We start from the raw sequence: 115,343 nt of genomic DNA, 5'->3' as shown, positions 1-115,343 counted from the left end.
GCGCATCGAAGCCGCCCGTACGTTCGAGTGCGGCGCGCGTGACGAAGGTGTTCGCCGTCGCGAATTCGGCGCTGGCGAGTCCGGCGGCGTCGCGTTCGTAATCGGTCGGGCGTGGTCCCAGCGGCACGACGATGCGGCCCGACACGGCATCCGCGCCCGCATCGAGCGCACGCATGCCATTGGCGATCCAGTTCGGATCGGGAATGGTGTCGTCGTCGGTGAAGGCGATGCGCCGCGCAAGCGATGCGCGCCAGCCCGCGTTGCGCGCGCCCGCCGGACCCTGCGTGGCGGTGACGGCAACGTAGCGGATCAACGGGCCGCGCCGCGCACGCGATTGCGACAGGCGCTGCACGCATGCCTTCGTCGCTTCGTCGGGGCCGTCGTCGCATACGATGATCTCGTAGCGCGCCGGATCGTAGGTCTGCGCCGCGAGCGCCAGCACGCAGCGTTCGAGCATCGCGGGGCGGCGATACGTCGGCACGACCACGGTCACGTCCGGGATGAAATCGCCGCGCGGTATCGCGGGTGCATCGGCCGCGCTCATCGCGCCGTGATCGAAGAGTTCGGCGTAGGTGCTCATGCGTGCGCGCCCGGCTTTTCGACAAGGAACGAGCCGATCACGAGCGCATCGAGCGGCGACGTCCAGAACGATTCGAGTGCGTCGCGCGGCGTATTCACCATCGGCTCGCCGCGCGTATTGAACGATGTATTGACGAGAACCGGCACGCCCGTGCGCGCCTTGAACGCCGCGAGCAGATCGTAGTAAAGCGGATGCTGCGCGCGATTGACGGTCTGCACGCGCGCGGTGCCGTCGATATGCGTGACCGCGGGAATGCGCGTCTTCATGTCGTCGCGCACGTCGAACACGAAGAGCATGAACGGCGCGACGCGTGCATCGACGAACCAGTCGGCTGCGTGCTCTTCCATCACGACGGGCGCAACCGGACGAAAGTCCTCGCGATCCTTGATCTCGTTGAGGCGCGCCTGCATGGACGCATCGATGGGCGATGCCAGAATCGAACGCGCGCCGAGCGCACGCGGGCCGAACTCGGTGCGTCCCTGATACCAGCCGATGACGCGGTTCTGCGCGAGAATGTCCGCGGTTTCTTCGGCGATATTCGTGAGCTTGCGATACGGCGCGCGCGTCCACTTGAGGAAGGTTTCGATCTCGTCGTCATCGAACGACGGTCCGAGATATGCGTGATCCATGCGCCATTTTCGACCGCGATCGCCGGTCTTCGCGCGTTGCTGATAGTCGGTCCACAAGGCAGCGCCGAGCGCCGTGCCCGCATCGCCGGCGGCGGGCTGAACCCAGATTTCATCGAACGGTCCGCGATCGCGCAGGCGCGCGTTCATCACGCAGTTGAGCGCGACGCCGCCCGCCATCGCGAGATTCTTCAGACCCGTACGTTCGTGCAGCCACTTCGCGAGTTCGAGCGCGGTCTCTTCCAGAACGACCTGCAATGAATGCGCGATATCGAAATGATGCTGCGTGAGCGGGCCGCCGCGTTCGCGCGCGGGACCGAAGCGCTCGACGAGACGCGGCGCATCGACGGTATAGCTGCCGTCGCGGCGATACTTCACGATCTCGCGAAACTGATCGACATACGCGGGCTTGCCGAACGACGCGAGCGCCATCACCTTGTACTCGTCGGACGAGTGCAGGAAGCCGAGATAGCCCGTCACCGTTTCATAGAGCAGGCCGAGCGAATGCGGCAGTTCCACTTGCTTGATGCGCGTGTATTCGCCATTCACGAATTGCCCGAGACTCGTCGTGACGCCTTCGCCGCGACCGTCCATCGTGAGTACGGCGGTGTCGTCGAAAGGTGCGGCGAGAAACGCGCTCGCTTCGTGACAGAGATGATGATCGACGTTATGCCACGCGAAGCGCGGGGCGCGTCCGCCGCTTAGGAAACGCCGCTTCAGATGATGCGGCGCGCCGTCGATCAACTGACCCTTCGCATTGACGATATAGCTCAGGAACAGCGGATCCCAGGGCGATTCGGACGGGTTCGTCATCGCTTGCGCCGAGGGCATCATCGGCAGGGATATGTTCGCGTTTGCGTCCTTCGGCATGCCGGAAAACAGATGCGGATCGTACGAATACGCGATGTGATCCACATCCGCGAGTTCGATGCCCGCTTCCTTCAGGCAATAGTCGATTGCATCGAACGGAAGCTGCCATGTGGAAAACGGCACCGGCCGTTTCGCATGCTTGACGTGCGTGAAGCGCTCGTCCTCGGCCGCCGCGATGACGACGCCGTCCTTGACCAGCGCCGCGGCGCTGTCGTGATAAACCGCGTTGATTCCAAGTGTGTACATAGCTTAGCTTGCCTGTGTTATCGGATGGACGGGCGATGCATGTTCTTCTTCGATGAGCTCGAGCGCGGCGGAGACAACCTCGTCTACCTCGACGCCGACAAGGCACGCGTGATGGCCTTCGGGACACACGCTGCGATAGCACCAGCGGCACGAGACATCGTGATACAGCACGCGATGCGATGTTTGCCACGGCATGTGCTGCGGATTCGTGAGTGCGTAGAGATCCACGACGGGCGCGCGCAGCGCGGATGCGAGATGCACCGGTCCGCTGTTGTTCGAGATGAGAACGCGAGCGCGCTGGATGAGCGCGGCGAGTTCGCCGAGTTCGAGCGCGCCGGACACATCGTGCGCGTAGGGACTCGTGCCGCAGGCGGCGCGGCACAAGTGACTTTCGCTTCGCGAGCCCGTCACGAGAATCGGCCATTCCAATTGAGCGCCGAGACGTTCGATCGTTTCGGCGAAGCGTTCGACGGGATAGCGGCGCGACTCCGCGCTCGCACCCGGATGCACGACGATGAACGGTGCGTCCATATCGACATCGCGGGCGATGAGCTTTTGCGTCAGCGAGTCGATATCGGCGGGGCGCACGGAGAAGCGCATGCGCGTGTCGTCGGCTTTCGCACCGACTCTTGCGACGAGAGCGAGTTGCCGCTCCACTTCATGCCGTGTGCCGTGCTGCGGTTCAGTCTCCTGAACCCAGTCGGTGAGCAAACCATACGGATTCTCGCGGCAATGCGCGAGCCGCAGCGGAATGCCGGCGAGATGACACAACATGGCCGCGGGCAGCGGATTCTGGCTGTAGACGCTGAAGATCACCGCTGCATCGAAATGCGCCGATGCAAGGCGCGCACGCATGGCGAGATCGGCGAGGGCGTCGATGGGCGCATCCTGCTTGACCCACGGCGCGTCGTATTCGATCACATCGTCGATTGCATCGATGAAAGGCGCCGTCGCCTTGCCCGCTCGCGATGCGAGCAAGGTCAGATGCCTGCCCGGCTGCGCGGCGCGTAACGCGTGCAGCGCGGGCGTCGTCATCAGCACGTCGCCGAGATTGTCGAGACGGATGCAGAGAATGCGCTTGACATCCGCGCCCCATTCGCGCGCCTGGCTCGCGGCGCTCTTGCGCGCATGCGCTTCGACGACGGGTGCAAGCATGGGCTTCATGCGGGACACTCCGCATTGACGACTGCAATCGCCGCCTCGTACAGGTCCTTCGCGACGATATCCGGCTCGCGTCCAACGCCTTTGAGCCATTCGGTTTCGTTGCCGTTATCGATCAGCGCACTGCGGCAGCCCGCGCGATGACCGGCTTCGACGTCATCGAGAATGTCGCCGATGAACCAGCTCTGCGAAAGATCGATGCCATGCTCGCGCGCCGCACGCAACAGCAGGCCGGGCGCGGGCTTGCGGCATTCACACGCGCGCGTGAATTCAGGCACGACGCCCCGCGGATGATGCGGGCACCAGTAAATGCCGGCGAACGACGCGCCCGCTTCGGCTGCGAGTTCACGCAAACGCGCTTCGACGCGATCGAGTGCCTGCAAGTCGAACTTGCCGAGCGCGACGCCGCTCTGATTGCTGATTACGAAGATCGGCAGTTCGAGCCACGAAAACAGGCGCAACGCGTCGAGCGCGCCCGGCGCGAGGCGCATCTTCAGCGGATCGACGTTCCAGGGCACATCGTCGAGCAAGGTGCCGTCCTTGTCGATGAAGATCGCAGGCCGCAGTGGTTGCGTCATCGTGCGGCTCCGCCCATGGCAACGCGCGCGGCGGCTTGTCCTTCCTCGCCCGCAAGTCGCGCGTAGACCTGTGCGAGCGCCTGCGCGACGCTCGACCAGGTGAACATTGCGTTCGCGCGGGCGAGGCCCGCTTCGCCCATTCGCGTGGCGAGCGCGGCATCTCGCTTGAGCGCGACGAGCGCATCCGCGAGCGCGGCCGGATTCTTCGGCGGCACGAGCAAGCCGGTTTCTCCGTGCGCCACCGAGTAGCGAATGCCGCCGACAGCAGCACCGATGACGGGCCGCCCGCAAGCCATCGCCTCCAGCGGCGTGATGCCGAACGGCTCATACCACGGCGTCGTCACGAAGACATCGGCTGCGTTATAGAAGTGCTTCAGTTCACCTCGTCCATGACGGCCCACGAAGTGAACGTGCTCTTCGATGCCGCATTCGCGCGCGACCCCGCGCAGCCTGCCGATCTCCGGCGTCGCGTTCTCGTTCGCTTCATCGGAATTGCCGCCCGCCACATAAAGCTCGGCACTTTCGCCATGCTCACCGTGTAGCATGCCGAGCGCGCGCACGACATTGTCGACGCCCTTGCGCGGCACCATGCGCCCGAGTTGCAGCACGATGAACCGGTCTTGCGGCCAGCCGAGACGTTCTCTCGCTGCCGCCTTGTCTAGCGGATGGAACTCCGCGCGATCGAAGCCGCACGGCACGAGGTCGATGCGCGCGGGATCGGCGTCGTACAGATGAATCAGATCGTTCTCGTCCTGGGGACATTCGGCGATGACCGAATCGGAGCGCCTGACGAGCTCGTCTTCGATATCGAAGCGCGCATCGGGAAAGCCGTCCGATTCGCCTTGATGCAGGCGTCGCACGCGCCCCAGCGCATGAAACGTCGTGACGAGCGGCACGCCGAGCGCGTCCTTGATGCGCAGACCCACGAGGCCCGACATGAAGAAGTTCGCGTGCACGATGTCATACGGTTGCGCTTCCTTCTTCATGAAGTCGATCATGAAGCCGGCGAACGCATCCATATGCGGCAGAAGCTGTTCCTTCGGTAACTGCACGGGCGGACCGGCCGGTACATTTATCACGCGGATGTTTTCGAAGCGCGAGACGAGCGGCAATAACGAACGGTCGCAACGCGTGAACACATCGACGTCGTGACCGATGCGAACGAGCTGACGCGCGACATTCGCCACATAGATGTTTTGCCCGCCGCTGTCTACGCCACCCGCGATCGCCAACGGCGATGCGTGCTCACTGATCAATGCGATTTTCACGGAAGTCCCCTTATCTTGCGATCCCACTGTGCGTGTGCGCGGCGCGCCATCGCGTGGATCAGTCACCAGCGTTCAGCATTCCCTGTGCCACTCGTTGTCGAACTGGCGAGAACTGCGAAACGATTTGCGGTTCGATGCGGGACGAACCAAATTTCGTTTGGTTCGTCGCGCGACGCACGCGTTTTTACGTGGGGCGTGTAGAACCGAAAGACGCCGACGATTTCGTCTGCCTGGCGCGGCGCAAATCGTCTTCGCGCACGACGCGGCGCATGTCCTGGACGCGCGAGGGGATCACGCGGCGCCTGGTCATCGCCCATGCGATGCCGCTTGCGAGGATCGGTAAATCGCGCATCAGCGTGCGCTCGCGCCATGCCACGAGGAAGGCTTTTCCGGTGGCGTGAAGGGCTTGGTCGAATGGCAGGCGCATCCATGCGACCCACGCGGCGTTGCGCGCGAGGAGCCTGCGCCGTTGTGCGCTGTCGCGCAGCGGTGAGGGATGGTGATGAAGGATGAGGTCATCCATATAGACCATCTCGTAGCCGGCGGACAGGACATCCAGCGAGACGAGCGTTTCTTCTCCGCCGATGAAAAGCCTGGGCTCGTAGCCGCCGACTTGCCGGAAGACGTCGGTGCGGAACACGCACGCGCCCGCCATGAAGCCGACGAGCGCGGGACCGGGCAAGCCGCGATGCGGCAGCGGGCTTTCGCGCATTCGTTGGCAGGTCTCGTCCGCCGCGCCGTCGGCACCGACGACGACGCGCGCGTTGAGCACCGCGACGCGCGGCGCCGCATCGAGGATCGCGACGGCGCGCGACAGCGATCCGGCGCTCCACCAGGTGTCGTCATCGCAGAATGCGAGGTACTCCGTCGCGACGCGAGCGACGCCGAGATTGCGTCCGGCCGCGCCGAGATTGTCCGGCGCCACGACGAGTTCGACCGATGGAAACTGCGCCGCAATGCGCTCGGCCGTGCCGTCGGTGGACGCATTATCGACCGCTACGATGCGGATGCGGTCCGGCAGCGCCGCAAGTCTTGCGAGCGTGTCGAGCACCTGATCGGCACGGTTGTACGTCAGCACGACGACGGTGAGCCGCGCGCGATCGGGCTCGGAAAGTGTCGCCGGTTCAGCCATGGTCGACGGCTCGCAGAGTCCAGAAGCGTTCGGGCGCGAGCACGTCGTCATAGCCGTGGGGCCCGAAGGCTTTGAGCTGACTCGCATAACATTGCACCGCGCGTTGCTTCGCTTCGATGCAGCGCGAGAGCGTGGCGGCATCGATCGGATCGAGCAGCGGCGTCGCTTCGATGCCGCTTCCGATGAGCTCGACGAGCCGTTGCTGCACGAGGCCATCCATGCGCCGATATAGACAGTCTTCGTACGCAATGCATGCCGTCGCGTCCGAAAGGCACGCCTCGCGCGCGGCCGTATGAACCAGCGCGTGGTCGGAATGAAAGAGGCCGAGCGGGATGAGGAGCGTGGTGCAATCCGTCTCGCGCATCACGTCGCGAATGGCCGAGGCGATCTTGGCGGTGGTCGCGCTCGTCCCGCCTTGCGTGTATTGGGAGTCGAGAAAGCCGAGATGCACGGCGCGCGCGCCCAGGACGTGCAGCGCGGCTTTGTCTTCGACACGGCGCTCGCGCATCGCCTGATTTGCGTCCGCGAAGCCGCACTGCGCGTCCCAGTCGGTGGCGAGCGCCGTGTCCGGCGCACCCGCGAATATCGTGCAGACGGATGCGCCCGGCGACGCGGCGAGCAGGGCGCCGCAACTGAAGACGGCATCGTCGAGATGCGGGGAAATCACCAGGGTTCTTTGAGCGGAGAGAGGCATGGCCGGTTGCTTTCGATGAATCGATCCGAAGCCACTGCGCAATGACCGTGCCTCGACGCGCCGGTCTGCAGGTAATCGTCTGATCGTGCGCGGTCGGCGCGTATAGATTGATTAGGAACCCAAGCTAATCGCAACGCGGAGACGACTTCAGCCCGTTCGCATGAAGGCACCGCCGGGGCCCGCTCCGACCCAGGCGCATCGGCCGCGACCGACGCTTAACAAGAGCGTGAGCACGCCGGCGCACAAGAAGGCGAGCCGGACGATCATGGGCTATCTGAGATTGTCGCGCGATGCAGGGCATAGGCTCAGCGCATCGCGATAACTTCAACGCCGCCGCTTCTGCTGAAGCGAAGGCGGCCGTTCGGTCAGGCTGTTCGCCGTGTCCTTGACGAGCGCGCCTGCATCGATGAACTGACGCCGGTACTCCGCCGGCGTCGTTTGCTTCGCGGCCTTGAATTGCCGATTGAAGTTGGCGACGTTCGCAAATCCCGAGCGCGCGGCGATGACCGATATCGGCAGGGACGTGTCGCCCAGCATCCGGCACGCATGGCCGATTCGAACGCGAGCGATGTATCGCCCGACGCTCTCGCCGATGTGCTGCACGAAATAGCGCGTCAAGGTGCGCTCCGAAAGGCTCGCCGCTTCGCATAGCTCCGATAGCCGGAGCGGTTCGGCAAAGCGCGCATCGATCATCGAAAGAACGCGATTGATGCGCTCGGGCTCGTGACCGGACGGCCCCGCGTTCGTCTGATTGAAAGCGCTCGGCGACGCGAGCGGATGGCCCGGCGCATCGGCGAGCGTGCACAGGACATCGAGCGCGGCGCTCAGGCGTTCGCGCGGCGCGGTCGAGAGCAACTGTCCGAGACGGCTGCGCATCCGTTCGCCGGCGGGAGGCTCGAACGCCAGCCCGCACGCCGCACGGCGCAGGAGCTTGCGAAGCGGCTCGTATTCGCGGCAGCAGTCCGCCATGCGCCGCGCCCAGTCGCCGTCGAACCAGATGACGATCGCGACTTGCGGCAACGACGAGTCGATCGACCGGTTCGACGACCACGTATGCGGCAAATCAGGCGGCACGAGGACGAGATCCTCGGCCTGATAGTCGTTCACCGAATCGCCGATATAGCGCTTGCCGTGACTGTTCATCGTCAGCGTCAGCTCGTATTCCGGATGGTGATGCCATTCGAATGGAATACGCGCGAGCCGCCGATGGTAAACCCGCACCGAACAGTCCGCGCCGAATTCGACATGCTCGTAGGCTGGTTTCATGGCCGAAAACGCAAATGAATTGCCTGAATCGTATCACCGCCGCAGACGGACGCATCATATGCTGTGTCCACGGAAATTCATGTGGAGACGATCATGGCGCTGAAAATCGATGACTTGCCGGGCGCGATCCGGCAAGCAAAAAAGGAACTGCGCGCCGCGCTGCCGAACTACCGCGGAGTGTTCGCGCAAGTCGAGCAGACGATCGGCGAGGAAGCGAAGCGGATCGCCGCGCGGCGCGATCGCGGCGAAGACGTCATTCCGGAAATTCAGTTCGCCGACATCACCGAAGGGCGCGTGACCGGCGAGCAGATCGCGCTCGTCAAGTCGAGCGGCGCGTGCGTGATCCGCAATGTCTTTCCACGCGCACAGGTACAGCAATGGGATGAAGACATCGCGCATTACGTCGAACGAAATCGCCTCGACAAGCGCCTCGAAAACCGCGCCGAAGACAAGTACTTCGGTCAGCTCGCGTCGAGCAAGCCGCAAATCTACGGCGTGTACTGGTCGAAGCCTCAAGTGCTGGCTCGCCAGTCGGAATCGCTGACCGCGGCGCGCGTGTTTCTCAACAAGCTCTGGCGCAACGAGAGCGAAGGACGCGTTCACTTCGACCCGGAACATGTGCCGGTTTATGCCGACCGTCTGCGCCGGCGGCCGCCCGGTTCCGCGTCGCTCGGCTTGTCGGCGCATTGCGATGGCGGCTCGGTCGAGCGCTGGATCGAAGGCAATTTCCGCAAGGTGTATCGCCACGTCTTCGCGGGCAACTGGCGCGATTACGATGCGTTCGATGCCGCTTTCCGTCCCGATGTCGAAGAGATCGCATCGCCGGCCGTGTGCTCGATGTTCCGCACGTTCCAGGGCTGGACCGCATTGACGCCGCAAGGTCCGGGCGACGGCACGCTGCAGCTCGTGCCCATCGCCAACGCGATGGTGTACATCCTGCTGCGCGCGCTCCAGGACGACGTCGCCGACGACGACCTGTGCGGCGCGATGCCCGGACGCGCGCTGTCGATCAGGCCGGAGTATCACGCGCCGCTGTTCGAGGCGCTGTCGTCGATCCCGAAGATGGATGCGGGCGACACCGTGTTCTGGCATAGCGACGTCATTCACGCGGTCGAAGACGAACACAAGGGCGCCGGCTACAGCAACGTCATGTACATCGCTTCCGCGCCCGGATGCGCCAAAAACGACGCGTATCTGAAGCGTCAATTGCCGAGCTTCCTGAAGGGCGAAAGCCCGCCCGATTTTCCAGGCGATCATTTCGAAGTCGATTTCGAAGGCCGCGCGACGCCCGACGACCTGACGCCGCTCGGCAAGTCGCAACTCGGATTCGAACAGCGCGCGTGAACGCGTCGCTTCATAAATAAATAAAACCCGGAGACAAGCAATGAAACGATCAACGATGTCGGTTGCGGCAGCCGTCGCGATGTTCATCGCCGGCACGCACGCGGTATCGGCCGCCGAACAGATCTCGGTCCTGCACTGGTGGACTTCCGGCGGCGAATCGAAAGCGATCCGCGTGCTCAAGGACGACATGAGCAAGCAAGGATACGAATGGAAGGACTTCGCCGTCGCGGGCGGATCGGGCACGGCGGCCATGACCGCGCTGAAGACACAGGTGATCTCGGGCAACGCGCCCTCCGCCGCGCAGATCAAAGGACCGCTGATTCAGGACTGGGCCGATCAGGGCGTGGTCGTCACGATCGATCAGGCCGCGGCCGACTGGAAAGCGCACACGCCCGCGCAGATCGACAACGCGATGAAGTCGGGCGGACATTACGTCGCCGCGCCGTTCTCGGTGCATCGGATCAACTGGCTGTGGATCAACAAGGGGGATCTCGACAAGGTCGGTGGCAAGCCGCCCACGACGTGGCCGGAGTTCTTCGCGCTTGCCGACAAATTTCGCGCGGCGGGCATCACGCCTGTCGCGCATGGCGGTCAGCCGTGGCAGGACATGACCATCTGGGAGACGGTCGTGCTGTCGCAAGGCACGGACTTTTATCGCAAGGCGCTCATCGATCTCGATCAGAAGACGCTCACGTCGCCGCAAATGATTCAGGTCTTCGAGACGGTGCAGAAGATACGCACTTACTTCGACAAGGCCTATCACGGCCGCGACTGGAATCTCGCCACCGCGATGGTGATCTCGGGCTCGGGCGGCATGCAGTTCATGGGCGACTGGGCCAAGGGCGAATTCGCGAACGCGAGCAAGAAGGCGGACGTCGACTTCGTCTGCGCGCCCGCTCCGGGCACGTCGAACGCCTACACGTACACGGTGGATGCCTTCGTGTTCTTCCAGCAGAACGGCAAGAAGGATGCGACGCCGGGACAGATCGCGATGGCGAAGACGATCATGTCGCCCGAATTCCAGGAACAGTTCAGCCTCAACAAGGGTTCGATTCCCGTTCGCCTCGATGTGCCGATGGACAAGTTCGACAGCTGCGCGAAGAAGTCTCGCGCGGACGAGCAGGCGACGATCAAGTCGGGCGGCTTCCTGCCTTCGCTGGCTTTCGGCGAACTTCAATCGCCGGTGACGGCGGGCGCGATCACCGACGTCGTGACGAATTTCATGAACTCGAACGAGGATGCGAAGGAAGGCGTGCGCAAGCTCGCCGCCGCCGCGAAGATCAAATAAAAGGCGCATCCGTAGCGCCGACGCCTTCATAAGAAGCCTTCCCGCCGCCCGACGGAATGTGGACTCAACGATTGTTCCCGTCTGGCACTAACTTCCTGGATTTTTCGCTGTGGATACTCGGTCATCGGTTCGCCGCTTGCGCGACGGACCGCACCGAAACGGGGAATGCCGCGCCGGCGAGCCCGATTTTCCACTTCTCCAGGAACCGTCATGAACACGATCCGCGTCTGTGGCTTGAAACGCCTGCCGGGCAAGCTGCTTAGAAAGTTCTCGCCGGCGCGCGCGCTGGCGACACTCGTCGTCGCCGTGTGCGCGTGGGGCGGCGCGCAGGCCGCGAACGCCGAAGACAAGGAAGTGACGATCGCGTATCAGCAGATCGTCGATCCCTGGGTCGTCGGCATCGCCGATGGCTCCATCGCCAAGGCGACCGGCTACAAGATCAACTGGCGGCAATTCGAATCCGGCGCGAAGGTGGCGACCGCGATGGCCTCGGGCGACATCAAGATCGGCGTGATCGGCTCCAGCCCGCTCGCCGCCGCCGTCAGCCAGGGCGTGGACGCGCAGCTCTTCTGGATTCTCGACAACATCAACGAAGCCGAGGCGATGGTCGTGCGCAACGGCTCGGGCATCGCCAAGCCGGCGGATCTGAAGGGCAAGACCATCGGCGTCCCGTTCGTCTCGACGACGCACTATCACACGATGTTCGCGCTGCAGCACTGGGGCATCGATCCGTCGTCGGTGAAGATTCTCAACATGCAGCCGAATCAGATCGCGGCGGCGTGGGAGCGCGGCGATATCGACGCTGCCTACGTGTGGGATCCGGCGCTCTCGCAACTCAAGAAGAGCGGCAAGGTGCTGATTACGTCGGGCGATCTGTCCAAGCTCGGCAAGCCGACGTTCGACGGCATCGCGGTCGATCGTGCGTGGGGCGAAGCGCACAAGGACTTCATGGCGAAGTTCGTCAAGGCCATCTCCGATCTCGATGCGCAATACCGCAACGATCCGGCCAAATGGACCGCGCAGTCGCAGCAGGCCGCGGCCATCGCGAAGACGATCGGCGGCGCGCCGGCCGACGTGCCGGGCTCGCTTTCGCTGTATGGCTATCCGTCGGCGCAGGAGCAGGCGACGAAGCAGTGGCTCGGCGGCGGCGCATCGAGCCGCGCGGCCTTCGCGCTCAAGGACACGGCGGACTTCCTGAAGCAGCAGAAGCGCGTCGACGCCGTGCTGCCGGACTATTCGAAGTTCGTGACGGCGGAATACGTCGAAGCCGCGGAAAAACTGAAATAAGCCCGGCCGCGCGCCGCTTGCCCTTGGCACATCCGAGTCCGGAGGACATATGGGTTGCATGCAGGTGAGGAACGTGAGCGTGGTGTTTCCGGGCCGACGCCCGGGCGAGCGCGTGCAAGCGCTCGACGGCATCGATCTCACTATCGGCGATGGCGAATTCGTCGTCGCGCTGGGTGCGTCGGGTTGCGGCAAGACGACGCTTTTATCGCTGATGGCGGGTTTCATCGCGCCGTCATCGGGTGAGATGCTGCTCAACGGCAGGCCGGTAGAAGGGCCGGGCGCCGATCGCGGCGTCGTGTTCCAGAAGCACGCGCTCTTGCCGTGGCTCAACGTGCTCGACAACGCGACCTTCGGCCTGAAGCTGCAAGGCGTGCCGAAGGCGCAGCGCGAGGACATCGCGAAGCGCAATCTCGCGCTCGTCGGCCTTCAGGATTTTCATCGGCACATGATTTATCAGCTGTCGGGCGGCATGCAGCAGCGCGTCGGCATTGCGCGCGCGCTGACCTGCGATCCGGCGATGCTGCTGATGGACGAGCCGATGGCCGCGCTCGATGCCCTTACGCGCGAGACCATCCAGGAGCTGCTGCTCGATGTCTGGCAGCGCACGCAGAAGATGTTGTTCTTCATCACGCATAGCGTCGAGGAGGCGCTTTTTCTGGCGAGCAGGCTGATCGTGATGTCGCCGCGTCCGGGCCGCATCACGCATAGCTACGATCTCGATTTCAACCGCCGCTTCCTCGCCACACGCGATGCGCGCGCGATCAAGTCCAGCCCCGATTTCATCGAGATGCGCGAGCGGGTGCTCGGCATCATCTACGGCGACGAGCGCGCCGCTCATCATGCGGAGGAGATTCATCATGGTTAAGCGCGCATCGATGACGGTGCCCGGTCCCGCGATCGACAGCGGCATCGGCGCATCGCGGCGTCCGCCGGGCCGGCCCGCGCGGCAATCGAAGAAGAAGCCGGTGAAGCCGGGCGACACGTTCGGCGTGCCAGGCTACGGCAGCAGCTTCGCGATGAGCATCGCGACCGTCGCCGTGCTCGTGGCCGGCTGGTTTCTGATCACCGGCATGCACTGGGTCAAGCCGCTCTTTCTTCCGTCGCCGCAAGCGGTCTATGCGAAGTTCATCGCGGTGGCGAGCGATGGCTTCGCGAACTCGACGCTCGCGGAACACGTCGTCGCGAGCTTGCTGCGCGTGTTCGGCGCATTCGCGCTCGCGTGTGCGACGGCGATTCCGGTCGGCGTGATGATGGGCGTCTCGCGGCACGCGCGCGGCGTGTTCGATCCGCCGATCGAGTTTTACCGGCCGCTGCCGCCGCTCGCGTATTTGCCGCTCATCATCATCTGGTTCGGCATCGGCGAGTTCTCCAAGATCTTCCTGATCTATCTCGCGATCTTCGCGCCGCTCGCGATCGCCGCGCGCGCGGGCGTGCGCTCGGTGTCGATCGAGCAGATCCACGCCGCGTATTCGATGGGCGCGTCGCGCACGCAGGTCGTCACGCATGTGATCCTCAAGTCCGCGCTGCCGGAGATTTTCACGGGCATGCGTATCGGCATCGGCGTCGGCTGGACGACGCTCGTCGCGGCGGAGATGGTCGCTTCGACGCGCGGTCTCGGCTTCATGGTGCTCAACGCGGCCGAGTTTCTTGCGAGCGATGTCGTCATCATGGGCATCATCGTGATCGGCTTCTTCGCGCTTTGCTTCGATCTGCTGATGCGGTATCTGGAAAAAGCGATGGTGCCGTGGAAAGGCCGCGTGTGATGCCTTTCAATAGCCGATCCTGAGCGGCTCGGGATGCGTGCGGCTGATCGCGAGTGTCGCGCCGACCTTGAAGCCCGAAAGTGTGATGGATGCCGTGAACGGACGGCATCCGTTCGCCGCGTTCGGATCGAGCGCCGAATTCGCCTGGAACGACTGCGTGACGCCTTCGGCCGCGAAGTACACGGTGACGTCGTTGCCGCGTCTGACCGCGAGCGCGGCGCGCGGTCCGTTGAGCGAGTCGAGGATCGGATCGCCGCTGCAATCGGACGATGCGAAATCGACGACCTTCGTCGCGAGCCAGTTGAAGTCGGTCGCGGAAAAGTGAAAGGTCGCGTCCTGTACGCGTGCAATGGGAATCACGGCGGTTGCGTCTCCGGCCGTCAGCGCGACGCCGTTTTGCGCGGCGAAGATCGTGAGATCGCCGATGACGTGACCGTTCGCATCGAACACCCTGACAGGGCGATGCCTTGCCTGATGCGCGAAGTCATCGGCGGGCGATGTTGTTGCGTATAGCGCGATCAGCGCTCCGATCAGCCAGTGCCTCATGTCGGTCTCCGTGCGGTCCGTGCGCGTCTTCCGTCAATAAGCCACGCGCAACGGCTCGGGATAATGCTGCGTCAGCGGATACGTGCGCTCGATGGCCCAGTAGTTGGCGCCTTGGTCAGACAGACTCGTCAGGCAGGTCGTCGCCCCGGTAGACGGATCTGTCTGCCTGAACGACCACACTTGCACGTTGCCGGACATTTGCTTGCCCGCGATATAGACGGTCACGTCGGCGCCTTCTCTGAGCGGCATCGCCGGAGCGGGGCTGCCGGCATCCGCGACGGCGACGCTCCCGGTGCAATCGTGCGATGGGTAGGGCACGAACGTATAGCCGACCCATTCGTATTGCGAGGCCGAATACTGCAACGGACCGACGCGCTTATGATTCACCGCCACGAAGACGGGCTCGCCGTCTATCGCGAGATACACGCCGTTGACGCCCGAATAAACCTCCAGCGGGCCGACGCGCTTTCCCTGTGCGTCGTACACCATCGGCTGGCGCAGTGTGTTCTCGCCGGAATGCGCGCGATCGTCGCGTTTATCGCGTTTATCGCGTTCATCGCGTTCATCGGCGGCGCTCACGCTCGCGCACAGGACGAGCAGCAAAACAAGCATTCGACACATGAAGCGTCTCCGTCGATCGTGCCCGATCAATATCTGATGGTGAGCGGCTCGGGATAATGAGCCGTCAGCGGATAGTTCGTCTCGGCCGTGAATGCGGGCACGGGCGCGGTCGATGGCGGCATGTGCCCGATAGTCGGCGGCGGCGTGCACTGCTTGCCGTCGAAGACCGCGACGACCTGAGCGGGCGACGAGTCCGTATCGCCCGCGATCAGGAGCGTGACGTCCGCGCCCCTTCTCATCGCGATCGACGGTCGTGGGCCGCTGCCGGGAGGAATGATCGGCGAGCCGCTGCAATCGGCGGTCGAGTAGTCGAATGGTCCGTAAGTCGACCACTGGAATTTCGCCGAGTCGTACGCTTCGCCGTTGTTGTTCAGGCGCGTGATCTGCGCGAAGACGAGCGCGCGGTCGATCGTGAGGAACACGCCGTCGTAGCCGCCGTAAGAAGCAAGGCGTCCGATAAGTTTGCCTTGTGCATCGAATACTTTCAGGGCGGGCTGGTCGCGATGTCGTCGCCAGTCCTGCCGGTCGTCTGCGTCCGCATGCAGGGACATTGCGCTCACGGCCGACAGGACCACGAAGATAAGCGACAGACGCATGAGGCGTCTCCTTCCACTGACGACGTCCGCATGGGGCTTGCGGACCGGATTCGACTGTTCAATGAGCATAGGTTCGCGATGCGCTTATTTCAAGCGCCGCGAAGTCATGGATAGCTTTGCAAATCGCCGTCGGCTCGTTCGTCTTTGAATGAGACCCGAAGGAGCACGCGATGAGCGGACGCGATTTTCTCGAACAAGGCCCTCTTGCGGCCATCGACGGGGTGAGGATCGGCGAGTTGATCGGACTCGATGGCGACGCTGCGTCCCCGTTCGTCGTCTACCCTGGCCAGCCGGGGAGCGCGGCGCTCGTCGCGCGCACGGTCGTCGATCTGCGGGGCATGCATATCGGCCGTCAAGTCGCGCTGATGTTCGAAGCCGGAGACCCGACGCGCCCGATCGTCATCGGCTGTCTGATCGGATGCGAAGCCTGGCCGTTCGACGATGCGCCCGCACAGATCGATGTCGACGCCGATGGCAAGCGGCTTCTCGTGACGGCGAAGGAGCAGATGGTGCTGCGTTGCGGAAAAGCCAGCATCACGCTCACGCGCGACGGACATGTGCGCATACGCGGAAGCAGCGTGTCGAGCAGTGCGTCAGGACTGAATCGCATCATCGGCGGATCGGTGCAGATCAACTGATGCATGTCGCCGTGGACACGACGAAAGCCGACGAAGCCGAACCGGTCGCGGACTCGGCGAGCGGCGTGCTTTTCCGCGTGCTGGAGCAACATGTCGAAGACGCCGCCGCCTTGCGGCGAATCCGCTCCCGTCTCGTGCGCGCGCCGCATGTGAGGCTCTCCGATCTGACACGGCTCGACGAACGCATCGCGGCGCATCTCGACGGCATCGCCGTGGCGGGACGCGCCGGCCTGCGTTCGAGCATTCGGGCGCTGGAGCACGCGGGCAAGGGCGAACTGTTCACCGCCGCCGTCGGTTGCATCGAGGCGCGTTCGGACCCGGCGATCATGCGGCTGCTCGCTTTGAGTCAGGCCACGCCCAATGCCAGAGCGGGCTTTCATTCGGCGTTCGGCTGGGTGAGTCCGGGCCGTCTCGCCGGTGTCGTCTCGATCCTGCTCGCGTGCGACGACCCCGCCGCGCGACTGGCTGGCATCGAGGGATGTGCGCAGCATCGCGTCGATCCGAAGCGGCATCTCGACGCGGCGCTCGTTTCCGACGACGCTGTGCTGCGCGCCCGGGCGCTGCGCTGCGCGGGTGAGATCGGCCGCGTCGATCTGCTCGGAACATGTCAGGCCCATCTCGATCACGCGGACGCGTCATGCCGGTTTCATGCCGCGCGATCCGCGCTGCTGTTCGGCGATCGCGACGAGGCGCTCGAGGTCATTCGCGATATTGCGGCTACGCCATCCATGTTCGGCGACATCGCGCTCGCGCTCGCGGCGAGCGTGCTCGCGCCCGCCGATGCGCATCGATGGCTGGAGCGATTCGCTTCTAAACCGGAGAGTGCGCGCAGGCTGATTCGCGCCGTCGGTTTCACCGGCGATCCACGTTATGCGCAGTGGCTGATCGGCCGTATGGACGATGACCGCGTGGCGCGGCTCGCGGGCGAGAGCTTCAGTCTCATCACGGGAGCCGATTTCGTTCGTCTCGGGCTGGAACGCGCGCCGTTGGCATCGGGGAATTCCGGCGGCGAAAAAGATGCCGATGCCGCCGAGGAAGAGGACGACGGCGCGCCGTGGCCGGACCCCGACAAGACGCGCACATGGTGGCACGCCAACAAGGCGCGGATGCCGGGCAACGGGCGCTATCTCATGGGCGCGTTGTCGTCGAAAGCGCAGTGCATCGACGTGTTGCGCAATGGCGCTCAGCGGCAGCGCGCCGCGGCGGCCATTCAACTGCGCCTCGCCGATCCGCGCAGCGTGCTCTTCAATTGCGCAGCGCCTGCTTGGCGTCAGCGACGCGCATTGCAGGCGATGGATTGACGCTCTTTCAAAACGATTCTTCGTGCTTCGTCTTAACACTGTTCGCGATAGGGGGTCGTCAATGTGGAGCATCGAGAATCGGACTGCCTACGAAGTCGATACGTCATGGACGCGCGACAAGGAGGGCACGCACGAATGGATCGTCGCGGTAAAGGCGACCTATGACATCACGCCGGCGGGACCGCGGCTCGCGGACGAGCAGACGCCGCCGGTCGAGACCGCCGAATACACCGGCACGCCCGGACGGTCCAGCCTTCGCTACGACTCGGACTTGCTCGGGCCCAAGCCGACGACCGACATCGTGCTCAACGGTACCGCTTACGCGCCCGGCGGCAGGCCCAGCGACGACTTTCTGGTCGGCATGCGGGTTGGGCCGGTTCGCAAGACGCTGCGTGTTCGCGGACATCGTAGATGGGGAAAAGGGATGCCCGCCCGCATGCTGGCGGAGCCGGTCGTCCGTCTGCCGGTCATCTACGAGCTCGCTTATGGCGGCTACGATGCGCCCGGCGACGACCCCGCCAGACACGGCTATGACGCCCGAAATCCGGTCGGGCGAGGCGTAGTCGGCGCCGGGCAGAGCCGGGAAGGCATGGCGATGCCCAATTTCGAATACCCGAGCGGACGTCTGGACAAGGATGGCCCCGCCGGGTTCGGCGCCATCGACAGCTTCTGGTCGCCGAGGCGGGAACGCGCCGGCACTTACGACGATGCGTGGATGCGCGATCGCTCGCCGCTGTTGCCCGAGGATTGGAGTCCGCACTCCTTGCAGTGCGCTCCACCCGATCAGCAACCCGCAAGCCCTCTGCAGGGCGGAGAGCCGGTCGAACTGATCAACCTCACGCCCGCAGGGTCGATGTCCTTCGCGCTGCCGAAGGTGCGCCTGGCTTTCACGACGCGCATCGACACCCGCGACGAGGAGCATCGCGCACGCCTTTCGTCGGTGATACTGGAACCCGATGCGCTGCGTTTGATGCTCGTGTGGGTCACGGTTCTGAAGGTCGAAGACGAACCCGATTATCTCGAGAGCACGCTGGTCCGCGAGAAGGATTACCTGTCATGAGCGCACGCGTCGTCATGGCGGCCGCCGGTGCGCGCACGCCGCTCGGTCTCGGGGCAGAGGCAAGCGCGGCGGCCGTGCGGGCGGGTATAGGGGCGGCGCGCGAGCATCCGTTCATCGTCGACAGGCTCGGCAACTACGTGAACCTGGCCTTCGACGCCGGACTCGACCCGGGGCTGCACGGTCCGTCTCGTCTGCTTGCCCTGGCAGGTTTCGCGTGGCGCGACCTGACGCGCGCCCTCGCTCACCTGGGCGAAGCGCCGCTTCGATCGCCGATGATGGTCGCGCTGCCGGAAATCCGCCCTGGCTTCACGCATGAAGACGCGAGCGCCGTCATGCAGGGATTGCGGCGGCTGGGCGGATCGACGATCGATCCGATACGTGTCTCGGTGCATGCGCAGGGGCACGCAGCCGGAGTAGCGGCCTTCAGGAAGGCGAGCGAGTCGCTCGGAAGCGGCGAACTGGACGCGTGCGTCGTCGGCGGCATCGACAGCTATCTGCATCCTGAGACGCTGAATTGGCTCGACGGGCGCAGGCAGATCGCAGGCGAAGGATCGAGGAGCGGCTTCGTCCCCGGCGAGGGCGCGGCATTCTGCCTGTTGATGAGCGACGCCGCGTGCCGGCGGCTCGGCGTTGCCGAAACGATGCACCTCGTCGCCGCTGCGACAGGATCGGAGCGCTGCCTCATCAAAACGCGCGAGGTGTGCGTCGGCAAGGGTCTGACCGCGGTCGTGCGAGACGCGCTGACGAGCGCGCCGGGCGCGCGGAAGACGATCGATCATGTCATCTGCGATATCAACGGCGAGCGTTATCGAGGCGAAGAGTGGGGGTTCGTCTGCCTGAGACTGGGCCGGCATTTCAAGGATGCCACCGGCTATCTGTCGCCAGCGGACGTCTGGGGCGATGTGGGCGCGGCGTCCGGGCCATTGTTCGCGATGCTGGCTCATCAGGCGGCGTCGCGTGGCTATGCGGCAGGCCCGAGAACATTGATCTGGTCGAGTTCGGAGGCGGGCTTGCGGGCCTGCGCGCTTTTCGAATCGGCCACGATGCCGGCCGCTTCGCGCCATTGACTTGCTCGACGCGCCATGACCAGCGTTGGAATCCATCCTCCGAAGACGCCTGTCACCAAGGGCAGTTCCGGCACTGCTCGGGCCACGCTCCCGAACATGTGCAAGATGCCGGGGCCGCCCGCTCCGTTCGTTCCGGCTGCGTTGCCCAATACCGCCAAATCGGGGGATTCGCCGGACGGCTATTCGACGAGCGTCAAGATCGAGGGCGACGAGGTGGCTATCCGGGGCGCGATGTTCAACAGCTTCGGCGACATGGCCAGCAAGGGCACGGGCGGCGGTCTGCTTTCGAGCAACACGCACGGGCCTGCCAGATTCATCACGCCGGGTTCGATGACGGTGAAAATCGAGGGCAAGAGCGTTCATCTTCTCGCCGAGCCGATGCTCAACAACTGCGGCCCGAACGGTTCTCCGCCCAATACCGGCGCGACGATGACAGGCGTGAAGCAGAAAAGATCGAAACGTCCGCCGGCGACTCAGGTCGGACCGGATTGCGGGAAAAAGAAGAAAAAGAAAAAGCGCAAATGGGACGATTGCATGTGCGGTCAGGTCTGCGAGATGGTCAAGGCCTACAACCAGTCGAAGAGCAAGAAGGCGAGGCTGAGCGATAGTCCCAGCAATCCCGGTTCCGACCACTACGATGCGTATCAGGCGAGCCTCAAGCAATTCGCGAAGGACTTCGCCGACGCCGTGACCGCGGCCGCCGGCAATCCCGATCATCCGGCCATCAAGCGCATGTTTTACAGTCCGAAGAACGTGAAGCCGCCGGACTGTCAGCACGAAAAATGGAAGCAGGCGGGAGGATTGGCGGACCCCGCTCGCAGCGGCCGGGGCGCAATGAATCCGGATCACATGCACCCGGCTTCTCTTAGCGGGCCACTCACCAGCGCCAATATGCGATGGGCCGACGCCCGCGTGAATTACACGGTCGGCGGCAGCATGAACCGGCTCAAACCCGCCCCCAAGCGCATGAAAGCGCATCCCTCTTGTAACTGTGATTAAGGAGGTCGCGTGAACACCCAACAGATGCAAGACCTGCTGCAGAAGCTGAGCGATACTAAGTTCAAGCTCAACGGCTACTTCAGCGACGATCCCGTGCGGCCTCAACTGCGCCCGCCGGCGAGCGGAGGCGACCTCGCGGCGCTCGATGCCTTTCTGCAAGCGCGCAACCTCGTCATGCCGGCGAGTTATCGATTGTTTCTGTCCACGAGCAATGGCGTATCCAGCTTGATGAATGATGAACTGTCACTGCTTTCGGCGCTCGAGGTCGCGCGCGACGACCACGGTCTCCTTCCGGAAATGGTCGACGAGTACCCGGCGTGCAGCCAGTTCGTCATCGGTGCGGGGAACACGCCGGAGTGCGTTTCGTTCGACGTGGACACTTCGCCCTCTAAGCATGGCTACGAGGTTGTGTGGATTTCCAGCATCGGGGAGCAATGGCGTCACGATAACTTCGAGGCTTTCCTGAAGGGCTATCTTTCAGTGCTGGAGCGTCGTGTTGCCGCTCAGCAGAAAGACCGGAAAAACCTGAAACCCTGACCGGGAAGTCCGACGCGATGGCAAACCCCATCCTCGAATTCACGGATGATCCTTCGTCGCCCATGCCGCTGGTCGAATTGAAACAGCATCTCGTGTTCTATGTGCCCGATCCGCCCGGTCCGGTCACGGCGAGACGCGTGTATGACGCGTACCTTCGCGCGGTCGGCGATGTCTTCAGGAACTACAGGTCGACCGTTTCGTGGGCGAGGCTCGAAGCGTGGGATGCGGCGGCGCGCATTCGCTTCGAAACCGTCTTGCTTCCCGAACTGCGCAAGACGGTGCATTGGGGCTATGGGTTTTCGGACGCAAAGCCCGTCGATTCGCGGGTCTTCATGTTTCACGGCTTTCGGCCTTTTACGGAACCCGAAATGGCGAGCTTCTTTCGCTTCGAATTCGATTGGCAAGTCGATGCCGCATTTCTCCGTTCACTCGCACTCGACATGATGTCGATGTTTCCGGTTTGCTCGGGCTATGGCGGTTATCTGCTGCAGGGACGTCCGTCTTCGAAATACGAAGAAGTTTCGTTCGAGCGCATCTATGCTTTGGCGCGCCGATACTGGGGCTGCGATGTGGAGGAGATCGAACTGAGCGCCAGGGAACTCAAGCGAGGCTACAAGTGCCTGAGCTGGCTGACGGTCATCGGCGAACCTTTTCGAACGCAATTTCAAAAGGAATTAGCGCAGGCGAAGCTTGCTGCTTTCGATTTCGTCGATGGGCCTTTCGCGACGCTTTTGCAGGTGTCGGACAGCCCGACGCTCGGCGACCGCAACGTTCAAGCGGATCTGAAACCGTATTTCGATGTCGCACGTGCGTTGTTGCCGATGCAGATCAAAAGCCACGAACCGTTCTGGAGCACTCGATGGGAAGGCGGCCAGACCATGGCGTGGCTACAGCGCTTCACACATGGATGGCCGACCTGAGTCCATCCACTCACGCCGCCAGCGAACCGCACTCGGCCTTGCTGCTCGCAGCCTTCTTCGTCCGCCCCGCGCGTGACGGCGGCTGACACGCGCCGCACACGAAATGCGCCTGAAGATCGTGCCTGTGCGCGACGAACTTGCCCTTGCAGCGGCAGCATGGCGTCTGCTGCAGCATGTCCGCTTCGAAGAAGCGCACCAGTGTCCATGCACGCGTCAGGCTCAGGACGACTTCGAGCCGGTTCTGCCCGCAGTGCTCGACATACAGTCGATAAGCCTTGGTCAACGCATCGAGACGCGAACAGCGTGTCTGCTCCTTGAGAAACAGATAGATGTTGTAGAAGAGCGATGAATGGATGTTGGGCATCCACGTCATGTACCAGTCCGCCGAGAACGGCAGCATGCCCTTGGGCGGCGGCATGCCCTTCAATTCCCGATACAGACGGATCATGCGGTCGCGCGATAACGTCAACTCGGTTTCGAGCAACTGCATGCGAGCGCCCAGTTCGATGAGAGCAATCGCGCGATAGACTTCCTGCGCGTCGTCGCTGACGCTTTTGCGAAGCGTGGTTTCCATGCTCATGCGAACTGTTCCGCCGGCTGTCCGGCCACCAGGATGGCGGCGTGAGTGGCGCCGACGTCGACGTGCGTGGCCGGTTGCGTCAATGCGGACAGCAACGAATGATCGTTGAAGCGGAACGCGCACAACAACTGGTTCGAACTGCAAAGCTTGATTGTTTGCGCGGGCGTGAGACTGGCCAGAATCATGGCGATTTCCGGCGAAAGCCCGAGCCGGAACATGGCGACGGACTTGTCCTCGAGCAACATGCGTTGTGCAAGGATCACGTACGACAGATTGATCTCGCGGATCGAGTCAAGCGATTCACTGCTATTCATGGTTTCCCGCTCTTCGGAAAAACCCCGTGGTTCATGCCGGCATTCTTGCCGTGCAATTTTCTTGTGCGTCGTTTGCGACTCGATCGACGTTCGCGATCATCTTGATACAAACGTTACATTTAGTCACAACTTCGGCGTAAGGTTAGGGTTCACCGAAAGGAAAAGCAAGCGCGCGAATTTCGCGGTTCCTTTCCTAATCTATCAATGCGGATGGCGTGGCGATCGGGAGCCCGAGCACGTCGTCGGGGGCGACCGGCCGGCTCAGCAGGAAGCCCTGCACGAAGTCACATTGCGCATGCCTGAGCAATTCCAGTTGCGCTGTTTCCTCGACGCCTTCAGCCGTCACGCTCAGGCCCAGCGTGTGACACATCTGGATGATGCCGCACACGATGCTGCGCGTTGCCTGATCCGATTCCATCCGCGTGATGAAGGAGCGGTCGATCTTCACGCAGTCCGGTGCGAAATCAGCCAGATAGCGCAGACTCGAATAGCCGGTGCCGAAGTCGTCGATGGCGATGCGCACGCCCAGCTTCTTCAACGCACCGAGCGTGCGCTGTGCAAGGCTCGGGTCGTCCATCAGCGCGCTCTCGGTGAGTTCGAGTTGCAGCGTCGAGGCGGGCAGGGCATGGCGGCGCAAGGCTTCGTCGACGACATCGACGATGGTCGCGTCGCGCAACTGTCGCGCCGACACGTTCACCGAAACGCCGAGCGCGCGCGCGCCGGCCTGCCGCCATAGCGCGAGCTGACGCAGGGCGTCGTCCATCACCCATGCGCCGACTTCGGCGATGAAGCCGCTCTCTTCGAGAATGGGAATGAAGACGCCCGGAGAGACGAGCCCGCGCTCCGGATGCCGCCAGCGAATGAGCGCTTCGACGCTGCGGACCTCGCGCGTGTGCGGCTCGTGGATCGCCTGGTAGTGAAGCTGAAACTCCTTCTTGGCGAGCGCCGCGGGCAGGTCGCGCTCGAGTTCGAAATCGACGATGCGTTCGCTCGAATCCTTGTCGGCGAAACGGTAGCCGTTGCGTCCGGCTTTCTTGGCCGCATACATCGCGATATCGGCGCTCGTCAGAAGCGTCTCGCGATTCGCCCCGTTTTCGGGAAAGACCGATATGCCGATCGACGCCGTGATCGTGCCGGCGCGGTGTGCCTGATCCGCCTGCACGAGCGCATCGAGCGTGGCGCGCGCGATCTCGGCGAGCGGGTCCCTGTGCTTCGCGCCGTCGATCAGCACGGCGAATTCGTCGCCGCCGAGACGTGCGAGAAATGCATCGGCCGGCAGCGCGGCCCGGATGACCCTGCTCAGCGATTTGAGCAGCCGGTCCGCCGCCGTGTGACCGAGCGTGTCGTTGAGCACCTTGAAACGGTCCAGGTCGATGAACATCAGCGCGAAGGGCGCCTGCTTGCGGCATCGCTCGTCGATCCTGCACATGAGCGCGGCGCGATTCGCGAGACCGGTCAGCGAATCCGTGAAGGCGAGGCGGTCGAGTTCGGCGAGGCGGTCCTGCTCCGCCGTGACATCCTCGCTGATGCCGACGATGCGCGCCACATTGCCCGCGCTGTCCAGAACGGGCGATCCGGTGCTTTGAATCCAGCGCACATTGCCGTCCAGACGGCGGATGCGGTATAGCGCCTTCTGGCTGACTTTCGATTCGGCGATCCGGCGCATCGCGGCCGTGAGTTGCGGCAGGTCCTCCTGCAGCACGAGCGCCATCCAGGCCTGGGGCGACTCGCGAAACGTTTGCGCATCCAGGCCGAAGACGGCCGCGCATCCCGCGCTGATGTGATGAAAGCCCGTGAAATCGGCGTTATAGGAATAGAAGCAAAGGCCGACGTGCGCCTCCATCTCCGACATCAGCGTCTCTCTGGCGCAGAGCGCGGCGGCGAGTTCCGCCTGCTGCGTCATGTCCTGCGAGGCGCAAATCACGCCTTCCACGCCGCCGTCGCCGTTCTCTATCGGAATGAGGCGCGAATGCCAGGTCTTGGGCGCGCCCGACGTGGTCGGGCAACTGCCTCGGAATGTCGCGCGTGCGCCGCTCATGGCGGCATGAAACGCATCGTGCGCGGCGGTCGCGTCTTCACCGGACCAGAAGGCGAGCCAGTTCGAACCGGCGAGTTGTTCGGGCGCGCTCGCTTCCATGAGTTCGGCGCCATATTCGGAAATGCGGACCATGCGGCCATCGGCGTCGAGCAGTTTCAGGCATTCGCGATTGGCGTCGAGCAGCGCTTTTGCGAGCGCGGTCGTGGCGTTCGCGCGCGCGGCGCTCCGGCGTGCACGACGCAAAAAGAACGCGAACGCGATCGCGCCCGAGACGACGCCCGCGCAGGAAGCCGCACCTTCGGACACGAACGACAGTGCGAGGTAGCAGAGCGCGCCGACGCCCAGGCCCGCGAGGCCGATCTGCGTGAGAACGGTCCAGGAGAGCGTCGCGCGGTCGCTTCGCGTGGACAGAAAGAAAGCGAGAAATTCCTGATTTCGCGCGGTCTTGTGCCCCTGTCGCGAGCGATCGCCGCTGGCGACGGTGCTGGACGATCCGGATTGGGGAGACTGGGACATTACGTTGATGACGCGGGCTCTCGATGAACGGGCAGCGGGCTCGGCGTTGCTTTTAGCGAAGATCACGCCTTGTTTACGTCAGCCGGATTCGGGAGCTTTAGGCGCCCGGAAGCCGGCGGGCGTCGGCCGACGCGCCGACGCGGTAATTTTGTCCAGCCGATGCCGCGTGCGCCGCGCCACGACGAACCGATGCAATCACTTGTGGCCGGCGGTGGATGCCGTGCCGAGCACGCGGTCGTCCAGACGATCGTCGACGATGCCCGCCGGTTCGACGTGCGCCGTGACGTCCGATGCCTGAAAGAGCCGCTGCACGGCTCTTTCCGCGTCATCGGCGATGGCGTGGCCCTGCGCGACGGTCAGCTCGCCGGCCACTTCGAGATGGAACTCGACGAATACGCGATCGCCGCCGTTTCGCGTGCGGATGTCGTGCACGCCTTGCACGCCTTCGACCGCCGTCACGGCCGCCGCGATGCGCGCGCGTTCGGGATCGTCCAGTTCGCGATCGAGCAGTTGCACGAGCGCAGCCAACGCCATGCCGCGCGCGTTCCACAGCATGTAGAGCGAGATGCACAGCGCGCCGATTGCGTCGGCGCGTGGCCAGTCGAGCAAGTGATCGAGCAGCAGGGCGACGAGCACGGCGATATTCACGGCGATATCGGTCGCATAGTGCGCGCGGTCGGCGGCGATGGCGGTCGATCCCGTGCGCTTCACGACCCACGTCTGCATCAGCACGAGTCCGATGGCCGCAAGCGTACTCACGACGATGACCGCGATCCCGAAGTCTGTCTGATTCAACGGTTCGGGATTCACGACGCGCTGCCCCGATTCGATGCCGAGTCCGACAGCCACGCCCGTGAGCAGCAGCGCCTGCACGAACGCCGCCACCGCTTCGGCCTTGCCGTGACCGTAGCGGTGCCCCTCGTCGACCGGGCGCAGGGCATAGCGCACACCCATGAACGTCACCGAAGACGCGACGACATCCACGAGGCCATCGGCTGCGGCGGTGAGCAGCGAAATCGATCCGGTCGCGAACCAGGCCCACACCTTCAACACGACGAGCACCAGCGCGAACACCAGCGCGACGATCGACGCCATGCGACGAAGCGCCTCGTCAGTGTTTCGTTGTGACATCGTTAGCTCCTTGCAGCTTTTCGCGCAGCATTATTCTGACGCGATTCTACGGACGATTCGCGAAGGCGTTGCCCTTCGCGCGCATCGCGTTCATATCGCGCAACGAAGAATGCGATTTTTTCCATCGGTGATCGTCTTTCATCTGCGGACGAGCACGTCCGCGTCACGGACTTTCGCATCATCAAGGAGATCATCATGAAACCGATTTTGATGGCGCTCGCGGCGGCGTCCGCGCTTGCGCTGCCGATTGCCGCGCTCGCGCAGACGGACGCGGCGCTCACGCGCGCCCAGGTGCGCGCCGAGCTCGAGCAACTGGAGCAGGCCGGCTACTACCCGGGCAGAGGCGAGGATCCCGGCTATCCGGCGGCGATCCAGGCAGCGGAGGCGCGCGTATCGAGCCGGAACGACGCGACTGGCTATGGCGGCGCGATGTCGGGCGCGTCGGCGACGGGCGCTCGCGCCGTCATGCGCCCGGCATCAGCGCAGGAGATGAAGCAGATCTATTTCGGCGGTCAATAAGCGCGTATCGCACGGCATCCGATGCCCGCCCGCCGCCCGCGAGGCATCGAAAACGCAACCCACGACGGCGGCGTTTCTCAGGAGTGTTCAGACATGGCAAACCATCCGCTCAACGGAAGCGAACGCGAGTGTTTAAAGGACGCGCAGCCCATCGGCAAGGCAGACCCGAACGAACGTCTGGAGGTCACCATGCTCGTTCGACGGCGCTCGCACGATGCGTTCGAGAAGCACATCAGCGCGCTCGCGGCGCAAGGCGCGTCGGCGAAGCATATCGATCACGACGAGTTCACGAAGCATTTCGGCGCGGACAGCGCGGACCTGGCGGCGGTCCATGCGTTCGCGCAAAAGCACGGACTGTCGGTCGTCGAGAGTCACGAGGCGCGGCGCGCGGTCGTGCTCTCCGGCACGGTCGCGCAGTTCGACGCGGCCTTCGGCGTGAGCCTGCAACAGTACGAACATGACGGCGGCACCTATCGCGGCCGCACGGGACCGATCCATCTGCCCGATGAACTGAACGGCGTCGTCGATGCCGTCATGGGTCTCGACAACCGTCCGCAGGCGCGGCCCAGCTTCCGGACCCGCGCGCAGGGCAACGTGCGCTGGACAGCGCGCGCAGCCGGCGCGTCGACGTTCACGCCCGTGCAGCTCGCGTCGCTCTATGACTTCCCGCAAGGCGACGGTCAGAATCAATGCATCGGGATCATCGAGCTGGGCGGCGGCTACCGTCCCGCGGATCTCAAGACGTATTTCGCGTCGCTGAATATGAAGGCGCCGTCCGTGACCGCGGTTTCGGTCGATCACGGACGGAACCATCCGACCGGCGATCCGAACGGTCCCGATGGCGAAGTGATGCTCGATATCGAAGTCGCGGGCGCGGTCGCGCCGGGCGCGAAGATCGTCGTCTATTTCGCGCCCAACACCGACGCGGGTTTTATCGACGCCATCGGCACCGCGATTCATGACACGAAGAACAAGCCGTCGGTGATTTCGATCAGCTGGGGCGGTCCGGAATCGGCATGGACGCAGCAGGCGATGAACGCGTTCGATCAGGCGTTTCAGTCGGCGGCGGCGCTCGGCGTGACGATTTGCGCGGCATCCGGCGACAACGGTTCCGGCGACGGCGTGGGCGATGGCGCGGATCACGTCGATTTTCCTGCGTCCAGTCCGTATGCGCTGGGCTGCGGCGGCACGTCGCTGCAGGCGAGCGGCAACGGAATCGCTAGCGAGACCGTATGGAACGACGGCGCCAACGGCGGCGCGACCGGCGGCGGCGTGAGCTCGTTCTTCGCGCTGCCCGCGTGGCAGGAAGGGCTGCAGGTCACGCGCGCGGGCGGCGCACACAGTCCGCTCGCGATGCGCGGCGTGCCCGATGTCGCCGGCAATGCCGATCCCGTGACCGGCTACGAAGTGCGCGTCGACGGTCACGACATGGTGATCGGCGGAACGAGCGCGGTCGCGCCGCTATGGGCCGGACTGATCGCGCGCATCAACGCGATCAAGGGCGCGCCGGTGGGGTATATCAATCCGCATCTCTACAAGGACCCGCTGGCGCTCGTCGACATCACAAAGGGCAATAACGACGATTTCCACGCGACAGCCGGATGGGACGCCTGCACCGGCCTCGGACGGCCCGATGGCAAGAAGGTGAAGGATGCGGTGAGTTGAGGCTGAAATGCGTGCTCGCGCGAAACGGACGTTCCTGCGCGAGCGCGCATTGTCACGGCGAGACGTCTTCGATCAGATCCGCGCGCACCGCGCGAATCCTGCGATCGACGAAGTAGCCGCCGCCTTCCGTGTAGCGCAGATACAGCCGCCCGCAGGACGAGCATTCCCAGACGCCGCAGCGGTTATACGGAAAGAAGCGCGGCGCGATGGGCGCATCGGCGGACCAGTAGTTCGTCTTGCCTGGCAGATATTCGGCGAAGGTCGGCTCCGGATCGTGCTCCGGTAACAGCGTGCCGATCTCGCGGAACTGCGATTCGTCGAGCGACAGCGGCTGCGATTGCCAGCCGTCGAGCGGCGTTTTCGTGCACGCGCAGGGTTGCGGCGCGCGGGCTTGCGCGCGTCGCGCGAGGTCGATGAGCGCGGCGGCGTCGAGAAAGTCGGGCATGGCGGTCGATAGTCGATGAAGCGAACGCGCCATCATGCGCGCGTTCGCGGCGGTTCGGCAAGGCGTCAGCCGTTCATCATGCGGTCGCGTTGAACCGCGACCCACGCACGATCGAAACGGCCTTCCGCGATCGACTCGAGCGCCGCCGCTTCCTTCGCCGCCTGCTTGCGCGCGCCTTCGATCACCGCTTCAACGTCGGCGGGCGCGATGGCGAGCACGCCGTCTTCATCGCCGACGACGATATCACCCGGATTCACCACCATCCCGCCGACCGTCACCGGCACGTTGATCTCGCCCGGCCCGTTCTTGTACGGCCCACGATGCGTGACGCCGCGCGCGTACACGGGAAAGTCGCGCTGGCCGAGCGCGCCGACATCGCGGATCGCGCCGTCGATGACGAGACCCTGCACGCCGATGCTCTGCGCGAAGCTCGCCATGATGTCGCCCATGAGCGCCTGCGTGAGCTCGCCGGCGCCGTCGATGACGAGCACGTCGCCGGGGCGGCAGTAGTCGAACGCGCGATGGATCGCGAGATTGTCGCCGCCGCGCGTGCGTACCGTGACGGCCGTGCCGGCCATCGGCTTCGGACGATGATAGGGACGCAGTCCGGTCGTGCCGCTCACGCGGGCCATGTTGTCGCTCAGAAGCGATACCGCCAGCTCGCGCAACGCGGCGAGCGTCGCGGGGCTCGCCTGAGCCGCGGATTCGTATTCACGCCATCCGGCCGGATTCATGCGGTCGCTCCTTCGTTCGATGGTTGCCGTTCCAGTTGCGCGGAAAGCCGTCCGTACACCGCGCGCGCGTTGTCCTCGAAAATGCGCTGGCGATCCGCGTCGCTGAGCCATTCGATCGCGTCGATATAACGGCGCGTGTCGTCGAAGTAATGACCCGTTTCGGGATCGATGCCCTGCACCGCGCCGATCGTCTCCGACGCGAACAGGATGTTCTTCGCCGGAATCACCTTTGCGAGCAGCTCGGCGCCCGGCTGATGGTAGACGCAGGTATCGAAGAACACGTTGTTCAGCAGATATTCGGTGAGCAGCGGCCGCTTCATGTCCTGCGCGAGTCCACGATATCGCCCCCAGTGATACGGCACCGCGCCGCCGCCGTGCGGAATGACGAACTTGAGCGTCGGGAAATCCGCGAACAGATCGCCTTGGAGCAATTGCATGAACGCCGATGTATCGCCGTTGATGTAATGCGCGCCGGTCGCATGGAAGTTCGGATTGCACGACGACGAAACGTGGATCATCGCGGGCACGTCGAGCTCGACCATCGCTTCGTAGAGCGGATACCACGAGCGGTCGGTGAGCGGCAGCCCGGACCAGTGCCCGCCCGAAGGATCGGGATTCAGATTGCAGCCGATGAAACCCAGCTCGTCCACGCAGCGGCGCAGTTCGGCGATGCAATTCTCGGGCGCCACGCCCGGCGCTTGCGGTAACTGACAGACGCCGACGAAATTACGCGGAAACAGGTCGACGACGCGATGCACGAGGTCGTTGCATGCTTCCGACCAGACCGCGTTGGCCTCCGCCGTCGCCAGATGATGGCCCATGCCGGCGGCGCGCGGCGAGAAGATCGTGAGATCGGTGCCGCGCTCGCGCTGGATGCGAAGCTGGCCGTTCTCGATGCTTTCGCGGATTTCATCGTCGGAGATGGCGGGGCGCGGCGGCGCCGATGCGCCGTCCTTCAGCGCGGCGATCTGCTGCGCGCGCCATGCTTCGTGCTGCGGCGGCGAGGTCGTGTAGTGACCGTGACAATCGATGATCATGCGTGGTTTTCCTGTCGTTGTGCGCCCGCTTCGTGCGAATCGGATGCGGGCAGCGAAGTGTCTTCGTCGTCGGCGGGCTTCACACGCATGACGAGCGCGATGATCGTCGCGACGACGAGGAACGCCGCGATCGTCAGCAACGCGAGCTTGAAGTTGCCCGTCGCGTTGCGCACGAGCCCGATGCTCCACGGCCCGACGAGGCCGCCGAACTGCGCGATCGTGTTGATGAGCGCGATGGTCGCCGCGCCCGCCGCGCCGGTCCTGAACGACGAGGCGAGGCTCCAGAACAGCGGATTGCCTGCGTAGATGAAGAGGCCGGTCACGCACAGCAGCGCATAGGCGACGACCGGATTCGGCGCATACGCGCTGCCCGCGATCGCGAGGGCGCTCATGCCGTAGACGAACGCGAGATGCTTCTTGCGGTCGCCCGTGCGGTCCGAACTGCGGCTGATGATGAACGTGCCGAGCACGCCGAGAAGCGGCGGCGCGGCGGAAAGAAAGCCGACTTCGATGTTGCTCAGATGACCGAGACTCTTGACGATCTGCGGCAGCCACAGAAAGAGCCCGTAGATGCCGACGAGCGCGCAGCCGAAGAGACACGCGAGGCTCCATACGCGGACATCGCCCGCCACGCGCAGCAGCGGGAAGTGCGCGTTGCCGCCGACCGCTTCGCGCTCTGCCGCGAGCGTCGTTTCGAGCCAGCGCTTTTCGTCGTCGGCGAGCCAGTCGGCGTCGGCGGGGCGCTCCGTCATGATGCGCAGCGTGAGCAGGCCGAGCAGCATCGCCGGAATGCCTTCGAGGATGAACATCCATTGCCATCCCTGCAGGCCGAGGATGCCGTTCGCGTAGGTCATCAGCGCGGTCGAGATCGGGCCGCCGAGCACGGCGGAAAACGATCCCGCGATGATGTAGCCGCCGACCGCGCGCGCCCGATAGCGCTCGGGAAACCACTTCGTCAGATAGACCGCGACGCCCGGCAGGAAACCCGCTTCCATGACGCCGAGCAGAAAGCGCAGCACGTAGAAGCTCTTGTCGTCGAATACGAACGCGGTGACGGCCGCGACCGCGCCCCACGTGAGCAGGATGCGCGCGATCCAGCGGCGCGCGCCCACGCGATGCAGCAGCAGATTGCTCGGCACCTCGAGCACCATGTAGCCGACGAAGAAGATGCTGCCTGCGAAGCCGAACACGGCGGGGCTGAAGCCGAGCGCCTTGTTCATGTCGAGCGCGGCAAAGCCGATGTTGATGCGATCGAGGTAGTTGAAGAACATCATCGCGAAGAGCAGGGGCATGAGCCGCCCGTATACCTTTCGCATCGTTGCTGCTTCGTTGAATGGGGCCATGCCGTCTCCACGTTCTTTTTCATCGGATCGCGAGGCTCTGCGGCCTCGCTTTACAAACGGCCTGCGCCGCTCGTCTGTCCGTTCGGCTGCGCGTAAGGCATGCCGGCCCAGGACATGAAAATCGATGATAAGTAGCGCGCCGGCCCGCGTCCAAGACGCGTTCCTTATGCTTCTATAAGCGTTCTCTTATAGTGCGGCGCCGGTCAGCGGCGGAGGAAGGCACGCGACAAAGGCACGCAGATGCGCCGAATCGTCGTCCGTGCGGAACGTGGCGGCGAGCGTGGACCAGCGCGACGCACCCGGGCCTGAGAGCTGACGGAACACGACGTCGGTGCGTCCATGCCGCGCCACCGATTCGCCGACGAAGGTCACGCCGAGCCCCGCCGCGACGAGCGCGATCGCCGTCTGGATTTCGTAAGCCTGATGAGCGATGAAAGGCGTGACGCCCGCATCGCGATACAAGGACTGCACGGTGCGCTTGAACTGCGCGTTCTGATGCTTCGGATACACGATGAGCGGCGTATCTTCGAGTTCGGCGATACGCACCTTCTTCCTGCCCGCCAGCGGATGATCCGGCGACAGCACGGCCACCACATGTTCACGCAGCAGCGGATACGACGTGCAACCGGGGATGTCGAGCGGCTGACGTCCGATCCCGACATGAATGCGCAGGTCGCGCAGTGCATCGGTCTGTTCTTCGGTCAGCATCTCGAAGAGCTTGAGCTCGACTTCCGGATACGAGTGATGGAACGCCTTCAGCGCGGGCGGCAGGATGCTGTACATCGCGGATCGCGTGAACCCGATCGACAGCCAGCCGCGCCGCCCGATGCCGATTTCCTGCGCGCCCAGACTGGCTTGTTCCCACGAGCCGAGAATCTGACGCGCTTCGGTGCAGAGATAGTGGCCCGCCTCGGTGAGCCGCAGCGGGCGTCTCGCGCGATCGACGAGTTGCGTGCCGAGCCGCTCTTCCAGCAGCCGGATCTGCTGGCTCAACGCCGGTTGCGCGATATGCAGCCGCTCGGCCGCGCGGCTGAAGTTCAGTTCCTCCGCGAGAATGACGAAGCACTGTAAGGACCTGAAATTCATGTCGACCTTCTTGGATACGATGGCGAACGTTGCAAACGCATGAGTGCGCGCCGATGCAGGCGGTGTGCCGGATGACGTCGGGCGAAGCGATCACCGAATCTTGCCGAATGCGTGGCGATCGAGCAATCGCATCAGCGTCGCATAGGGTGGCCGCAAAGCAGAGCAGGTTCGCCGACATTTTCCCTTTTTCAAAACCAACCTGTTCATCGCCATTGACACCGTACCGCTTCGCGCTTACTCGACCTTCGCTTTTCGCGGGTAGTGCGCGGCTATCTCGCGCGCTAGTTGAACAAAAGAGCCTAGCGCGGGGGGCGGACCGGGTTCCTTCCACGCGAGGTAGAGTTCGCTTTTCGCGTGCTGTTCGCGCAGAGGACGATAGACGACGTTGTCCATGTGCGTTCGTTGAACTGACGCCGGTACGAGCGTCACGCCAAACCCGGCGCTTACGAGGCCAAGCGAAGCGTAGATCTGCCCCATTTCAAAGCTCGTGGATGGGGAAAATCCGGCAAGCGCGCACAACTGGTTGATGGTGGCGTGATAGTCCGGCGCGACATCTTTCCGGTAATTGATGACGCGCAACTGCCTGCAGTCCTTGATGGAAATCCGCCGTTTTGCTGCGAGTGGGTTGTCCTTGGCGATAGCAACGTAAAACGGCTCCTGAAGCAACAAGACGCTGTTCAGTCGCGTATCAGGCGGCAAAGAGCGGACGAACGCCAGATCGATGTCCCCTCGGTCGAGCGCATTGATCTGTTCCGCGGAGGAAAACCATCGAAGCTCGACTGTCACCGCGGGATAACGCTGCTGAAATTCGCGCAAGAGCGGCGGCAGCAGCGTATACGCGATGTGCTCGAAGAACCCCACCGCCACCCGGCCGACTTCCCCTCGTGCCGCGCGTTGCGAATCCACGATCGCGGAGTTCGTTTCCATCAGGATTCGCTTGGCCCGTTCTTCGAAGACCTGGCCCGCCGACGAAAGAAACACTCGTTTGCCCCGTCGCTCAAAAAGCGCTACGCCGAGTTCTTCTTCCAGATCGCGTATCTGCCGGCTCAACGGCGGCTGCGCCATGTGCAGTTCATCCGCCGCTTTCGTGAAGTTGAGTGTGCGTGCCACCACCAGAAAGTAGCGTAGATGACGCAGTTCCATGTGGAACCTCTGAGGTGTCGATACGCAACTTATTATATCTTTTACATTGGACGTGACCGGTCTTACGATCGTGACATTGCGCCGACAAGTCAGGAGAGCCCTCATGGAACTTACCGCGTCACAGTTGGAAGCATACGAGCGCGATGGATTCGTTGTTCTGCCGGAGCTTTTCTCAGAAGAAGAAATTGCGCATATGAAGAGGGAGTTGCGCCGAATCCAGAAGATTGACACCGACCATCTTGTCCGGGAAAAAACGGGCGGCATTGCAAAAACCATCTACAAGGTTCACGAGACAGAAAGTCCGACGGCATCGGCGGTTTTTCACGCCGCAGTGCGCTCTCCCAGATTGCTCGGGCCGGCACAACAACTGATCGACGATGACCAGCTCTACGTCTATCACACGAAGTGCAATTTGAAGACGGCAATCGACGGTTCCGTCTGGCAATGGCATCAAGACTTCGGCACCTGGCATATCGACGGCGTGAAAGAGCCGCGGATGACAACTGCCTTGGTCATGCTCGACCAGCCGACCGAAATGGGCGGATGTCTCTACTTCATCCCGGGGAGCCACAAACTGGGTTCGCTCGATCCGACGTTCGACGAGGCAACCGGTTATCGCTTCTACGTGGTACCGAAGCCGACCATGCTCGATATCTTGTCCAGCCATCCCAAGGCCGTGCCTATCATCGGCCGCCCGGGAACAGTCGTGTTTTTCGACGCGAACATTGTGCATGCGTCGGGTCATAACCTGTCCGGTGACGATCGATGGCAGGCCTATATCGTCTACAACCAGGTGAAGAACAAGCCTGAAGAAGTAGAGCAGCCGCGACCGGATTATGTGCGCTCGACCAATTTCGCTCCGCTCGAGGCCGGTTCAGACGAGATTCTCGACAGCGTTCGGATCGGTTGAACTTGCGCGGCGTCGCTTGCCTGGCGCAAGACGGTCACGCGGATGGCCAATGTTCGACGAGATAGTCGGCGAAGATCCGGATTTTCGGCGACGACAATTTCACGCGTTCAAACAGCACGTGGACCGGCGTTGCGGGCGGTGCGTACATCTCCAGGACGGGCCGCAAGCGACCCGACTGGACGTGCTCCGCGACCTGCCATGCGGGCGCGCGCACGATCCCGGCACCTTGAATCGACGCCAGTACCAGCGCGTCCAGGCTATTCATCCACAGACGGCCCGTTACGCTGACGCGCGTGCGCATCGCACGCGACTCGAAGCGCCAGTCAACGGCCCCAGGCGCGTCTGAAAAGACGAGGCAGTCGTGCTTGCGCAGATCGCCGGGAGTACGAGGCGTGCCGCGATGCGCGAGGTACGCGGGCGCTGCGCAGGTCACCATCTGAATGTCGCCGAGCTTGCGCGCGACGAGGCTCGAATCCGGCAGACGCCCGATGCGCACGGCGAGATGCAGACCCTCGTCGACCAGATTGACCGCACGATCGACGAGCAGGAGATCAACAGCCACGTCCGGATGAAGCTCGAGAAAGCGCGGCAAAAGTGGCGCGATCACCAGCCGGCCGAGCAGGTTCGGCGCGCTGAGCCGTAGGCGGCCAGAGAGCTTGCCACGCCCCGCCGACATCGCACTGCCGAGTTCATCCACTTCGCCAAGGATTGCCTTCGCGCGGTCGTACAGGATGCGACCTTCGTCGGTCATCGCGAGATGGCGTGTGGTGCGTCGAAGCAGTTGCGCGCCGAAATGCTCTTCCAGCGCCGAAATGTGCCTGCTGACCGAAGTTAGCGACATCGGAATCGCGCGCGCGGCGGCCGACAAACTACCGGCATCGACGACCCGCACGTAGACGTTCATTGCTTCGAGGCGGTCCATGATTCGGCTCTTCCGTATTCAGCAAGGGTGATTGCCGCATCAGAGGGATACTGGCGAAATCCGGAATAGTCTACATTCGTCGGAAACGGAATAGCAAAGGCGGGGCGCAGCCTGAGGAGCACAGAGATGAAACGGTCGGTGTATTGGCTGATGGCCGCGGCGGCGGGCATCGTGGTCGCGAACAACTACTACAACCAGCCCTTGCTCGCCGACTTCGCGCTCACGTTTCACACCACCGAGCGCGCAGCCGGTGCAGCATCGGTTGCGACGCAGACCGGCTATGCGCTCGGACTTCTGCTCTTCGTTCCGCTGGGCGACATGCTCGATCGACGTTCGATACTGGGCACGCTGCTGTGCATCTCGAGCCTCGCACTCGCCGCAGTGGCAGTGTCACCGACACTCGACTGGCTCGTGGCCGCCAGTTTCCTGACCGGGCTTACCAGCGTCGCGCCGCAGTTGCTCACGCCCTTCGCGGCGCAAATTGCAGGACCCGAGCGACGCGGCGAAGCGGTCGGCATCGTGATGTTCGGATTGCTATCCGGCATCCTCATGTCGCGCGCGGTATCCGGATCGATCGCCCAGCATTGCGGATGGCGGACCGTGTACTGGCTTGCATCCGCAGCGATGCTTGTCACGGCCGCCGTACTGTCGCACAGGCTGCCTCGCTCGACGCCGACTTGGTCGGGCACGTACCGACGCCTGATGGGTTCGCTATGGACGCTTATCCGCGAAGAGGCGCTCTTGCGCCGGACGTCGGCGATCGCGGCCCTTCAGTTCGCTGCGTTCAGCGCATTCTGGGTCACGCTGACGTTTCATTTGCGCAGCATGAATGCGCATTACGGCAGCGAGATCGCCGGTCTGTTCGGACTTGTGGGCGTGGTCGGAGCGCTGGCCTCGACGGGAGCGGGCAAGCTGATAGACAAGCGCAATCCGCGTCTTGTGGTTTTGGCGAGCTCCGCAATTTTCTTCATGGCGTTCGCAATCTTCGCGTGGGTGGGCTACGGTATCGCCGGTCTGATCGCCGGTGTGATCCTTCTCGATTTCGGGCTGCAAAGCGCACACGTCGCAAACATGGCACGCAGCATGAGCATCAGGAGCGATGCGATGAGCCGCATTAACACGCTGTATATGACGATTCGCTTCGCGGGCGGCGCGCTCGGTTCGTTGCTGGGCGTGTGGGCGTGGAGCGTATGGCAATGGCCGGGAGTGTGTGGTGTCGGCCTCATTCTCGCGTGCGGGTCTTTGGCGTTGCAGGCCGGACCGGGGGTGGCCGGTGCCGGCGTGCAGGAAAGATGTTTGCGCGATTGATTCGACATGTGCGGTGATCTGGTTGCGGAACACGTGCTTGACGAATGACGTTCTTGCCGCAGTGCATCGGAAGGCTCAGTCTTCCGACGAACGCATCGACACGTCGCCGATGAGTACCCCTCTCAACCGTTCTCGTAACGCGAGAACGTTGTCCGCACCGTTCAACTGCTCGAACTCCCGTTGCGCTTCCTGCCAGAGAGGGGCTGCTCTTTCATGCAGGCGCCGTCCCTCCTTGGTGAGTTCGACAAGGCGGCTTCGGCCATCGGTGGGCGAGGGCTTGATCGTGACGAAACCGTCGCGCTCCAGGAAGCCCACCATCTTCCCCATCGCGGTTCGTTCGATATCGAGCCGTTCGGCAAGCGCGTTGACCGGGGTACTTCCCACTTCGCGCAGGGCGGCCAGGGTGAGGAATTGCGTGATGCGCAGACCCGAGGGCTCGAGATGGCTATCGTAGAGTCGGGAGATCTGCCTGCTCGCCTTCCTCACGGCGAAGCAGTTGCATTGATCGATGCCGAGCGGCTTATTTACTGGCAACATCCGTTGCACTCCTCATTCGGTTAATTGCGAGAAGCTTACGCGCGCGTCGTGCAAAGGTGCGGCGATAGCTATTCAAGGACCTGTTCACACGAAGGCGTCCCGATACTTCGCGACGAACTCCTGGACCGACAGCGGCGGCTTCCCGGTGATCTTCTCGACGGCGTCGTTAGTGCCCGAGAAAATGCCGTCGCGATAGTCCTGCGCGACTTCGACCAGATGCTGCGTGAGGAACGGCGGAAACTTGTAAAGGGTTTCCATTTTGATCCGAAACTCCTCGATGGAAGTCGGCGCGTATTCGATCCGGGCGCCGAGAACCTCGCTCATTTTGGCTGCGATCTCGACGTGATTCATCTCGACGGGGCCGTGGAGCGTGTAGGTCCTGCCCTCGTGGCCTTCGGGGTTGGCGAGGATGTGGGCGATCACGCGTCCCTGATCGTCGCTGGAGATAGGCGCGTGACGGCCGTTGCCGAACGGAAATTCGATCTTCTTCGTGGCCCAAATTTCCCGCGCGAAATGCGGATAGACGAGCCAATCGGCAAAGAACGTCGGGCGCAAATGCGTAGTCGCGACACCCGACCAATCGAAGACTCGCTCGGAGACCCAGTGATCCTGTGCTGCGTGGCTCATCGATTCCCGACGCGCGGAAATCTGCGACATGTTGACGATCGCCGTGACGCCCGCTTCCTTTGCTGCCTGCGCGAAATAGGCCGCGGCCCCGATGATTCCCGGCGCAATCGGATGAAGGAAATAGGCCGATCGGATGCCTTCCATCGCTGCCCGAATATCGTCGATGTCGGTAAAGTCCCCGACCGCGACATCGACGCCGCGCTGCCTCAGCGCTTCCGCTCGATCGTCATCCGTACGCACATATGCCCGCACGCGTTTGCCCATCTCGAGCAGTTCGTCAATAGCATTCCCTCCGGTCCGTCCGGTTGCACCGCTCACAAGAATCTCAGGTCCGTTCATCGCTTCCCTCCGTTTGAAAGTGAGAGCATATGCTCTCTTGAGATGGAGATTAGGTGCATATGCTCGTATAGTCAAGTTTTTTGTCGGCTCTTTCACGCAGAGCGGAGCGTCGGCGCAAATTCGGCCGACAGACATCCTTCAAACGAAAGCAGGGAGACGACGCGCTCTGTCGCTCGCCATGCGCCATGCGCCCCGTCGAATACAGCGCGGAGAGCGCTATCCCCGCCAGTTTCCGGTCATCCTCATTCGCATGCGACAGCAAGGCCGATGGCCGAGTCCCTGCGGAATGACGCGGGCGATTACCTTGTCATCTGGAAGCGCGTGAACGGACAGCGGAAGCAGTATCGCGACATATACGAGGCCGGCCGCGTGTTGCCGGTGCTAACAGCGGTACATGCGCGGCGGCGGGAATGGGCGATCGTGATGATATGCATCGGTGCCTTCCACGGCACCACGCGCTACTACTGCGGCATCGGCCGGTCTACTGCGGCATCCCAGATCCCCATCGCGTCGTTCACGGCCTTCTCGATGACGGCATGCCGGACTGAATCGCGGGCGAGCACGGACAACCCCTGAAAAAAGCAGTCGAGCGCGATGGATAGCGACGCCGGATCCGTGCTGCTGCGCAGCTCCCCACTCTTGATGCCCCGTGCCACGCAGGCGCGGAAGCCAGCGCGCGTGCGATTGCGCACCTCACGAAGCAACTGAGTGACGGCTTCGCTGCCGGTGGAACTGGCCCCCACAACGCCTAGCGCGACCATACAGCCTTTCGGGTGGCCGCTCTCGGTCTGCATCCTTGCCGACCGAAGCATCGCCAGAAACACGCCCTCCCGTGGCGGAAGCGACGTGTCATGGAGACTGCGCGTCACCTTGCCGTAAATCTCCATGTATCGTTCCAGCGCCTCCTTGTACAGCGCCTCTTTGGACTCGAAGGCCGCATAGAAGCTAGGCGCGGAGATGCCCCCGCCGATCGCGGCCTTCAACTGCGACAAAGACGTCGATTCATAGCCATGTTCCCAGAACAGATGCATCGCCGAAATGATTGCCGCATCGCGGTCGAACGTGCGTGGCCGACCCCGCTGAACCATGAACATCTCCTTCAGTCGAAATATACATACTAGTCGATACATAATTTCGTTGCAAGTCGCGAGCTGGCACCTCTGGTGCATGTCAGCGGGCCGTTCAAGAAAGCGGTTGACACAGCCTTCCGTATTCTTTTAAATATGTACCATTCGGTATGTAAAGCCGGAGCCGCGCGGGGTCATCACACGAATCCCGCGTTTTTTTAGCTATTTGTGTACCATTCGGTATGGAATAAGCCAATGTCCAAAGAACTCGAAGCACGTCTTGACGCCATCGAAAGCCGCTTCGCCATCGAGGCGCTGATCGCCAACTACGCCGAGGCGTTCGACACCATGAATAACGAGCTGCTGGCCACGCTCTGGCATCCCGATTCGCGACTGCACCTGGGCGCGAACGGCAACTCCGATGGCCTGGAGGCGATCCTGGCGCAAGCGCGCATCAACATGAAGCGCATGCCCCACATGCATCATTGGATGGCGAACGCGCTAATCACGGTGGACGGTGACAACGGCCACGGCCTTGTAGCGGCGGACTGTCTTTTCTACGACGTCGATCAGGGCACGCTCCAGGTGAGCGGCCAATACCGCGACATCTATCAGCGACGCGAAGGCCGCTGGGCATTCGTGGAGCGCACCTTCACCATGCACTACGCGACGCCGCTCCAGAACTGGCACCCCATCGCGGGAACGGAGCGCTTCGGCCGTCCGGCTTGATGCGGCCCGCGGCCGCCGGGACTTATGCATATGACAACCTCTTCCACACGTCGATGGTCGGCGTTCGCGGTGTTGCTGGTGGGCGCATTTCTGCCGCCGCTGGACTTCTTCATCGTGAACGTCGCCCTGCCGTCCATCCAAAGCACGCTCCACACGAGCGCTGCGGAGCTGCAACTCGTCATTTCCGGATATGCCGCGGCCTACGCGGTTTTCCTTATCACAGGCGGACGGCTAGGCGATCTATTCGGACGACGAAGTATCTTTCTGATCGGCGTCACGGGCTTCGGACTGACATCGGTGATCTGCGGGCTCGCATCGTCGCCCGCCATACTGATCCTCGGGCGAGTGCTGCAGGGTCTGAGCGCCGCCGCCATGGCGCCGCAAGGACTGGCCTCCATTCACGCCCTGTTTCCAGAGAAAGAGCGTGCGCGCGCCTTGGGCCTATACGGCGCGGCGGTGGGTCTGGCCGCCGTAGCCGCGCAGGCGCTCGGGGGCGCGTTGATCTCTGCGGACGTCTTTCACCTTGAGTGGCGCGTCGTCTTTCTCATCAACTTGCCCGTCGTCGCCGCTGTTCTGATCTTCGGGCTGCCGTTGCTACCCGACGTCCGCGGTGACAGCCCGGCACCTGTAGACCGAATCGGCGTGCTGCTCTGCGCACTCACGCTGGGCTTGCTCATCGTGCCTCTGGTCGAAGGGCGGGAGCTGGATTGGCCGTGGTGGGCCTGCGCAATGCTGATCGCATCCCCCGTCGCCGGGGTGGGCTTCTGCCGATATGAGATGGCCTACGCCCGCCGAGGCGGTGTGCCTCTAATCAGCGTGGAGTTGATCCGCAGGCCCGGCCTGATGAGCGGGCTTACGGGCGTCCTCTTCTTCTACGTCGTCTCTGCATTCTTCCTGACGTTCTCCGTCTACCTCCAGGCGGCGCTTGGGATGAGCCCATTCGAGACAGGGCTGGTGTTCCTTCCGTTCGGTGTCGGCGCCTTCATCGGGCCGCTGACGACCCCGCTGGCCATTCGCCTCTTCGGCGACCGCGTCCCCGCCATCGGCATGATGCTGGAGGCCGCCGGCTGCATACTCCTCGCCGCCCTCGTGGCCGGCGCGCCCGGACAGATGCCGGCTCAGTTTCCGCTGATAGCAGCAGTAGCGCTCTTGGGATTCGGTCAGGGCTGGGCGCTGCCGACGCTGGTGCGCTCGGTTATCAATCGCGCACCGGCGACCGGTTCCGGGATGATCGCGGGCATCACGAATTCGGCGTTGCAAATCAGCGCAGCACTGGGTGTCGCGGTCATCGGCGGTGTTTTCTTCAGTGTCGCGGGGACTTCCCCGGATCCGGTGACCTTGGCTAGGGCACTGGTCATCGCCATGATGTGCGTCGGCGGCAGTCTGACCGTTTCGGCCGTCCTGTCCACCGTCGCTTCGAGATCGAGCATTCATGCCGCTGCGAGGGCGGCGCCTCGTTGAGTCCGGCGCGCCATCACTCACGGCATTGCAGGGCCGCGGACATGTCGATGGCGACCCCGTGCCATTTCGGCCAGCACCATCGTCGGTTCGAGCGCCAATGCGCCAGGACCGGCGCTCGGGCACCTTCAAGCGGGACCTGTCCGCCGAGCCGGAAGACGACGCCTCCCCCGCGCTCGATACCCATCCGCGAGGGCACGCTCCGCAGTCTCTGTCGCGCTGAGCGCGAAGTCGGTCCGGCGCGATATCGTGTCTTATCCGCGGTTTGCATCGGTCGTCGAAGGCGCGTCTGTCGGCCCCTCAGAACGCCGGAATGATCGCGCCTTGATAGCGCGACAGGATGAACTGCCTGACTTCGGGAGACTGATAGGCGGCGACGATCTGCTGCACCCACGGCTTGTTCGCATCCTGCTCGCGTACGGCGATCAGACACGCGTAGACCCCGGAGCCGTCCTCGCGCAGGATCGTGTCCTTCGCCGGGTTGAGTCCGGCCTTGATCGCATAGTCCGCATTGACCGTCGTGGCGTCGAAATCGTCGAGCGTGCGCGGAAGCTGCGCCGCATCCACTTCCTTGAATCGGAAGTGCCTGGGATTGTCGATGATGTCGAGGGGCGTCGCGTTGACGCCCGTGACAGGATCGATGCCCTGTCGCAGCCGAATGCTGCCCGCCTTCTGCAACAGCAGGAGAATCCGGCTCTCGTTGGCGGGATCGTTCGGAATGCCGATGGTCGCGCCGTCCGGCAGGTCCGAGTACTTCCGGTAACGCTTCGAATAGAGTCCGATCGGCCCGATCCACGTGCGGCCGATGCCGACCAGCTTGTAGCCGCGCGCGCGAATCTGCGAGGAGAGGAAAGGCCGGTGCTGGTAGCTGTTGGCATCGAGATCGCCTGCGTCGAGGGCCGCGTCGGGCTGAATATAGTCGTTGAACGACACGATCTTGATGCGCAGACCGTAGTCGCGCTCCGCGACCTTTTTCACCGCCTCGAAGATTTCCTCATGAGGTCCGCTCGTCACGCCGATCTTGAGCAAGGGCGTTTCCGCCTGCGCGGTCGCGCTCACGACCACGGCAAAAAATGCGCATAGCAGCGCGCGCAGAAGGGAAAGGGAGAGTCGTTGCACGAGAACTGTGTCCTTGTCGTGAGGATGGCGAACCCGGTCATTCTATGGACCCGATCCCGTTCCGATAACCAATCCGTTGGCATAACCTTATGCCGGCCTGCCTTCGGTTTCGGCGCGCGTCACGGCAGGATGTAAAGGTCCGCGAAATTGCCTCTCAGACCTTCGCCTGTGGATGCATGGTTCTTCACTTTGGTCGATGCGATCGTGATGTTCGGACTGGCGCCGAACTCGATCGACGGAATATCGTCATGCACGATCTGCTGGAACTGCCGGAATAGCTGACGGCGCCTGTTTTCGTCGGTTTCCACCGAGGCCGCTTCGAGCAGTCGGTCCACTTCCGGATTCGAATAGTGCGCGGCGTTGGAAAATGGCAGGCCGATTTTGAAGTTCTTCGACCAGAACACCCGCACCGCCGAAGAATCGCTTGCCAACCCCTGTCGTCGTGCTCAGTACCACGGTCTTTAATCCGCCCGGCGCCGCTTCAACGCCATTGAGCCTTGGCCTTGCGATGCAGCGGCTTGTGCCTGAAGATCGCGCGCAGTTTGCTGGAATGGCCGCGCGCCATGGCGAAAGCGCATGGCGCGGCGCGTCGTCTCACGAATAGAACGACGGCTTCGGAATTCGTCCGTTGAGCGCCCAGTCGCCCAGCTCGCGCACCTTGTAATCGAGCGGATCGTGCAGCGTATGCACGCGCACATTGCGCCAGAAGCGGTCGAGCCGCAACGCCGCCGTCGTCGAGCGCGCGCCCGTCACTTCGAACATGCGATGCGCGACGTCGAGCCCCGCGCGCGCCGCCGCAACCTTCGCCGTGGCGACTGCGACGGCCACTTCGCCGCGCTCGCTTTCGGTGAGGGAAAGGCCGCGCGCCCACGCGCGATCGAAGGCCTGCATCGAACGTTCGACTAGCAGACACGCCCCTTCGAGCGCGACAAAGAAGTCGCCGTAGTGCGCGATCACATACGGATCCTCGGCGGGACGCTCGGCCTGCGAGGCAATCCACGGCCGCGTCTGCGCGAGCGTCGCGTCGCGCGCCGCCTGCAATGCGCCTTCGCCGATGCCGAGATAGATATGGCACAGGATCGACTGCGCGAGCAGCGGCCGCAGCGTCGCGAACGGGCTGGAAAGCGGTCCGGGATTGAGCAGCAATTCGTCCGCCGCGATGGGCACGCGCTCGAAGATCACCGTGCCGCTGTCGGTCTGGCGCTGCCCCATGTTGTCCCAGTCGTCGAGCACGGTGATGCCCGCGCGATTCGTCGGTGTGATGCCGATCAGCAGCCGCCCGTCGCCATCGAACGCGGACGCGAGCAGCTGGTCCGAATCGCGGGCGCCGGAACAAAAGCTCTTGCGGCCATCGAAGACATAGCCGCCGGCGTCGCCTGGCAGCGCGCGCGTGCTCTTGTCGAGCGGATTGAGCGCGTTGCCCCAGAACCAGCCCTGCGCGACAGTCTCACGCGACCAATGGCGAATCTGCGCATCGCTGCCGAAGAGGCGGATCGTCGCGAGTTGCAGATGATGGAACGCGAACAGATGCGCGAGCGAGCTGTCGACTCGTGCCATCCGTCTGACGACATCGAGCGTCGTCGACCACGGAGCGCCATCGCCGCCGTACTCCACCGGCAACGACAGTCGCAGCAGGCCGCTCTCGCGCAACAGGCGGCGCTCATGAAAGGCGGTGCCGCCGGCCTTGTCGCGTGCCGCGGCGGTTTTCGCCCATTCGCGCAGCACCGCTTCCAAAGGCTCGGCCCACGGGGCGTCTTGAGTGCGGCTCATTGCAGTGTCTCCTGTCGATGAAGGGTGCGCCGTGTTCGATGCCCGGCTTTGGCGTCAAACCGGAAAACCATAGATAAATACATTGGTTTGGCTTGGATGGGCCGATTTGTAAGCTTGTCGCGCACCATGGACGATAACCGCTTCGCTGCCTCGCGCGCGCGAAGCAAGAGGAGAACCCAATGAAGAAGTTCCATCCGTTGCGGGCCGGCGTGCTGGCCATCGCATTGAGCGCAATGATCGCATCGCTCGCGCAGGCCGCCGATCCGAACAAGCCCGAGATTCGCTTCGGCGCGACGGCCGGTCCGTACTCGGACCAGATTCGCTACGGTATCAAGCCACAGTTGGAGAAGGAAGGCTACAAGGTGACGATCGTCGAGTTCAGCGACTACGTGCAGCCGAACCTCGCGCTCGCCGACGGCGCGCTCGACGCCAACGCATTCCAGCACGAGGTGTATCTCAAGAAGTTCTCGGCGGATCACAAGCTCGCGCTCTCGGAGCTCGTGAAGGTGCCCACCGCGCCGATCGGACTCTACAGCCACAAGCACAAGCGCCTCGACGAGCTGAAGGACGGCGCGACGGTGTCGCTGCCGAACGACGTCACCAACCAGGCGCGCGCGATCATTCTGTTGCAGCAACTCGGCTGGGTGACGCTCAAGTCCGGCGTCGATCCGGTGAAATCGTCGGAGCGGGATATCGCGTCGAATCCGCACAGGATCAAGCTCGTGCCGCTCGAAGCCGCGCAACTGCCGCGCTCGCTCGATGACGTCGACTATGCGTTCGTGAACGGCAACTTCGCGCTCGCGGCCGGCCTCAAGCTCAATGACGCGCTCCTGCTCGAAAAGATTCCGCCGTACTACCTGAATCTCGTTGCGGTACGCACGGCCGATCTGAACAAGCCGTATGTGACGGACATCGCAAACGCGTACCGGTCGGCGGATTTCGCGCGCGTGATCGAGCAGCGCTTCGCGGGATTCTCCAAGCCGGCGCAGTAAGCGGGAACGCTGCGGCGCAACGCTCAAGGCCGCAGCCCTTCGACGGCTTCGAGCCGCGACGCCGCATCGTCGCGGCGGCTTCTCGACAGACGCGGATTGAACGCGGCGTGCAGCGCATCGCTCAGCAGATTGAGCGCGAGCACCGTCAGGGCGATCGCCGAGCCGGGCACCGCGATCATGTACCACGCGGTGCGCAGGGCTTCGCGCCCGGTGCCGACCATCGAGCCCCAGCTCACCACGTTCGGATCGCCGAGCCCGAGAAACGACAGCGCCGCCTCCGACAAAATCGCGTTCGCGACGAGCAGCGCGGTCGAAACGAGAATCGGCGTGAGCGCGTTGGGCAGGATCTCGATGAAGATCAGATGCGCATCGCTTGCGCCGAGCGCGATGCTCGCGCGGACGAACTCGCGCTCGCGCAGCACGATGAACTCGCCACGCGTGAGCCGCGCGATGCCCGGCCACGCGGTCACGCCGAGCGCGAACACGATCGTCGAAAGCGACGGCGTGAGAATCGCCACGAGGATGATCGCGAGCAGAAACGGCGGCACGGTCTGGAAGAACTCGGTGATCGCCATGAGCACGCGGTCGATCGCGCCGCCGAAGTAACCCGCGACGCCGCCGATCAGCACGCCCAGCACGAGCGCGATAACGGCGACCGTCCCGCCGACGGACAGCGAGACGCGCGCGCCGTGAAAGAGACCGGCGAGCAGGTCGCGGCCCATCAGGTCGGTGCCGAGCGGAAACGCGCGATCGGCGCCGGGCCATTGATAGGGCGCGGCGACCATGTCGAGCGGATCGCCGGGAAAGAGCCAGTTGGCCGAGAGCGCCGCGACAAGCGCCAGCGCGAGCAGGAGCGCGCCGACGAACGCGGAAGGCTGGCGCAGGAAAGTGAGCGGCTTCATCGGTTCGACCTCGTGCGTGGATCGACGAGTCCGTAGAGCAGATCGACCATCAGATTGAGCAGGACGACGAGACACGCCGAGAGCAGCAGCACGCCGACCAGCAGGTTGACGTCGCGGCTTTTGATGGCCTCGAACGACAGTTGCCCGAGCCCCGGCCAGCCGAACACCGTCTCGACGATCACCGAGCCGCCGATCAGCGCGCTGCCCTGCAGGCCGAGCATCGTGAGCACGGGCAGCACCGCATGGCGCAGCGCATGACGCGTCGTCACGTACCACGGCCGGCCGCCCTTCGCGCGCGCGGTGCGGATGAAATCTTCCTGCAGCGTCTCGATCATCGAAGCCCGCGCGAGCCGCGCGAAAATGGCCACGTAATACAGCACGAGCGTCGCGGCGGGCAGCACGAGATGGCGCAGATGATCGAGCAGGCGCGAAACGCCGCGATGCGCAACGTTTGTATCGGCGACACCGCCGATCGGCAGCCAGTCGAGATGCACGCCGAAGACGACGATCAGGAGCAGCGCGGTCCAGAACATCGGCGCGGAATAGCCGATGGTCGCGAGCGTGGAGACGAGCGTATCGACGACGCCGTGCGGGCGGCGCGCGGCGAGCACGCCGAGCATGAGCCCGAGACTGACGGAGACGACGAGCGCCGTGCCGATCAGCGCGAGCGTGGCGGGCAGGCGCGCGAAGATCAGCGACGCGACCGGTTCGCCGAAGCGAAACGAAAAGCCGAGATCGAGCCGCAGCGCATGTTCGATGTAATGCAGCAGTTGCCACCCGACGCCGTGATTCAAGCCATATGCTTCGCGTAACTGCGCGACGTATTGCGGCGACACGTTGCCGCTCTCGCTCGCGATGACATCGACGAGATCGCCGGGCATCAGCTTGAGCAGCACGAAGTTGAGCACGGTGGTGCCGAGCAGCACGAGCACGAGCTGAATCAGCCTGTGCCCGATCCTGCGTCCCGCGAGCGCCGATGTAAGCCGCATGACGGTCACGCCTTGTCGAACCAGACGCGCGCGAAATTGGCGCGCGAATGGCTGGCGGTGTCGGTGACGTTGCGCAAGTCCTTCGCCCACACGCCGAACCAGCGGAACTCGAACAGATTGATGAGCGACAGGTCGCGCTGCGCGATCTTCTGCAACTCGACGTACAGGTCGCGCCGTTTGGCCGGATCGGTTTCCGTCTGCGCCGCTTCGATCACGCGGTCCATCTCGGTGCTCGCATAGCCGGACGCGTTGAACCACGGCGTGCCGTTGGAGGCCGCCTTCGACCAGTAATGCTGCTCGATGCCGATCTGCGGATCGAGGCCGTCCGTGCCCCAACTGCTGATGAGCTGGAAGTTGTAATCGGTGAAGACGTTCTTGATCCACGTCGGCAAGTCTTGTCCGCGCAGATTCACGTCGATGCCCACGCGCCGCAGCGCCTGACGCACGAACTCGCCGGTGCGCCGATAGTCGTCGCCGTAGGGAATGAAATCGTGATCGAGCTTGAAGCGCCAGCCGTCCGCCTTCTTCGGGAATCCGGCCTTGTCGAGCAAGGCCTCGGCGCGCTTCGGATCGTACGGATACTGCTGCGTATCCGCCGTATAGAAAGACTTCACCAGCGACGACTCCGGCCCCGTCGCGGGCACCGCGTAGCCGCCCCACACGGTCTTGACGAGCACGTCGCGGTTGATCGCGTGCGCGATCGCCTGACGCACTTCGAGCTTGCCGAGAATCGGATCGCGCAGATTCGGTTCCAGCCAGAGCCACGCCGCGTAGCCGTTATAGCCTTCACGCGAAACGACGAGATGGGGCAGCTTCGCGAGCCGGTCGGCATCGGCGAAAGTCACCGGATTGCGTTCGCCATATTGCGCCGCGCCGGTTTCCAGCGCGGTCGCGCGGCCGGAAACGTCGGGCGTGATTTTCCATGTGATGCGGTCGAGATACGGCTGACCCGGCGCCCAATACCTGTCGAAGCGGTCGAGCACGATGCGGTCGCCGCGCGCCCATTCCGTGAACTTGAACGGACCCGTGCCGACCGGCTTGTTGTTGTACGGATTGTTGCGGATGTCCGTATTCTCATAGAGATGCTTCGGCAGGATCGGCGTGCCGAGCGAATCGAGAATGCCGAAGGTCGCGGGCGTCGATTTCGACAGATGCAGCACGACCGTATGCGCATCCGGCGTATCGATCTTCGTCAGGTATTGCAGCACGCGCCGCGACGCCGGGCTGATCTTCAACCACACTTCCTCGGCTGAGAATTTGACGTCGGCGGACGTGAAGGGCTGGCCGTCGTGCCACAGCGCATGGCGGCGCAGCCTGAAGGTCCATGCGAGGCCGTCGGGCGAGACGGTCCAGCTCTCCGCGAGCTGCGGGCGCGGCTTGAGGTCCGGGCCGTATTCGACGAGGCCGTCGAAGATCTTGCTTGCGACCGCGCCGATCATCGTCGCGGAGTTGACGAAGAAGGCGAGCGTCGGCGGTTCCGGATGGATGACCGCCGTGAGCGTGCCGCCGCGCTTCGCGCCGATCAGCGTGATCGGCGTCGTTTCGGTCGTGGCCCAGGCGTTGCCCGTGAACACGAACGGCGTCGCCGCGCCCGCGACGAGCGCGCCCGCGCCCTTGAGCAGCCTGCGCCGCTTCAGATCGGCCACGGCGGCGCCCAGCGGATCATCGCGGAACAGAAGCGTCGAGGTCGAGGTCGAGGTCGGCTGCGGCTTGCGCTTGAAAGTCACGATCAATTTTCCTTGTATCGAATAAGAATGGCGCATGCGATGACGGCACCGCGTCGATCAGCGCGCGCGTGTAGGTGTGTTGCGGCGAAGTCCAGATCGAAGCGTGATCCCCGCTCTCGACGATGCGTCCCGCCTGCATCACGAGCACGCGGTCGGCGATATAGCGGACTACCGACAGGTCATGCGAAATGAAGAGCAGCGCGAGGCCCAGCTCGTGCTTGAGGTCGGCGAGCAGGTCGAGAATCTGCGCCTGAATGGAGACGTCGAGCGCGGACACGGGCTCGTCGCAGATGACGAGTTCCGGCCGCAGCACGAGCGCGCGCGCGATGCCGATGCGCTGCCGCTGCCCGCCGGAGAACTCGTGCGGATAGCGCCGCAGCGCCGATTCCGGCAGACCGACGGCATCGACGATGCGGCGAATCCTGTCGTGCCGTTCGCGCCGGTTCGAGACGCCGTGAATGGCGAGCGCATGACCGAGCGTGCGTTCGACGGTATGACGCGGATTGAGCGAGCCGTACGGATCCTGAAAGATCATCTGCACGCGGCGGCGATAGGGCCGCAACGCACGCCGTCCACGATGCGTGACATCGTCGCCGTCGAAGACGATGCGCCCGCCCGTGGGCTCCACGAGCCGCGTCAGCGCGCGCGACAGCGATGACTTCCCGCATCCCGATTCGCCGACGAGGCCCACTGTCTCGCCCGCGCGAATCTCGAAGCTGACGCCGTCCACGGCGCGCACGCCGCCGTAGTCGACGCGCACGTCGCGGGCGTCCAGCAGCACGCGCGCGGGCGTTTCGGCGGTGGATCGCGGCTTGGCGCGCGGCGCGTCGGTGAGCCGCGCGTCGCGATAATGCAGTCCCGCGCCGAAATGCAGCGACGCGCCGAGCAGCGCGCGCGTGTACGGTTGCGCGGGCTGCGTGAACAGTTGCCGGCTCGATGCTTCCTCGACCTTCGCGCCGTCCTTCATCACGACCACGCGATCCGCCCAGCGCCCGACCACGCCGAGATCGTGCGTGATGAGCAGCACGGCCATCGACAGTTCGCGCCGCAGGCGGTCGATCAGCGCCAGAATCTGCGCCTGAATGGTGACGTCGAGCGCGGTGGTCGGCTCGTCGGCGATCAGGAGGCCGGGCCGGCACGCGACCGCGATGGCGATCATCACGCGTTGCCGCTGTCCGCCCGACAGTTGATGCGGATAGTGCGCGAAGCGCCGGCGCGGCTCCGGCAGATGCACGAGTTCGAGCAGCTCGAGCGCTTCCTTGCGCGCGGCCTGAGCGGACATCGGGCGATGCAGCGTGAGCGCTTCGGCGACCTGCTTGCCGACGGGCTGAAGCGGATTCAGCGAGGTCATCGGCTCCTGAAAGATCATGCTGATGCGATCGCCCCGCAGCGCGCTCCATTCACGCTCGCTTTGCGCGAAGAGCGGTTTCCCTTCGAAGCGGATCGCGCCTTGCACGCGCGCACGTTCCGGCAGCAGTCCCATCGTCGCGAGCGCGACGGTCGATTTCCCGCTGCCCGATTCGCCGACGAGCGCGACGATCTCGCCACGCGCGATCGTCAGATCGAACGGGCGAACCGCCGCATGGCCGCCGAAGGACACGCTCAACTCGTCGATCTCGAGCAGGGGCGTCGCGGCGCTCATGTCGCCTGCCTGTCGGCCGGCCCGGACGGATCGCGGAAGCCGGCGGCCGTGTGACGCGCGCCGAGCCGCGCGCCGCCGCCGAAGAGCTTCTCGCGCAGCGTGCCTTCTGCATACGCCGTCTTGTAGATGCCGCGCGACTGCAATTCCGGAATGACGAGATCGATGAAGTCCTCGTAGCTTTCCGGCGTCACGGTCCGCGTGAGATTGAAGCCGTCGATGCCGGCTTCGTCGACCCAGGATTGCAGCGCGTCGGCCACCTGAACCGGGTCGCCGACGATCGTCGTGTAGCGGCCGCCCAGTTGCATCTGGTCGAGCAGATGCCGCACCGTGACGCCGCGCTTGCCGTCGGTCACGCGCTGCACCGACGATTCGATGCCGCGTCCCTTGTGGCCGCCGGGCGGCGCGATTTCGTCATCGGGCGCGTAGGTCGAATAGTCGATGCCGCTGCCCGCCGCGAAGTGCGCGAGACCCGCTTCAGGACTCGCATACCGCGCGTACTCGGCGAACTTCTCTTCGGCTTCGCGCTGCGTGCGGCCGACTACCACGGTGATACCCATGATGATCTTCAGATCGCCCGCATCGCGTCCGGCTTCGACGGCTTGCGCGCGCAGCGCGTTCACGAGCTTGCGCGTGCCTTCCTTGCTCTGGCTCGACACGAACACGCATTCGGCATGACGCACGGCGAACGCCTGGCCGCGCCCCGACGATCCGGCCTGGAACAGCACCGGCGTGCGTTGCGGCGACGGCTCGCACAGGTGATAACCGTCGACGTCGTAATAACGGCCGCGATGCCGCACCTTGCGCACCTTCGCGGGATGGGCGAACACGCGCGCCTCGCGGTCGCGCAGCACGGCATCGTCCTGCCAGCTTCCTTCCCACAGCTTGTAGAGCACGTCCAGATACTCGTCGGCGCGATCGTAGCGCTCGTCGTGCGCGATCATCTCGGTTGCGCCCATCGCGCGGGCGGCGCTGTCGAGATAGCCGGTCACGATGTTCCAGCCGATACGTCCCTCGGTCAGATGATCGAGCGTCGAGAAGCGCCGCGCGAGCAGATACGGCGCTTCATAGGTGAGATTGACGGTGATGCCGAAGCCCAAGTTCTGCGTCGCGGCGGCCATCGCGGAGACGAGCATAATCGGATCGTTGACGGGTAACTGCACCGACTCCTTCAGCGTGACATCGACCGATTGCTGATAAACGTCGTACACGCCGACGATATCCGCGATGAACAGCCCGTCGAAGAGGCCACGCTCAAGCAGCTTCGCGAGGTCGGTCCAATAGGAGAGTTTGCGATAGTCCGTCGAACGGTCGCGCGGATGGGTCCAGAGGCCATGATTGATATGGCCGACGCAGTTCATGTTGAACGCGTTCAGAATGATGTGCTTCTTGCTCATGAAAGGGCGGGGCGAACGAAGAAAAAGTCAGGCCACGCCGATGCGCCATTGGCCCGGCGGCAGCGTGCCGTTCACGGCGAAATCGCCGACGATCCGGTCCTTGTAGATGCGCGGATTGTGCGACGCGATGGTGCGCGCGTTGCGCCAGTAGCGGTCGAGCCCGGCGGTGCGCAGCGTCGCGGATGCGCCGAGCGCGTCGAACACGCTCGCGCTCGCGTCGAGAACGAGTTGCGACGCGACCGTCTGCGCCTGCCAGATCTCGATCTCCGTTTCCGCGATGACGGCGAGCGCATCCGGCCTGTCGAACGACGCCGCCGCGCGTTCGAGCGCGCGCGCCGCCTGCGCGACGATCGCGCCGGCCGTCCAGGCGTGCGCGCGGGCGCGGCCGACTACTTGCAGCAATTGCGGATCGTCCGCGGCGTGCGTGCTGACCGCGTGGCTGTAACTGCGCGTGCGCGCGGCGATGGCGGCGGCCGCATCGCTCGCGACGGCCCGGCCGATGCCCGCGAGCGTCGCCAGATGCACGAGCTGATAGAACGCTTCGGAGTACGGGAACGGCGCGCGGCCCGCGACGATTTCGCGTTCGTCGACCTTCACGTTGTCGAAGCGGCTCGTGCCGCTCGCGGTGAGGCGCTGGCCCATGCCGTCCCAGTCGTCGATCACTTCGACGCCGTCCGCACGACGATCGACCGTGACGGACACGGCCTCGTCGTCCGCATCGGTTGCGCCGACGTGGATCCAGTCGGCGAAGAGCGAGCCGGTCGTATAGAACTTCGTGCCGTTCAGATGCCAGCCGTTCGCGTCGCGGGTGAGGCGCGTCGCGAACTGGCTGCGCGGCGCTTCGCCCGTCTCGGACCACGCCGCCCCGACGATGACGCCCTTCGCGAGCCGCGCGAGCCATCGCTCGCGTCGTTCGACGGGACTGTCGAGCGCGTGCTCGATGAAGCCGAAGTGCGCGCGCAGCGCCTGCGTGATGTTCGAATCGGCTTCCGACAACTCGATCAGCAATTCGAACAATTCGACGAGGCGGATGCCCTGGCCGCCATAGTCGGCCGGCACGCGCAAGGACGTGAAGCCGGCGTCGCGCAGCCAGGCGATTTCGTCGGTGGGAAGACGGCGTTCGAGCTCGCGCGCGACGCTCTGTGCGCGGATGCGAGCGAACACGGGCCGAAAGCGCGCGGCGAGCGCGGCGTACCGTTCCGTGGGACCGGGACCCCACGCTGCGCCGACTTCGACGCCGGAAGGCAGGGGAGCATTGCGATCGAAAGGCATGGCGCTCCGATGTGATTCGTGAAAGCGTCGATTATCTGCAACCGGTGCGCCAACGCTAAACGATGAATCATCAGAAGCTAAGCGCAATCGCCGCTATTCGCCGTTATCTGGTGTCGACGGCCATCTTCGCGGCAGGCGCGTGGGCCAGGCGAGCAGCTATGACCTCGAGCCACCGCTGGTCGCGCTTGCGCTCGGGCTGATCGACCGTCTGACGATGCCGCGCGTTCCTCGCGTGCAATGCATTGCAGAAAAGCTTCGTTGTTGAACCGTTCCGGCGAGCCTAGATTCGATCTGTCGAACCTAGCCAGCGGGGCGTGCAATCATGAGCGATGTCGTGATCGAGCAGCCGGTCGAAGTCGAGGCCGGGTTGAACTATCTCGTGCCTACGGGCGTGAAGCCCGCCTCCTACGCCTACGATCCGCCGCCCGGCGTGCCGCGCCGCACCGGCGAATATCGCACGCACGCGGTGAGGATTTCGAATGCGCGGCTGCGACCGCCGCCGGGCGGCCTGTCGCTGGACCGGAATGGTTTCGAGTTGCATCGCGAAGCGAGCGCGCTCAGCGATTTCTCCGACGATGCCGCGATTCGTTCGGTCTACTACCCGCAATCCGAGCGCCTGCTGAAGCAATGGACGGGGGCGAAGCGCGTCGTCATCTTCGATCACACACTGCGGGATGGCGCGGCGGCACGCGCGAACGGCGTGAAGGAGCCGGTGCATCTGATCCACAACGATCAGACCTTCGTTTCCGGGCCGCGCCGGGTGCGCGATCATCTTCCCGACGATGAAGCCGCCCGCCTGCTGCAAGGGCGCTTTGCGATCGTCAATCTGTGGCGGCCGGTGGGCGAGGTCGTGGAATCGTCACCGCTCGCACTGTGCGATTCGCGCAGCATCGACGAACGCGATGCGGTCGCGCAGGACTTCATCTATCCGACGATGACGGGCGAAACCTACGCGTTCGTGCATAACCCGCTGCATCGCTGGTACTACTTCCCGCTGATGTCGCCCGACGAGGCGCTGCTCATCAAGATCTACGACTCGGCCGGCGACGGCGTTGCGCGTTTCACCGCGCACACGGCCTTCGACGATCCCGCATCGCCGCCCGATGCACGGCCACGCCGCAGCATCGAGTTGCGCAGCCTGCTGTTCTTCTGAGGTACTGCCGAGCAAGCCTGGTACGCGCTGCAAATACGAAAAGGTAACTCGGTATCGCAGAGGAAGGCATCGCACGCGGCCGCGAAAGCAACGAACGAATTCGGCTACGGCGCGCAATGGGCGAGCTGCGGGAAAGCATCGCGGGATTGCAGCGATATGCATAGTCGAAACGCTTCGTTGGCGACGCGTCTTGTCGATGCTTCAATGTTTCCGTCGCATCGAATGCGGCCTGCATCCGACAAACGCAAACCACAACGGAGATTTTCGATGTCCGAACTTTCCACGCTCGCCGCCGAATCCACGCTGTCTCCCGTCACGTCGAATGAACCGTTCCAGGTGCGCCCGATCGGCGGGCGCATCGGCGCGGAAGTGCGCGGCGTGACGCTTTCCGCCGATCTCGACGATAACGCCATCGCCGCGATCAACAATGCGCTGCTCGAACACAAGGTTCTGTTCTTCCGCGGCCAGTCGCATCTCGACGACGCCGCGCAGGAAGCCTTCGCCGCGCGTTTCGGCGAGACCGTCGCGCATCCGACCGTGCCGTCGCTTTCGAGTGGAAGCCGTCTGCTCGAACTCGATTCGAAGCATGGCACGCGCGCGAATTCATGGCATACGGACGTCACGTTCGTCGATGCTTATCCGAAGATTTCGATTCTGCGCGGCGTCGTGATTCCGCCCGCCGGCGGCGACACGGTATGGGCCAACACGGCCGCCGCATATGCGAACCTGCCGGAAGCGCTGCGCGATCTCGCCGACAAACTCTGGGCGCTGCATTCGAACGCCTACGACTATGCCGCCACGCGCAACGTGCCCGATACGGAATCCGAGCGCGAGTACCGTAAGCAATTCACCTCGACGCTCTATGAAACGGAGCATCCGGTCGTGCGCGTGCATCCGGAAACGGGCGAACGCACGCTCGTGCTGGGTCACTTCGTGCAGCGCTTCATCGGTCTTTCGCAGCGCGATTCGGACCGTCTCGCCGAAATCTTCCACGATCACGTCACGCGCCTCGAAAACACCGTGCGCTGGCGCTGGACGCAAGGCGATGTCGCGATCTGGGACAACCGCGCGACGCAGCATTACGCGGTGGCCGACTACGCCGATGCGCATCGCGTCGTGCGTCGCGCGACCGTGCACGGCGATGTGCCCGTAGGCATCGACGGGCGCAAGAGCCGCATCGTCAAGCAGGAAACGCGCACCGCCTGACGCGTGGCGCGATACCCCATGCACCGGCGATCGCATCGCCGGCGATCCACTCTTTCTCATTGCACGATGACACTACGATTCAAGCTCTTCGTCGGCGCGGCGACGCTGTTCGCTGCGCTCATCGGTCCCGCGCAGGCCGCCGATCCGGCCGTGGTGCGCATCGGCGTCGCGCAGCAGGGAACCGGCGATCCGCCCGTTTTCGGCGGCTCGCCCGCGGCGACCGCGCTTTTGCAGCATCGCGTCGAAGATGCGTTGCAGCCCGAGCACATCAAGGTCGAGTGGATCTTCTTCAAGGGCGCGGGACCCGCCGTCAACGAGGCGCTCGCGAACAAGCAGCTCGACTTCGCGTATCAGGGCGATTTGCCTTCCGTGCTCGGCCGCGCGAACGGATTGAAGACGCATCTGCTGCTGGCGTCGAACGTCCGGACCGGTGTGTACCTCGCGGTGCCTCCTGATTCGGACATCAAGAGCGTCAAGGATCTGAAGGGCAAGCGCGTCGGCATCTTTCGCGGGACGAATCTGCAACTCGTCGCCGATAACGTGCTGAAGCAAAACGGCCTCAGCGAACGCGATCTGCGCGTCATCAATCTCGATACCGCTGCCTCGCAGGCCGCGCTGGCGTCGAAGGGCGTCGATGCGGTGTTCCTCGACTACTCGCTCTTCAAGCTGCAACGTCAGGGGCTCGCGAAGATCGTCTATGCATCGCGCGATGACGGCGTGCAGTTCACGCGCCAGGCGCATCTTCTCGTGCTCGAAGACTACGAGCGCGCGCATCCCGACACGGTGCAGAAGGTCGTGACCGCCGTGGTGCAGGCCGCGCAATGGTCGTCCGATGAAACCCATCGCCATGCACTCTTCGCGTTGTGGGCGAAGAGCGGCGTGCCGGTCGAATCGTGGTCGTCCGAGTTTGCGAATCAATCGATGAAGGACCGCATGTCGCCGCTCATCGATCCGTTTCTGGTCGCGCGTTATCAGGCCGTCGCCGACGATGCGTTGCGTCTGAATCTGATTCGTCAGCCCGTCAGCGTGAATGGATGGTTCGAGCCGAAGTATCTGGATCAGGCGCTGAAGTCGCTGAAGCTCGAAGCCTACTGGCCGCGTTTCGATGCAACGGGCAAGCCTTCCGGCGAACGTCTCGCGGAGAACAGATAAATGGCCAATGCACTGACGCGTGTGTTTCAGCCCGCGGATCGTGCGCGCGGAATGTCATCGACTGATGCGTGGCGCACGATCGGCTGGACTGCGTTGCCGTGGATCGTGCCCAGCGTCTGCGCGTTGCTGTGGGTGCTCGGCTCGCACTACGGCTGGATCTCCGCGCAAGTGTTGCCGGCGCCCGCGCTCGTCTTCGAAACGCTCGGCGCACTCGCGAAGAGCGGCGAGTTGTGGACGCATCTGCTGGCGAGCACGACGCGCGCCGCTGTCGGATTCGGCGGCGGCGTGCTGCTCGGCATCGCGCTCGGCGGATTGCTCGGCCTGTCGCGCACGCTGGAAGCCTACGTCCTGCCGAGCTTCAACGCGATCGTGCAAGTGCCGGTGCTCGGCTGGTTGCCGTTTCTCATGATCGTCGTCGGCATTGGCGAGCCGCTGAAGTATCTGCTGATCGGGCATGCGGCGCTCGTGCCCGTCACGCTCTCGACACTGCAAGGCTTTCGCGGCACGCCGCGTGCGTTGCAGGAAGTAGCGTCGGTGTATCGCTATACGCGCTGGCAAGTCATCACGCGCGTGACTTTGCCGTCCGCGATTCCGGTCATCGGCACGGGCGTGCGGCTCGCGTTCACGAAAGCGTGGCTGACGCTCGTCGTCGTCGAGCTCGTCGCGTCGTCGGAAGGGCTGGGTTATCTGATCGTGTATGGACGTCAGCTTTTTCAGCTCGATCTCGTGCTGGCCGCGGTGCTGATCGTCGGCGCAATCGGCTATGCGGCAGATCGCCTGCTCGATGCATTCGAGCGCAAGCTGCAACGCGGCCGCGTCAATTGAGGATCAGCCATGTCGACTCTGGATTGGGAAGCGGGAACAGTCAAAGGATCGTGGCGCGGACTCGTGCTGCCGATAGCCGCGCTCGCCGTGTGGTGGTACGTGTCCCGCGATGCGCAAGTGGGGCGAGGCGTGATGGGTTCGCCTGCACACGTGTGGAGTACGGCGGTCGATCAGGTCCGCAGCGGGGCGCTCGCGCGTGCGTTGTCGGCATCGCTTGCGCGCGAGTTGACGGGCTTTGCGATCGGCACCAGTCTCGGCCTCGCGCTCGGCGCATTGCTCGGCATATCGAAGCTCGCGAATCGCGCGATCGCACCGAGCTTCAACACGTTCAAGCAAGTGTCGCTGTTCGCGTGGATTCCGTTGATCTCCGTGTGGTTCGGACTCGGCGATGTCGCGAAGGTCGTGTTCCTGTCGCTTGCCGCGCTCGTGCCCGTCGTGATGCATACGAGCGACGGCATCCGCGCCGTTCCCGCGAACTGGCTCGACGTGGCGCGCGCATATCGCTATGGCAGGCTGCAAACGGTGGCCTATGTCGTGGTGCCCGCAGCGTTGCCGTCCATCTTCACGGGCGTGTATCTGGCGCTCATCTATTCGTGGCTCGCGACGCTCGGCGCGGAGTATCTGCTCGTTGCGGGCAGCGGCATAGGCAATACGCTCGTCGATGGCAGCGAACAGTTTCGTATGGATCTCGTCGTGTTCGGCGTGATCGTGGTCGGTTTGACGGGGTGGGCGTTGAATGCTTCCGCGCGCGGCGTGCAGCGGCGCTGGTTCGGCGCGTCGCGCGCGGCTTGAGGAGAATCCGGATATGACGACGCAAATAGAGCAAGACAGTGGCCTGACGCTGCGGCACGTGAGCAAGCGCTTCGCTGGCGATGCGGGGCCGCCGGTGCTCGATCGCATCGAGCTGTCGATTGCGAGCGGCGAGTTCGTGAGCATCGTCGGGGCGAGCGGTTGCGGAAAGTCGACGTTGCTGCGGCTCATCGCGGGCCTCGATGGCGATTACGACGGCGAGATCGATTTCGGCGGCGAGCGCGTCGTGACGACGGATCTGTCGCGCGGCATCGTGTTTCAGGATCATCGGCTGTTTCCGTGGCTCGATGTCGCGCAGAACGTCGCGGTCGCGTTGCGCAACGCGCCGTTATCGAAGGCCGAGAAGGCGCGCGCGGTGGCCGAGCATATCGAGCTCGTCGGATTGAAGGGCTACGAGCGGCTTTATCCGCATCAGTTATCGGGCGGCATGGCGCAGCGCGTTGCGATTGCGCGAGGACTGGTGAACCGGCCGCGTCTGCTGTTGCTCGATGAACCCTTCGGTGCGCTCGACGCACTTACGCGAAGCCGCTTGCAGCTCGAATTGCAGCGGATATGGGAGCATGAACGGATCACGATGGTGCTCGTCACGCACGATGTGGAGGAAGCCGTGCTGCTGTCGGACCGGATCGTGGTGATGCAGGCGCGGCCGGGACGCATCGGGGAAGTGGTGGATGTATCGCTGCCGCGGCCGCGAAAGGTTGGAGATAGCAAGGTCGCCAGGTTGCGCGACGATATCGTGGACAGCTTCTTTACCGAAGCGGCCTAAAGCTGCGCTTCGATCGCCGCTTTATCGATAACGGACCACACGCGCTCGATCTTGCCATCGCGGAACTCATAGAAGACGTTCTCGCAAAACACGACGCGTCTTCCATCGATATGCAGGCCGAGGAAGTCAGCCTTCGGCGTGCATTCGAAGCGCAACCGGCAAGCGACGCGCGGCGGCTCCGCTATCAGCAGCTCGATATCGAAGCGGAGGTCCGGAATTTCGCGCACATCTTTCTTCAGGAGCTCGCGATAGTCATCGAGCGTGAGCGCGCGCGCGTTGTACTGCAGCGCATCGTGAACGAACGCGCCGAGATTCGGCCAGTCGCGCGCATTCAGGCAAGCGATGTATTGCCTGTAAATATCTGAAAGCATCGTGTGCGCTCCAAAAGGAATGGTGATGCGCTTATCGTAGCGTTGTGCGTTCGGCGGTGAACCGACGCGCGCAGCGCTCAATTCTCATCGACGACTCGCTAACCAACAAGCTTACTTCGGATGGCACGCGCAATGCTGAACGCAGGGATCACATTTCCCCGCCGGAGTTCTCCATGCCTTTTCGCGGCCAACCCGATCAGCTTTTGCCCAACGCCGCGCCCGCCGAACCGGAAGCGGGGCGCCGTTCGTTTCTGACACGCGGCGGCGCGGGCATTGCAGTCGCGCTCGCGGCCGGAACCGGCAGCGCATGGGCCGCCGGTCCTTCAGGTGCCGATGCCAATCAGGTCAAGCTGCCGCTGATTCAAGACCCGAACACGGAGCAGAAGGAAGAAACGCCCGACGCGAATCTGCCGCCCGACGCGCGCATCGGCTATGCGATCGTCGGGCTCGGACGTCTTTCGTTGAATCAGATTCTGCCCGCGCTCGCGCAATGCAAATACTCGAAGGTGGCGGCGCTGGTTTCCGGCGATCGCGAAAAGGCGCGGCGCGTCGCGCGTCAATACGGCATCGCCGATGCCGACATCCACGATTATCAGGACTTCGAGCGTCTTGCAGACAATCCGCGCGTGCACGTCGTGTATATCGTGTTGCCGAACGGCATGCACAAGGCGTTCACGCTGCGCGCGGCGAAGATCGGCAAGCATGTGCTCTGCGAGAAGCCGATGGCGAACAATGCCGCCGACTGCGAGGCGATGGTCGAAGCGATGAAGCGCGCCAATCGCAAGCTGATGATCGCGTATCGCAGCCAGTACGAGCCGATGGATCGCATGGTTGCGAAGATGATCAAGGAGAAGAAGCTCGGCACATTGCGCGAGTTCATCGCGGGAAATTCGCAGAATGTGGGCGATCCATCGCAATGGCGCTTGAAGAAGGCGCTCGCGGGCGGCGGCGCAATGCCCGACATCGGCCTCTATTGCCTCAACGCGGCGCGCTTTCTGTCGAACGAAGAGCCGATGGAAGTCGTCGCGACGGTGCATCGCCCGCAAGGCGATCCGCGCTTTGCCGAGGTCGAGGAATCGGTGCACTTCATCCTGCGCTTTCCGAGCGGACTCACGGCGACGTGCATGTCGAGTTATGCAAGCCACGAATCCCGTTTCTTCAGGCTGCAAGGCGCACAAGGCTGGGTCGAGATGGATCCGGCGTTCGGCTATAACGGATTGCGCTTGCGTCACGGCATGCTCGTCGACGGCAAGAGCGCGACGACCGAAGTGCAGATCGATCCGCAGAACCAGTTCGCGCGCGAAATCGATCACATGTCGGTCTGCGTGAAGGACGATCTCGTGCCGCACACGCCGGGCGAGGAAGGCTTGCAGGATCAGCGGATCATCGACGCGATCTACGAATCGGCGCGCACCGGCCGCGCCGTGAAGCTCGCCCAGCCGGATGCGCCGACGCGCGGGCCGGAGCCGCAGGAAGAGACTTTCTGATCGGTTGCGAACGGGTGGCATGTGGCGCGTGCGGAAGAGATGGCGCACGAGCACGCTCGCCGCGTTGACGCCCGTCGCGAGGTGGACGCCTTGTGCGCGGTAAGGATTGGCCAGCACGACGTTGGCGAGAATCTTAACCGCGAAGCCTCAGAGATCATGCGATAGCGCGTTTCGCTCGCGAACTGGTTCGCGAGTCCGCAGCGGAACAGTTTCGTCACAGCGACGGTGTCTCCGGCGTGAACGCGCCCCTCTGAAACAACAGGTTGATCCCCCGCAGAAAAAGAAGCACTTTCGCCGTGGCCCGCCCCGCGCGTGCGCCAACTCTCGCACGATCGGCAAAGACGGGCGGTACATCAGCCGTCCCTCGCGGCATCAGCGATGCTAATAGACGAAGACGCCGTTATCAGATCGATTTGACGGAGCGCGCCGGGCATTTATTCAGGCTTGCTGCTTAACCGCCCATTCCCGCGCGTCCCATTGATACGGAACCGTAAGGACGGTGTCATCCGGGCTAGCACCGATATAAGCCCGAATTATCCGGCGCATCAATAAACAGTATTAGGCGTTATGGTGCGATCTCGCTACGCTTCATCCAATGCGCTCGCTTACCACAGTCGGCGCGCACAGATGGAGACGCTGATGAACACGCGCTGCCGCAGCGAACGGCAATACCGCATTCGTCTAGCCGGTGTTGTCGTCCGCGCGCGGCAGCGCCGATCATGCGCCCGTGCTGATCTTCCAGAACGAGCGCGTGCATCGGCTTCGGGATCAGCGTTATTCGTGGTGCCAGAGACGCTCGACAAGCTCGAAGGCGGCTACGCGCGGACTCCCTCCCGAATCATTGCGCATAACGGCGGACGCCAACGGGCACACGCCTTTCACAACAGCCGGAGACATTGATGAAATACGAAGATGACGTTCGTGCGCGTTCCTACAAGTTCCGCGACGAATATGTCGATGCCACGCCATGGTGGTATCGCGGCGAAATGCACCTCGGCTTCACATTGCTCTTCACGGGCGGCGTGATCGTCTTTTGTCTGATGCAGCTTCATGCGCCGACGCTCGCCGAATGGCTGGCCGTCATTCCGCTCTTTCTGTTCGGCAACTGGGCGGAATGGGCGGCGCACCGCTATGTGCTGCATCGTCCGACGAAGTATTTCAGCATGATCTACAAGCGCCATTGCGCGGTTCATCACCGGTTCTTCACGCATGTGACGCTTGAGTACAAGGGTCACCGCCACTGGCGCGCGCTGCTGTTTCCGCCTTTCGCGCCGGTTGCATTCGTGCTGGCGGCCGTGCCGTTCGCGCTCCTGATCGGGTTCGTATTCTCCCGCAACGCAGGCTACATCGCGCTGTTCACGATGGCGGCATACTTTCTGATGTACGAGGGCCTGCATACGCTCTCGCACGTCACCGACAGCCCGTTCCTCGACCGCGTTCCGTTCGTGAACACAGTGCGGCGCCTGCACGCTACACACCACGATCCCGAAGTGATGGCGACACAGAACTTCAACCTCACGTTCCCGATCTGCGACACGCTGTTCGGCACACGCAGCGACGTTCCCGGTCGTGCGCGTCAACCGTTGGAACGCGGCCATTAAGGCGCTTGTTTCCACAAAACACAGTCGCTCGCGACGTGGCGTTGCGTACGGCGGCCTCGAACTACCCGGCCGTCGCAGCCGCCTCACGGTTGCGCATAATCCATTCGCTGAAGAGTTTGACCTTCGGCTGACTCGCGACGCACTCCGGATAGACGAAGTAATAGCGTGAGCCCGTTTCGAGCACGGTGTCGAACGGCATGACGAGCCGCCGGGCCGCCACGTCTTCGCTGACCAGCGTCCGGTCGCCGATCGCGACGCCGAACCCTTGCATGGCGGCGTTGGTCGCCAGATCGAGCGTTTCGAATGTCGGTCCGAGCGTCGCGTCGATCTCGCTCGCACCCGCGCAATCGAGCCAGAGCTTCCAGTCGCGGTGATCGCGCGTCGGATGCAGCAACGCATGATGCGCGAGATCAGCCGCGGCGGCGAGCGGACTTTCATTGAGCAGTTCGGGCGAGCACACGGGCGTGAGCTGCTCGTCGAAGAGCGGCACGGCGTGCACGTCCGCACCGGGCGACGAGCCGTAGATGATCGCCGCATCGAACGATTCGACCTCGAAATCGACATCGTGCTGCCAGGTCGTCGTGATCTGCAATTGCAGTTCGGGATGCTCGCTCTGGAATCGCATGATCCTCGGCAGCATCCATCGCATCACGCAGGTGGGCACTTTCAGCGCGAGATCGGTGCGCTGGCGCGTGAGACGCAGCGATACCTCTTCGATGCGCCCGAAGCTCTCTCTCACGACGGGCAACAGCACGTCGCCTTCCGCCGTCAAGGTCAGGCCCCTTGCGCCGCGGATGAAAAGGGGAAAGCCGAAGTATTCCTCCAGCGCGAGAATCTGTCTGCTGATCGCCCCCTGCGTGAGGCACAGATGTTCCGCCGCACGCGTGAAGCTGCGGTGACGCGCGACGGTCTCGAAGATCTGCAGTGCGTTGAGCGGAGGAAGTCGTCGCATCGGGGCGTGTCTCCGATCATGAAAATCACGTCAGCCGGAAATAGTGTAGCAAGCCGGGCGCGGTGCTAATGCAGTATCTTGCCCAGAAAATCCCTCGCCCGGTCGGACCGCGGATGCGCAAAGAACGCGTCCTTATTTTCGTCTTCCACGATGCGCCCGTGATCCATGAAGATCACCCGGTGCGCGACCTTTCTGGCGAAGCCCATTTCGTGCGTGACGCACATCATCGTCATGCCTTCCTGTGCCAGTTCGACCATCACGTCCAGCACCTCGTTGATCATCTCCGGGTCGAGCGCGGAAGTGGGTTCGTCGAACAGCATCGCGACCGGGTCCATCGACAGTGCGCGCGCAATCGCCACGCGCTGCTGCTGGCCGCCTGAAAGCTGCGCGGGATACTTGTCGGCGTGCGCGCGCAGGCCGACGCGCTGGAGCAGACGCAGCGCCTTGTCGGACGCTTCGTCTTTCGAGCGCCCCAGCACTTTCGTCTGCGCGAGCGTGAGGTTGTCCGTGATCGACATGTGCGGAAACAGCTCGAAATGCTGAAACACCATGCCCACTTTCGAGCGCAGTTTCGACAGGTTGGTGCGCCTGTCGTGGACGGACTCCCCGTTGACCGTGATGCTGCCGCTCTGGAACGGCTCGAGCCCGTTGACGGTCTTGATGAGCGTCGACTTGCCGGACCCGGACGGCCCGCAGACCACGACCACTTCGCCTTTGCCGACGGTGGTGGTGCAGTCGGCCAGAACCTGGAACTGGCCGTACCACTTCGACACGTTACCGATGGAAATCATGCGCAAACCTTTTTGAAAGTGCGTTAGCCATTGAGACGCGGCTTTTAGCGATGTCTGCCGACGCGATACCGGCGCTCGAGCGCGCGCGCATACCAGGTCAGCGGAAAGCACATCGCGAAGTAGAGCAACGCGACGAGGGCGTAGATCGGGAAGGGACGAAACACTGCGTTGGTGATCATGGTGCCGGTCTTGGTCAGCTCCGTGAGACCGATGATCGACGTGAGCGCGGTGCTCTTCACGACCTGCACGAGAAATCCCACGGTGGGCGGCACGGCGATCTTCCATGCCTGCGGCCAGACGACGTGACGCAACTGCTGCGTCCACGTCATGCCGAGGCTCGCCGCGGCGCTCCACTGGCCGCGCGGCACCGCCTCCACGCAGCCGCGCCAGATGTCGGCGAGACAGGCGCCCGTGTACAGCGTGAGCGTGACGGTCGCGGCAGCCCAGGGCGACACTTCAACGCCCAGCAGCGGCAAGCCGAAGAAGCCGAGGAAAAGCTGCATCAGAAGCGGCGTGCCCTGGAACACCTCGACATACAGCACCACCGTCCGGCGCAGCCACGGCAGCGGCGACACGCGCATGGCGAGCAGCGCCAGTCCCGTGAGGCCGCCTCCGACGAACGCGATCACCGAAAGCACAACCGTCCAGCGCGCGGCCAGCGTCAGGTTGCGGGCGATATCCCACAGCGTGAACTCGATCATCGTGAACGCTCCTTCGGAAGGCCGGGTTCGGCCGCGCCGATGCGCAGGGACAACAGGTTGCGCAGACCGCGCCGGGAAGCGGTCGCGGCCGCGCGACCGGCCCGTCCCGCGAACAGCCGCTTGCCGAGTCGGTTGATCAGCATGCGCAGCACGATCGACAGCAGCAGATAGATCGCGGTGACGATCAGGTAGCACTCGAACGAACGGAAGTTGCGCGACTGAATGAAGCTGGCGGCGTGCGTCAGGTCAGGCACCGAAATCTGCGATACGACCGCGGAGCCGAGCATCACGATCAGCACCTGCCCGAGCAGTGCCGGAAACACATTGGCGAGCGCCTGCGGCAACACGACGTGGCGGAACACGTGCGGTCCCCGCAGGCCGAGCGCCATCGCGGCCTGGAGCTGTCCGCGCGGTATCGAGTCGATGCCCGCCCGGACGATTTCCGTGGCGTACGCGCCGAGGTTCACCGTCATCGCCAGCACGGCGGCCTCGATTTCGCCGATATGCACGCCGAGGCTGGGCAGCCCGAAGAACACGAAGAAGAGCTGCACGAGAAACGGCGTGTTGCGAATCAGCTCGACATATGCGGTGATCGCCGCGCGGACCGGCTTCGGGCCCGTCACGGCGAGACACGCGCCGCCGATGCCGACCAGGCCGCCCAGCAGCGTCGATATGGCGGTCAGGCCGAGCGTCACCGCGACGCCATGCGCGAGCACATCGACATAGAGGCCGACGTCGCTGAAGTCGAACGTGTAGGTCATCGAGCGATCCTCCCGCGTGCGAGTGAACGGAGCGCTCCGCGCATCACAGGTCGGCCGGCAGCGGTGCGCGCAGCCACTTCTGCGAGATCGCGTTCATCGTGCCGTCCTTCTTCGCCGCGGCGATGGCTTCGTCGACCTTCTGCTTGAGGCGCGGCTCGTTCTTGTTCAGGCCCACGTGATCGGGCGAGCTGAAGAGCGAGAACTTCTGCTCGGGATCGTTCGACGGGTGACGGGCGATGATCGTCGCGCCCACGTCGTTGCCCACCACGAGCAGTTGCGCCTGCCCGGCCAGAAACGCGGAGATCGCGCCGTTCGGGTCGTCGAATCGCTTGATCGACGCGGACGGCGGCGCGACCTTGCTCACGCTCAGGTCTTCCAGCGTGCCGCGCGCGACGGCCACGCTCTTGCCGGCAAGGTCGCCCGCGTTCTTCACGGGCAGCGACTTCGGACCGAATACGGCCAGGTTGTACGGCGCGTAGGCCTGCGAGAAGTCGATCACCTTTTCGCGCTCGGGCGTCTTGCCGACCGAGAGCAGCATGTCGGCCTTATGGTCGACGAGATACGCCATGCGGTTGTCGCCGGTGACCTGAATCAGTTCGACCTTCGCGTTGAGGGTCTTGCCGATCAGGCTGGACACGTCGATGTCATAGCCCTGCGGCTTCATGTCCGGCCCGATCGAGCCGAACGGCGGATAGTCCTCGAAGACGCCGATCCGGACGACGCCGGACTTGTTGATCGAGTCGAGCGCGTCGGCGTGCGCCAGCGGCGCGAATGCGCCGAGGCCCGCGATGCCCGAGAAGGCGAGGAGGGCGGCGGTGCGGGCGAGGAAGCGCTGCGCGGAAGTCGTCGTGTGCATGAAGGTCTCTCCTGTGTCGATACGGTGGGCGGCGTGAATTCAGTGCGCGGTGCGTGCCGCGATGAGCTTGCAGGCGTGCGGCGGAAGTTCCGCGAAGACGGGCATGCCGATTCGCAGGTCCGGCGTCTCGCGCGGCGTCGTGGCGGCGGTGAGCGTGAAGCCCGCGCAATCGATGGTCGCTTCGAGCGACGCGCCGACATCCCGGATGAACGCCACCTTTCCGGCGAGCACGTTGGGCCCGGGATCGACGGCGCCGTTTACGGCTGTCCGCATGCAGACGTCTTCGGGACGAATCAGCAGGCGGACGTCGCCCGCCGCGCCGCGCGCGGGCGGTGCGGCATCGACGACGATCTGCTGGCCGCCCGGAAGCGCGATCCGGTCTCCGCCTTCGAGCGTGACGGGCAGGATGTTGCCGAGGCCGATGAAGTCGGCGACGAATTCGCTGACGGGATTGCGATAGATGTCGAGCGGCTTGCCGACCTGCGCGATGCGTCCTTTTTCCATGACGACGATCTCGTCGGCCATGGTCATGGCTTCGCGCTGGTCGTGCGTCACCATGATCGTCGTGATGCCGAGGCGCTGCTGCAGGAGACGGATCTCGACCTGCATCGCCTCGCGCAGCTTCGCGTCGAGCGCGGAGAGCGGCTCGTCGAGCAGCAAGAGCTTCGGCGACGACGCGATGGCGCGCGCAATCGCCACGCGCTGGCGCTGTCCGCCCGACAGCCGCGAGACCGGCCGGTCCGCCATGTGCGGCAACCGGATCAGATCGAGCAGCTCGGCGACGCGGCTGGCTTCCGCCGCCTTGCCGACCCGGCGAAGACGCAGCGGATAGGCGATGTTCTGCGCGACCGTCATGTGAGGAAAGAGCGCGAGCGACTGGAACACCATGCCGAAATCGCGTCGGTTCGCGGGCACGTCAGTCAGATCGCGGCCGGCGAAGGCGACCGTTCCGGACGACGCCGTTTCCAGCCCCGCGATGATGCGCAAGAGCGTCGTCTTCCCGCAGCCGGACGGCCCGAGAAAGCACACCAGCTTGCCGTCGGGCACGGCGAGATCGACATGATCGACGGCGTATGCGGCGTGGAAGCGCTTCGTTACCGCCTGAAGTGTCAGATGAGTCATGAGGGTTCCCTGGTTACAGCGCGACGCCTTCGTCGCCGACCAGCTTTTCGAGCAGCCAGATCAACGCAAAGTCGATGAGCACGATGACGACCGCGAACGAGAACACGGTCGGATCGAGCGAGGACACGGTGCGGCTGTACAGCCAGATGGGCAGCGTCATCGTGTCGATGCCGTACAGAAAGAACGTGACCGTGAACTCGTTGAACGAGACGATGAAGGCGAACAGCATGCCGGCGAGAATGCCGGGCCGCATGAGCGGCAGGACCACATCGACGATCGCGCGGCGCGGGCTCGCGCCCATCAGGCACGCGGCTTCCTCGAACTCCGGGCCGATCGCCGCGACCGAGGCGGCGCAGTTCTTCACCGTGAACGGCAAGGCGAGGATCACGTGCGCGATGATGAGCCGCAGAATGCCTAGCTCGACGGGCAGCACGTTGAACACGAGCAGCAGCGAGAGCCCGAGCATCACGAGCGGATAGACCAGCGGCAGCGCGACGAGCTGCTCGATAACCGCCTTGCCGCGGAAGCGATAGCGCGAGAGCGCGTAGGCGGCGGGCACCGAGACGGCGGTGGCGATGATCATCGTCGATACCGCGACGACGAGGCTCGTCGTGAGGGCCGTGCCCATCGAGAGCACATCGCTTGCGTCGGGCGATACGAACGTGTGCCACGCAGCCCGATACCAGCGCAGCCCGAAGCTCGGCGGCGGGAATTGGAGCGTATCCGAATTGCCGAACGACATCGTCACCATCGTGAGGATCGGAAGGGCGGCGAGAAAGAGCACGACGGTCGCGAGCAGGCTGGCGGCGCGGCTCAGGCGTCCCGGCATGATCGCGGAAAGGCGCAGGGCGCTCATGAACGGGCTTCCCCCGTGCTTTGCATGCCGCGTACGAGCCGTTGCGATACCGACATGACGACGAGCGTCGCCACCATCAGCACCACGCCGGATGCCGACGCGGCGGGCCAGTTCAGAAGCGGCGCCACCTGGTCGTGCACGAGCACGGCGAGCATGGGCACGCGGCGGCCGCCAAGCAGCAGCGGCACGGCGAACGCGCTCGCGTTGTAGGCGAAGACGAGCAGCGCGCCGGAAACGAGACCGGGCATCGCGAGCGGCAGGACGATGTGGCGCAGCGTCTGCGAGCGCGTCGCGCCGAGCGTAGCGGCCGCTTCCTCGTAAGAGCGCGAGATGGCGCGCATGGCGCTCGCGAGCGGCAGCACGGCGAGCGGGAACGCGGTCTGGATCAGGCCGAGCAGCACGCCGTTCTCGCGATAAAGCCACTGCACCGGACGCCGCACGACGCCGGCCGCGAGCAGCGCGTTATTCAGCATGCCCGCCGGCCCGAGCATCACGAGCCAGCCGTAACCCTGCAGCAGCAGATTGACGAGCAGCGGCAGCAGCACGCCGGCAAGAAGGAGCCGGCGAGCGAGCCGCGATTCGGTGCGCGCCATCGCGAGCGCCACCGGAATCGCCAGCGCCACCGCGCAGACCATGCTCTCAAACGCGAGCTTGAGCGTCAGCCCGAGCGAACGCAGGAAGTACGAATCGGCGAGGTCCGCGTAATTGTGAAGCGTGAGTGCGCGCCATTCGTTCCCCGGCACGCCGAAGCTCATGCGCAGCACCGCGAGCGACGCCGCGACGAGCACGGCGAGAAACGCGAGGATCGGCGCGAGCAGCACCCACGGCGGCACCCTGGGCAGCGCGGGAGCCGACGTCTGTCCGGAGGCGGCGTCTGCCAGCGTGGCCGTCCTGCGGCGGAAAGAGAGTGCGGACATGGAGCTCAGGCCGAGAAGATTTCCGTATAGCGCTTGATCCACGCCGGTTGCACCGCCGCCAATGCCTTGTCGTCGTGCAGCACGGCGTTCTCCGCGATTTGCTGGGGAGACGGCACGAACGCGCGGCTTTCGGCGGGAATCGCCGCCTTCGAGTTCACCGGACCGTTCAGCACGTCGGCGGCCATGCGGCCTTGCACGCCCGCGTCGAGCGAATGGTTGATGAACGCGTGGATCAGGTCGATGTCGCCCGGGTGCGCCTTCGGTATGACCGTGAACATCAGCTGGGTGGCGAAGCCTTCCTTCATCCCGTACGTGACGGCCATCTTGTACTCGGGCTTGCGCAATTGATCGGGGAAGAACGCCGGCGAGTAGATGCCGCCGATATCCAGCGAACCCGTGCGGAACAGGTCGGCGACCTGATTCGGATTCTCGCCGAGCGTGAGCACGCGGTCCTTGAGTTGCGCGAGCTTCGCGAAGCCCGGTTCGATGTTCTGCTGCGAGCCGCCCGCCATCTTGGCGGCGATGATCGCGAGATCGACCGCTTCGGCCCATTCCGGCGGCGGCAGGAAAATCCGCCCCGCATACTTGGGATCCCAAAGCGCTTCGTAGGTCGTGGGCGCCGTCTTGACCGACGACGTGCTGTAGACGAGACCGTCCGACCACAACAGATAGCCGATGCCGAAGCCGTTGGCGCCCGTTTGATACCGCGCGGCGACATCCTTCAGGTTGGGGAGTTTGTTCAGATCGGGCTTCATCAGCAGACCGGCATCCGCGAGACCCGAGGCGCCCACGCCCGCGAGCGTGATGACGTCGTAGGTCGGGCGGTCTCCGGCCGCTTTCACTTTCGCCACCATGCCGGAGGTGCCGTCGGCGCGATCGGCGATGACCTGCGCGCCGGTCTTCTGGCTGAACGTCGCGGCAATGTTGCGCAAGGCCGCCGCGCCGGTGTCGTCGGACCATGTGAGCAGGCGCAGCGTCTTGCCGGCGAAGCTCCTCTCCTGCGCCTTCGCGGTGCTGATGAACGGCATCGGCAGACTCGATGCGGCGAGCGCCATGCCGATGGTCTTGATGGCCTGCCTTCTGCCTCGTTTGATGTCATGCATGGTTCACTCCTCGCTGAACGTGCAGCAGTCGGTCAATGCGGTCGGTCGATCAACAGCGGCGTTGTGAGAGCACTCTAGGGACGCAAAATTTCGGCAACAATCGAAATCTCGGCATGGTTGCCATGAGCCGAACGCATGGCTCGGCCTTAACAAAAGCTTTCAGTCGGGATCGGTCGCGGTCAGCACCTGCTTGATTTCCTGGAAGGCCGCGAGTCCGAACGGCCCGAGTTCGCGGCCGATGCTGCTCTTCTTGAAGCCGCCCCAGGATGTCTGAGGAAAGATCAGTTGCGGCGCGTTGATCCAGACGACGCCCGCCTGCAACGCGGCCGCCACGCGCTGTCCGCGTGCCGCGTCGCGCGTGACGACGCTTGCGACGAGCCCGAACTCGGTGTCGTTGGCGGTGGCGATCGCTTCGTCTTCCGTGTCGAAGCTGCGCACGCACAATACGGGTCCGAAGATCTCTTCGCGCCACACGGCGCTGCCGGTGGGCACGTCGACGAACATCGTTGGCTGCACGAAGTATCCGGGTCCGTCGGGCGCCTCGCCCTGGACCACGAGGCTCGCGCCGTCCGCCTTGCCCCGCGCGATGAAGCGTTGCACGCGTTCGTGCTGCGCGCGGTTCGTGAGCGGCCCCATCTGCACGGCGGCGGCGAACGGATCGCCGACGACGGTGCGCGCGACCCGGTCGGCGAGGCGAGCGATCAGCGCCTGCGCGAGCGGCCGTTCGACCAGCACGCGCGACGTGGCCGAGCACATCTGTCCGGCATTGAAGAACGCACCGCCGATGACGAGATCGACGGCGAGATCGAGGTCGGCGTCCGCGAAAACGACGATGGACGACTTCCCGCCCAGTTCGAGGCTCACGCCCTTGATGGACTGCGCCGCCGCCTTCATGACCTGCTCGCCGACCGCCGTGCTGCCGGTGAACGAGACCTTGGCGATGAGCGGATGCGTGGTGAGCGCCGCGCCGACATCGGTGCCGGCGCCGGTCACGATGTTGAACACGCCGGGTGGCAGGCCGGCCTGCTCGACGATCGCGGCCAGCGCCAGTTCCGGCAGCGGGGTGAATTCGGAAGGCTTGAGCACGACCGTGCATCCCGCGGCGAGCGCGGGCGCGAGTTTCCAGGCCGTGGTCACCATCGGGAAATTCCACGGCACGATCAGGCCGACCACGCCGGCGGGTTCACGGCGGATCACCGCGCGATGCCGGTCGCTCGGGATGGCGATCGCTTCGCCCGGTTCATCCAGCCGTTCGGCCAGCCCGGCGTAGTAGTCGAAGGTGGCGACCACGTCGCCGACATCGATGCGGGATTCGGCGATCGGCTTGCCGTTGTTGAGCGACTGAAGCGCGGCGAGATGCTCGGCACTGGCTTCCACGCCGCGTGCGATCGCTCGCAGAAAGGCGGCGCGCGCGGCGCCCGAAGTCTGTTTCCAGGCGCGCCATGCGTGCGACGCGGCGCGCACCGCGCGATCGACGTCGGCGGGACCGGCCGCGTCCACTTCGGCGATCGTCTCTTCGGTCGATGGATTGATGACGGGCAAGCGTTGCCGCGTTTCGGGCGCGCACCAGCAGCCGTCGATGAAGAGCTGGGTGCGCAGCGGAAAGTCGAAGACGGGGCGTGCGTCCGCGTTCATGACGGCACCCGTGCAAACCAGTCGGCTTCGCGGACCTCGATCACGGTCGGGACGTCGCGCGATACTGCGCGCCGCAGCTCGGCTTCGAGGGTCCGCGGGTCGTCGACTCTTGCGGCCTCGCATCCGAAGGCTTTGGCGAGCGCGGCGAAGTCGGGCGTGTAGATATCGACGCCGACGGGCGTGATATCGCGTTGCGCCATGTATTTGCGGATCTCGCCGTAGCCGAAGTTGTTCCACAGCAGCACGATCACGGGCACGCGCGCCTCCACCGCGCTCGCCAGTTCCGGCAGCGTGAACTGCAGACCGCCATCGCCGATCAGGCAGACGACCGGCCGCCTGGGCGCGGCGAGCTTCGCGCCGATGGCGGCGGGCAGTCCATACCCGAGCGTGCCGTAGCCGGTCGACGAGTTGAACCATGAGCGCGGCGCCGGTGCATCGTGGAGAAAGTTGCCCGCGTAGACCGGGCTCGTCGAATCGCCTGCAATGACGACGCCGGGCAAGGTGCCGACGATCGTGTCGATCAGGCGCTGCTGCGAGCGCATCGCGGCGTCGCAGCCGGCCAGGTTGGCGGCCCGCACCGCGGCGACGCGCGCCGCGCCCCAGTCCGTCGCGGCCGGGCGAACGGGACGCTCGTGCAGTCTCGTCGACAGCTCGCTCAACGCCTCGCGCGCGTCACTGACGATGGCCACATCCGGACGAACGTTGCGCATCAGTTGTTGCGCATCGATATCGATGCGGATGAGCTTGCCTGCGATCGCAAAGCCGCCGTCGAAGACGACGTCGTAATCGGTTTCGCCCAGTTCGGTTCCGACCGCGAGCACTACGTCGGCTTCGCGGATCATCGCGCGGGTGTGCGGCAGCGACTGCGTGGACCCGATGAGAAGCGGCTGTCCGGACGGCAGCAGACCTTTCGCATTGGTCGTGAGCGCGACCGGCGCCTGCAGCCGCTCGGCGAGTTCGCGCAGTTCGGCGGCAGCGTCGGCCGCGCCGCCGCCAGCGAGAATCAGCGGGCGGCGCGCCTCCGCGAGCAGTTCCGCGGCGGCGGCGAGCGCGGCGGGGTGTGCAGCGGGTTTCGCCGCACGCACGGCGCACGACGCCTCGATGACGCCCGCCGGCGACACGATGACGTCGAGCGGGATCTCGATATGCACCGGCCGCGGCCGGGCGCTCTCGAACACCGCGAACGCGCGGGCCAGCACCTGAGGCAGATCGGCGGCATCGAGCAAGGTGTGCGAAAACGCGGCGAGCCCGTTGAATACTTCGCGCTGCGAGGGCAGTTCGTGCAGGCGTCCGTCGCCGCTGCCGAGTTCGCTGCGCGCATTGACGCTCGATATCACGAGCATCGGGATGGAATCGGCATGGGCCTGTGCCATCGCGGTCGCGATATTGGTCATGCCCGGACCGGTGATGATGAAGCACACGCCGGGCTTGCCGGTGACGCGCGCATATCCGTCGGCCATGAAGCCCGCGCCCTGTTCGTGACGGGGCGTCACGTGCCGGATCGACGAGCGCGCAAGACCGCGATAGAGCTCTACTGTGTGCACCCCCGGGATGCCGAAGACATACTGGACCCCGTAAATCTCGAGCAAGGTGACGAGCGATTCGCCACAGGTTCGATGGCGCGAGCCGGCCTGGCCGTTTGCCGTTCTCACGTTGCGATCGTCGAAGTGCCTGGTGGATTCACGAAGGTTCATCGGTCGTTGCATTCCTGATTGGTTGGACTGCGGAGGCGGCTGGGGTGCAATCATTCTCGACGCGGCTCCGTCGCGAAGCCAATCGAAAAGATCTCATGAGGCGCATCAGATTTCGGCATGGGTCAGGCAGGCCGCGCGTGGATGGATGGCAGCCCCGCGGCGGGCTCGTGCTCCGTGCTTCGGAAGCGCATCGCGGATCTTCAGCTCGGGACACGCGGCTGCGTGAAATGCGACGCTCGCGCTGGTCGGCGGACCGATCCGCATCGGCCTGACAGATGAAGAGGTGGAACAGCGCGGCTCGCCGGGTCCGGATAGTCCCTCGACTGCAATAGTTATTCGGGAAAGCGCGCATAGCATCCGGCAAACGCTTCGTTTGCTCGCAATGGGGGCGAACGTACCATCATTCGTTCAACCCGCTCCCGGTCATTCCCGCCCGCCTGCCCATGAACGTTCCCCGCTATCCTTCCGCCGCGCTACGGCTCGATGCCGGCGCGCCCCCCGAACGGGACGACAAGCGCACAAACGATACGCGCGCGCTAGTCGACCTGCCCACACGCGAAGCGGCGCAGGCACGCGCGCGCACGTTGAGCGCGCTGCGCTCGCGGGGTTTGCGCATCGGCGTTCCGCTCGCGTTGATCGTGTTGTGGCAGCTCGCATCCTCGCTGCAACTCGTCGCGCCCGAAACCTTGCCGCCGCCGACCGTCATCGTCGCGGCACTGAAGGAACTGATCGCGGACGGCGAACTGCAAAGCGCGATCGGCGTGTCGCTCGTGCGCGCGGCGACGGGCTTGGCCATCGGCGGCGGCATCGGTCTTTTGGCGGGCCTGTTTGCGGGCCTGTGGCGCGTCGGCGAAGAGATCGTCGATGCGCCACTGCAGATGCTGCGCACCATTCCGTTCATTGCCCTGATTCCGCTCTTCATCACCTGGTTCGGCATCGGTGAAGGCGCGAAGGTCGCCGTGATCCTCGCGGCCACCATCTTTCCGATGTATCTCAACACGTATGCCGGCGTGCGCGGCGTCGATCCGAAGCTGCTCGAAGCGGCGCGCGTTTTCGGGCTGTCGAGCCGGCAGATGGCGCTGCGCATCATTCTGCCGACGGCGCTGCCATCGATCCTCGTCGGCGTGCGCTATTCGAGCGCCGTCGCCTTGCTCGCGCTCGTCGTCGCGGAGCAGATCAACGCGCAGAACGGCATCGGCTACATCCTCGTGAACGCGAACCAGAATCAGCGCGCGGACATTATCATCGCGGGCATTCTGGTGTATGCGGCGCTCGGTATCGTCACCGATCTCGTGATGCGCGCGCTCGAACATCTCGCCCTGCCGTGGAGGCCGCGTTTTGAACTCGCCTGACATCGAACGCTTCGACGCGTTGCAACAGCGCGAAGCCGCGCTCGAACTCGACCGCGTGAGCCGCGTGTTCGCCGGGCGCGCGGTGCTGAAGGACGTCTCGCTCACCATCAGGCGCGGCCAGTTCGTGTCGATGCTCGGCGCATCGGGCGCGGGCAAGACGACGCTGTTGCGCATCCTCGCCGGGCTCGATCGCGCCGACAGCGGTCGCGTGCGCGTCGCGGGCGCGCGTTCCGTCGTGTTTCAGGAGCCGCGTCTCGTGCCCGCCAAGCGCGTATGGGAAAACGTCGTCATCGGCCACGACCGCCTGGGCGCGGCGAAGCAGTCCGCGCTCGCCGCGCTCGACAAAGTCGGCTTGTCGCGCCACGCGCAAGGCTGGCCGAAGACGCTTTCCGGCGGCGAGGCGCAACGCGTCGCGCTCGCGCGTGCGCTCGTGCGCGAGCCGAAGCTCTTGTTGCTCGACGAACCCTTCGCCGCGCTCGATGCGTTGACGCGCATCCGCATGTACGAACTCGTCGCGCGTCTGTGGCGCGCGCATACGCCTGCGGTCGTGCTCGTGACGCACGACATCGACGAAGCGATTCTGCTGTCCGATCGCATCGTCGTGCTATCGCAAGGCGAGATCAGCGCGGATGTGACGGTCGATTCTCCGCGTCCGCGTTCGCGCGGCGACGAGCACGCCATCGCGTTGCGGGCGCGGTTGCTCGCGGAACTCGGCGTCGACGACGCTGCATTGCAAGCCGCGTCCCGAAACGCGGCATGAAGACTTCATTCACTCAGACCACACGTTCATGCGCATCAGGAAACGCTTCATCGCTTTTTTCGTGACGAGTTTCGTCGCGGGGTCGTCGGCATCGTTCGCGCAAGGCGAACCGCTGACGCTCACGATCGGCACGCAGGACGCCGCATGGCCATTGATCGTCGAAGCGTCGCACGTGCTCGACGGCGCGCCGTACAAAGTCAAATGGGCCGTGCTGACCGGTCCGGCGGCGCAATTGTCCGCGCTGTATTCGAAGGTGCTCGATGTCGGGCTGATGGGCGATACGTCGCTCATCATCGAACAGGGCAACGCACGCACGCCGTGGACCGCGGACACCGCGCCCTTGCAGATCATCGCGGGCTGGCGCAATCCGGATAGCAGCTATCCGCCTATCGTCACGGTCGTGCGCAAGAGCGCCGACGTCAAGGACCTCGCCGATCTCAAGGGCAAAACGTGGGGCTATAACTTCGGCGGCTTCAACTATCTGCAATACGTGCTCTCGTATGTGAAGGCCGGACTCAAGCCGAAGGACTTCGAAGCCGTCAAGTTCGGCGACGGCAACGTGTCCGCGTCCGCGTTCAATGCGGGGCAGGTCGCGGTCTATTCGGGCGGCTACGGCCCGGTCAAGGAAACGGTGGACAAGGGCGATGCGCGCGTCATCATCAGGAGCGACGAACTCGACATACCGGCGTTGTCCGTGTTCACCGCCCGCACCGACGTGCTGCGCGATCCGAAGAAGAGCGAGGCGCTCGGCGACTTCCTCGGCCGCCTGAAGAACTCGTGGACGTGGTGGGCGCAGAACGTGCCGGCTGTCGAGAAGATCTATCTCGAGAAGATGAAGCAAAGCCCGGCGCGCGCGAAATTCTCCGCCGAAAACGGACGTTCCCGGTTCTATCCGCTCGACAAGGAACTGGTGGCGCGCGAGCAGAAGATCGCGGACACGCTCTATAAATCCGGCGACATCAAGAATCAGATCAAGGTGGACGTAGAGTTCAACCCGGTGTTCGACAGGCAGGCCGTCGCATCGCACTGAAGCTTCGCGGAAACGGCGTGCCTTTCGTGCTGAAGGCACGCCGTTTGACTTACACGTCGAGCTTCGTATAAGGATTCGCGTAAGTGAACGGATCGCAAAGTAGATCGTTCAACGCATACTGCCCGACCGCGTGATATTTCCACCGCACGCTGTCGTGCAGCGTGTGCGTGCGCGCATTGCGCCAATGCCGGTCGAGATTGTGTTCGGAGCGCGTCGATTGCGTCCCCGCGAGTTCGAACAGCTTGTTCGATGCATCGAGCGCGAATCGCGTCGTGACGATCTTCGCTTCCGCCGTCGCGACGATGGCAGCGGCGACGGCCTCGCGCGGCGGGTTTGGGTCGCGCGCCCGGTCGATCGACTCGGCGGCGCGTGCGGTCAGCGCCTCGGCCGCATGCAAATCGACCGTCAGTGCGCCGATGTCGCGCAGCGTGTACGGGTCGTCCGTCGCATGCGATGCGCCGCTGCCGCGCGCGGGATGCGCGAACGCGTGCAGGAAGCGCTTCGTCTCATCGAGCGCGGCCCGGCCGATACCGAGATCGATCGCCGCATGGAGCACCTGCGACACGGCATTGGCCGCATCGATATACGGACGGCGCCCGCGCGCGACGATCTGCAGCGCATCGAGTTCGACCTCGTCGAGCCGCACCTGACCGCTCGCCGTCGTGCGCTGACCGAATCCCGACCAGTCGTCGATGACTTCGACGCCGCGCGCATGCCGTGCGACGAAAGCGGTCACGGGAAGACCGTCGTCATCGCGCGCGGCGACAGGAATCCAGTGGGCGAAAAGCGCGCCCGTCGAATACACCTTGCGGCCCGTCAGCACGAAGCCGTTGCCATTCGCGCGGCGGCGCACGCGCGTCTCGTGCTCCGAGGGCAGACGGTCGCCCGGTTCGGCGGTCGCATTGCCAAAGCGTTCTCCGGCGAGCGCGCGTGAAAAGAAGAAGTCCTGCTGACTCGGCGTGCCGTCGTGTCGCAGACGTTCGAGCGTCGCGAAGTGATTCTGCGGAATTTGCCCGAGCGACGAATCCGCCGCCGAGATCGTATCGAACACCTGCGCGATGGTGCGCACGGAGACATCGATGCCGCCGAATGCGCGCGGCACGCCGATGCCCCATAAGCCGCTCGCGCTGAACACTTCGATCTCGTCGAGCGGCAGCCGGCGATCGCGATCGCGCGCGGCGGCGTCGACGGCGAATTCGGCGGCCAGACGCCGCGCGGTGTCGAGGGCTTCGTCGTCCGAGCGGATGAGCGCCGCGCGCGTGAGTTGCTTGTCCTGTGTCATGCGGTTCCTGTCCTCTCGATGTTCATGCGGCATGCGCCGACGATGCATACTGGCTGGCCGGTCGCGGCAGGCCGAGATGATCGCGCAGCGTCGTGCCTTCGTAGTCGCGGCGAAAAATGCCTTTGCGCTGCAGGATCGGCACGACGTGATCGACGAAGGCCGCGAGGCCCGAAGGAAACACGTCGGCGTTGAGATTGAAGCCGTCCGCGCCGCGTGCCTGGAACCATTGCTCGATATCGTCGGCGATCTGCTCGGGCGTGCCGACGATCATCCGGTGGGCGCCGGGGTTGCGGTCGAGCAGATCGCGCACCGTGAGGTTCCCGCTCTTCGCGAGCGCGACCGTCGAGTCGATGAAACCGCGCGGCAGGTCCGAACGCGCGACCTTGCCGATAAGCTCGTAGGGCAAGGGCGCATCGATCGACAGATCGTCGGGCGCGAGGCCGAGTGCGCCCGCAAGCCGCGCGATTTCGCGATCGGTATCGAGCAGCGCGTCGAGTTCGGCCTTGCGTTCGCGCGCCTCGCGCTCGGTTCCGCCGATGACCGGATACAGCCCCGGCAGCAGCAGGAAATGATCGGGATTGCGGCCATGCGCGCGCACGCGGTCTTTCATCTCCGCGTAGAAAGCCTGCGCCGTCGGCAGCGTCGTCTGCGCGGTAAAGACGGCGTCGGCGAAGCGTGCGGCAAGCGCGCGTCCGCCTTCGGAGGAGCCGGCCTGCACGAGCACGGGCCGCCCTTGCGGGCTGCGCGGCACGGACAGCGGCCCGCGCACGGAGAAGTACTTGCCGCGATGCTCGATCGTATGCACGCGCGCGGGATCGGTATAGCGGCCCGACGGGCGGTCGGCGACGAAGGCATCGTCTTCCCAGCTGTCCCAGAGCTTCGTCACGACCTCGACGAACTCCTGTGCGCGCGCATACCGCTCTTCGGTCGAGAGCGGAATCTCGTGGCTGAAGTTCGCGGCGGCGTGCGTGTCGTAAGTCGTCACCGCATTGAACGCGATGCGTCCGCCGCTCAGATGATCGACCGATGCGAAGCGGCGCGCGAGATTGAACGGATCGTTGAACGTGGTCGATGCCGTCGCGATCAGGCCGACATGTTGCGTCGCGCCCGCGAGCGCGGTCAGCAGCACGGTCGGTTCCAGCGCCTGCGACGGGCCTTCGGCGTGATTGCGCAGCGACAGGGTATCGGAGAGAAACACCGCATCGAGCTTGCCGCGCTCGGCCGTCGCCGCGATCGCCTTGAAGAAGCTCAGATCGATGATCGAACGTGGATTGTCGAGCGTGCGCCAGCCCGCCGGATGCCGCCCGGTGCCGGTCACGTTCGTGTTCAGATGGAGTTGCCGTGGCCGCGTGGTGGTCATGTCGTCGTGTGCGGAGAGTTGGATCCGGCGAAGTCGCGACGCAGGCCCGCTTCGACGAGCAAAGGCAGCACCGCTTCACCGAAATAGGCGAGATCGGGTTCGAAGTCGAAAAAGGTCAGTTGCACGCCGTCGCATCCGGCGCGTTTCAGCGCGAGCAGCTTGTCGACGATCTGCTCGGGCGAACCGATCAGATGCAGATTGCCGCCGAGGATGCGCTGCTCGCGCTTGTGCTTCGACCACGCTTTCGCGTCGCTGCGGCTGCCTTGCGCGACGAAGCCGTCGAGCGCCCCTTCATCGGCGTGCGCGACGATGGCGTCGCGATACGCATACGCCTCGCGCTCGGTCGGACGGCATACGATCGTCGGGTTAATGAGCGTGCGTACGCGCCGTTCGACGCTCGCCGCGCCTTCGCGAATTTTTGCGGTGTGCGCGGGCAAGGCGCCGATGGCGTCGTCGAAATCCGCGCCCGCCGGACTCGTGATGAAGACGAGGTCCGAATGGCGCACCGCATAGTCGATGCCGGCATCGGAGCCGGTCGCGTTGACGAGCACCGGACGGCGATAGCGCGGGCGCGGGCTCACGAAGGCATCGTCGAGCTGCCAGCGCGGCGTGCGGATCGTCAGGTTCGCGTCGCTGCGCCAGAGCGTGTCGAGCACGCCGACGAATTCCGCCGCGCGCGCATAGCGCTCGTCGTGCTCGATCATCGGCTGGCCGAACATCGCCCATTCGGTGGAGACGTGACCGGTCACGAGATTGATGCCCCAGCGCCCGTTCGAAATGTGATCGAGCGTCGCGCCGAACTTCGCGAGATGCAGCGGATGCCACGGCCCGTAGAGCGCATGAACCGTCGAGATCAGCAGGATGCGCTCGGTGATCGCGGCGAGCGCGCTCGTCGCGATGAATGCATCGAGCGACTGCTCGCGATACTTCATCTCGCCGCCGTGACCGTTCTTGCCGAGCCATTGCGCGAGCCCGAAGACGAGATCGAAGCCGAGCGCTTCCGCCTGCTTCGTCAGACGCGCGTTGTAGTCGAAGCGCCAGTCGGTGCCGCGCGGCAGCGTCGAAATGGACCAGCCGCCGTTCTGGATCGGCAGGAAGAGGCCGAGGATCAGCGGTTGCTGGAACGCCGCGTGCAGCGGACTGCCTTCGATGTCCGCCGGGCTCGATGCGCCGTCGAACGTGGGGCTCATTCCGCGCGCCCCGCGACGTCGGCGAGCCGTTCGCGGCTGCGGCGCGCGGTGGGCGTTTCGAAGTCGAGCACGTCGATGGACGCGATCGCATCGCGGTCCACCTGTTCGACGAGTTGCAGCTCCCAGGCGAGATACGCGTTCATCTGCGCGGCGACCTGATCCGCCTTTGCGTGATACGGGCTGTACCACGCGTCGTCGTCGCCGGTCAGGTTGCCCGCGTCGCCGGCGTCCTGGGGCAGTCCGAGCGCGAGCCAGCGGCGCGTGCCGCCGATGAGCGCGGATACGCCGCCGCGCGTCTGCGCGATTTCCGCCGCGACAAGTCCCGCGAGCACGCCGTCTTCTGACGTGAGCACGATCGGCGTGTCGCGCGGCAAGTCGCTCAGATGCGCGAGAACGGCGCTCGCCGCGACGAAGCGCGCTCCCTTCACATGGGCGCGGCGGAACGCGAGGCTGCTGTCGATATCGATGGTCTGCACGGCGCCCGCTTCGATCTCGCGCACCAACGCATCGGCTTCTATCCAGCGCGTGCGCGCGCCGTGCGGACGCACGCGCACGGCCTGCGAACCGGCTTCCAGGTGCTCGGCGACGAGCGATGCGCTCCCCGCATCGTCGAGCACGCGGACATCGAGATAGCCGAGTTGCTTGAGCCACGACGCCGTCATGCGCGCGCGCACCCCGTCGTCGTCGCGCAGCACGACGCGCGCATGCAGCGTGCCGACGTATTCGTCGGTTGCCTGCACGAGCTGTCCGCCGGGCGCGTTTTGCCAGCCTGCCGGATGACCCGCTTCGTATTCGAGCGGATCGCGCACGTCGAAGCGATACAGCGTGCGTTCCCCGCTTTCGCGTTCGAGCGCGGCGAGCGTGTCGCGGTCGATGACCGGCACACGGGCGCGGCGCGCGGCGGCGGCGGCGAGCTCGCGCGCTGTCGCGAGCGCCTCGCCTTCGGGGCGCGGCGCGGTGCGGATCTTGCCGTGTTCGAGTTCGAAGCCTTCGAGCAGCCACGACATGGAGCCGCCCGTGAGCGCGGCGACCGGGTTCGGCACGCCCGCGTTGATGAGCGACTGCGCGCCGAGGATGCTGCGCGTGCGGCCCGCGCAGTTCACGACGATCAGCGTATCCGGCGACGGCACGGCAGCGAGCGCGCGATAGACGAGTTCCGCGCCCGCGCAATCGATGCCGCCGGGAATGCTCATCGTGTTGAATTCGCCGAACGGACGCGAGTCGAGCACGACGAGATCGTCGCCGGCATCCTGGCGGGCCTTCAACGTCGAGGCGTCGATGTTGGGCGTATGCAGCTTGTGCTCGATGACTTCGCCGAATGCCTTGCCCGGCACATTGGTGCCCGAAAAAACTTCGAAGCCCGCCTGCGCCCAGCCTTCGACGCCGCCTTCGAGGATCGCGACGTCGGTATAACCCCAGCGTTCGAGCAAGGCGGCTGCGCGCGGCGTGTACTCGCCGTGGGTATCGACGAGAACGATGGGTGTGCCGCGGCGCGGCACGAGGCGATCGATCAGCAGTCCGAGCCGGCCCACCGGCGCAACCGACGAATAGAACAGACGCTTTCGCGCGGAGACGCCTTCCTCGCGCACGTCGAGCACGGCGAGTTCCGAGCGTTGAGCGATGAGCGTGCGCAACTGCGAGGCGGATACGGAACGGGACATGAGAGAGAAGTCCTTGAAAGTAGGAAGCGGAATCGAGAAATCAGGCGTACGGCGGGCCGCCGCCATCCACATAGAGACGCGTCCCGGTGACGAAGCGGGCATCGTCGGAGAGCAGATACGTGACCGCCGCCGCGACGTCGTCGGGCGTGCCGGGGCCGTCGAGCGCGGTGAGACGCGTGGGTTCGGCGTCGGCCTGGGCGGTCGTCATCGACGCGAAGCGCGGCGATTCGATCGGACCGGGCGCGACCGCGTTGACGCGCACGCCATGCGGCCCGTACTTGCGTCCGAGACCTTGCACGAGCAGGTCCAGCGCGGCGTTGACGCTCGAACCGGGGAAATGATTATCGATGTTGCGCGAGGACGCGACCACATGCGCGCCTGCGCAAGCGAGTCTTCGCACGACGGCCGCGCCGAGCGCGCCGAATGCGCCTGTGACCCAGAAAACCCGGTCATTGAACTGATCGTGACTGGACATGGACGGATGCACATGGGATGGAAGCTCTCCATGTTGATTCCTCGTGTCGTCAGGACGAACGGATCATTTCGCGAAAGCTCTGCACAATGGGCGTAATGGGCTTGCCAGCGACCGGTCAATTTGCTTAGCTGATTAACTTGGTTGGCGCGACGCGGCCTCTCTCCTAGTGTGTATCGCTCCGAAATGCCGGCCGCGAGAAAGCGCGCGCACCATGAACAGACATCTGCATTTCAACGCGTTCCACATGAACGCGCCCGCGCATTCGTGGGCCGGATTCTGGCGGCATCCGCGCGACCGTTCTCTCGAACACAACACGCTCGCCTACTGGATCGAACTTGCGCAGACTGCCGAACGCGGCCTGTTCGACGGCGTTTTTCTGGCCGATGTCTTCGGCATCTACGACGTCTACGGCGGCGGCGTCGACGCGACGCTGTTCTCCGCCGCGCAATCGCCTTCGCACGATCCGCTGCTGACGGTGCCCGCGATGGCGCATGCGACGAAGCACCTGGGCTTCGGCGTGACCGCCAATTTGACGTACGAGCATCCATACCAGTTCGCGCGGCGTTTCTCGACGCTGGATCATCTGACGGGCGGGCGCGCTGGCTGGAACGTCGTCACCGGATATCTGGAGAGCGCGGCGCGGGGCATGGGACTGGAGAAGGCGCGCGAGCACGACGAGCGCTATGCGGCGGGGGAGGACTTCCTCGAAGCCGTCTACAAGTTATGGGAAGGAAGCTGGACGGAGGGCGCGGTCGTGCATGACAGGCGCGCGGGCAAGCCTTACACGGACCCGTCGAAGATCCGCCGCGTGTTGCACGAAGGGCCGTACTTTCGCGTCGATGGCTTCAATCTCGTGGAGCCGTCGCCGCAACGCACGCCGGTGTTGTATCAAGCCGGCGCATCGGGACGCGGCAAGGCGTTCGCCGGCAAGCATGCCGAATGCGTGTTCCTCGAAGGCCAGACGCCTGCCATCGTCGCGGCGGCGGCGCGTGACATCCGCAAGCATGCGGTCGATGCCAGCCGCGCGCCTGACGACGTGCTGCTTTATCTCGGCGCGACCGTCGTGGTGGCGCGCACGTCCAGGGAAGCTCGGGCACTCCACGCCGAATACGCGGAATATGTCGACACGCTCGGCCAGCTCGTGCTCGTGTCGGGATGGACCGGCATCGACTTCGCGGCGATGGATCTCGACGAACCGATCCGCTATGTCAAAAGCAATGCGCTGCAATCGACCGTCGAAAACCTGACGAAGCGCGCCGGGCGGCCGATCACGCCGCGCGACATGACGCGCTTCGATCAGATCGGCGGGCGCGGGCCGTTCATTGTCGGCGATGCCGCAGAAGTGGCGGATCAACTCGTCGCGTGGGCCGATGAAACCGGCGTCGATGGCTTCAATCTGCGTCGCACGGTCATGCCGGAGAGCCTGCATGCGTTCGTCGATCTGGTCGTGCCGGAGTTGCAGAACCGTGGCCGATACCGCACGGCGTATGCGGACGGCACCCTGCGCGAGAAGCTGTTCGCGGGACGCGGGCCGCATCTGCGTGACACGCATCCCGGCGCGCGTTATCGCGCGGGCTGAGAAGCGTCGCCCGCGATGCGGTGCCGATTTCATAGGCAGCATGGGCCGAGTACCGAACTCCGCACTGCGTTTTCGGGAGGAGCGCAGGACTTGATCTACCATCTTCGACAGATCCGCCATTAAGCGTCGGCAGACGCCTGCCTGTCAACGCAATTCGCCTGTCGGGCGATGGTGTTCTATTCGCGATCCGCGCGCGAAGCGACATCGCCAAGCAGGGAAAAAAGTCTCCGCACGTCCAAGGGCTTGACAAAGTGATGATCGAACCCGGCGGCGATCGCCTTCTCTTTGTCCTGTTGCAAGCCGTATCCAGTTACTGCGATGAGAACTTTGCGCGCGGTCTCCGGGCGGCACCTGAGTTTGGACGCCAACTGATATCCGTCCATGTCGGGCAAGCCGATGTCGAGAAGGCATACGTCGGGATTCCACTGTTCGACTTCCTTCAGGGCTCCATTGCCGTTTGCCGCGACACGTACTTCATTTCCCAAGGTTTGCATCAGCATGGCAAGCGTCTCCGACGCGTCCGGGTTATCGTCAACGATCAACACCCGCAATTGGGATAACACAGGCAGCTCAAGAGAATTGTCCGTCTTGTCATTTCGTTGCACATTCGAGGTTTCAGCCTGCTTCAGGCATACAACAAACGTGCTGCCTTCGCCGGGACCTGCGCTGTACGCGGTGACGGTACCTCCATGGAGTTGGACCAGACTCTTGACGAGTGCGAGTCCTATCCCCAGTCCACCTTGAGAGCGATCGGAACTGCGTTCGCCTTGCGCGAACAAGTCGAAGGCGCGCGCGGCAATTTCCGGCGTCATCCCGATGCCGTTGTCAGCTACGACGGCTTTGACACAGTCGTCGTTCAAGCTCACGGTGAAGTCGATAACGCCTGCTTCCGGCGTGTACTTGGCTGCATTATTGAGCAGATTGACGAAGACTTGGGTCAGCCGCTTCTCGTCTGCCCGTACCAGCGCCGCCGTCGACGACGTACGCAGCGAAAGACGATGCCTTTTCCTCTCGATGATCGGTCTGACCTGCTCGATTGCGTCAGCCGCAACCCGATTTGCGTCGAGCACCTCGACGTTGAGGTTGATCAGTCCCTGCGTTACCCGTGACACATCGAGAAGGTCATCGATGAGTCCCGTCATGTGTTTTACTTGTCGCGAGATGATTTCGCACGACTTGCTGACCCGTCGCGCATCGTTAGGTGCGACCCTCATCAGTTCTGCCGCGCTTGCGATAGGCGAGAGCGGATTGCGGAGTTCATGTGACAACATGGCGAGGAATTCGTCCTTCCGTCTATCGGCGAGACGCAACTCCTCTTCGGCGTTGACGCGATCGGTGATGTCCAACTGTGCGACAACGGCGCCGACGATGGCGCCATGATCGTCCCTGATGGGGGCCCCCGTGCTCAGTAATGTCCGTCGATTGGGCGGGTCATCGAAGCTTTCGATGGAGACGATATCCCTGGCGGCGGCTTCACCGTTTAAAACGCGCGCCGTAGTCCACTCATGGGCGGTGAGTGGATGGCCGTGTCTGTCTGAATGATCGGCCCAGCGTCCTTTCCACATCTCGAAGTCTTCGATGTTTTGTGGGCGCGGATGATTCTCGCCCCAAAACTGAGCAAACGATCGATTCACTCGTTCGATCGCACCGCCTCTGTCGCTGACGACAATGCCGATCGGCGCGGCTTCCAATACTGCGTCCAGGCGGCGGGTAGCGTCCAGTGCTTCGCGCGCGGCGCTTCTTGCGTTCCGCTCGCTGGAGACCAGACGTTGCTCATCTTCTCGCTGCTCGGTAATGTCAGAAAAGAGGACTCCCACCTGATGAGGCGTTGCAGCGTCAGGGCGGAATGCATAGATGTCGAACCAGCGTCCTAGCTGCGACGCCTCCCTCTGTGCGTGAATCGGGCCATTCTTGGCGACCGCGCCATAGATATCGAAGAAGTGGCGGTCGTGGCCGGGAATCACTTTGGAAACGTTCTTTCCCACGACGTCCACCAACCCCGTGTGCGCCTGGAATGCGGGATTCACCATGACGAACTTGTAGTCCATTGGCTCCGCGCCCTCATCGAACGATAGCTCGATGACGCAGAACGCCTGGTTGATCGCATCAAAGAGGCTTCGGAATCTCTGTTCGCTTGCGGCGAGCGCTTGCCGGGTCAAATGCGCATTCGTGACATCGGTCGTGGTATGGGAGACGCAGAGCAGCGTGCCCTCTGAATTGAAAATCGGCGTGTTGACAGCACTCCAAAAGCGTTCCTCGTAACGTGTCTTCCCGTCGTCGGTGGTCACCCAGAGCGGGAATCGCTGTAGCGGCAATGTCTGAGGTTCACCCGTCTCGATTGCACGAGCAATCGATTGGCGCAGCGCTTCGACTCCTGTGTCTTCCGGATCAGCTTCATTGTGGGGGAACACATCGAAAAGGCTCCGTCCGACCATCTCTTCTCTGCGAAGCGTCGAGGCCTTGAGGAACGCATCGTTGACCGCAAGGATGATTGCGTCCCGTGTGGGGGAGAGCAAGTAGCTCCCGACGGGCGCCGTGTTGAAAATTTCTGCGAAGATCTCAGGGGAGGCCATGGGGACGGAGGCGCGGCAGGAGACGCCTTGAATTCTCCGGAGGATGGAGAAGGCAGTCGCGCAACATCCGTGCCGCCATGCTTCAGGGTAAGCGATCAGACGACGGCGCTGGCGTGCGCTCACGCCGACACACAGCGCGGTGCGGGGTGCCGCGAAAATATTACCGACACGCGGCCGCTGAAGCGCGCCGACGCATGGAGTCCGACTCAAGCGGCCGGGTGCGGATGCCGATAAGAAAAGAACCCTCGAATTCATTAGAACATGCCGTACAGATGTCGATCTTCACCCAGCCGCCAAGTCTTTGTTCCGCTGATGCACCGCTGCACTTTGTCGCCGGACTGTTCATGGCCGCGTTCGTCGGCGCGTGCGTGACGCCCGCGTGTGCGGCTACCGCTCCGTCGCTCGCGCGCGCATCGCTCCAACTGGAGAACGAAGACCTGGCTTCGATGCCGCTCGAGTCGCTGATGAGCATGACCGTGAGTGGTGCGACGCGGGTCGCACAGTCCGCGGCGAGCGCGCCTGCCGCCGTCATCGTACTGACCGCCCGTGACATACGCGACTACGGCTGGCGCACGCTGGCCGATGCGCTTGCAACGCTGCCCGGACTGTATATCACCTCCGATCGCATGTACTCGTATCTCGGCGCGCGCGGTTTCCAGCGCCCGGGTGATTACAACAGCCGCTTCCTGCTGCTCGTCGACGGAATGCGTTTGAACGACGGAGTCTATGATCAGGCGCCCGTCGGCTCCGACTTTCCGATCGACATGGATCTCGTCGAGCGTATCGAATACATACCCGGCCCCGGCTCGGCCGTGTATGGTTCCAATGCGTTGCTTGGCACCATCAACGTAATCACAAAGAAGGGCAGCGAGATCGGTGGCGTTCAACTCGCCGGCGCTGTCGGCAGCTTCGGTGAGAAACAAGCTCGAGCGACGTATGGTTGGCATGGCGCGCACGGCGCGGACCTCGTGCTGTCCGCGACGGCCTACGAGCGCCACGGCCAAGACCTCTTTTTTCCCGAGTTCGATACGCCGGACAACAACAACGGCGTAGCAAACGGACTCGATGGCGAGCGCAACCAGAAGTTGTTCGCGAAGTTCGGCATCGGCGGCTTGCGCATCAGCGCGGGCTACGGCAACCGCACGAAGGACGTTCCGGGCGCGCCTTACGACGCTGTCTTCAACGCACCCTTCAGCGTAACGGACACGCATTCCTTCGTGGATGCCACGTACACGCATCATTTGCGCAACGACATTGCGATCGACTATGAGCTTTATTCGGGGCGTTACGACTACACGAGCCGTCAGCTCGTCTCCCCCGCGCCGGGCATCAGCAACGTCGATGGCGATCATGCCGTGTGGTACGGCGGCGATGTGCATGCGACCATGCGCACGGTGCCGCGCAATCGCATCGTGGCCGGCGTCGATTACACGATAAACACGGCACGCGACCAGTGGAACTACAACGTTGGGCCGTATGAGCGCCTGCTCGACGACCATCGCGTCAGTCAGCGCGTCGGCGTGTATGTCGATGACGAAATCAAACTCGCCGAGCCGCTGACGCTCGACATCGGCGGCCGCTTCGATAGCGAGACGCGCATCGGCGGCAATTTCAGTCCCCGTATCGCGTTGATCTGGCGGCCGACCGCAAGCGATACGTTCAAGCTCGTCTACGGCACCGCATATCGCGCGCCGAATGCCTACGAGATGTATTACGCAATTCCCGGCGAAGGCGGGCAGCTTGCGAATCCCTGGTTGAAGTCGGAACGTATCGGCACGCAGGAGTTCGTCTACGAGCGTGCATTGGGCGGCACGGGACGCGTGACCCTCTCGTTGTTCCGTTACTCGCTTCGGGACCTCATCACCGAGTCCATCGACCCGGATTCGGGTCTCTATGTGTTTCGCAACGTCGATCGCGCGCAGGCACGCGGCGCGGAACTCTCATGGCAGCAGCAGTTTGCCTCGGGCGTGCGCGCGCGGGCCAGTTACGCCTATCAGTTCTCGCGCGATTCCGTGTCGGGCGGCGCGCTTCAAAACTCGCCGCGCCACATGGCCAAGGTCAACGTGAGCGTCCCGCTGTTTGCCATGTCGGCGCGCGCAGGTTCCGAAGCGCAGTGTCTGTCGTCCCGGCTCGCACAAGCGGGTTCGGCGGGGGGCTACTGCGTCGTCAACGTGTCGCTCCACAGCCGGAAACTTATTGCGTCGGCAGATGTGTCGCTGTCGGTTTATAACGTCTTCGACCGCCGATATGCGGATCCGGCCGGCCCCGGCTTCGCTCAGAACGTCATCGTGCAGCAGAGCCGCACGCTGCTGGCGAAAATGGTCTACGGGTTCTGAAGATGTGGATCCGTCGAGGCATAGCGCTCTGTTTGTGCACGGCCGGTTCGCTCGCGGCATGGTGTGCGCACGCGCAGGTAGATCTGCCAAAGCTCGAGAGCGCCTACATCTTCAACTTCACGCAATTCACGCAATGGCCCGCTGAGCGCGCTCGCGGCGCCGAATTGCGCGTCTGTGCGAGCGAGCGCAGTTCGCTGCGCGACGCGCTGGCTGGACTCAATGGGCGGCTGGTGGGTGCGCGCGTGTGGCGTTTTATGACCGTGGGCGGCAAGGGGGCCGGCGAATGCGACGTGCTTGCCCTGGACGACGGCGACAGCACGAGCGCGGAGATGCGCGAGGCATTGCGGTCGGACGATGCAGTGCTCGTCATCGCTGGCGCCGGCGCGACCGCACCTGGTGAGGCGGTCATCAAGCTGATCGCGGAGGACGAACATTTGCGCTTCGACATCAGCAACACCGAGGCCTTACGCCGAAAGCTGGTTCTTAGCTCGAAACTGCTGCGGCTTGCAAGGAGACTCAAATGACCATGCGGAGCAGCAGTCGGAGCGCCGAGCGTCTGACGGTGCACGCGAATCTCGTGAGCGTCGGCATTGCGCTGGTGGTCGCGAGCATCGTGCTTCTCGTGTACCAGGCGGTGGCATTCCGCAGCGCTCTCTATGACGATGCGTCGCTGCAAGCGTCCGTCATCGCAGAGAACGTCAGCGCATCGTTGATGTTCGATGACGAAGCGTCGATGACAGACGTCTTGCGATCGCTGCGCCGCGTTCCCTACGTCGAGAGTGTCAGCGTATATCGCGACGACAACCGGATCTTCACTCGCTACGCGCGCGCAGGAATTAGCGCGGAGCACATCGACGAGGGTACGCTCGCGTCGACGGAGCATCGCACGACACTCTCGCTCGGTGACGTTTACGTGCGCGCGACGATCGAGCATAAAGGCCACAAGCTGGGACATGTGGTGCTCGTAGCAACGAGCGACCTGGTGCGTCGACAACTCCTGCAATATGCGTGCTTTCTCGGCGTCGCGTGTCTGGGTGCGCTCTGGGTTTCGACACTCGTCATGCGCCGGATGCGGCGACGAGTGACGGAAGCGGAACGCGAGTTGGAGCACCTGGCGCGCACGGACCCGCTCACGAGCCTGTCGAACCGGCGTACGTTCTATGAAACGCTGGAGGCGCGGCTCGGGGCGGCAAAGGACCCGCATCGCCATCTTGGTCTCGTGCTGATCGATCTCGATGACTTCAAGACGGTGAACGACACGCTCGGTCACGGGGCCGGCGACGAACTGCTGCAGCATGTGGCGCGCGTGCTGACGAGTGCCGTGCGCGGTCGTGGGATCGTGAGCCGGACGGGCGGCGACGAATTCGCCGTAACGGTAGAGTGCTCCTGGAAACGGAGCGCGGTTGAGGAAGTCGCGAATGAAGTCGGACACGCACTCTGCCAGCCCGCGATAATCGACGGCGACGAGATCAGCGTGACGGCGAGCATCGGCTATGCGAGCTTTCCGGAGGCCGGGCACGACAGCGGAAGCCTTGTCGCCAGCGCGGACATCGCGTTATACGAAGCGAAAACGCGCGGCAAGAACATGGTCGTGGGATTCTCTCGTGAACTGATGAATGCAGCGCATCGCCGTGCGTATCTCGAAGCGGAATTGCGCAAGGCCGTCGACGGCGGTGCGCTCGATCTCGTCTATCAACCGCAGTTCGACTGCCGCAACGGTTCGCTCGTCGGTGCAGAAGCGCTGACGCGGTGGACGCATAGGGACGAAGGCGTCGTATCGCCGGCAGAGTTCATTCCGATCGCAGAGAACAGCGATCTGATCGTGCGGCTCGGGCGTTCGGTGCTGCAGCGCGCGTGCGTCGCAGCGGCGACGTGGTGCGCCGACCATCAGAACGTGAGCGTTCGCGTTGCGGTGAACGTGTCGGCGCGGCAGTTGCGGCATCCGGCCTTTGTCGACGACGTCCTCGCGGCGCTCGCGGCGAGCGGCCTCGCACCCGGGCTGCTCGAGCTCGAGCTTACCGAGAGCCACCTCATTGCCAACCGCGAGACGGCGCTCGACGTGATGAATCGTCTGCGCACTGCGGGTGTGCTGTTATCCATCGATGACTTCGGCACAGGGTATTCGTCGCTGTCGTATCTGCATGCCTTCCCTGTCAATACGATCAAGATCGACCGTTCATTCATCGAAAGGCTTCCAGAACATGGACAGCCCATCGTGACGGCGATCCTGTCGATGGCTCATAGCTTCGGGCTTGACGCGGTTGCCGAGGGGGTGGAAGACGCGAAACAGCTCGCGTGGCTGATGGAAGCGGGATGCGACGTCGTCCAGGGTTATTTCACCGGCACGCCCATGTCGATCGACAGATTTCGTGCCCTTCTACGAGAGCATGCATTGGCGCAACAGACAGGTACGTCCGGGATCATCGCCAATGATGAACACCCGCAATCGGCATAACACGGGCAGCTCAGGAGAATTGTCCGTCTTGTCGTTTCGTTGAGAGACCGGAAGAGGGTGCAAGCGGATCAATCACGTCGCAGTCGGCTCTCCGGACATACTGAAGACCATCGACGGCGGGCCTAACGGAGCGACTTCTTCGCGGGTTGAAATTCCAAGAAGATCCAGTAACGCGATCAAGCGACAGCGATCGCGGGCGGACAGTCCCGGAAACACCAGAAGCTTTTCCGTCTGAGCAGCCCAGTATTCACGGCGGATCAATGTGGGTCGGCATATCAGGGTGTTGACGGACCGTTCAAGTTGCCGAATTTCATTTTCGAGGATCACCCCAGCCTCCTGCCATGTGCATGAACTGAAACCGCGTCCCCGAACGTACTACCGAGGTAGCGTCTGCATCGGAAAGCGGTACTTTTCTCATCGAATCAGTCATCTTTTTGCCAAGTCCGGCGCATCGATTCGGACCGGCTTCTGCAATCCCAATTCGGGCTATGCGACGCATCAAAGCGCCATGTACGGCTGCTCGAAACGCCTGGTCACGCAAACGTTGGCGCTCTTGCGTGCCGTTATAACCTGTTGCTTGCAGCGGATAACGGCAATTTGACGAGACGAGTTAATACGGGAAAACCAGTATTTCGCGGCATAAGCGATTCCGGCTCGCCGAGCCGAGGCCCGACTGTCGGGAAGTGATGGAAACGGCGCGTGGACCGCTGCGGCGCTAAGCCCGTGGTGAGCGCGCTTGCACGAGTCTGCGAAATTCTTCCGGTCGCATCGGCAGTTCTTGAGTGGAATCGGTGATACCGCAAAGGGGGCTGAGATAGGGCACCCGGCGGAAATCGGCTCTCACCGATTCGGAACTCGTTGGCACTTGTGCGCCAGACGTCCTTGCCCACTCGGAGAATGTTGTTGAGACCGCAGACGCCTCGACAGTGGGATGTCGCCGAGGTTGTTGTCGCCGGTTCGTAAGCGCTGGACCGATGGTTGCCTTGGCGAAAGATCGAGAGGTTGTGCTAGACGGTCTTAGCCGGCCAACTCGAGCCGTTAATAGTCGGTGGAGGATCCGAGGGAATCGAATATCTTTCGAAGTGAGCGATTCCCTTGTTCGCCGGGTTTTTCGATGACCGCGTCATCGAAAGCCCCGACGCGGCGAATTTCAGCTGGCGACCGCCCTGCCGCTTATTACTTCGGGTGGCTCGCAATGAAATTCTTGACTGCCATGTACGAGGCCTTCTTCGTCTTGCCATCGCTTTGCAGCATGCCGTAGTTGCCTTCCTGGGAGTCGTACAACTCGAAACCTTGAATCGACTGGATGTTGTACTTCGACGCCTGGGTGTAGTACTGCTGCATCATCAGGTTACCGGTCAGGTAAGAAGCGATAGTGTCATTCGCGCCATATTCCGGACGCACGCCGAACTCGTTGATCCAGACGGGCCTGCCAAAGGAACTGATGATACCGAGAATGTCGTGACACCCCGTGCCCCCGCACGCATTCGTCATGTCGCCCTGGTCGGAGTACCAGTGCCATGCGGTGATGTCCCAGCTGACGGTCGGGTGACCGTGTGTTCCGTCGGGCTGTGAGCCGTCGAGAAGCATCTGAAAAAACGCAATGTGCTTCCATGTGCCATCGACGATAATCTTCGCGGAACTGTCGACCGACTTCACACCCGCGATCATGCCACGGATCACGCCGCGCGCGATCGTGAACGGCCGGTTGCTGTATTGCCACCAGATGTTGCCGTCGTAGTTTCCAGCCAGCGCGGCAGAATCCAATTCGTTGGCGACTTCGTAGTAAGTGTACTTATAGGTCTGTGCCGTTTGCTGACCCATTACGAAGCCCGCATTGTAAGCCGCTTCCTCGCTGTCAAAACCCAGCCCGAGCAGCATCACCGGATACACCTGAACCCCTCCTGCCGCAAACTGTTTGGCAACGGTAGCGAGCACTTTGGCGGATGCCAAGTTGTACACGTCGTTGCGGAAAATCTTCACGCCAAGGTCTTGGAGCTGCGAGAGCTGTGTCGCGTAGGGCGTGTTGTCATAGGCGCCGCCGTTGGTAATGTGACCGTTCATGCCGTAAAAGATTGAAGCCGTGGTGGCCGCCTTTGCGGTCGCCTCCGGCATATCGGTGGCTTTCGCCGTGGCGGCCTCGACGGCGCCTTCGCCGCCGCCGCCGCATGCCGCGAGCATCAGACTGGTGGCGACGGCAACGACGGCCGCCGAGATATTGACGAGGCGGAAACGGTCACGCAAGCAATGGCCAGGTTTTCTGTGGTTTGTCATGGTAGTTAGCAATACGAATTGATGTGTTCCGAAGCCGTGGGCGTGCGGACTGATGACGCCTATTTCTCTAAGTCGGTAGTCAGACCGCGATGGAATGCAGGTTTCGGACTGAAACGCCCGGTTGCTGCAGTTCGGTCGGTACGCTGTATGGACCGGAGCGTTAGGGGATTAATGAGGACGACTTGCACGGCAAGGGAGCCGGGTTCGCAAATCGGCCGCAATGTCGCTCCGCGATGTTGCTACCCCGTCGACCTTCGAGGACGCATAAGGGCTAGCCAAAATTACCGAATGGATGAGCCTTATAAACAGTTTTACGGCAAGCTTTGTGCGTTCTTTAGGTTATTCGGAACGGGATACCGAAGCGCAGTCGCTTTGAATCTGGGTAAGAGGTAATAATTGCGGATGCGCCGGGAAATCTATTGCACATTCCGCGGGTCGACGCCAGCCCGGCAATGACTGAGCCGACGGTCGCGGAAGCAGCGCGGGAAGCGGAGCACTACACGTCAGATCTGAATGTGACTAGTCGGCCGGGCCTGGCCTGCAAATAAAGCGGCGCCACCGTCGAGTATCAAGTAAGCGATCCTAATAAATAAAGTGGCGCCGGCTTTCGTGGCTTCCTGGGTCCGGCGCGATAGAGCTTTCACCGCTGTATTCTTGACGTCGACCGATGCTTCTTGAATCGGACGCATTGCGAATCTACTCTTCTTAACTGAAGGTGAGCCGCGCGCCATACGCGGCGCTGTCATTCGAAGGAGATACGCATGCGTCGCTTGCTCGACATTGTGGTCTCTCTTCTTTTGAGCGTCACGCCGCTTTATTCAGGTGCCGGTGGCGACAAGGATGGGGCCTAAAGGCGCGCGGCTGTTCTTCATCCGTTCCGATCGCTACGATGCGGCCTCGCAATGTGTTAGTGGCTCCGCGCGCGACGATGCAATTAGCGCACAGTGCGCCGTTGTTTCCACCGTTCTTGGCGATCGGTGGCCGCACACGACCGGGAGGACCGCTTTGCGCGGTCATCCGTCATCGATAGATTCATCGTTGGATAGTGTCCTTCGTCCGGTTTGACGCTTAAGGCTGTTTCGAGGGCGTCAGAAGCGATGCTTCAAGCCGACGGCCGCTTCGAGCTGATTCGTCGTGGAAGCCGGGGCGGTCACGCCGTTAATCCATGCCACGCCCAAGGGCGAAGTGCCGCTCGGGCTCGACCGTTGCCACGCGCCCTGAATGTAGACATCGGTGCGCCGAGAGAAGCGGTAATCGGCCATTGCGCTTACCTGATTCCAATGTGGAATGCCGCCGCCGCCGTTTCCGCCTGCGCGCGAATAGGTGTACGCGCCCGAAAGTTCGACCGCCGGCGTCAGCGCATACCGAATGTTTCCTTCGAAGTTCTGGAAAGTTCCGCTCAGCCCAGTCTGAAAGAATTGGGAGAGCTTGGTGTGCGAGTACACGAAGCCGGCCACAGCCGGACCGAAGGTGTAGTTCACACCGGCGCCGAAGGTCTTCTGACTGCTGGCCAGCACGCCCAAAGGCACACCCGTCGGCGTCAGCGCGCCTTGCAGGGACGCGCCGGTTGTATCGGTGACTGCGCCGTTCGTGTTCAGCTGTGCCGGCGTGCGCGCAGAACTGCTGAGCGCGAGATATCCCGCACCGAAGTTCCACGCGCCCGCGACGTATGAGATGCCGAAGCTATACGCACGATTGTTCGCGAATCCGCCCGCCTGATTGGAGAAGCCGTACAGCCCACCGAACCGAAAGCCTGCGATGTTCGGGCTCAGGTACTTGACCGCGTTGTTGATCTGAAACGAGTCGTTCAGATTGTCGTTGTCTAGCGGATGCGCAAAGTGCGTGCCCCCGAACTCCGTACCCGTCAATGAAAGCGGCGCGACAAAATCGACCATGCTGTCGGTCTGACGGCCCAGCGTGAGCGCGCCGTAATCGCGGCTCGACAAGCCGACATACGCCAGGCGATTGAAGAGGCGCATGTTTGCCGAGTACTGCCCGGTATTCAAATTGAAGCCGCTTTCCAGTGTGAAGATTGCCTTCACGCCCCCGCCGAGGTCCTCGGCCCCGCGCAAACCCCAGCGGCTGTACTGGACTGCGCCGCTCGTCATTTCCCAGTTGCTGTGCCCGCCGCCCGTCCCGCTGATCTGGCTGTTCGTATAGGTCAAACCCGCATCGATTAGCCCGTAGAGCGTGACGCTGCTTTGCGCATGCGCTGCCCCGCCGAGTGTGAGGATCGTCGTCGCACCTATCTTAAGCATCTTGTTCATGTGCCTGCTCCAGCAGCCAAGACCGGGAGATACATTCTCTGGGAACGCTTTCTACACGGAGCTAGATGTCTTACGGGTGCTTAGCCTCGCGAGTCATCGATACGAAAAGGCGCGATGTGCTCTACCTGACTTTATGCGATCGCGGTCAGATCTGCCAACTCAAAAGCTACGCAGACACAGATGTCGGGACATCCGTGCTGGAACAACAGGCACGCAGCTAACTAACGCCCGCGACCAACGGACTGACTACTGCGCAGATGGGCAATCCGACGAGCTTCGTACGATCGGGACCGTCATTCCGTAACGTCACGACATGGTGGGCGTCGGCCTGCGTCGTCGTGGTCCGACTTCACTTCGATGTACTTTCCGAAGACGGGTGTTCGGCCTGCTCAGCCGGAATCACGCGACCGCTTACCGAGGTCGCGTCGGCTCTGCGCTGCGTTCGACTCTCGTCGCGTGGAGCGGTTGCGAGAACCCCTCCAACAGCGATCGCGCCGATGATGGCGATGCTCGACGCGAGCAACATCTGCCGGCTGACGCTTTGTGACGAGGACGTCAGAGATTCTCCTGTCGCTTCATCCGGAGGCGGATTCGGCGGCAAATGTGTCTGGCAGCGTTTGCATAGAGAGGCCATAGCGCTTACTTCGGCGCCGCATGTATCGCATATTTTGTAGCGCATTCAGTTATCTTCTCGAGTTTCTACTTCGCGCGCAGCGGTGGCGTCCGAAGCTAAAGAGGCGGAAGCGATCTCGCCATATCGGCAGTGGAAGCGCAAGACTTGAGACGCCCGATGCCTGAGCGTGTGATTTGCCCGAATGAGGAAGTACAAGCGACGGCAAAACCGAGGCGATGCGCTAGCCCGTTGCTTTGCGCGGCACACTCGTCAAAAGACGCCGAAAGCACCGTAAAGTAAACCGAATGCTATCCGTAAACAGTATGAAAGCAGTGGATTTCTCATCCTGGGAAACCCGCTCGCATCTGTCTACGGAGAATCACAACCATGAAGGTCGTCACCAAACTGGGTCTGGGCTTCGGCATCGTGCTGTCAACGTTGTTCGCCGTGCTCGTCTTCGGTCTCGTGAGCATGTCGCAAATCCAGGCGCGCTTCGATGAAGTGGTCGAAGTCAACAATGCGGAGGCGAAGCTCGCGCACGTGCTGAGCCTGTCGGTGAGCGACCGGATGATTGCACTGCGCAACATCGCGCTCCTGACCGATGCGGCCGCGGTCGAGACGGAGAAAGCGCGCATCCGTACGCAGGCGCAAGGCTACGCGCAGGCTTACGACGCACTCGGCACGCGCTTCAAGGAAAGCGATCAGACCTCCGCAAGCGAACGCGCGGTATTCGAGAAGCTTCGCGCGAACGAAGCCGCCGCCGCGCCGATCATCGAAAAGGCGATCTCGCTTGCCGAAGCGCGCGAGCAACAGGCGGCAATTCGCGTGCTGATCGACGAGTTGCGGCCTGTGCAACGGGACTGGATGAGTACCACGAAGGACATGATCGCGCTCCAGGATGAACAGAACGATATCGCCAACCGCGACGCCGACGCCGCCTACGCCCGCGCCAAAGCGATCATGCTCGCGCTCGGCGTAGCAGCCTTGCTTGCCGGCATCGTAGCCGCGCTTGTCATCACGCGCGGTCTTACACGCGCGCTCGGCGGCGAACCGGGCGAAGCGATGGCGCTTGCGGCACGCATCGCTCAAGGCAATCTACGCGATGCGATCCCGCTCGAAGGCCGCAGCCCCGACAGCCTGATGGTCTCGCTCGAGACGATGCGCGCGCGTCTGAACACGATCGTGGTTGGCATTCAATCATCGAGCATGGCGATTGCCGAAGCGGCCAGCGAAATCGCGCAGGGCACTGTCGATCTGTCGAAACGCACGGAGTCTCAGGCGGCATCGCTCGAAGAAACGGCGGCGAGCATGGAAGAACTCGCGAGCACGGTCGCGAAGAATGCCGACAACGCCGCCGAGGGCACGCACGCCGCGACGAAAGCATGCGGCGACGCGACTCAGGGCGGCGACACGGTCAACGACGTGGTCGCGACCATGCGCAGCATCGCGCAGGCTTCGTCGCAGATGGCCGACATCATCGGCGTGATCGAAGGCATCGCGTTTCAGACCAACATCCTCGCGCTCAATGCGGCCGTCGAGGCCGCGCGGGCAGGCGATCAGGGCCGCGGGTTCGCGGTCGTCGCCGGCGAAGTGCGCGCACTGGCGCAACGCAGCGCCGTGGCCGCCAAGGAGATCAAGACGCTCATCGATGCTTCGAACGCGCGCGTGTCGAACGGCTCGGCGCTCGTCGAGCATGCCGGCGGCACGATCGAAGGCCTGGTCGCGTCAGTGAATCGCGTGACGGCCATCATGAGCGAAGTGGCGGCGGCATCTGGCGAGCAGCGCATGGGCATCGATCAGGTGAATGTGGCCGTCGCGCAGATGGACGAGGTCACGCAGCAGAACGCGGCACTCGTCGAAGAGGCGTCCGCCGCCGCTCAATCGCTCGCCGAGCAGGCCGAAGCGTTGCGTCGGGCGGTCGCGGTGTTTCAAGTGGAGTGAGCCGCGCGGTCCTGGATCGCCGCGCAGCGCCTGCACGATGAAGTTCGACGCGACGCGTCCGTCCTGAGGGTCCATGCGCGGACCGTAGGTGTTGAAGATGCGCGCGACGCGCACATCGGTGCCGTACATGCGGCGATAGGCGAAGCACAGCGTCTCCGCGGCGCGCTTGCCTTCCACTGGTTGCGCAGCCCTAAGTTTTTGCGGAAGGAATTACGCGCCAAACGTTTGCTTGTTCGGGGCTGACTTTGCCGGCGTCGCTGTCGAACGCCGTAGGTGGGGACGTCGTGTTCGAGGGAACGGCGAACTTATTCGGCCACTGCCGAGCCGCTGCGTCCGGCGAAGAGGCCTTCTTTCAGTGCTTCGGAAGAGACGTCGATCAGGCGCCCGTTCGCAACCTGAACGAGACGATCGGCGCATTCGAAATAGGCATCGTCGTGAGAAATGACGATGACCGTCTTGCCCTTGCGCTTGAGCTCGGGAATCAACTGCGTGTAGAACACGCGCCTGAATACAGGGTCTTGGTCGGCGGCCCATTCGTCGAAGAGATAGATCGGGCGGTCTTCCAGATACGACGCTATGAGCGCCATGCGCTTGCGTTGTCCGGAAGAGAGATTGACCGTGCTGAACCGGTTGCCCTTCATGCTGACCTTGTGGTCGAGTTCGAGCTTGTGAAGATACTGTGCCGCCTGCTTCGCGATTTGCGACTGGTCTTCACACAGCACTTCATCGAACAGATGAAAGTCGGCGAACACGGCCGAGAAGCGCTCGCGATAATGCGCAAGGTTGTCTCTCTCGACTTTTACACCGTTCAGTTCTACGTGCCCTTGCTCGGGCTCGTACAGACCGAGCAGCAGCATCGCGAGCGTGGTCTTGCCGCTGCCGTTTCCGCCGATCAGATAAACGACTTCGCCCTGACGAATCGACAGATCGATCGGTCCGAGTGTGAACGGATGATCTTCCGTCAGCCCCGGATAGCGATGCGATACGGCGGAAAACCGGATCAGCGGCACGCCTTCGACTGCTGCCCCGAAGGGATCGTCTGCGGACCCATGACCGTCATCGTCCGCTTGCTGCGTGAGCTCGGCATCGAGAATGCGGATGCGCTGAAGCGCAATCGACGCCTGACGAAGAATCGGCAAGATCGTCATGACTTCGCTGACCGGATGGATCAGGAAAAGAAGCAGGAGGGTGAGCGTCACGAGCACGCCGTGGGATTGTGGAAACCAGTGCGGCACGACGAGCAGGATCAGGCCGATCGCCACATAGAAGAGCATGCCACCGGCGTTGGCGACGAGCGAATAGATGAGCATCGCGCGGGTGAACGATCGGCGGAATGCGTGTGCGGTCGAATGGACGACGTGTTCGGTGAAGTATCGGGCTCGCGCGTCGTTGAGTTGCAATTCCCGCGTGCCTTCAAGCAAGGAACGAAAGTGCCGGAAGATGACATCGAGCTGATCTCGCACCGCTTGCATTTCGCGCAAGGGCCAGCGTTCGATACCGTGATAGATCGCCCCCCCGACGACGAGAAAGACGAAAAAGCACGCGAACGCCTGCCACGAAAGCCAGGCCATATACACGAGGCATACGACAATGAGCACGACGTTGCCGAACGCGAGCGGCAGCATTTGCGATGCCTGCGCGAACGTGTTGATGTCCGTGGTAAGAATGGCGAGCAGGCGCGGCTTCCCGAGCGATTGCAGCTTCTTGTAGGGCGTGCGCAGGATCTTGCGGCATAGCTCGATTCGAAGACTGCAGATCACCTGCTGACCGAAATCGAGCACGATGATCTGCGAACTCGTTCTGAACAGCAATTGCGCCGCGCACACCGCGAAGAAAACGATCACCAGTCCGCGCGTTTCGATCTGGCCGGCGGCGACCTGGCCGATGAGACGCGCGATCTCCGCGCTGCACAGCGCCCCGGCGAACCCGGCGATGACTGCAATGACCAGTCGCGGCATCGACTGTCGGCGAAGCTGCGCGGGAATGATCGAGAACATCACTGACCTCCGCTCACGGCATCCGGCAGCGAAGCAAGGAAGGCGTCGATCGTACGATTGAATTCGTCGGGGTTATCGGTCATCACCGCATGGCCGGCGCGGGATATCGTGGCGAGTTGCCCTTCACATAGCGCGTGATGCGCCATGCGTTGCGCAACCTGCGGCTTTAGCACCGCTGACCCGACGCCTCTCACGACGAGCGTCGGGCAGCGCACGGACGCCAGCATCTGCCACAGCTGTTCCGCCTGCGGCTCCCTCTTTTGCGGCGACTCATCGGCGACGCGCCGGTCCAGCTTCGGCTCGAACACTCCGGCCGGCGTGCGGCGCAACGCATGCAGCGCGAGATTGCGAAGCGCACGGCCGTTGGCCAGCGGACGCCGTTCGAGCAACCACGAGACATATCCGTCGACCGTGTCGAATGTAGCCGGCGTCTCGCGTATGTCGGCACGAACGCGTTGTGAACCCGATGCATCGGATTCCGGTCCGAAGTCCACCATGACCAGTCCGGAAACATGGTGTCCGAGCAGTGCGTTCAATTGCAGTGCGACACTGCCGCCGAGCGAATGACCGATAAGAACGGGCTTTCTTATGTTCATTGCAAGCAGAACCTGCAATACATCGCCCGCGAGGGTTGGCGAATCGTAAGCGCGCTCCGGGTCCCAGCTCGAATCTCCGTGGCCCCTCAGATCGATCGACACGAAACGATGTTCGGCCGACGCTGCGTCGGTCAATGTTCGCCATACGCCGCTGCACTCGCCGCGGCCGTGCAGCAAGACGCAGGGCGTGCCGATACTTCCGGACTCTTCGACGGAAATATCAAAACGGCCGTCGCGAACCTTGATGCTGCGACGCTGCATGAATAAGGGACGTTTCATCGTGAGCACCTGTCAGGAATGACGCTTAGTGTGTCTTTCGAAAGTTAGCGTGGGATGAGGACGCGGATCGGTTCGAATCACGGTCATGGGCTAACTGCGAACTAACTCTCGACGCATACCCTGACGCACATCCAAACCTACCGGTGGAGTGCTCATGAAAAGCGCCGAACATGTTTATGAAGCGCAGGATTCGCTGCTCGTCGAGTTTGCGGACACCGAGACGACCGACGTATCGCCGGAAGCACTCGCAGCGATGGTCGCCGAGGCAATGCGCGTGAAGCGATGCGTCGTTTCGATACCCGTCGACGATCGCGTTGTCGAGTTGTGCGCCGCCCGCACGGAGGCATTCGGCGAGGTGCATATCGGGGAGAAGACGGCCATCGTCGAATACTCGGACGCGCGCGACAAGATGTTCGCCGTCCTCGCGCTGAACGGAAAGACGATAGGCGTCGTGCAAGTATCGGGACCGCGGCTCGGACGGCAATTCGATGAACATGATCTGAAGCTGCTTCGCATTCTCGGCACGTTCGTCACGCGATCCGTCGAGGCGGACCGGCTTGAGAAGCTCGTCGCCTCGCCGTTCGCTCAGGCAACGATCAAGCGATCCTCGGATCAGACGATCGGCGACATCGTCGCGCAATCCGTACAGAACCCGAGCCAGCTCTCGAAGATGCTTGCACGATCGTTCTATCGGGAGATGACGCGCGCGGGATTCGACTTCGGTCAGATCATCGGCGCAGCCACCGAAATCATTTCGGAACTCGCCAGCAACGTGCGCAAGCATACCGATCGCAAGCAGCGGCGCGCAGGTTGAGCGATCGTCATATCGGCGGCCTCGGCGCACTCTTTTCACTCCTTCCATTCCTTCGTTCGATGGCAGCGCCACCGGCCTATAAGCCCGTGGCGCTGTTCGTTCTCTACTTCGCTGATGCACCAATCACATTCATCAATGCGAGGTTCTGTCCGATCAACGCGAGCGACGATGGCAGGCACATCTCGCCATGCATGCAGTCGATGTCGTAGTTCACGATCGAACCGTTCACACACGCTCGCCATTGCGCGCTACGTCGGGGTTGTCCGGGCGCTTCGGAGCGCGTAGCCGTGAAATAGACGATATCGCCATGGAACGACCGGGGCGTGTACATCGATTGCAACTGCATGTTCCGTTGCGTCGTGCCGATCAGCGTTGTGACGTGCTCGTCCGTGATATACGCCGGTATCAGCCGATGCTCACGCAGCGCGACCACGCGCTCGGTGGTCGATTGCATTGCCTGAAGCGTGAGCGTCAGATCGGGCGACATGTCCGGGAACGTCGCGGCGAACAGCGCCCATTCATCGACTTCGGATGCAGTGAGTCCGTCCGGAAGACGCGAATCCAGCAACACGAGCTCGCCGATCTTCTCGCCAAGGTTTTGCAGTTGCGTCGCCATTTCGTACGCGAGCAGTCCGCCGAAGGACCAGCCGAGGAGGTGATAGGGACCGTGAGGCTGAACCGTGCGGATGCGCGCGATATAGTCCGCCGCCATGTCGACGATGCTCGCGGGACGGTAGCCGGGCTCCTTCAACGCCGGCGTCTGGACGGCGTAGAGGGGCCGGTCGTCATCGATGATCTTCGCGAGACCCGCATAACTCCACGCCAATCCGCCGACCGGATGAATGCAGAAGAGCGGTGCGCCGCTCCCCGATGCCCGGATAGGCAGAATCGGATCGAATTCGTTGTTCGAAGGCGCGGCGTTCAGTTGATCGGCGAGTTCCGCGACCGATGGCGCATTGAAGAGAACGCGAATCGAAATGTCCTGGCCGAGCTTCGCGTGAATCGATGCCATCAACTGAACAGCCAGCAACGAATGCCCGCCGAGCGCGAAGAAGTTGTCGAAGACACTCACGCGCTCGAGTCCGAGGACGCTGGCAAAGCACTGCGCGAGCGTATGTTCGAGCGAGGTGCGCGGCGCGACATAAGCGGCGAGATCCTGCCACTGCGGATCGGGCAATGCGCGCCGATCGAGCTTGCCGTTGGGCGTGAGCGGCAGCGCATCGAGCGTGACGAACGCCGATGGCACCATGTAATCCGGCAAGCGCGCAGTCACATGCTCGCGAAGCGCATTCGTATCGATAGCGGTGGCGCCAGTGACATAGGCGATGAGCTGCTGGTCCTGTGTCTCTTCACGCCGCGCCCGTGCGATGACGACGGCCTCGCGCACGGCCGGATGACTCGCGAGCTGCGCTTCGATCTCGCCGAGTTCGATCCGGAAACCGCGAATCTTGACCTGATGATCGTTGCGTCCGAGGAACTCGAGATTGCCATCGGCGCGATAGCGCGCGAGATCGCCCGTGCGATAGATGCGCGCATCGGCAATGAACGGATCGTCGAGGAAGCGCTCGGCGGTGAGCTCGGCACGATTGAGATAACCACGCGCCACCCCCGCGCCACCGATATACAACTCGCCCACGGCACCCGGCGGCACGAGCCGGTAGTGCGCATCGAGCACGTACAGACGCGTGTTGGCAATCGGCCGGCCGACCGATACCGTGGATGACCTATGCGCGTCGCGGCCCGTGCGATAGCACGAGGACCAGACCGTCGTTTCAGTCGGACCGTAGAGATTCCACAGCGCCTTGACCTTCTCGTTCAGACGCGCCGCGAGGTTCGCGGACAACGCTTCGCCGCCGCACAGCGCGGTAAGCTTCGCGCTGCCGCTCCACTGCGTATCGAGCAGCATGCGCCAGGTGGCCGGGGTCGCCTGCATGAAGCTGATGGCGTGTGCATCGATGAGCGCTTGCAACGCGAGCGGATCGGCCGCATCGTTGCGCGATGCGAGCACGATGCGCGCGCCGGCGCTCAAGGGTAAATACAACTCCAGGCCCGCGATATCGAAGGATATCGTCGTGACAGCGAGCAGTGTGTCGGCGGCGTTCATCGAGGTGATATCGCGCATCGAGCACAGGAAGTTCAGCATCTGGCGATGCTCGATCATCACGCCTTTGGGCTTGCCTGTGGAGCCCGATGTAAAGAGCACGTATGCGAGATGATGTGGTTCGATTCTGGTTTGAGGATTGTCCTCTGATGCATCGAGCGATGCGTCCGGATCGAGCACGCTCAACGTACCCGTATCGCCGAGTGCTTCACGGCCGATGGCATCGGCGAACAAGAGGCGCGGCGTCGAGTCAGTGAGGATGTGAGTCAGGCGTTCGCCGGGGTAAGCCGGATCGAGCGGCACATAGGCGCCGCCCGCTTTGAGTATCGCGAGCAACGCCACCACCATGCCGATGCCACGCTCCACGCACAGCGCCACGCGATCTTCCGGACGCACGCCCAACTTGATCAAATGATGCGCGAGCCGATTGGCACGCGCATTGAGTTGCGCATACGTGAGCGTCTGATCTCCAAAGATCAGCGCGATCGCATCGGGCGTGCGCTCGACCTGCTGCTCGAACAACTGATGAATGCACAGATCGACAGGGTACGACGCAGCCGTATCGTTCCACGTCTGGACCAGTAACTGACGCGTCTTGGGCGGCAGCACATCGAGTTGGTCGACGGGCGTCTGCGGTGCCTGCTCGAGTGCCTGCACGAGGCTCGATAACGCTTGCTCCATGTACCCGCACAACTGATCGGGCGAGAGCGGCGCGAGCGTTTGCGCGGTCAAGCCAAGGCTCTCGCCGTTGTCTTCGACAGCGAGCATGAGCGGATAGTTGGTGCGCTCTTCGGCGCCCAGCAGCTCGATCCCCTCGAAGGCATATTGTTCATCGGCGACGGCCTGGTTGTGGCGATAGTTCAGCAGCGCGCTAAAGAGCGGCGCGGGCGCGGCCACGCCACTGCATCGCTGAGCGAGTGCGAGCGGAGCATGCTGATGCTGCAGCAAGGCCGCGAGACGTTGATGCGTGTCACGCACGCTATCGACAACAGAGACATCGTTCACATCGAGGCGAATCGGCAAGGTGTTGATGAGCAGCCCGAGCGCCTGATCGACACCTGCCTGCATGCGCCCGAGCAGCACGGTGCCGAAGACGATGCGGCCATCGCCGGTGCTTGCCGCGTCGAGCACACGCGCCCATGCGAGATGACAGAGACTGGCGAGACTGACGCCGAGTTCTCGCGCCTGCGTGCGCAGACGCGTGTTCAACGCCGCGGGCAACGTCACGCGAGCTTCGGCAACCGAGGAGCCGTCGTGATGCACATCGGTGAAGCCGAAGGGCAGCGTGGGCTCGCTGAGCGCGGCGAGCATGTCGCGGAAGAACGCTTCATGCTCCTGCTGAGTGGCGCCGAGCCGCGCCTGCGCGACCAGATCGCGAAACGGTTGCGCCACATCGAGCGCATCGGCATGGCCCTCGAGCAGTGCGCTGATCTCTTTCTGAATCACTTCGAGCGTAACGTGATCGCCGATCAGGTGATGCCACACGAGCAGCGCGAGCCAGCGCGGCGAATCGTGTTCCTTCGCGAGGGTGAGCCGAAGCAGGGGCGCCCGATGCAGAGGCAGGCGTTGCGAGCGCGCATCGAACAGACGCGCGAGTTGATCGACAGCCGGACCGTGCGCGGGATCGAGCTCGATCTCATCGATGGTGACAGGCGCTTGGCGACAGACGACTTGCGCGGGCGTGCTGATGCCGTCGTGGATGAAGGCGGTGCGCAGGATGTCGTGCCGTGCGATGATCCGTTGCAGCGCATCGAGCCAGGCATCCAGACGCTCGCGGCTATCGAAGGCGATGCGCGCGGCTTGCAGATACGGGTCGCCCTCGGTGCTCAGCATGTGATGGAACAGAATGCCTTCCTGCAGCGGTGCGAGCGCGTAAATGTCCTGCACGTTCGTTATGCCGCCCGGGACTTGTTCGACGATGGAGTCGATATCCGCTTGCGTCAAGGCGATGAGCGGCAGCATGGCAGGGGTGAGCGCGGTCGTGTCGGGCGTGATGACATTGGGCGGCACGACGATATCGTGCGCAATCGCACCGCGCTCGATCGATGCGGCAAGCGTGCTGAGCACGGGCGTGGCGAAGAGATCGCGCACATTGGCGTGCAGGCCGATGCGGCGCATGCGTTCGATGAGCGTGACGGCCAGCAGCGAATGGCCGCCGAGCGCGAAGAAGTTATCCTGCCGGCCGACGCGATCGAGGCCCAGCAATTCGGCCCACAGATCGGCGAGCGACGATTCGGTCTCGCCCAAAGGCGCTTCGAAGGGACGCAACGCGAAGGCATCGGCGTGCGGATCGGGCAGCGCGTGACGGTCGAGCTTGCCGTTGGGTGTGAGCGGCAGTGCATCGAGCATGACGATCGCTGAGGGCACCATGTAATCGGGCAAGCACTCGGCGAGATGCTCGCGCAAGACACTGGCATCGACATCGGCGAGCAGCGTGACATAAGCGATGAGTTGCTGATCCTGGGAGGCTTCGCTGCGGGCCCGCGCGATGACGACCGCTTCACGCACGGCGGCATGATCCACGAGTTGCGCTTCGATCTCGCCGAGCTCGATACGGAAGCCGCGCACCTTCACCTGATGATCGTTGCGGCCGAGGAACTCGATGTTGCCATCGGCACGATAACGTGCGAGATCGCCTGTGCGGTACATGCGATCGCCGGGCATGAACGGATCGTCGCGGAAGCGTTCGGCGGTGAGTTCAGGCCGGTTGAGATAGCCACGCGCCACGCCCGCGCCGCCGATATACACTTCGCCCACCGTGCCGAGCGGCACCGGCTTGCATCGCGCATCGAGCAGATAGACGCGGGTGTTGGCGATCGGCTTGCCGATGGTCTCCTTCAGGTGATCGCCCCTATGCATCTCGATCCACGTCGAGTAAGTGGTCGTCTCGGACGGGCCATACAGATTGCACAATCGTTCGATATCGGTCTCGGCGAAGATGCGTTTCATCAGCGCGAGCCTGAGCGGCTCGCCCGCAAGGTTGATAGTCTCGACGGATGCGAGCGATGCACCTGCATCGAGTAGGGAAGTGATCGCCGAAGGCACCGTGTTGACGAGGCTCACATCGTGCGGCTTTCTGGAAAGTGCGAGGACGTTGTCGACGAGATGCACGGTGGCGCCGCAGGTCAACGGTGCGAAGCATTCATAGATCGAAAGATCGAAATTGATCGATGTGGCAAACAGCGTGTGTGAAAGCTCTTTCGATGTAAAGGCGTTCTGCGCCCAGTTCAGGAAGTTGACGGCGTTTCGATGTTCGATGGCGACGCCCTTCGGCTTGCCCGTCGATCCCGACGTATAGATCACATACGCGAGGTTGTGCGGCGCGACCGGTGCTTGCGGATCGGCCTGCGAGAGCGTTTCGTCGTCGGATGCATGAAGATCGAGTACCGTCAGAGTGCCCGTGTCGCCCAACGCATGACGGCCGGCTGCATCGGCGATCAGCAATCGAGGCGCGGCATCGGCAAGAATGTGATTCAGCCGTTCACCCGGATACGCAGGATCGAGCGGCACGTATGCGCCGCCCGCCTTGAGCGTGGCTATCAACGAGACGATCATGCCGACGCGCCGCTCCATGCATAACGCGACGCGATCTTCCGGACGCACGCGCAGCGCGATCAGTCGATGAGCAAGCCGATTAGCACGCGCATTCAGCTCCGCATACGTGAGGGATTCGTCTTCGAAGATGAGCGCGGTGGCATCGGGCGTGCGTCGAACCTGTTGCTCGAAAAGCTGATGCATGGAGAGGTGCTCGGGGTAGGCGGCTGCCGTGTCGTTCCATCGATCGAACAGCGCATACTCTTCAGGCAACACGAGTTCGAGCGCATGTAACGGTACATCGGGCCGCGCGAGCGCCTGATCCAGCAAGCGCGTGAAACGTTCGCCGAAACGCACGATAGTCTGCCTATCGAAAAGATCGCTTGCGTAGCTGATGCTGCCCGCGAAGCGGTCGTGCGTGTGAGTCAGGTTCAGCGTGAGGTCGAACTTGGCGCCGGCTTCGGCCGGGGGCAGAAGTTCCAGCGTGAGACCGGGCAAAGCAAGCGCCTCGAGCGGCGCATTCTGCAAGACGAGCATCACTTGAAAGAGCGGCGTACGGCTCGTGTCGCGCGCCGGCGCGAGGGCTTCGACGAGTTTTTCGAAAGGCAGGTCCTGATGTGCGTAAGCGGCGAGCGTCGTATCGCGCACTTGCGTGAGCAATTCGAGCATGCTGGGCGCGCCCGACAGATCCGCACGCAATACGAGCGTATTGACGAACAGACCGATGAGCGGTTCGATCTGTGCATGCGTGCGATTGGCGATCGGCGAGCCGACTGCCACTTGCGATTGCCCGGAGAGACGACCAAGAAGCGTCTGGAGTGTGGCGAGCAGCACCATGAATGGCGTCACGCCTTCTCGATGCGCGAGCGTGGTCACGCGCTCCGACAGGTTGGGACTCAGCGAAAAGGGCAATGTTGCGCCACGTCCGCTGATCCGCGCAGGGCGAGGGCGATCAGTCGGCAGATCGAGCGGTGCGAGTTCGGCGAGCTGAGTGCGCCAGTATTGCGTCTGTCGATCGAGTTCCGCGCCGGCGAGCCAATCGCGCTGCCACAACGTAAAGTCGGCATACTGCACGGCCAACGGCGGCAAAGCGAGCGCTTCGTCATGCAACGCGGCCTCATAGCACGCGCCGAGTTCACGCACGAGCACGCCGATGGACCAGCCATCGGAGATGATGTGATGCATCGCGAAGAGCAGCACATGCTCGTCTTCGGCGAGGCGAAGCAGCCGCGCGCGAAGAAGCGGCCCGTGCTGAAGATCGAAGGCTCGCGTGGCTTCGGCTTGCGTGATCCGGCGGACTTCGGCGGCTTGCGCGTCGGAGGCGAGCGTGCCGAGTTCGACGAGAGGCAGTGCGATCCGCAATTGCGTCGCGATACATTGAACCGCCTGCCCGTCTTGTTGCACGAAGGAAGTACGCAGGCTTTCGTGACGCTCCACGAGGGCATTCAACGCAGTGTCGAGCGCCGGAACATCGAGCGACCCGCTCAGGCGCACGGCTACCGGAATGTTATAGGCCGACTGTCCGGGGTTGAGCTGTTCGAGGAACCACAAGCGTTCCTGCGCAAAAGACAGCGGTAAATGCTGCGGCCGCGTGCGTGCTTGCAGTGTCGGGATTGCGCTCACGCGACCCGTTTCCTGCTGTAAGGTTTCGCCGAGCGAAGCCACGGTCGGCGCATCGAACAATGTTCGTAATGGCAATTCGATGCAAAGCGCCTGACGCAAGCGCGATACGAGTTGCGTGGCCAGCAACGAATGCCCGCCGAGCGCGAAGAAGTTGTCGAAGACACTCACGCGCTCGAGTCCGAGGACGCTGGCAAAGCACTGCGCGAGCGTATGTTCGAGCGAGGTGCGCGGCGCGACATAAGCGGCGAGATCCTGCCACTGCGGATCGGGCAATGCGCGCCGATCGAGCTTGCCGTTGGGCGTGAGCGGTAGCGCATCGAGCGTGACGAACGCCGATGGCACCATGTAATCCGGCAAGCGCGCAGTCACATGCTCGCGAAGCGCATTCGTATCGATAGCGGTGGCGCCAGTGACATAGGCGATGAGCTGCTGGTCCTGCGTCTCTTCACACCGCGCCCGTGCGATGACGACGGCCTCGCGCACGGCCGGATGACTCGCGAGCTGCGCTTCGATCTCGCCGAGTTCGATCCGGAAACCGCGAATCTTGACCTGATGATCGTTGCGTCCGAGGAACTCGAGATTGCCATCGGCGCGATAGCGCGCGAGATCGCCCGTGCGATAGATGCGCGCATCGGCAATGAACGGATCGTCGAGGAAGCGCTCGGCGGTGAGCTCGGCACGATTGAGATAACCACGCGCCACCCCCGCGCCACCGATATACAACTCGCCCACGGCACCCGGCGGCACGAGCCGGTAGTGCGCATCGAGCACGTACAGACGCGTGTTGGCAATCGGCCGGCCGACCGATACCGTGGATGACCTATGCGCGTCGCGGCCCGTGCGATAGCACGAGGACCAGACCGTCGTTTCAGTCGGACCGTAGAGATTCCACAGCGCCTTGACCTTCTCGTTCAGACGCGCCGCGAGGTTCGCGGACAACGCTTCGCCGCCGCACAGCGCGGTAAGCTTCGCGCTGCCGCTCCACTGCGTATCGAGCAGCATGCGCCAGGTGGCCGGGGTCGCCTGCATGAAGCTGATGGCGTGTGCATCGATGAGCGCTTGCAACGCGAGCGGATCGGCCGCATCGTTGCGCGATGCGAGCACGATGCGCGCGCCGGCGCTCAAGGGTAAATACAACTCCAGGCCCGCGATATCGAAGGATATCGTCGTGACAGCGAGCAGTGTGTCGGCGGCGTTCATCGAGGTGATATCGCGCATCGAGCACAGGAAGTTCAGCATCTGGCGATGCTCGATCATCACGCCTTTGGGCTTGCCTGTGGAGCCCGATGTAAAGAGCACGTATGCGAGATGATGTGGTTCGATTCTGGTTTGAGGATTGTCCTCTGATGCATCGAGCGATGCGTCCGGATCGAGCACGCTCAACGTACCCGTATCGCCGAGTGCTTCACGGCCGATGGCATCGGCGAACAAGAGGCGCGGCGTCGAGTCAGTGAGGATGTGAGTCAGGCGTTCGCCGGGGTAAGCCGGATCGAGCGGCACATAGGCGCCGCCCGCTTTGAGTATCGCGAGCAACGCCACCACCATGCCGATGCCACGCTCCACGCACAGCGCCACGCGATCTTCCGGACGCACGCCCAACTTGATCAAATGATGCGCGAGCCGATTGGCACGCGCATTGAGTTGCGCATACGTGAGCGTCTGATCTCCAAAGATCAGCGCGATCGCATCGGGCGTGCGCTCGACCTGCTGCTCGAACAACTGATGAATGCACAGATCGACAGGGTACGACGCAGCCGTATCGTTCCACGTCTGGACCAGTAACTGACGCGTCTTGGGCGGCAGCACATCGAGTTGGTCGACGGGCGTCTGCGGTGCCTGCTCGAGTGCCTGCACGAGGCTCGATAACGCTTGCTCCATGTACCCGCACAACTGATCGGGCGAGAGCGGCGCGAGCGTTTGCGCGGTCAAGCCAAGGCTCTCGCCGTTGTCTTCGACAGCGAGCATGAGCGGATAGTTGGTGCGCTCTTCGGCGCCCAGCAGCTCGATCCCCTCGAAGGCATATTGTTCATCGGCGACGGCCTGGTTGTGGCGATAGTTCAGCAGCGCGCTAAAGAGCGGCGCGGGCGCGGCCACGCCACTGCATCGCTGAGCGAGTGCGAGCGGAGCATGCTGATGCTGCAGCAAGGCCGCGAGACGTTGATGCGTGTCACGCACGCTATCGACAACAGAGACATCGTTCACATCGAGGCGAATCGGCAAGGTGTTGATGAGCAGCCCGAGCGCCTGATCGACACCTGCCTGCATGCGCCCGAGCAGCACGGTGCCGAAGACGATGCGGCCATCGCCGGTGCTTGCCGCGTCGAGCACACGCGCCCATGCGAGATGACAGAGACTGGCGAGACTGACGCCGAGTTCTCGCGCCTGCGTGCGCAGACGCGTGTTCAACGCCGCGGGCAACGTCACGCGAGCTTCGGCAACCGAGGAGCCGTCGTGATGCACATCGGTGAAGCCGAAGGGCAGCGTGGGCTCGCTGAGCGCGGCGAGCATGTCGCGGAAGAACGCTTCATGCTCCTGCTGAGTGGCGCCGAGCCGCGCCTGCGCGACCAGATCGCGAAACGGTTGCGCCACATCGAGCGCATCGGCATGGCCCTCGAGCAGTGCGCTGATCTCTTTCTGAATCACTTCGAGCGTAACGTGATCGCCGATCAGGTGATGCCACACGAGCAGCGCGAGCCAGCGCGGCGAATCGTGTTCCTTCGCGAGGGTGAGCCGAAGCAGGGGCGCCCGATGCAGAGGCAGGCGTTGCGAGCGCGCATCGAACAGACGCGCGAGTTGATCGACAGCCGGACCGTGCGCGGGATCGAGCTCGATCTCATCGATGGTGACAGGCGCTTGGCGACAGACGACTTGCGCGGGCGTGCTGATGCCGTCGTGGATGAAGGCGGTGCGCAGGATGTCGTGCCGTGCGATGATCCGTTGCAGCGCATCGAGCCAGGCATCCAGACGCTCGCGGCTATCGAAGGCGATGCGCGCGGCTTGCAGATACGGGTCGCCCTCGGTGCTCAGCATGTGATGGAACAGAATGCCTTCCTGCAGCGGTGCGAGCGCGTAAATGTCCTGCACGTTCGTTATGCCGCCCGGGACTTGTTCGACGATGGAGTCGATATCCGCTTGCGTCAAGGCGATGAGCGGCAGCATGGCAGGGGTGAGCGCGGTCGTGTCGGGCGTGATGACATTGGGCGGCACGACGATATCGTGCGCAATCGCACCGCGCTCGATCGATGCGGCAAGCGTGCTGAGCACGGGCGTGGCGAAGAGATCGCGCACATTGGCGTGCAGGCCGATGCGGCGCATGCGTTCGATGAGCGTGACGGCCAGCAGCGAATGGCCGCCGAGCGCGAAGAAGTTATCCTGCCGGCCGACGCGATCGAGGCCCAGCAATTCGGCCCACAGATCGGCGAGCGACGATTCGGTCTCGCCCAAAGGCGCTTCGAAGGGACTCAACGCGAAGGCATCGGCGTGCGGATCGGGCAGCGCGTGACGGTCGAGCTTGCCGTTGGGCGTGAGCGGCAGTGCATCGAGCATGACGATCGCTGAGGGCACCATGTAATCGGGCAAGCACTCGGCGAGATGCTCGCGCAAGACACTGGCATCGACATCGGCGAGCAGCGTGACATAAGCGATGAGTTGCTGATCCTGGGAGGCTTCGCTGCGGGCCCGCGCGATGACGACCGCTTCACGCACGGCGGCATGATCCACGAGTTGCGCTTCGATCTCGCCGAGCTCGATACGGAAGCCGCGCACCTTCACCTGATGATCGTTGCGGCCGAGGAACTCGATGTTGCCATCGGCACGATAACGTGCGAGATCGCCTGTGCGGTACATGCG

Annotated in this window: 93 protein-coding genes and 2 pseudogenes (1 of these 95 running past the window's edge); 36 read left to right on the top strand and 59 right to left on the bottom strand. The window is 63.6% G+C overall.

Features of this window, described 5'->3' with window-relative positions; genetic code table 11:
* From NCS02_RS35105 to NCS02_RS35070, 8 genes are all read right to left on the bottom strand, one after another.
* Positions 1 to 544, bottom strand: partial view of a glycosyltransferase family 2 protein gene (locus NCS02_RS35105; RefSeq protein ID WP_250520487.1) — the 5' portion only. The gene continues 473 nt to the left of window position 1, outside the view; only the first 544 of its 1,017 coding nucleotides appear in the window; its start codon is at positions 542 to 544; the stop codon falls past the left edge of the window.
* 32 nt (positions 545 to 576) lie between these two features.
* Positions 577 to 2,322: a carbamoyltransferase family protein gene (locus NCS02_RS35100; protein WP_033535668.1), complete on the bottom strand. Its 1,746-nt coding sequence runs from the start codon at positions 2,320 to 2,322 to the stop codon at positions 577 to 579.
* 3 nt (positions 2,323 to 2,325) lie between these two features.
* Positions 2,326 to 3,486 (bottom strand): glycosyltransferase family 9 protein, encoded by a 1,161-nt coding sequence (locus NCS02_RS35095; protein ID WP_502800928.1) that lies wholly within the window; start codon positions 3,484 to 3,486, stop codon positions 2,326 to 2,328.
* A complete protein-coding gene (locus NCS02_RS35090) occupies positions 3,483 to 4,061 on the bottom strand; it encodes a D-glycero-alpha-D-manno-heptose-1,7-bisphosphate 7-phosphatase (RefSeq protein WP_008345366.1) in 579 nt (192 codons plus the stop codon). The genes NCS02_RS35095 and NCS02_RS35090 overlap by 4 nt, the downstream gene beginning before the upstream one ends.
* Positions 4,058 to 5,329 carry a glycosyltransferase family 4 protein gene (locus tag NCS02_RS35085; protein WP_008345367.1) on the bottom strand — a complete coding sequence of 424 codons (1,272 nt, stop codon included), beginning with the start codon at positions 5,327 to 5,329 and terminating at the stop codon, positions 4,058 to 4,060. Before NCS02_RS35085 ends, NCS02_RS35090 begins: the two co-directional genes overlap by 4 nt.
* A gap of 184 nt (positions 5,330 to 5,513) precedes the next feature.
* Entirely contained in the window at positions 5,514 to 6,461 is a 948-nt protein-coding gene (locus NCS02_RS35080) for a glycosyltransferase family 2 protein (RefSeq protein ID WP_250523652.1), read from the bottom strand.
* Positions 6,454 to 7,128: a PIG-L deacetylase family protein gene (locus NCS02_RS35075; RefSeq protein WP_250520464.1), complete on the bottom strand. Its 675-nt coding sequence runs from the start codon at positions 7,126 to 7,128 to the stop codon at positions 6,454 to 6,456. The genes NCS02_RS35080 and NCS02_RS35075 overlap by 8 nt, the downstream gene beginning before the upstream one ends.
* A 351-nt stretch (positions 7,129 to 7,479) precedes the next feature.
* Complete coding sequence (locus tag NCS02_RS35070) at positions 7,480 to 8,421, bottom strand: helix-turn-helix domain-containing protein (RefSeq protein ID WP_175982418.1); 942 nt, start codon at positions 8,419 to 8,421, stop codon at positions 7,480 to 7,482.
* Between the two features lie 93 nt (positions 8,422 to 8,514).
* Between NCS02_RS35070 and NCS02_RS35065 the strand changes: the two genes are divergently transcribed.
* The 5 genes from NCS02_RS35065 (at position 8,515) to NCS02_RS35045 (ending at position 14,103) form a co-directional block, all read left to right on the top strand.
* On the top strand, positions 8,515 to 9,765 hold the full coding sequence (locus NCS02_RS35065) for a DUF1479 domain-containing protein (protein ID WP_250520463.1): 1,251 nt from the start codon (positions 8,515 to 8,517) through the stop codon (positions 9,763 to 9,765).
* A gap of 40 nt (positions 9,766 to 9,805) precedes the next feature.
* Positions 9,806 to 11,053 carry an ABC transporter substrate-binding protein gene (locus NCS02_RS35060; protein ID WP_502800927.1) on the top strand — a complete coding sequence of 416 codons (1,248 nt, stop codon included), beginning with the start codon at positions 9,806 to 9,808 and terminating at the stop codon, positions 11,051 to 11,053.
* 210 nt (positions 11,054 to 11,263) lie between these two features.
* Positions 11,264 to 12,340: a taurine ABC transporter substrate-binding protein gene (gene tauA, locus NCS02_RS35055; RefSeq protein WP_250437755.1), complete on the top strand. Its 1,077-nt coding sequence runs from the start codon at positions 11,264 to 11,266 to the stop codon at positions 12,338 to 12,340.
* Between the two features lie 49 nt (positions 12,341 to 12,389).
* Entirely contained in the window at positions 12,390 to 13,205 is an 816-nt protein-coding gene (locus NCS02_RS35050) for a taurine ABC transporter ATP-binding protein (protein WP_250520462.1), read from the top strand.
* A 10-nt stretch (positions 13,206 to 13,215) separates the two neighbouring features.
* Positions 13,216 to 14,103, top strand: coding sequence for an ABC transporter permease subunit (locus NCS02_RS35045; protein WP_200889158.1), 888 nt, complete (start codon positions 13,216 to 13,218; stop codon positions 14,101 to 14,103).
* A 6-nt stretch (positions 14,104 to 14,109) separates the two neighbouring features.
* Here the strand turns inward: NCS02_RS35045 and NCS02_RS35040 are convergent, their stop codons facing one another.
* From NCS02_RS35040 to NCS02_RS35030, 3 genes are read right to left on the bottom strand one after another with little or no spacing between them, the layout of a single operon-like run.
* Positions 14,110 to 14,649: a hypothetical protein gene (locus tag NCS02_RS35040; protein WP_250457692.1), complete on the bottom strand. Its 540-nt coding sequence runs from the start codon at positions 14,647 to 14,649 to the stop codon at positions 14,110 to 14,112.
* 33 nt (positions 14,650 to 14,682) lie between these two features.
* Positions 14,683 to 15,270 carry a hypothetical protein gene (locus NCS02_RS35035; RefSeq protein ID WP_250520461.1) on the bottom strand — a complete coding sequence of 196 codons (588 nt, stop codon included), beginning with the start codon at positions 15,268 to 15,270 and terminating at the stop codon, positions 14,683 to 14,685.
* Between the two features lie 26 nt (positions 15,271 to 15,296).
* Positions 15,297 to 15,866, bottom strand: coding sequence for a hypothetical protein (locus NCS02_RS35030; protein ID WP_250520460.1), 570 nt, complete (start codon positions 15,864 to 15,866; stop codon positions 15,297 to 15,299).
* A gap of 170 nt (positions 15,867 to 16,036) precedes the next feature.
* On the opposite strand from NCS02_RS35030, the gene NCS02_RS35025 reads away from it, so the two are divergent.
* The 7 genes from NCS02_RS35025 to NCS02_RS34995 all read left to right on the top strand — a co-directional run bounded on the left by NCS02_RS35025 (position 16,037) and on the right by NCS02_RS34995 (position 22,388).
* Positions 16,037 to 16,504, top strand: a complete 468-nt coding sequence (locus tag NCS02_RS35025) for a DUF6484 domain-containing protein (RefSeq protein ID WP_250442125.1) — start codon at positions 16,037 to 16,039, stop codon at positions 16,502 to 16,504.
* Positions 16,504 to 17,805 carry a TIGR02270 family protein gene (locus NCS02_RS35020; protein WP_175982425.1) on the top strand — a complete coding sequence of 434 codons (1,302 nt, stop codon included), beginning with the start codon at positions 16,504 to 16,506 and terminating at the stop codon, positions 17,803 to 17,805. Before NCS02_RS35025 ends, NCS02_RS35020 begins: the two co-directional genes overlap by 1 nt.
* Positions 17,806 to 17,866: 61 nt before the next feature.
* Positions 17,867 to 18,865, top strand: coding sequence for a DUF2169 family type VI secretion system accessory protein (locus tag NCS02_RS35015; protein WP_250520459.1), 999 nt, complete (start codon positions 17,867 to 17,869; stop codon positions 18,863 to 18,865).
* Entirely contained in the window at positions 18,862 to 19,932 is a 1,071-nt protein-coding gene (locus tag NCS02_RS35010) for a beta-ketoacyl synthase N-terminal-like domain-containing protein (RefSeq protein WP_250520458.1), read from the top strand. The genes NCS02_RS35015 and NCS02_RS35010 overlap by 4 nt, the downstream gene beginning before the upstream one ends.
* Before the next feature lie 15 nt (positions 19,933 to 19,947).
* Positions 19,948 to 20,931, top strand: coding sequence for a PAAR-like domain-containing protein (locus NCS02_RS35005; RefSeq protein WP_051078947.1), 984 nt, complete (start codon positions 19,948 to 19,950; stop codon positions 20,929 to 20,931).
* 9 nt (positions 20,932 to 20,940) lie between these two features.
* A complete protein-coding gene (locus tag NCS02_RS35000; protein WP_144403556.1) occupies positions 20,941 to 21,468 on the top strand; it encodes an SMI1/KNR4 family protein in 528 nt (175 codons plus the stop codon).
* Positions 21,469 to 21,485: 17 nt separating this feature from the next.
* On the top strand, positions 21,486 to 22,388 hold the full coding sequence (locus tag NCS02_RS34995; protein WP_250520457.1) for a type VI immunity family protein: 903 nt from the start codon (positions 21,486 to 21,488) through the stop codon (positions 22,386 to 22,388).
* A 10-nt stretch (positions 22,389 to 22,398) separates the two neighbouring features.
* Here the strand turns inward: NCS02_RS34995 and flhC are convergent, their stop codons facing one another.
* The 4 genes from flhC to NCS02_RS34975 all read right to left on the bottom strand — a co-directional run bounded on the left by flhC (position 22,399) and on the right by NCS02_RS34975 (position 26,967).
* A complete protein-coding gene (flhC, locus tag NCS02_RS34990) occupies positions 22,399 to 22,968 on the bottom strand; it encodes a flagellar transcriptional regulator FlhC (protein ID WP_008345386.1) in 570 nt (189 codons plus the stop codon).
* Positions 22,965 to 23,282, bottom strand: coding sequence for a flagellar transcriptional regulator FlhD (flhD, locus tag NCS02_RS34985; protein ID WP_250520456.1), 318 nt, complete (start codon positions 23,280 to 23,282; stop codon positions 22,965 to 22,967). The genes flhC and flhD overlap by 4 nt, the downstream gene beginning before the upstream one ends.
* A gap of 193 nt (positions 23,283 to 23,475) precedes the next feature.
* The gene (locus NCS02_RS34980) at positions 23,476 to 25,836 is read right to left on the bottom strand and encodes a putative bifunctional diguanylate cyclase/phosphodiesterase (RefSeq protein WP_250520455.1); all 2,361 of its coding nucleotides are present in this window, start codon (positions 25,834 to 25,836) and stop codon (positions 23,476 to 23,478) included.
* 195 nt (positions 25,837 to 26,031) lie between these two features.
* On the bottom strand, positions 26,032 to 26,967 hold the full coding sequence (locus tag NCS02_RS34975) for a cation diffusion facilitator family transporter (protein ID WP_250520454.1): 936 nt from the start codon (positions 26,965 to 26,967) through the stop codon (positions 26,032 to 26,034).
* Positions 26,968 to 27,162: 195 nt separating this feature from the next.
* Between NCS02_RS34975 and NCS02_RS34970 the strand changes: the two genes are divergently transcribed.
* On the top strand, positions 27,163 to 27,486 hold the full coding sequence (locus tag NCS02_RS34970) for a DUF4148 domain-containing protein (RefSeq protein ID WP_250442119.1): 324 nt from the start codon (positions 27,163 to 27,165) through the stop codon (positions 27,484 to 27,486).
* A 93-nt stretch (positions 27,487 to 27,579) separates the two neighbouring features.
* Complete coding sequence (locus NCS02_RS34965; RefSeq protein ID WP_250437744.1) at positions 27,580 to 29,151, top strand: S53 family peptidase; 1,572 nt, start codon at positions 27,580 to 27,582, stop codon at positions 29,149 to 29,151.
* Between the two features lie 52 nt (positions 29,152 to 29,203).
* Here the strand turns inward: NCS02_RS34965 and NCS02_RS34960 are convergent, their stop codons facing one another.
* From NCS02_RS34960 to NCS02_RS34935, 6 genes are all read right to left on the bottom strand, one after another.
* Positions 29,204 to 29,596 (bottom strand): hypothetical protein, encoded by a 393-nt coding sequence (locus NCS02_RS34960; RefSeq protein WP_033535664.1) that lies wholly within the window; start codon positions 29,594 to 29,596, stop codon positions 29,204 to 29,206.
* Between the two features lie 65 nt (positions 29,597 to 29,661).
* Positions 29,662 to 30,330 carry an RraA family protein gene (locus NCS02_RS34955; RefSeq protein ID WP_008345394.1) on the bottom strand — a complete coding sequence of 223 codons (669 nt, stop codon included), beginning with the start codon at positions 30,328 to 30,330 and terminating at the stop codon, positions 29,662 to 29,664.
* On the bottom strand, positions 30,327 to 31,367 hold the full coding sequence (locus NCS02_RS34950) for an amidohydrolase family protein (protein ID WP_250520453.1): 1,041 nt from the start codon (positions 31,365 to 31,367) through the stop codon (positions 30,327 to 30,329). The genes NCS02_RS34955 and NCS02_RS34950 overlap by 4 nt, the downstream gene beginning before the upstream one ends.
* The gene (locus NCS02_RS34945; protein ID WP_033535663.1) at positions 31,364 to 32,710 is read right to left on the bottom strand and encodes an MFS transporter; all 1,347 of its coding nucleotides are present in this window, start codon (positions 32,708 to 32,710) and stop codon (positions 31,364 to 31,366) included. The genes NCS02_RS34950 and NCS02_RS34945 overlap by 4 nt, the downstream gene beginning before the upstream one ends.
* Positions 32,711 to 32,896: 186 nt before the next feature.
* Positions 32,897 to 33,796, bottom strand: a complete 900-nt coding sequence (locus NCS02_RS34940; protein WP_250520452.1) for a LysR family transcriptional regulator — start codon at positions 33,794 to 33,796, stop codon at positions 32,897 to 32,899.
* Between the two features lie 234 nt (positions 33,797 to 34,030).
* Positions 34,031 to 34,939: a LysR family transcriptional regulator gene (locus NCS02_RS34935; RefSeq protein WP_008345399.1), complete on the bottom strand. Its 909-nt coding sequence runs from the start codon at positions 34,937 to 34,939 to the stop codon at positions 34,031 to 34,033.
* Between the two features lie 103 nt (positions 34,940 to 35,042).
* Between NCS02_RS34935 and NCS02_RS34930 the strand changes: the two genes are divergently transcribed.
* Positions 35,043 to 35,849 (top strand): phytanoyl-CoA dioxygenase family protein, encoded by an 807-nt coding sequence (locus NCS02_RS34930; RefSeq protein ID WP_250520451.1) that lies wholly within the window; start codon positions 35,043 to 35,045, stop codon positions 35,847 to 35,849.
* Between the two features lie 34 nt (positions 35,850 to 35,883).
* Here the strand turns inward: NCS02_RS34930 and NCS02_RS34925 are convergent, their stop codons facing one another.
* On the bottom strand, positions 35,884 to 36,771 hold the full coding sequence (locus tag NCS02_RS34925; protein ID WP_175982439.1) for a LysR family transcriptional regulator: 888 nt from the start codon (positions 36,769 to 36,771) through the stop codon (positions 35,884 to 35,886).
* Positions 36,772 to 36,897: 126 nt separating this feature from the next.
* Here NCS02_RS34925 and NCS02_RS34920 point away from each other — a divergent pair, with 126 nt between their 5' ends.
* Positions 36,898 to 38,079: an MFS transporter gene (locus NCS02_RS34920; protein WP_175982440.1), complete on the top strand. Its 1,182-nt coding sequence runs from the start codon at positions 36,898 to 36,900 to the stop codon at positions 38,077 to 38,079.
* Between the two features lie 75 nt (positions 38,080 to 38,154).
* Here NCS02_RS34920 and NCS02_RS34915 read toward each other — a convergent pair whose 3' ends face one another.
* The 3 genes from NCS02_RS34915 to NCS02_RS34905 form a co-directional block, all read right to left on the bottom strand.
* Complete coding sequence (locus NCS02_RS34915; RefSeq protein ID WP_008345403.1) at positions 38,155 to 38,616, bottom strand: MarR family winged helix-turn-helix transcriptional regulator; 462 nt, start codon at positions 38,614 to 38,616, stop codon at positions 38,155 to 38,157.
* An 84-nt stretch (positions 38,617 to 38,700) separates the two neighbouring features.
* A complete protein-coding gene (locus NCS02_RS34910; RefSeq protein ID WP_175982488.1) occupies positions 38,701 to 39,582 on the bottom strand; it encodes an NmrA family NAD(P)-binding protein in 882 nt (293 codons plus the stop codon).
* A 461-nt stretch (positions 39,583 to 40,043) separates the two neighbouring features.
* On the bottom strand, positions 40,044 to 40,670 hold the full coding sequence (locus NCS02_RS34905) for a TetR/AcrR family transcriptional regulator (RefSeq protein ID WP_250437740.1): 627 nt from the start codon (positions 40,668 to 40,670) through the stop codon (positions 40,044 to 40,046).
* Positions 40,671 to 40,904: 234 nt separating this feature from the next.
* Between NCS02_RS34905 and NCS02_RS34900 the strand changes: the two genes are divergently transcribed.
* Together NCS02_RS34900 and NCS02_RS34895 are read left to right on the top strand one after the other, a co-directional pair.
* Positions 40,905 to 41,378, top strand: coding sequence for a nuclear transport factor 2 family protein (locus NCS02_RS34900; protein WP_250523651.1), 474 nt, complete (start codon positions 40,905 to 40,907; stop codon positions 41,376 to 41,378).
* A 24-nt stretch (positions 41,379 to 41,402) separates the two neighbouring features.
* On the top strand, positions 41,403 to 42,839 hold the full coding sequence (locus NCS02_RS34895) for an MFS transporter (RefSeq protein WP_502800926.1): 1,437 nt from the start codon (positions 41,403 to 41,405) through the stop codon (positions 42,837 to 42,839).
* A 297-nt stretch (positions 42,840 to 43,136) separates the two neighbouring features.
* Here the strand turns inward: NCS02_RS34895 and NCS02_RS34890 are convergent, their stop codons facing one another.
* The 3 genes and pseudogenes from NCS02_RS34890 to NCS02_RS34880 form a co-directional block, all read right to left on the bottom strand.
* Positions 43,137 to 43,955 carry a MetQ/NlpA family ABC transporter substrate-binding protein gene (locus NCS02_RS34890; RefSeq protein ID WP_034471132.1) on the bottom strand — a complete coding sequence of 273 codons (819 nt, stop codon included), beginning with the start codon at positions 43,953 to 43,955 and terminating at the stop codon, positions 43,137 to 43,139.
* A 119-nt stretch (positions 43,956 to 44,074) separates the two neighbouring features.
* Positions 44,075 to 44,362 (bottom strand): annotated as a pseudogene (locus NCS02_RS34885) (ABC transporter substrate-binding protein); the annotation flags it as partial.
* A 187-nt stretch (positions 44,363 to 44,549) separates the two neighbouring features.
* Positions 44,550 to 45,725: an acyl-CoA dehydrogenase family protein gene (locus NCS02_RS34880; protein ID WP_175982445.1), complete on the bottom strand. Its 1,176-nt coding sequence runs from the start codon at positions 45,723 to 45,725 to the stop codon at positions 44,550 to 44,552.
* Positions 45,726 to 45,904: 179 nt separating this feature from the next.
* Here NCS02_RS34880 and NCS02_RS34875 point away from each other — a divergent pair, with 179 nt between their 5' ends.
* Positions 45,905 to 46,717: a MetQ/NlpA family ABC transporter substrate-binding protein gene (locus NCS02_RS34875; protein ID WP_250520448.1), complete on the top strand. Its 813-nt coding sequence runs from the start codon at positions 45,905 to 45,907 to the stop codon at positions 46,715 to 46,717.
* A gap of 23 nt (positions 46,718 to 46,740) precedes the next feature.
* On the opposite strand, the gene NCS02_RS34870 is transcribed toward NCS02_RS34875, so the two are convergent.
* Genes NCS02_RS34870 through NCS02_RS34845 form a run of 6 tightly spaced genes read right to left on the bottom strand, consistent with a single transcriptional unit; the run spans position 46,741 to position 54,643 of the window.
* Positions 46,741 to 47,619 (bottom strand): ABC transporter permease, encoded by an 879-nt coding sequence (locus NCS02_RS34870; protein ID WP_008345413.1) that lies wholly within the window; start codon positions 47,617 to 47,619, stop codon positions 46,741 to 46,743.
* A complete protein-coding gene (locus NCS02_RS34865; protein ID WP_175982448.1) occupies positions 47,616 to 48,608 on the bottom strand; it encodes an ABC transporter permease in 993 nt (330 codons plus the stop codon). The genes NCS02_RS34870 and NCS02_RS34865 overlap by 4 nt, the downstream gene beginning before the upstream one ends.
* Positions 48,609 to 48,613: 5 nt before the next feature.
* Positions 48,614 to 50,335 carry an ABC transporter substrate-binding protein gene (locus tag NCS02_RS34860; RefSeq protein ID WP_250523650.1) on the bottom strand — a complete coding sequence of 574 codons (1,722 nt, stop codon included), beginning with the start codon at positions 50,333 to 50,335 and terminating at the stop codon, positions 48,614 to 48,616.
* Positions 50,271 to 51,977, bottom strand: a complete 1,707-nt coding sequence (locus NCS02_RS34855; RefSeq protein ID WP_250520447.1) for an ABC transporter ATP-binding protein — start codon at positions 51,975 to 51,977, stop codon at positions 50,271 to 50,273. Before NCS02_RS34855 ends, NCS02_RS34860 begins: the two co-directional genes overlap by 65 nt.
* Positions 51,974 to 53,371, bottom strand: coding sequence for an LLM class flavin-dependent oxidoreductase (locus tag NCS02_RS34850; RefSeq protein ID WP_250520446.1), 1,398 nt, complete (start codon positions 53,369 to 53,371; stop codon positions 51,974 to 51,976). The genes NCS02_RS34855 and NCS02_RS34850 overlap by 4 nt, the downstream gene beginning before the upstream one ends.
* Positions 53,372 to 53,398: 27 nt before the next feature.
* Complete coding sequence (locus NCS02_RS34845; RefSeq protein ID WP_250520445.1) at positions 53,399 to 54,643, bottom strand: acyl-CoA dehydrogenase family protein; 1,245 nt, start codon at positions 54,641 to 54,643, stop codon at positions 53,399 to 53,401.
* A gap of 322 nt (positions 54,644 to 54,965) precedes the next feature.
* On the opposite strand from NCS02_RS34845, the gene NCS02_RS34840 reads away from it, so the two are divergent.
* The 6 genes from NCS02_RS34840 to NCS02_RS34815 all read left to right on the top strand — a co-directional run bounded on the left by NCS02_RS34840 (position 54,966) and on the right by NCS02_RS34815 (position 60,555).
* The gene (locus NCS02_RS34840) at positions 54,966 to 55,796 is read left to right on the top strand and encodes a CmcJ/NvfI family oxidoreductase (protein ID WP_250520444.1); all 831 of its coding nucleotides are present in this window, start codon (positions 54,966 to 54,968) and stop codon (positions 55,794 to 55,796) included.
* 267 nt (positions 55,797 to 56,063) lie between these two features.
* A complete protein-coding gene (locus tag NCS02_RS34835) occupies positions 56,064 to 57,002 on the top strand; it encodes a TauD/TfdA dioxygenase family protein (RefSeq protein ID WP_008345425.1) in 939 nt (312 codons plus the stop codon).
* A 66-nt stretch (positions 57,003 to 57,068) separates the two neighbouring features.
* On the top strand, positions 57,069 to 58,154 hold the full coding sequence (locus NCS02_RS34830) for an ABC transporter substrate-binding protein (protein WP_250520443.1): 1,086 nt from the start codon (positions 57,069 to 57,071) through the stop codon (positions 58,152 to 58,154).
* Between the two features lie 51 nt (positions 58,155 to 58,205).
* Positions 58,206 to 58,979 carry an ABC transporter permease gene (locus tag NCS02_RS34825; protein ID WP_239295339.1) on the top strand — a complete coding sequence of 258 codons (774 nt, stop codon included), beginning with the start codon at positions 58,206 to 58,208 and terminating at the stop codon, positions 58,977 to 58,979.
* A gap of 9 nt (positions 58,980 to 58,988) precedes the next feature.
* On the top strand, positions 58,989 to 59,771 hold the full coding sequence (locus NCS02_RS34820) for an ABC transporter permease (RefSeq protein ID WP_250520442.1): 783 nt from the start codon (positions 58,989 to 58,991) through the stop codon (positions 59,769 to 59,771).
* Positions 59,772 to 59,784: 13 nt separating this feature from the next.
* Entirely contained in the window at positions 59,785 to 60,555 is a 771-nt protein-coding gene (locus NCS02_RS34815) for an ABC transporter ATP-binding protein (RefSeq protein WP_033535709.1), read from the top strand.
* On the opposite strand, the gene NCS02_RS34810 is transcribed toward NCS02_RS34815, so the two are convergent.
* Entirely contained in the window at positions 60,552 to 60,926 is a 375-nt protein-coding gene (locus NCS02_RS34810) for an ester cyclase (RefSeq protein WP_008345436.1), read from the bottom strand. The genes NCS02_RS34815 and NCS02_RS34810 overlap by 4 nt on opposite strands.
* Before the next feature lie 173 nt (positions 60,927 to 61,099).
* Between NCS02_RS34810 and NCS02_RS34805 the strand changes: the two genes are divergently transcribed.
* Together NCS02_RS34805 and NCS02_RS34800 are read left to right on the top strand one after the other, a co-directional pair.
* Complete coding sequence (locus tag NCS02_RS34805) at positions 61,100 to 62,413, top strand: Gfo/Idh/MocA family protein (RefSeq protein WP_250520441.1); 1,314 nt, start codon at positions 61,100 to 61,102, stop codon at positions 62,411 to 62,413.
* 899 nt (positions 62,414 to 63,312) lie between these two features.
* Positions 63,313 to 64,014, top strand: coding sequence for a sterol desaturase family protein (locus tag NCS02_RS34800; RefSeq protein ID WP_008345438.1), 702 nt, complete (start codon positions 63,313 to 63,315; stop codon positions 64,012 to 64,014).
* Positions 64,015 to 64,075: 61 nt separating this feature from the next.
* Here NCS02_RS34800 and NCS02_RS34795 read toward each other — a convergent pair whose 3' ends face one another.
* The 11 genes from NCS02_RS34795 to NCS02_RS34745 all read right to left on the bottom strand — a co-directional run bounded on the left by NCS02_RS34795 (position 64,076) and on the right by NCS02_RS34745 (position 75,402).
* A complete protein-coding gene (locus NCS02_RS34795; RefSeq protein WP_175982457.1) occupies positions 64,076 to 64,966 on the bottom strand; it encodes a LysR substrate-binding domain-containing protein in 891 nt (296 codons plus the stop codon).
* Positions 64,967 to 65,031: 65 nt separating this feature from the next.
* Entirely contained in the window at positions 65,032 to 65,757 is a 726-nt protein-coding gene (locus NCS02_RS34790; protein ID WP_008345440.1) for an amino acid ABC transporter ATP-binding protein, read from the bottom strand.
* A gap of 44 nt (positions 65,758 to 65,801) precedes the next feature.
* Positions 65,802 to 66,458, bottom strand: a complete 657-nt coding sequence (locus NCS02_RS34785; RefSeq protein ID WP_250437726.1) for an amino acid ABC transporter permease — start codon at positions 66,456 to 66,458, stop codon at positions 65,802 to 65,804.
* A complete protein-coding gene (locus NCS02_RS34780; protein WP_250437725.1) occupies positions 66,455 to 67,219 on the bottom strand; it encodes an amino acid ABC transporter permease in 765 nt (254 codons plus the stop codon). Before NCS02_RS34780 ends, NCS02_RS34785 begins: the two co-directional genes overlap by 4 nt.
* A 43-nt stretch (positions 67,220 to 67,262) precedes the next feature.
* Complete coding sequence (locus tag NCS02_RS34775) at positions 67,263 to 68,075, bottom strand: transporter substrate-binding domain-containing protein (protein WP_008345445.1); 813 nt, start codon at positions 68,073 to 68,075, stop codon at positions 67,263 to 67,265.
* A gap of 39 nt (positions 68,076 to 68,114) precedes the next feature.
* On the bottom strand, positions 68,115 to 69,197 hold the full coding sequence (locus NCS02_RS34770) for an ABC transporter ATP-binding protein (RefSeq protein WP_250520440.1): 1,083 nt from the start codon (positions 69,195 to 69,197) through the stop codon (positions 68,115 to 68,117).
* 13 nt (positions 69,198 to 69,210) lie between these two features.
* Positions 69,211 to 70,053 carry an ABC transporter permease gene (locus NCS02_RS34765; RefSeq protein WP_008345448.1) on the bottom strand — a complete coding sequence of 281 codons (843 nt, stop codon included), beginning with the start codon at positions 70,051 to 70,053 and terminating at the stop codon, positions 69,211 to 69,213.
* Positions 70,050 to 70,970, bottom strand: a complete 921-nt coding sequence (locus NCS02_RS34760; RefSeq protein WP_250520439.1) for an ABC transporter permease — start codon at positions 70,968 to 70,970, stop codon at positions 70,050 to 70,052. Before NCS02_RS34760 ends, NCS02_RS34765 begins: the two co-directional genes overlap by 4 nt.
* Positions 70,971 to 70,975: 5 nt before the next feature.
* Positions 70,976 to 72,073 (bottom strand): ABC transporter substrate-binding protein, encoded by a 1,098-nt coding sequence (locus NCS02_RS34755; RefSeq protein WP_008345450.1) that lies wholly within the window; start codon positions 72,071 to 72,073, stop codon positions 70,976 to 70,978.
* Between the two features lie 159 nt (positions 72,074 to 72,232).
* Positions 72,233 to 73,708 (bottom strand): aldehyde dehydrogenase family protein, encoded by a 1,476-nt coding sequence (locus tag NCS02_RS34750; RefSeq protein ID WP_250520438.1) that lies wholly within the window; start codon positions 73,706 to 73,708, stop codon positions 72,233 to 72,235.
* Complete coding sequence (locus NCS02_RS34745; protein ID WP_250520437.1) at positions 73,705 to 75,402, bottom strand: 5-guanidino-2-oxopentanoate decarboxylase; 1,698 nt, start codon at positions 75,400 to 75,402, stop codon at positions 73,705 to 73,707. The genes NCS02_RS34750 and NCS02_RS34745 overlap by 4 nt, the downstream gene beginning before the upstream one ends.
* A gap of 443 nt (positions 75,403 to 75,845) precedes the next feature.
* Here NCS02_RS34745 and NCS02_RS34740 point away from each other — a divergent pair, with 443 nt between their 5' ends.
* The 3 genes from NCS02_RS34740 to NCS02_RS34730 are packed head-to-tail and all read left to right on the top strand — an operon-like array spanning position 75,846 to position 78,544.
* The gene (locus NCS02_RS34740; protein ID WP_008345455.1) at positions 75,846 to 76,754 is read left to right on the top strand and encodes an ABC transporter permease; all 909 of its coding nucleotides are present in this window, start codon (positions 75,846 to 75,848) and stop codon (positions 76,752 to 76,754) included.
* The gene (locus NCS02_RS34735) at positions 76,741 to 77,514 is read left to right on the top strand and encodes an ABC transporter ATP-binding protein (RefSeq protein WP_250520436.1); all 774 of its coding nucleotides are present in this window, start codon (positions 76,741 to 76,743) and stop codon (positions 77,512 to 77,514) included. Before NCS02_RS34740 ends, NCS02_RS34735 begins: the two co-directional genes overlap by 14 nt.
* Positions 77,515 to 77,542: 28 nt before the next feature.
* The gene (locus NCS02_RS34730) at positions 77,543 to 78,544 is read left to right on the top strand and encodes an ABC transporter substrate-binding protein (protein WP_008345457.1); all 1,002 of its coding nucleotides are present in this window, start codon (positions 77,543 to 77,545) and stop codon (positions 78,542 to 78,544) included.
* A 49-nt stretch (positions 78,545 to 78,593) separates the two neighbouring features.
* On the opposite strand, the gene NCS02_RS34725 is transcribed toward NCS02_RS34730, so the two are convergent.
* Genes NCS02_RS34725 through NCS02_RS34705 form a run of 5 tightly spaced genes read right to left on the bottom strand, consistent with a single transcriptional unit; the run spans position 78,594 to position 84,512 of the window.
* On the bottom strand, positions 78,594 to 79,826 hold the full coding sequence (locus NCS02_RS34725) for an SfnB family sulfur acquisition oxidoreductase (RefSeq protein ID WP_250442099.1): 1,233 nt from the start codon (positions 79,824 to 79,826) through the stop codon (positions 78,594 to 78,596).
* 22 nt (positions 79,827 to 79,848) lie between these two features.
* Positions 79,849 to 81,186 carry an LLM class flavin-dependent oxidoreductase gene (locus NCS02_RS34720; protein ID WP_250504339.1) on the bottom strand — a complete coding sequence of 446 codons (1,338 nt, stop codon included), beginning with the start codon at positions 81,184 to 81,186 and terminating at the stop codon, positions 79,849 to 79,851.
* Complete coding sequence (locus tag NCS02_RS34715) at positions 81,183 to 82,376, bottom strand: LLM class flavin-dependent oxidoreductase (protein ID WP_250520435.1); 1,194 nt, start codon at positions 82,374 to 82,376, stop codon at positions 81,183 to 81,185. Before NCS02_RS34715 ends, NCS02_RS34720 begins: the two co-directional genes overlap by 4 nt.
* Complete coding sequence (locus NCS02_RS34710) at positions 82,373 to 84,037, bottom strand: rhodanese-like domain-containing protein (RefSeq protein ID WP_250520434.1); 1,665 nt, start codon at positions 84,035 to 84,037, stop codon at positions 82,373 to 82,375. Before NCS02_RS34710 ends, NCS02_RS34715 begins: the two co-directional genes overlap by 4 nt.
* 40 nt (positions 84,038 to 84,077) lie before the next feature.
* Positions 84,078 to 84,512: an SDR family NAD(P)-dependent oxidoreductase gene (locus NCS02_RS34705; protein WP_250520433.1), complete on the bottom strand. Its 435-nt coding sequence runs from the start codon at positions 84,510 to 84,512 to the stop codon at positions 84,078 to 84,080.
* A gap of 211 nt (positions 84,513 to 84,723) precedes the next feature.
* Here NCS02_RS34705 and NCS02_RS34700 point away from each other — a divergent pair, with 211 nt between their 5' ends.
* Complete coding sequence (locus NCS02_RS34700; protein WP_250520432.1) at positions 84,724 to 86,091, top strand: LLM class flavin-dependent oxidoreductase; 1,368 nt, start codon at positions 84,724 to 84,726, stop codon at positions 86,089 to 86,091.
* A 176-nt stretch (positions 86,092 to 86,267) separates the two neighbouring features.
* Here NCS02_RS34700 and NCS02_RS34695 read toward each other — a convergent pair whose 3' ends face one another.
* Complete coding sequence (locus tag NCS02_RS34695) at positions 86,268 to 88,664, bottom strand: hybrid sensor histidine kinase/response regulator (RefSeq protein ID WP_250523649.1); 2,397 nt, start codon at positions 88,662 to 88,664, stop codon at positions 86,268 to 86,270.
* Between the two features lie 344 nt (positions 88,665 to 89,008).
* Here NCS02_RS34695 and NCS02_RS34690 point away from each other — a divergent pair, with 344 nt between their 5' ends.
* The 3 genes from NCS02_RS34690 to NCS02_RS34680 are packed head-to-tail and all read left to right on the top strand — an operon-like array spanning position 89,009 to position 93,455.
* Positions 89,009 to 91,000 carry a TonB-dependent receptor plug domain-containing protein gene (locus NCS02_RS34690; protein ID WP_250523648.1) on the top strand — a complete coding sequence of 664 codons (1,992 nt, stop codon included), beginning with the start codon at positions 89,009 to 89,011 and terminating at the stop codon, positions 90,998 to 91,000.
* A 2-nt stretch (positions 91,001 to 91,002) separates the two neighbouring features.
* Positions 91,003 to 91,524: a YfiR family protein gene (locus NCS02_RS34685; RefSeq protein WP_250457634.1), complete on the top strand. Its 522-nt coding sequence runs from the start codon at positions 91,003 to 91,005 to the stop codon at positions 91,522 to 91,524.
* Positions 91,521 to 93,455 carry a putative bifunctional diguanylate cyclase/phosphodiesterase gene (locus tag NCS02_RS34680; RefSeq protein ID WP_250523647.1) on the top strand — a complete coding sequence of 645 codons (1,935 nt, stop codon included), beginning with the start codon at positions 91,521 to 91,523 and terminating at the stop codon, positions 93,453 to 93,455. The genes NCS02_RS34685 and NCS02_RS34680 overlap by 4 nt, the downstream gene beginning before the upstream one ends.
* 72 nt (positions 93,456 to 93,527) lie before the next feature.
* On the opposite strand, the gene NCS02_RS34675 is transcribed toward NCS02_RS34680, so the two are convergent.
* From NCS02_RS34675 to NCS02_RS34665, 3 genes are all read right to left on the bottom strand, one after another.
* The gene (locus tag NCS02_RS34675) at positions 93,528 to 93,782 is read right to left on the bottom strand and encodes a hypothetical protein (protein ID WP_250523646.1); all 255 of its coding nucleotides are present in this window, start codon (positions 93,780 to 93,782) and stop codon (positions 93,528 to 93,530) included.
* 849 nt (positions 93,783 to 94,631) lie between these two features.
* On the bottom strand, positions 94,632 to 95,699 hold the full coding sequence (locus NCS02_RS34670; protein WP_008345468.1) for a hypothetical protein: 1,068 nt from the start codon (positions 95,697 to 95,699) through the stop codon (positions 94,632 to 94,634).
* Between the two features lie 1,118 nt (positions 95,700 to 96,817).
* Complete coding sequence (locus NCS02_RS34665; protein WP_250520430.1) at positions 96,818 to 97,996, bottom strand: porin; 1,179 nt, start codon at positions 97,994 to 97,996, stop codon at positions 96,818 to 96,820.
* Positions 97,997 to 98,996: 1,000 nt separating this feature from the next.
* Between NCS02_RS34665 and NCS02_RS34660 the strand changes: the two genes are divergently transcribed.
* A complete protein-coding gene (locus NCS02_RS34660) occupies positions 98,997 to 100,550 on the top strand; it encodes a methyl-accepting chemotaxis protein (protein ID WP_175982478.1) in 1,554 nt (517 codons plus the stop codon).
* Positions 100,551 to 100,562: 12 nt separating this feature from the next.
* Here NCS02_RS34660 and NCS02_RS34655 read toward each other — a convergent pair.
* The 3 genes and pseudogenes from NCS02_RS34655 to NCS02_RS34645 form a co-directional block, all read right to left on the bottom strand.
* Positions 100,563 to 100,724: pseudogene (locus NCS02_RS34655) on the bottom strand (NAD-dependent epimerase/dehydratase family protein); the annotation flags it as partial.
* Between the two features lie 131 nt (positions 100,725 to 100,855).
* Positions 100,856 to 102,547, bottom strand: coding sequence for a cyclic peptide export ABC transporter (locus NCS02_RS34650; RefSeq protein ID WP_250457628.1), 1,692 nt, complete (start codon positions 102,545 to 102,547; stop codon positions 100,856 to 100,858).
* The gene (locus NCS02_RS34645) at positions 102,547 to 103,422 is read right to left on the bottom strand and encodes an alpha/beta fold hydrolase (protein WP_235366135.1); all 876 of its coding nucleotides are present in this window, start codon (positions 103,420 to 103,422) and stop codon (positions 102,547 to 102,549) included. The genes NCS02_RS34650 and NCS02_RS34645 overlap by 1 nt, the downstream gene beginning before the upstream one ends.
* A 154-nt stretch (positions 103,423 to 103,576) precedes the next feature.
* Between NCS02_RS34645 and NCS02_RS34640 the strand changes: the two genes are divergently transcribed.
* Positions 103,577 to 104,236: a hypothetical protein gene (locus tag NCS02_RS34640; protein WP_250442089.1), complete on the top strand. Its 660-nt coding sequence runs from the start codon at positions 103,577 to 103,579 to the stop codon at positions 104,234 to 104,236.
* A 103-nt stretch (positions 104,237 to 104,339) separates the two neighbouring features.
* Here the strand turns inward: NCS02_RS34640 and NCS02_RS34635 are convergent.
* Positions 104,340 to 115,343 (bottom strand): non-ribosomal peptide synthetase (locus NCS02_RS34635; RefSeq protein ID WP_502800925.1); only part of this gene is annotated, 11,004 nt, incomplete at its 5' end.

The sequence above is a fragment of the Caballeronia sp. NCF2 genome (assembly GCF_023631205.1).
Classification (GTDB): domain Bacteria; phylum Pseudomonadota; class Gammaproteobacteria; order Burkholderiales; family Burkholderiaceae; genus Caballeronia; species Caballeronia zhejiangensis.
Note: the sequence above shows the minus strand (reverse complement) of the source record. Positions and strands in the feature narration are given on the sequence as shown.

Coding starts and splice junctions, on each gene's coding strand:
- NCS02_RS34760 (WP_250520439.1), bottom strand. CDS start 70,970: ATGTCCGCACTCTCTTTCCGCCGCAGGACGGCCACGCTGGCAGACGCC.
- NCS02_RS34660 (WP_175982478.1), top strand. CDS start 98,997: ATGAAGGTCGTCACCAAACTGGGTCTGGGCTTCGGCATCGTGCTGTCA.
- NCS02_RS34920 (WP_175982440.1), top strand. CDS start 36,898: ATGAAACGGTCGGTGTATTGGCTGATGGCCGCGGCGGCGGGCATCGTG.
- NCS02_RS34755 (WP_008345450.1), bottom strand. CDS start 72,073: ATGCATGACATCAAACGAGGCAGAAGGCAGGCCATCAAGACCATCGGC.
- NCS02_RS34960 (WP_033535664.1), bottom strand. CDS start 29,596: ATGCCCGACTTTCTCGACGCCGCCGCGCTCATCGACCTCGCGCGACGC.
- NCS02_RS34810 (WP_008345436.1), bottom strand. CDS start 60,926: ATGCTTTCAGATATTTACAGGCAATACATCGCTTGCCTGAATGCGCGC.
- NCS02_RS34935 (WP_008345399.1), bottom strand. CDS start 34,939: ATGGAACTGCGTCATCTACGCTACTTTCTGGTGGTGGCACGCACACTC.
- NCS02_RS34875 (WP_250520448.1), top strand. CDS start 45,905: ATGAAGAAGTTCCATCCGTTGCGGGCCGGCGTGCTGGCCATCGCATTG.
- NCS02_RS34730 (WP_008345457.1), top strand. CDS start 77,543: ATGCGCATCAGGAAACGCTTCATCGCTTTTTTCGTGACGAGTTTCGTC.
- NCS02_RS34880 (WP_175982445.1), bottom strand. CDS start 45,725: ATGAGCCGCACTCAAGACGCCCCGTGGGCCGAGCCTTTGGAAGCGGTG.
- flhC (WP_008345386.1), bottom strand. CDS start 22,968: ATGAGCATGGAAACCACGCTTCGCAAAAGCGTCAGCGACGACGCGCAG.
- NCS02_RS34815 (WP_033535709.1), top strand. CDS start 59,785: ATGACGACGCAAATAGAGCAAGACAGTGGCCTGACGCTGCGGCACGTG.
- NCS02_RS35010 (WP_250520458.1), top strand. CDS start 18,862: ATGAGCGCACGCGTCGTCATGGCGGCCGCCGGTGCGCGCACGCCGCTC.
- tauA (WP_250437755.1), top strand. CDS start 11,264: ATGAACACGATCCGCGTCTGTGGCTTGAAACGCCTGCCGGGCAAGCTG.
- NCS02_RS34745 (WP_250520437.1), bottom strand. CDS start 75,402: ATGAACCTTCGTGAATCCACCAGGCACTTCGACGATCGCAACGTGAGA.
- NCS02_RS34820 (WP_250520442.1), top strand. CDS start 58,989: ATGTCGACTCTGGATTGGGAAGCGGGAACAGTCAAAGGATCGTGGCGC.
- NCS02_RS35035 (WP_250520461.1), bottom strand. CDS start 15,270: ATGTGTCGAATGCTTGTTTTGCTGCTCGTCCTGTGCGCGAGCGTGAGC.
- NCS02_RS35080 (WP_250523652.1), bottom strand. CDS start 6,461: ATGGCTGAACCGGCGACACTTTCCGAGCCCGATCGCGCGCGGCTCACC.
- NCS02_RS34930 (WP_250520451.1), top strand. CDS start 35,043: ATGGAACTTACCGCGTCACAGTTGGAAGCATACGAGCGCGATGGATTC.
- NCS02_RS35050 (WP_250520462.1), top strand. CDS start 12,390: ATGGGTTGCATGCAGGTGAGGAACGTGAGCGTGGTGTTTCCGGGCCGA.
- NCS02_RS34805 (WP_250520441.1), top strand. CDS start 61,100: ATGCCTTTTCGCGGCCAACCCGATCAGCTTTTGCCCAACGCCGCGCCC.
- NCS02_RS34925 (WP_175982439.1), bottom strand. CDS start 36,771: ATGGACCGCCTCGAAGCAATGAACGTCTACGTGCGGGTCGTCGATGCC.
- flhD (WP_250520456.1), bottom strand. CDS start 23,282: ATGAATAGCAGTGAATCGCTTGACTCGATCCGCGAGATCAATCTGTCG.
- NCS02_RS34700 (WP_250520432.1), top strand. CDS start 84,724: ATGAACAGACATCTGCATTTCAACGCGTTCCACATGAACGCGCCCGCG.
- NCS02_RS34850 (WP_250520446.1), bottom strand. CDS start 53,371: ATGAGCAAGAAGCACATCATTCTGAACGCGTTCAACATGAACTGCGTC.
- NCS02_RS35090 (WP_008345366.1), bottom strand. CDS start 4,061: ATGACGCAACCACTGCGGCCTGCGATCTTCATCGACAAGGACGGCACC.
- NCS02_RS35015 (WP_250520459.1), top strand. CDS start 17,867: ATGTGGAGCATCGAGAATCGGACTGCCTACGAAGTCGATACGTCATGG.
- NCS02_RS35025 (WP_250442125.1), top strand. CDS start 16,037: ATGAGCGGACGCGATTTTCTCGAACAAGGCCCTCTTGCGGCCATCGAC.
- NCS02_RS35045 (WP_200889158.1), top strand. CDS start 13,216: ATGACGGTGCCCGGTCCCGCGATCGACAGCGGCATCGGCGCATCGCGG.
- NCS02_RS34995 (WP_250520457.1), top strand. CDS start 21,486: ATGGCAAACCCCATCCTCGAATTCACGGATGATCCTTCGTCGCCCATG.
- NCS02_RS34785 (WP_250437726.1), bottom strand. CDS start 66,458: ATGATCGAGTTCACGCTGTGGGATATCGCCCGCAACCTGACGCTGGCC.
- NCS02_RS34895 (WP_502800926.1), top strand. CDS start 41,403: ATGCATATGACAACCTCTTCCACACGTCGATGGTCGGCGTTCGCGGTG.
- NCS02_RS34695 (WP_250523649.1), bottom strand. CDS start 88,664: ATGGCCTCCCCTGAGATCTTCGCAGAAATTTTCAACACGGCGCCCGTC.
- NCS02_RS34825 (WP_239295339.1), top strand. CDS start 58,206: ATGTCATCGACTGATGCGTGGCGCACGATCGGCTGGACTGCGTTGCCG.
- NCS02_RS34775 (WP_008345445.1), bottom strand. CDS start 68,075: ATGCACACGACGACTTCCGCGCAGCGCTTCCTCGCCCGCACCGCCGCC.
- NCS02_RS35040 (WP_250457692.1), bottom strand. CDS start 14,649: ATGAGGCACTGGCTGATCGGAGCGCTGATCGCGCTATACGCAACAACA.
- NCS02_RS34750 (WP_250520438.1), bottom strand. CDS start 73,708: ATGAACGCGGACGCACGCCCCGTCTTCGACTTTCCGCTGCGCACCCAG.
- NCS02_RS34865 (WP_175982448.1), bottom strand. CDS start 48,608: ATGCGGCTTACATCGGCGCTCGCGGGACGCAGGATCGGGCACAGGCTG.
- NCS02_RS34780 (WP_250437725.1), bottom strand. CDS start 67,219: ATGACCTACACGTTCGACTTCAGCGACGTCGGCCTCTATGTCGATGTG.
- NCS02_RS34955 (WP_008345394.1), bottom strand. CDS start 30,330: ATGAATCCGGCCGGATGGCGTGAATACGAATCCGCGGCTCAGGCGAGC.
- NCS02_RS34840 (WP_250520444.1), top strand. CDS start 54,966: ATGAGCGATGTCGTGATCGAGCAGCCGGTCGAAGTCGAGGCCGGGTTG.
- NCS02_RS34795 (WP_175982457.1), bottom strand. CDS start 64,966: ATGCGACGACTTCCTCCGCTCAACGCACTGCAGATCTTCGAGACCGTC.
- NCS02_RS35095 (WP_502800928.1), bottom strand. CDS start 3,486: ATGAAGCCCATGCTTGCACCCGTCGTCGAAGCGCATGCGCGCAAGAGC.
- NCS02_RS35060 (WP_502800927.1), top strand. CDS start 9,806: ATGAAACGATCAACGATGTCGGTTGCGGCAGCCGTCGCGATGTTCATC.
- NCS02_RS34910 (WP_175982488.1), bottom strand. CDS start 39,582: ATGAACGGACCTGAGATTCTTGTGAGCGGTGCAACCGGACGGACCGGA.
- NCS02_RS34720 (WP_250504339.1), bottom strand. CDS start 81,186: ATGACCACCACGCGGCCACGGCAACTCCATCTGAACACGAACGTGACC.
- NCS02_RS34915 (WP_008345403.1), bottom strand. CDS start 38,616: ATGTTGCCAGTAAATAAGCCGCTCGGCATCGATCAATGCAACTGCTTC.
- NCS02_RS34980 (WP_250520455.1), bottom strand. CDS start 25,836: ATGTCCCAGTCTCCCCAATCCGGATCGTCCAGCACCGTCGCCAGCGGC.
- NCS02_RS34950 (WP_250520453.1), bottom strand. CDS start 31,367: ATGATCATCGATTGTCACGGTCACTACACGACCTCGCCGCCGCAGCAC.
- NCS02_RS34705 (WP_250520433.1), bottom strand. CDS start 84,512: ATGTCCAGTCACGATCAGTTCAATGACCGGGTTTTCTGGGTCACAGGC.
- NCS02_RS34710 (WP_250520434.1), bottom strand. CDS start 84,037: ATGTCCCGTTCCGTATCCGCCTCGCAGTTGCGCACGCTCATCGCTCAA.
- NCS02_RS34650 (WP_250457628.1), bottom strand. CDS start 102,547: ATGTTCTCGATCATTCCCGCGCAGCTTCGCCGACAGTCGATGCCGCGA.
- NCS02_RS34855 (WP_250520447.1), bottom strand. CDS start 51,977: ATGAGCGCCGCGACGCCCCTGCTCGAGATCGACGAGTTGAGCGTGTCC.
- NCS02_RS34685 (WP_250457634.1), top strand. CDS start 91,003: ATGTGGATCCGTCGAGGCATAGCGCTCTGTTTGTGCACGGCCGGTTCG.
- NCS02_RS34970 (WP_250442119.1), top strand. CDS start 27,163: ATGAAACCGATTTTGATGGCGCTCGCGGCGGCGTCCGCGCTTGCGCTG.
- NCS02_RS34800 (WP_008345438.1), top strand. CDS start 63,313: ATGAAATACGAAGATGACGTTCGTGCGCGTTCCTACAAGTTCCGCGAC.
- NCS02_RS34835 (WP_008345425.1), top strand. CDS start 56,064: ATGTCCGAACTTTCCACGCTCGCCGCCGAATCCACGCTGTCTCCCGTC.
- NCS02_RS34870 (WP_008345413.1), bottom strand. CDS start 47,619: ATGAAGCCGCTCACTTTCCTGCGCCAGCCTTCCGCGTTCGTCGGCGCG.
- NCS02_RS34715 (WP_250520435.1), bottom strand. CDS start 82,376: ATGAGCCCCACGTTCGACGGCGCATCGAGCCCGGCGGACATCGAAGGC.
- NCS02_RS34965 (WP_250437744.1), top strand. CDS start 27,580: ATGGCAAACCATCCGCTCAACGGAAGCGAACGCGAGTGTTTAAAGGAC.
- NCS02_RS35020 (WP_175982425.1), top strand. CDS start 16,504: ATGCATGTCGCCGTGGACACGACGAAAGCCGACGAAGCCGAACCGGTC.
- NCS02_RS34765 (WP_008345448.1), bottom strand. CDS start 70,053: ATGAGCGCCCTGCGCCTTTCCGCGATCATGCCGGGACGCCTGAGCCGC.
- NCS02_RS34830 (WP_250520443.1), top strand. CDS start 57,069: ATGACACTACGATTCAAGCTCTTCGTCGGCGCGGCGACGCTGTTCGCT.
- NCS02_RS35030 (WP_250520460.1), bottom strand. CDS start 15,866: ATGCGTCTGTCGCTTATCTTCGTGGTCCTGTCGGCCGTGAGCGCAATG.
- NCS02_RS34645 (WP_235366135.1), bottom strand. CDS start 103,422: ATGAAACGTCCCTTATTCATGCAGCGTCGCAGCATCAAGGTTCGCGAC.
- NCS02_RS34790 (WP_008345440.1), bottom strand. CDS start 65,757: ATGATTTCCATCGGTAACGTGTCGAAGTGGTACGGCCAGTTCCAGGTT.
- NCS02_RS34905 (WP_250437740.1), bottom strand. CDS start 40,670: ATGGTTCAGCGGGGTCGGCCACGCACGTTCGACCGCGATGCGGCAATC.
- NCS02_RS34725 (WP_250442099.1), bottom strand. CDS start 79,826: ATGACACAGGACAAGCAACTCACGCGCGCGGCGCTCATCCGCTCGGAC.
- NCS02_RS35100 (WP_033535668.1), bottom strand. CDS start 2,322: ATGTACACACTTGGAATCAACGCGGTTTATCACGACAGCGCCGCGGCG.
- NCS02_RS34640 (WP_250442089.1), top strand. CDS start 103,577: ATGAAAAGCGCCGAACATGTTTATGAAGCGCAGGATTCGCTGCTCGTC.
- NCS02_RS35070 (WP_175982418.1), bottom strand. CDS start 8,421: ATGAAACCAGCCTACGAGCATGTCGAATTCGGCGCGGACTGTTCGGTG.
- NCS02_RS34900 (WP_250523651.1), top strand. CDS start 40,905: ATGTCCAAAGAACTCGAAGCACGTCTTGACGCCATCGAAAGCCGCTTC.
- NCS02_RS34740 (WP_008345455.1), top strand. CDS start 75,846: ATGAACGTTCCCCGCTATCCTTCCGCCGCGCTACGGCTCGATGCCGGC.
- NCS02_RS34770 (WP_250520440.1), bottom strand. CDS start 69,197: ATGACTCATCTGACACTTCAGGCGGTAACGAAGCGCTTCCACGCCGCA.
- NCS02_RS35005 (WP_051078947.1), top strand. CDS start 19,948: ATGACCAGCGTTGGAATCCATCCTCCGAAGACGCCTGTCACCAAGGGC.
- NCS02_RS34975 (WP_250520454.1), bottom strand. CDS start 26,967: ATGTCACAACGAAACACTGACGAGGCGCTTCGTCGCATGGCGTCGATC.
- NCS02_RS34665 (WP_250520430.1), bottom strand. CDS start 97,996: ATGAACAAGATGCTTAAGATAGGTGCGACGACGATCCTCACACTCGGC.
- NCS02_RS34845 (WP_250520445.1), bottom strand. CDS start 54,643: ATGCCTTTCGATCGCAATGCTCCCCTGCCTTCCGGCGTCGAAGTCGGC.
- NCS02_RS34945 (WP_033535663.1), bottom strand. CDS start 32,710: ATGGCCCCATTCAACGAAGCAGCAACGATGCGAAAGGTATACGGGCGG.
- NCS02_RS34690 (WP_250523648.1), top strand. CDS start 89,009: ATGGCCGCGTTCGTCGGCGCGTGCGTGACGCCCGCGTGTGCGGCTACC.
- NCS02_RS34940 (WP_250520452.1), bottom strand. CDS start 33,796: ATGAATTTCAGGTCCTTACAGTGCTTCGTCATTCTCGCGGAGGAACTG.
- NCS02_RS35065 (WP_250520463.1), top strand. CDS start 8,515: ATGGCGCTGAAAATCGATGACTTGCCGGGCGCGATCCGGCAAGCAAAA.
- NCS02_RS34680 (WP_250523647.1), top strand. CDS start 91,521: ATGACCATGCGGAGCAGCAGTCGGAGCGCCGAGCGTCTGACGGTGCAC.